We start from the raw sequence: 114,236 nt of genomic DNA, 5'->3' as shown, positions 1-114,236 counted from the left end.
GCGGCCGACTACCCGGTCATCCTCGGCGGCGCCGCGCTCACCAGGGCGTACGTCGAACAGGACCTGCACGAGATCTACGAGGGCGAGGTCCGCTACGCCCGCGACGCGTTCGAGGGCCTGCGCCTGATGGACGCCCTCATCGGCGTCAAGCGGGGCGTGCCCGGAGCGAAACTGCCGGAACTGAAGCAGCGCCGGGTCCGCGCGGCGGCCGCCGTCGCGGTGGAGGAACGCCCGGAGGAGGGCCACGTCCGCTCCGACGTCGCCACCGACAACCGCATTCCCACCCCGCCCTTCTGGGACACCCGCGTCATCAAGGGCATCCAGCTCAAGGAGTACGCGAGCTGGCTGGACGAGGGCGCCCTGTTCAAGGGCCAGTGGGGTCTCAAGCAGGCCCGCACCGGTGAGGGACCGACGTACGAGGAACTCGTCGACACCGAGGGCCGGCCGCGGCTGCGGGGTCTGCTGGACAAGCTGCAGACCGACAACCTGCTGGAAGCGGCCGTCGTCTACGGCTACTTCCCGTGCGTCTCCAAGGACGACGACCTGATCATCCTGGACGAGCACGGCAACGAGCGCACCCGCTTCACCTTCCCGCGCCAGCGCCGCGGCCGCCGCTTGTGCCTCGCGGACTTCTTCCGCCCGCAGGAGGCGGGCCAGACCGACGTCGTCGGCCTGCAGGTCGTCACCGTCGGCTCGCGCATCGGCGAGGAGACGGCCCGCATGTTCGAGGCCAACGCCTACCGCGACTACCTCGAACTGCACGGCCTGTCCGTCCAGCTGGCGGAGGCGCTCGCCGAGTACTGGCACGCGCGGGTGCGCAGCGAGCTGGGCTTCGCCGGCGAGGACCCGAGCGAGATGGAGGACATGTTCGCCCTGAAGTACCGGGGTGCCCGCTTCTCCCTCGGCTACGGCGCCTGCCCCAATCTGGAGGACCGCGCCAAGATCGCCGACCTGCTCCAGCCGGAGCGCATCGGCGTCCACCTCTCCGAGGAGTTCCAGCTGCACCCGGAGCAGTCCACCGACGCGATCGTGATCCACCACCCCGAGGCGAAGTACTTCAACGCCCGCTGAGGGGCTCGTCGAAAATGCCGGTCCGAAGGCACATCGGCGCACGTCAGGGCATCCCCCGGCGGTATTCACGGTGTGCCCCGGACCACGCCGAATAAACGAGGCGTTTCGGCCGCAACAGTCGTACACTGGTCGGTCCACTGCAGGCCGGTTCCCCGCGCGGGAACCGGCCTGATCGCCCCTCAAGGAGGTGCGCCCGGATGACCAGTACGGTCCCCGCGCTCGGAACCCGTACGGCCGAAGGCTCAGCACTGCAGGCCGTGCTCCTCGACATGGACGGAACCCTCGTGGACACCGAGGGCTTCTGGTGGGATGTCGAGGTCGAGATCTTCGCCGGCCTCGGCCATGCGCTCGACGACACCTGGCGCCATGTCGTGGTCGGCGGTCCCATGACCCGCAGCGCGGGGTTCCTGATCGAGGCCACCGGCGCCGACATCGCCCTCGCCGAGCTCATGGTGCTGCTCAACGAGGGGTTCGAGGACCGCATCGACCGCGCCCTGCCGCTGATGCCGGGCGCCGCCAGGCTCCTCGCCGAACTCTCCGAGTACGAGATCCCCACCGCCCTGGTCTCCGCCTCCCACCGGCGCATCATCGACCGGGTGCTCACCTCGCTCGGCCCGCAGCACTTCGCCCTGTCGGTGGCCGGCGACGAGGTGCCGCGCACCAAGCCGCACCCCGACCCGTATCTGGCCGCCGCCGCCGGACTCGGCGTGGATCCGGCCAGATGCGCGGTCGTCGAGGACACCGCGACCGGCGTCGCGGCGGCCGAGGCCGCGGGCTGTCATGTGGTCGCGGTGCCCTCGGTCGCCCCCATCGCCCCCGCCGCCCGCCGCACCGTCGTCACCTCCCTCGAAGACGTCGACCTGGCATTCCTACGCGGACTGATCACTCTCTGATCGCCATCTGTTGACGGAAATGCGCTGGGTGTTCACCCAGCGTGCGGAGTCGATAGGACAGGAATTCCCAGGGCTGGTGTACGAAGAATTCGAAGCACGGCGGATGGCCGAATTCCGGTACCGATCCCGACCAACGGGAATGTGAGGTTCCCCACTTAATCGAGGGTCGACAGGTCGTACGGGGTGTGCTCTTCGCCCCTTTTCGGGGTGCGGGGACGTGCCCTTGTGTCCCGATTGGTGGAACGCTGCACGAATCCTTCCCCTGTCGGGTTTTCGGTCTGTCCGCGGCCGGTTCCGCTGCGTGATGGGCTCTCAACTCCGGTGACTGCGAACCGCCGTGCAGGTGCGGACTAATCTCGTCGCGAGAACCATCGCACCTACCCCCGTGATCCGCCGCGACACCCCTGCATGCCGGGTACACGGACCTGAACAGCTCTGGAGAAACACGAGCATGAACCGCAAGACTTTGGTGCTGCCGGCCGTGGTCGGCCTGCTCGCGCCCGTGCTCGCCGCTTGTGGGGGTTCCGGCAGTGGCAGCGGCGGTACTGACGCGATCACCGTCGGCACCACGGACACCTTCGCCGCCACCAAGGACGCACCGGCGCCGCTGGACCCGGCGTACGCGTACGACGTCGGCACCTGGAACATCCTGCGCCAGACCGTGCAGACCCTGATGATCCAGCCGAAGGGCGAGGGCGACCCGGTACCCGAGGCCGCGCAGAGCTGCGGCTTCACCGACTCGGGCAACGAGCGCTACGCCTGCACGCTGCGCGACGGCCTGAAGTTCGCCAATGGCGACAAGATCACCGCGGCCGATGTGAAGTACTCCATCGACCGCGCCCGCGCCATCAAGGCCGACTCCGGCGTCTCCGCCCTGCTGAACACCATCGACACCGTCGAGACGCAGGGTGACAACGAGGTCATCTTCCACCTCAAGACCGCGGACGCCACCTTCCCGTACAAGCTGTCGACTCCGGTCGCGGGCATCGTCAACCCCGCCGACTACGAGAAGAACAAGCTGCGCGACGGTTTCGACATCGACGGCTCCGGCCCCTACACCCTCTCGGCCGACGTCAAGAACGACACGATCGTCAAGGCCACGTTCACCAAGAACCCCAACTACAAGGGGACGCTGACGGTGAACAACTCCAAGGTCGACATGATCTCCTATGCGGACGCCGACGCGATGGGCAAGGCCCTCGACAAGGGCGACATCGACGTGATGACCCGCACCATGTCGCCGGACCAGATCCAGAAGCTGTCCGCCAGCACGGACAACAACGAGGACCTGGTCGAGATGTCGGGTCTGGAGATCCGCTACCTCGCGTTCAACACCAATGCCCCGTCCGTGAAGAACAAGGCCGTCCGCCAGGCGATGGCCCAGCTCATCAACCGCGGCGAGATCGTCTCCAAGGTGTACGGAACCCAGGCCGAGCCGCTCTACTCGCTGGTCCCGGCGAGCATCACCGGCCACTCCAACTCGTTCTTCAACAAGTACGGCGACCCGAACACCGCCAAGGCCAAGGCCCTGCTGACCGGCGCCAACATCACCACCCCGGTCAAGCTGACGCTGCACTACACGACCGACCACTACGGCTCGGCCACCAAGAAGGAATTCGAGATCCTTCAGAAGCAGCTCAACGACAGCGGACTGTTCGACGTCACCATCCAGGGCTCGCCCTGGTCGGCGTTCGTCCCGGCCGAGCGCAAGGGCAAGTACGACGTCTGGGGCATGGGCTGGTTCCCGGACTTCCCGGACGCCGACAACTACCTTGCGCCGTTCCTCGACAAGGACAACTTCCTCAAGTCGCCGTACCGCAACAACAGGATCATCGACACGCTGATCCCGGCGTCGCGCCGCGACGCCGACCGCATCGCGGCCGCCGGCAACCTGACCACCATCCAGGACATCGTCGCCGACGACGTCCCGATCCTGCCGCTGTGGCAGGGCAAGCAGTACGTCGCCGCCCGCGACGACGTGACGGGGACCGCGTACGCGCTCAACTCCTCCTCGACCCTTCAGCTGTGGGAGCTCGGCCGTGGCGTGAGCGGCTGATCTCTCTCGTGCCCGGGGCCCGGGGAGTGTGGCCCCGGGGTCCCGAACCCGACGAGAAGGCACAAGCAGTGAACATGCGTAACCAGTGGCCGGTCCTGCCCGTAGTGGCGGGGCTGGCCTCCGGGCTTCTGACCGGCTGCGGAACGGGCAGCGGAGCTTCCGGGGGGACCGGTTCGTCCATAGTCATGGGAATGTCGGACGACGTCCTGGCCACCGACCCCGCCTCCGGCTACGACCCCGGCTCCTGGCTGTTGTTCAACAACGTCTTCCAGTCGCTGCTCAGCTTCCCCGACGGAGGCACGGAGCCCGAGCCGGAGGCGGCCAAGGCGTGCGCCTTTACCGACACGTCGACCAAGATCTACCAGTGCACGTTGAAGGACGGCCTCAAGTTCAGCAACGGTGACTCGCTCACCTCCGAGGACGTCAAGTTCTCCTTCGACCGCATGCTCAAGATCAACGACGCTGCCGGTCCGGCGATCATGTTCCCCATGCTGGACAAGGTGGAGGCGCCGGACGCGAAGACCGTCGTCTTCCGGCTGAAGGTGCCCGACGCCACCTTCCCGAGCAAGATCGCCTCCGGTGCGGGCTCCATCGTCGACCACAGCCAGTACGAGGCGACCGGACTGCGCAAGGACGGCAAGGCGGTCGGCTCCGGCCCCTACAAGCTGGATTCGATCGCCGACGACAAGGCCGTCTTCTCCGTCAACGAGAACTACAAGGGCAACGCCAAGGTGAAGAACTCCGGCGTGACGCTGAAGTTCTTCCACGGCAACGCGTCCACCTTGAAGAAGGCGCTGCTGGACGACAAGATCGACATCGCCTACCGAGGTCTGAGCGCGGGCGACATCGCCGACATCCAGAACGCCGACAACAGCTCGAAGGCCGAGGTCGTCGAGGGCAGCAGCGCCGAGGTCCAGCACCTGGTCTTCAACATGAAGGACGCGGTCGCCGGAAAGCTCGGCGTGCGCAAGGCCATCGCCTACCTGCTCGACCGCGACGCCCTCATCAAGAACGTCTACCAGGGCACCGCCACCCCGCTGTACTCGATCATCCCGGCAGGCATCGCCGGCCACAACACGGCCTTCTTCGACACCTACGGCGCCAGCCCCTCGCCCGCCAAGGCCGCAGCCGCCCTCAAGGCCGAAGGCATCACCGGCAAGGTCAAGCTGACCCTCTGGTCCACCCCGTCGCGCTACGGCCCGGCGACCGACCAGGAGCTGAAGGCCATCGCGGGGCAGCTCAACGCCAGCGGCCTCTTCGCCGCCGACGTGAAGTCCGTGGCCTTCGACCAGTACGAGAAGGACATCGCCAAGGGCAAGTACGGCGTGTACGTGAAGGGCTGGGTGCCGGACTACCCGGACGCCGACAACTTCACCGCCCCCTTCTTCGGCAAGGGCAACGTACTGAGCAACAACTACAGCAACAGCACCATCACCGGCACGCTCATCCCGCGCACCGCCGCCGAGAGCGACCGCGCCGCGACCGACAACGACTACGGCAGGCTGCAGGACATCGTCGCCGACCAACTGCCCGTCCTCCCGGTCTGGCAGGCCAAGCAGTACGCGGTCACCCGCGAGAACGTCTACGGCCTCGAGTACTGCCTCGACGCCTCGACGGTCTTCCGCTTCTGGGAACTCAACAAGGACTGAGCGACTGCCGTACACGGACGAAGGGCGCCCTCTCGCGCAGAGGGCGCCCTTCGCGTCGAACGGCCGCCGCGCTACTGCGCGCCGGGACGCACCAGACCGCTCTCGTACGCATACACCGCGGCCTGCACCCGGTCACGCAGCCCCAGCTTGGTCAGCACATGACCCACGTGCGTCTTCACAGTGGTCTCGCTGACGAACAGATCGGCGGCGATCTCCGCATTGGACAGCCCGCGGGCCACCAGCTTCAGCACCTCCACCTCGCGCTCGGTGAGCGTGTTCAAGGCGTCCGGCACCGGCTCGTCGCCGGAGGGCAGATGGGTCGCGTACTTGTCGAGCAGCCGCCGGGTGATGCTCGGCGCCAGCATGGCCTCGCCGCCGGCCACCACACGGATCGCCTGCACCAGCTCATTGGCCGGCGCGTCCTTCAACAGGAAGCCGCTGGCACCCGCCCGCAGCGCCTCCACCACATACTCGTCCAGATCGAAGGTGGTCAGCACCAGCACCTTCGCCGGGCCGTCCCGCCCGGGCCCGGTGATCTGCCGGGTCGCCTCCACCCCGTCCATACGAGGCATACGGATGTCCATCAGGACCACGTCGGGCTGCAGCGCCCGCACCTGGTCGAGAGCCTGGAGGCCGTCTCCGGCCTCACCCACGACCGCGATGTCCTGCTCCGCCTCCAGGATCATCCGGAAGCCGGTACGCAGCAGCGGCTGGTCGTCGACCAGTAGGACGCGGATGGCCACGTAAATCTCCTTCGCTAGCCCGGCCCCATTCTGCCCTGAGCGACGTCAACCGACTCGACCGCCCCGTCACCGGACCCGACCGTCCTCAGAGCCGGTGGCTGAACCCCGGCCGGGCGCACGCCTCCTGGCACGCACGCTCGCCGCGTTGCCGGAAGGTCCTAGTAGCTCCGCTACGAGGACCTTCCGGCGCCTTGCGATCGCACGCACCAGACGACGTGTGCTGATCCGACCGGGGTTCAGCCACCGGCTCCGACCGGCAGCGGATACGGCGGGGGAGTGCCGCCGAACTCCGGGCAGTGCGCCTGGTGGTCGCACCAGCCGCACAGCTTGGTGGGGCGCGGGCGCCAGTCCCCCGACTCCGTCGCCTGCCGGATCGCCTCCCACAGCGCCAGCAGCTTGCGCTCGACGCGCTCCAGGTCGGCGACGACGGGGTCGTACGTCAGGACGTCCCCGCTGCCGAGATAGACGAGCTGCAGCCGCCTGGGCACGACGTTCTTCAAGCGCCACACCACCAGGGCGTAGAACTTCATCTGGAACAGCGCGCCTTCCGCGTACTCGGGCCGGGGCGCCTTGCCCGTCTTGTAGTCGACGATCCGCACCTCGCCCGTGGGCGCCACATCGACCCGGTCGATGATCCCGCGCAGCATCAGCCCCGAGTCCAGCTCGGCCTGCACGAACAGCTCCCGCTCGGCCGGCTCCAGCCTGGTCGGATCCTCCAGTGAGAACCAGCGCTCGACGAGCTGCTCCGCCTCACCCAGCCAGCGCGCCAACCGCTCGCCCTCGGGATCGTCCTCGAACAGCTCCACCACTTCCGGCCGGGTCTCCCGCAGCCGGTCCCACTGCCCCGGGATCAGGGACTTGGCGCGCGGCGCGGTCCGCTCCGCGGCCGGGGCGTCGAAAAGCCGCTCCAGCACCGCATGCACCAGCGTGCCCCGGGTCGCCGCCTCGCTCGGCTTCTCGGGCAGCCGGTCGATGACGCGGAACCGGTAGAGCAGGGGGCACTGCATGAAGTCACTGGCGCGCGAGGGCGACAGACTGGCGGGCGCTATGGCGGCGCGCGGGCCCGTGCCCGCCGCGTCGACCGGCGGCACCGCCGCCGCCGGTTCCACCGTCACCGGCGCATCCGCCTGCGCCGCATCGCTGCTGGGGGCCTGAGCCGCGCCCTCCGTGCTCGTCTCCATGCCACAGACCTTACGGCCCGCCACTGACAGTGACCCGGCCGCGGCCGTGACAGCTGCGACGCCTGGGGAAACACAGGGGGTGCCGGGGCGGAACGCGTCGCGACGGCCGCATACCATCGACCCGAGACCCTTCCGCCCGGCAGGCGCGGAGGACGCTTCGAACGAGGGGACATCGTGGACGAGAGCGGCGGGAGCGGGCAGCCGCGGTCCGGCACCGACGAGCCGGCCGAGCACCACGCAGGGTCTGCGGCCCCGGCCGCCCCCGAACCCACCCCGGCCGACGGACAGCCCACGAAGGCCGCCCAGGACAAGCCCGCGCCGGACCACGGCACGGACACTCCGACCTCCGGCGACCGCGACAGCAAGCCCACCGAAGACGAAGCGGCCGGAGCGGCCACGCCCCACAACGCCGACCCGGACGCGAGCCCCGCCGACAGCCCCGCAGGGAAAGACCCGGCGGAGGACCGCACTCTCGCCCACTCCGGCACCGCCAGGAACCGTCCGCCCAAACGCCCCCGCGAACCCGGTGGCGGCCTCCTCATGGGCCGCCCCTTCGGCGTGCCCGTGTACGTCGCACCCAGCTGGTTCCTCGTCGCCGCCCTGATCACCTGGGTCTTCGGCGGCCAGCTCGACCGCGTCCTGCCCGAACTCGGTGCCGCCCGCTACCTCGTCTCCCTCTTCTTCGCCGTCGCCTTCTACGCCTCGGTCCTGGTCCACGAACTGGCCCACACGGTCGCGGCCCTGCGCTTCAAGCTCCCGGTCCGCCGCATCCAGCTCCAGTTCTTCGGCGGCGTCTCCGAGATCGAGAAGGAGGCCGAGACCCCCGGCCGCGAGTTCGTCCTGGCCTTCGTAGGCCCACTCCTCTCCCTCGTCCTCGCAGGCCTCTTCTACGTCGCCATGCAGCCCGTGGAGCCCGGCACCGTCCCCGGTGTCCTGCTGGCCGGCCTGATGATCTCCAACCTCATCGTGGCCGCCTTCAACCTCCTGCCCGGCCTGCCCCTCGACGGCGGCCGCATGCTCCGCGCCGTCGTCTGGAAGATCACCGGCCGCCCGATGAGCGGCACCATCGCCGCCGCCTGGGTCGGCCGTGCCCTCGCCGTCTCCGTCCTGATCGGCCTCCCCCTGCTCACCCAGTCCGGCGCCCTCGGCACCACCGCCGAGGACAGCGTCGGCATGGACACCGTCACCGACGCCCTGCTCGCCGCGATCCTCGCCGCCATCATCTGGACCGGCGCCGGCAACAGCCTCCGCATGGCCCGGCTGCGCGAACACCTCCCCGAACTGCGCGCCCGCAACCTCACCCGCCGCGCAGTCCCCGTCGAGACCGACACCCCGCTCTCCGAGGCGCTGCGCCGCGCCAACGCCGCCGGCGCGCGCGCCCTCGTCGTCGTCGACCCCGAGGGCAACCCCCTCTCCCTCGTCCGCGAGGCCGCCATCGTCGGCGTACCGGAACACCGCCGCCCCTGGGTCGCCGTCAGCGGCCTCGCCCAGGACCTCACCGACGGCATGCGCATCTCCGCGGAACTGGCCGGCGAGGACCTCCTCGACGTCCTGCGGGCCACCCCGGCCACCGAATACCTGGTGGTCGAGGAGACCGGCGAGATCTTCGGCGTCCTGTCCGCCGCGGACGTGGAACGCGCCTTTGTGAAGGCCATGGCCAGACCGTCCTAGTGGTCGGCGGCCTCCACAAACCCCGGTAGGCTGTTCACATGTCCGAACCGACCGGTGCCGCCCGCAGGCGCGGGCCCTTCAAGGTCGGGGACCAGGTTCAGCTGACCGACCCCAAGGGCCGCCACTACACGTTCACGCTCGAGGCCGGGAAGAACTTCCACACCCACAAGGGTTCCTTCCCGCACGACGAACTGATCGGCGCTCCCGAGGGCAGCGTTGTCCGCACCACCGGGAACGTCGCCTACCTCGCGCTGCGCCCCCTGCTCCCCGACTACGTCCTGTCCATGCCCCGCGGGGCAGCCGTCGTCTACCCCAAGGACGCCGGGCAGATCCTCGCCTTCGCCGACATCTTCCCCGGCGCCCGCGTCGTCGAGGCCGGCGTCGGCTCCGGCTCGCTCAGCAGCTTCCTGCTGCGCGCCATCGGCGACCAGGGCATGCTGCACAGCTACGAGCGCCGCGAGGACTTCGCCGAGATCGCCCAGCAGAACGTCGAGCGCTACTTCGGCGGCCCGCACCCCGCCTGGCAGCTCACCGTCGGCGACCTCCAGGACAACCTGTCCGACACCGACGTCGACCGCGTCATCCTCGACATGCTCGCCCCCTGGGAGTGCCTGGAGGCCGTCTCCAAGGCGCTCGTCCCCGGAGGCATCCTCTGCTGCTACGTCGCCACCACCACCCAGCTCGCCCGGACCGTCGAGTCCATCCGCGAGATCGGCTCCTTCAACGAGCCGACCGCCTGGGAGACGATGATCCGCAACTGGCACATCGAGGGCCTCGCCGTCCGCCCCGACCACCGCATGATCGGCCACACCGGCTTCCTCCTCACCGCCCGCCGCCTCGCCGACGGCGTCGAGCCGCCCATGCGCCGCCGCCGCCCCGCCAAGGGCGCCTACGGCGAGGACTACGCCGGCCCCAACGCCGACGGAGGCACCGGTCGCTAGGGCGGTCCGTGCCGCACCAACGAACGGGCGCTGCCGCCGAGTTCCCGGACATCGTCCGCAACTCGGCCGCAGCGCCCTTCTGTTGACACCACGCCACAAACCGAACAAACCCGGCACGGCCCATTCGAGGAACCGAACACCCCGCCGTTCCCCCGCACTGTGACGTGTGGCACGATGCAGGCCACCCCCACCCCCACCGGCACAGCCCTCACAGGAGACGCTCCTAGTGCAGCAATCCGCCGTCCCGGAACTGGCACACACGCACACCCGCCCGATCCACTGGGTCGCCACCGCAACAGCCGTCGCGGGCGTGATGGCCCTCTCCTCGCTCCTGCAACCCAACCCGGCGACAGCGGCCCAGGCAGCCGACCCCCACCACAAGACCACCCACCCGGCGACCGCACCCAGCACCACAGGCGTCGACTTCCCGATCACCTGCGGCCCGGTCAAGGCAGTCGTCCAGAAGAAGGCCACCGGCGACCTCGACGGCGACGGAAACCCGGAAACCGTGGCCGTGGTCCACTGCGACGCCCCCATGGGCACCCCGCCCGACGGCGTCTACGTCATCACCCACGCGACGGGCAGCGACAAACCCCGCGTGGTCGCCACCCTGCTCGACCCCAAGACCGGCGACACGGTCAGTGACTTCGCCGTACGCGACGGAGCCGTCCTCGCCACACTCCTCGGCTACTCCACGAACGACGTCCCCCGCTGCTGCCCGGACACCACGGACAGCGCGAAGTGGCAGTGGAAGAACGGCGCGTTCATGCGCTCGAAGCCCGCCGGAGCGCACACCGTCTGACCCATGCAACCCAAGCGTGTGAGATATCAGACAGCAGTAACAGACAGCGCCCGGCAGGTCACTCCGCGTCCGGGCCGTACACCTCGACGCTGTCCGAAACCCGCCGTACATGGATGCACTCGCCCGGACACTCCTTCACCGAGTCCACCACATCCGTGAGAAGCGGCAGCGGAACGGGCGTTGCGGCGCCCTTGGCCTGCAACAGCTCGTCGTCCGAGCCCTTCACATAGGCCAGCCCGTCGATGTCCAGCTCGAACACCTCCGGCGCGTACTGGGCGCAGATGCCGTCGCCGGTGCACAGGTCCTGGTCGATCCAGACCTCCAGCGCCTCGCCGCCGACCGCGGCCTCCTGCTGCACGCTCATGTCTCCTGCCGTAGAGATGCCGAGCCGAACCGGGAATCCGGCCAGCTCTGACGGGTGTTGAACACTTCGACCCTACCTCCGGCGGCTTCCCAATCATGTTCGGTGGGTATTCCCCTGGCGTGAGGGAGAGCGCAAGGGTGAAGATCGGACACACCTCGACAGTCTTTGTGATCTAGGGGTTTCAATCGACACCCACCCAGGTAGGGTCTGGAAGCGTCCAGCTCCCCTTGGAGGAGGTGAGGACCGTGGCAGCCCACGACGACGACATGAACCGCGGCATCCGCCCGGGACGAGGGTCCGACGACCCGGCCGGGCAGATTGCCTACCTTGAGCAGGAGATCGCCGTCCTGCGACGCAAGCTCGCCGACTCTCCGCGACACACGAGGATTCTCGAAGAGCGGATCGTCGAGCTGCAGACCAATCTGGCCGGCGTGTCCGCCCAGAACGAGCGACTCGCCAACACGCTCCGTGAGGCCCGCGACCAGATCGTGGCCCTCAAGGAAGAGGTCGACCGGCTCGCACAGCCACCGGCCGGCTTCGGAGTCTTCCTCACAGCGAACGAGGACGGCACCGCCGACATCTTCACCGGCGGCCGCAAGCTCCGGGTGAACGTCAGCCCCAGCGTCGACCTCGAAGAGCTCCGGCGCGGCCAGGAAGTGATGCTCAACGAAGCGCTCAACGTGGTCGAGGCCATGGAGTACGAGCGAGTCGGGGACATCGTCACCCTCAAGGAGATCCTCGAGGACGGCGAACGCGCCCTGGTCCTCGGGCACACCGACGAGGAGCGGGTGGTACGGCTCGCCGAGCCACTGCTGGACGTCAACATCCGCCCCGGCGACGCCCTCCTGCTCGAACCCCGATCCGGCTATGTCTACGAGATCGTTCCCAAGAGCGAGGTCGAGGAACTCGTCCTCGAAGAGGTCCCCGACATCGGCTACGAGCAGATCGGCGGACTCGGCGGCCAGATCGAGGCCATCCGCGACGCGGTCGAGCTGCCGTACCTCTACCCGGATCTGTTCAAGGAGCACGAACTGCGCCCGCCCAAGGGCGTCCTGCTCTACGGACCCCCCGGATGCGGAAAGACGCTGATCGCCAAGGCCGTCGCCAACTCGCTGGCCAAGAAGGTCGCCGAGGTCACCGGCCAGGCCGCCGGCAAGAGCTTCTTCCTCAACATCAAGGGCCCCGAGCTCCTCAACAAGTACGTCGGCGAGACCGAGCGGCAGATCCGCCTCGTCTTCCAGCGTGCTCGTGAGAAGGCCAGCGAGGGCACACCCGTCATCGTCTTCTTCGACGAGATGGAATCCCTCTTCCGCACCCGCGGCTCCGGCGTCAGCTCGGACGTGGAGAACACCATCGTCCCCCAGCTGCTCGCCGAGATCGACGGTGTCGAAGGCCTGCAGAACGTGGTCGTGATCGGCGCCTCCAACCGCGAGGACATGATCGACCCGGCCATCCTGCGCCCCGGCCGCCTGGACGTGAAGATCAAGATCGAGCGTCCCGACGCCGAGGCCGCCAAGGACATCTTCGGCAAGTACCTCACCGAGCGCCTCCCGCTGCACGCCGACGACGTCGGCGAGCACGGCGGCAGCAAGACGACCACCGTCGAGAGCATGATCCAGACGGCCGTCGAGCACATGTACGCGGAATCCGAGGAGAACCGCTTCCTGGAGGTCACCTACGCCAACGGTGACAAGGAAGTCCTCTACTTCAAGGACTTCAACTCCGGCGCCATGATCGAGAACATCGTCGGCCGCGCAAAGAAGATGGCGATCAAGGACTTCCTCGACCACAACGCCAAGGGCCTCCGCGTCTCCCACCTCCTCCAGGCATGCGTGGACGAGTTCAAGGAGAACGAGGACCTCCCCAACACCACCAACCCGGACGACTGGGCCCGAATCTCCGGAAAGAAGGGCGAACGGATCGTCTACATCCGCACCCTCATCACCGGAAAGCAGGGCGCCGACACCGGACGCTCCATCGACACGGTGGCGAACACCGGTCAGTACCTGTAAAAGACAGGGCGGCTGCGGGTGCCCTCACCGGGTACCCGCAGCCGACTGTTTTTCAGGCCAAGACCGCAACAAGAGGCGCGCAAGGCAATGACGCAAATGATCTCCCCACCAGCGCAAAGCCGTTCTAGGCTCTTCGGTACCGCCGAGTCGCGCAGTGCGGGGACGGGCACCGCACACGCACCGGAGCGCCAGCGGTACTTGAGCAGCGTCCCCGACCGAGGGCGCCGCCGGGCAAGGAGGGCCGCATGACCGTACGGCGAGTAATGGGCATCGAGACGGAGTACGGCATCTCCGTCCCCGGCCACCCCAACGCCAATGCCATGCTCACCTCGTCCCAGATCGTCAACGCCTACGCGGCGGCGATGCACCGGGCCCGCCGGGCCCGCTGGGACTTCGAGGAGGAGAACCCGCTGCGGGACGCGCGAGGCTTCGACCTCGCCCGCGAGGCCGCCGACGCCAGCCAGCTCACCGACGAGGACATCGGCCTCGCCAACGTCATCCTCACCAACGGCGCACGACTCTACGTCGACCATGCACACCCCGAGTACAGCGCTCCAGAGGTCACCAATCCGCGCGACGCCGTCCTCTGGGACAAGGCCGGCGAGCGCATCATGGCGGAGGCCGCGGAGCGGGCGGCCGCGCTCCCCGGAGCCCAGCCGATCCACCTCTACAAGAACAACACCGACAACAAGGGCGCCTCCTACGGCACGCACGAGAACTACCTGATGAAGCGGGAAACCCCCTTCTCCGACATCGTGCGCCACCTCACACCCTTCTTCGTCTCCCGCCAGGTCGTCACCGGAGCCGGCCGCGTCGGCATCGGCCAGGACGGACACGAACACGGCTTCCAGCTCAGCCAGCGCGCCGACTACTTCGAGGTGGAGGTCGGCCTCGAAACCACGCTGAAGCGCCCGATCATCAACACCCGTGACGAGCCGCATGCCGACGCCGAGAAGTACCGCCGCCTGCATGTGATCATCGGCGACGCGAATCTCTCGGAGATCTCGACGTACCTCAAGCTGGGCACGACGGCGCTCGTCCTGTCCATGATCGAAGACGGCTTCATCGCCGTCGACCTGGCCGTGGACCAGCCCGTCCGCACCCTCCACCAGGTCTCCCACGACCCGACACTCAAGCGCCTGGTCACCCTCCGCAGCGGCCGCACACTCACCGCGGTCCAACTCCAGATGGAGTACTTCGAACTCTCCCGCAAATACGTGGAGGAGCGCTTCGGGGCCGATGCCGACGAGCAGACCAAGGACGTCCTGATCCGCTGGGAGGACACCCTCAACCGCCTGGAGAACGACCCCATGAGCCTGGCCGGCGAACTGGACTGGGTCGCCAAGAAGGAACTCATGGAGGGCTACCGGCGCCGCGACGGCCTCGACTGGGACGCCGCCAAGCTCCACCTCCTCGACCTCCAGTACGCCGACGTACGCCCCGAGAAGGGCCTCTACAACCGTCTCGCGGCCCGTGGCCGCATGAAGCGCCTCCTGGACGAGAGCGAGGTCGAGCGGGCCCGTACCAAGCCGCCGGAGGACACACGCGCGTACTTCCGCGGACGCTGCCTGGAGCAGTACGCGGACGACGTCGCGGCAGCCTCCTGGGACTCCGTGATCTTCGACCTCCCGGGCCGGGACTCGCTCCAGCGCGTCCCAACCCTGGAACCGCTTCGCGGAACGCGAAATCACGTCAAGGAACTCCTGGACCGCTGCCGCACGGCGGAAGACCTGGTCAGGGTGCTGTCGGGCGGCTGAGCGGGCATACGTGCCCGGGGCGCCGGGCAGGGTGGAATTTCCGGCGGCAGGGAATCATCGAGGTGGCCGCCGTACGTTGTAGGAACTGCGGGGCCGATGTCAGACCCTGCTTGTAGGGTCTGATCAAGAACGTCGAACCGAGCGGGGTGAGGGTTTATGGCGACCAAGGACACCGGCGGCGGACAGCAGAAGGCGACGCGCTCCACGGAGGAGGTCGAGGAGCAGGCGGCAGAGGCGCAGGGCTCCGAGGATCTCAAGGAGCGGCACGAGAAGCTGAGCGATGACGTGGACTCCGTCCTGGACGAGATTGACGACGTCTTGGAGGAGAATGCCGAGGACTTCGTGCGCTCCTTCGTTCAGAAGGGTGGCCAGTAAGCCGCTTTTTCCTTCGAATCGAAGGCAGACGGGGTGGAGTGGTGGCAGGCGAGTCTGAGGTGAAGCGCTGCGCGCGGTGCGGGGAGTCCAAGCCGCGCGCAGCGTTCGCGATCAAGCGCACCAATCTCGACGGCCTCCAGCGCCGCTGCCGTGACTGCGCTGCGGAGTCTGACCGTAAGCGGCAGCAGGCCATGGGCAGATTGGTTCCTGAGCCTGGTGCTCTCTCGGAGGGTTACAAGCACTGTCAGGGGTGCGGCGAGAGCAAGCCGCACTCGGATTGGCACCGGAAAGTCTCGGCCCCGGACGGGCTGGCGTCGCGTTGCAAGGCTTGCCGCGCCGTTGAAGCCCGTGTCAGTCACTTGAGGCGTGATTACGGCATGACTGAGGCCGAGCGTGACGAGATGATCGCCTCCCAAGTGGGCCTCTGTGCGATCTGTCTGAAGGCGCCCGCCGTTCATGTGGATCACTGCCACAAGACGGGTAGGGTCCGTGGCGTACTGTGCTTCAACTGCAATTCCGGCCTCGGCCTGTTGAGGGACGACCCCGAAGCGATGAACCGAGCTGCCGATTACCTGGAAGGAAACGCGTGGAAGCCAACACTCGTAGCACCGGGCGTCTACCAGCTGCCTTCCTGACGCCTGGGTCGTCGTCCTTCATGGACTTTCTGTCCGAGCACCAGCCGGAGATGCTCCCGGGCAACCGGCAGCTGCCCCCGACGCAGGGCGTGATCGAGGCGCCGCACGGCACCACGATCGTGGCCGTGACGTTCCCGGGTGGTGTGGTGCTCGCCGGTGACCGTCGCGCCACCATGGGCAACGTCATCGCGCAGCGGGACATCGAGAAGGTCTTCCCGGCCGACGAGTACTCCGCGGTGGGTATCGCCGGTGCGGCGGGCCTGGCCGTGGAGATGGTCAAGTTGTTCCAGTTGGAGCTGGAGCACTTCGAGAAGGTCGAGGGGGCGCAGCTCTCGCTGGAGGGCAAGGCGAACCGGCTGTCGACCATGATCCGTTCCAATCTGGGCATGGCCATGCAGGGCCTGGCTGTGGTTCCCCTCTTCGCGGGGTATGACGTGGACCGCGAGCGGGGTCGTATTTTCTCCTACGACGTGACGGGCGGCCGCTCCGAGGAGCACAACTTCGCGGGCACGGGTTCCGGCTCGATCTTTGCGCGCGGTGCCATGAAGAAGCTTTTCCGTGACGACCTGTCCGAGGCCGAGGCCACGACTCTTGTGGTGCAGGCTCTCTATGACGCGGCTGACGACGACTCGGCGACCGGTGGTCCCGATGTCGCCCGCCGGATCTATCCGATCGTCACCGTGATCACTGAGGACGGCTTCCGCCGGCTCACCGACGACGAGTCCTCCGAGATTGCCCGCTCGATTCTGGAGCGGCGGCTGGAGCAGCCCGACGGCCCGCGGGCTGCGCTGCTGTAGTCGGGCGACCGGCTCTTACTCAAGGTGATCGCGTGACTTCGACAGAAAGGGACGGATAACCGGTGTCGACGCCGTTCTATGTCTCACCCCAGCAGGCCATGGCCGACCGGGCGGAGTACGCCCGCAAGGGCATCGCCCGTGGCCGCAGCCTGGTCGTGCTGCAGTATGCCGACGGCATCGTCTTCGTCGGCGAGAACCCGTCCCGTGCGCTGCACAAGTTCAGCGAGATCTATGACCGGATCGGCTTTGCGGCCGCCGGGAAGTACAACGAGTACGAGAATCTGCGGATCGGTGGTGTGCGGTATGCCGATCTGCGTGGTTACACCTACGACCGTGACGATGTGACTGCTCGTGGTCTCGCCAACGTCTATGCCCAGACGTTGGGCACGATCTTCTCGAGTGCGGCGGAGAAGCCGTACGAGGTGGAGCTGGTCGTTGCCGAGGTCGGTGAGACGCCCGAGGGTGACCAGATCTACCGGTTGCCGCATGACGGGTCGATCGTGGACGAGCATGGTTCTGTCGCGGTCGGTGGGAATTCCGAGCAGATCAGTACCTATCTGGATCAGCAGCACCGTGAGGGCATGTCGCTCGCCGAGGGGCTGAAGCTGGCTGTTCAGGCGCTGTCCCGTGACACGAATGGCACGCAGCGGGAGATTCCCGCTGAGCGTCTGGAGGTCGCGGTGCTGGACCGTACGCGTCCGCAGGCGCGTAAGTTCAAGCGCATTGTGGGCCGTCAGCTTTCCCGGCTCCTGGAGGCCGATGGTGCGGCCACGGAGGCCGAGAGCAGCTCGGAGGAGGGCTCGGACGAGGAGTAGTCCGCCTCACCCCGCTCCTGTGTGTGCCCCGGCCGCGTCGATGTGGTCGGGGCACAGGGCGTTCAGGAGGAGCTGGGCGGCGCTGTCGAGCCGCGTACGACGAGCTCGACGGGGATGTCGCCCGGCTCCGGGGTGCGGCCCTCCAGCACGGCCAGCAGGGCTCGCATGCCGTGTTCGCCGAAGAGTTCGGCGTCGAGGCGTACGGTGGTCAGTTCGGGGTCGAGGGCGGTGGCGAGGGCGAGGTCGTCGAGGCCGGTGACGGAGATGTCGTCGGGGATGCGCAGGCCCAGGCGCCGGGCTGCTTTGTAGGCGCCGGCGGCCAGTTTGTCGTCGTCGCACACCAGGGCTGTGGGCCGGGGGCCGGGTGCGGACAAGGCTGCCTCGGCGGCGGCCAGCGCGCCTTCAATGGAGATCGGTGCCCGGGTCGTCCGTACCGATGTGCCCGGGATCGCGCCGATCCGGGTGGCCAGTTCGTGCGCGCGCACCTCGAAGGTCCAGGAGGCGACGTCCGCCGCCAGGTGCAGGAAGTGTCGGTGGCCGAGGCCGAGCAGGTGCTCGGTGACCTGGCGGATGCCGTCTGCGATGTCCAGGTTCACGGTCGCCGCGCCGAGGCTGCCTTCGGGGTCGCTGTCGAGCATGACCAGGGGGAGTTGGTCGCCGCGGATGGCGGTGAGGGCGTCGGCGGCCATGGAGGAGGCGATGACGCCGTCCAGGGCGGCCTGGGCGGAGGCGAAGGGGTCGCGGGCGGGGCCGATGCCTTCGGGGGAGGGGTAGAGGACGACGCCGAAGCCGTGGTCGGCGGCGACGCGGGCCGCGCCGGTGTAGACGCCGGCGAAGAACTCCGTGGTGAGGGCGGGGACGACGAGAAGGACCGTCCGGGTGCGGCCGAGGCGTAGGTTGCGGGCGGCGAGGTTGGGCCGGTAGCCGAGGTCGCGGGCGGCTTCTCGTACGCGTTCGGCGGTTGCTTCGGAGACGCGGCCGCGCCATTTGTCGCCGAGTACCAGGGAGACCGCGGCCTGGGAGACGCCGGCGGCCTGGGCGACGTCACGGCTGGTGGGGCGGGTGCTGCCTGGTGCCACCGTGGGCCTGCTCCTTCGTCTGGACTCGTGAACAGCGCACATGGTACGTATGAGAGAGGAAGTTATACGTAAAACCTCCGCGGGTGCGGGTGAGGGGAAGCGGACATGGCTGCGGGATATGCGGAGATCCTCAGGACCAGGCATGCTGCGCGTCTGCTCGCCGGCACGCTCGTGGGCCGGCTGCCGTGTGCCGTCGCTGCGATCGCCATCGTGCTGTTCGTGCGGGCGGAGGGCGGCACCTACAGCCTGGCGGGCGGGCTTGCCGCGGTGTACGGGGTCGCCAATGCCGTGGGGCAGCCGCTGCTGGGGCGGCTCGTGGATCTGTACGGGCAGCCGCGTGTCCAGTTGCCCGCCGCCCTCGGCTCCGCGCTCGCCATGTCCGCGTTCGCCTTCGTAGGCACCGGTCCGCTGGTGCTCGCGTACGCGTGCGTGGCGCTCTCCGGGCTGTTCACGCCGCCCCTGGAGGGCGGTCTGCGGGCGCTGTGGTCCTCGGTGCTGCGCAGCGAGGGCCAGGTGCAGACGGCGTATGCGATGGATGCCGTCGCCCAGGAAGTCATGTTCACCGTCGGCCCGTTGCTGGTGACGCTGTGCGTGTCGCTGTGGTCGGCGCAGGCGGCGCTCGTGCTCGTCAATGTCGTCGGTGTGCTGGGTGCTCTCTCGGTGGTCGTGTCGGCGCCTTCGCGCGCGTGGCGTTCGGCGCCGCGCGAGGCGCACTGGCTGGGTGCGCTGCGTTCGCCCGGACTGCTGGTCCTGCTCGGTGCGTTCCTGGCGGTGGGGATCGCGCTCGGTTCCATTGCGGTAGCGGCGGTGGCGTATGCCGATGGCCATGGCGGGGACGCGGTGTACGGCTGGCTGATGGCGGCGATCGGTCTCGGGGCGCTCGTGGGCGGTACGGCGTACGGTGCGCGGCAGTGGAGCGGTGCGCCGGAGCGGCGACTGCGGGTGCTCGTAGCGCTTCTGGCGGTGTGTTACGTGCCGCTGATGCTGACGCCGGGCCCGGTGGCCATGACGGTGCTCGCGGCCGTCGCAGGGCTCTTTCTCGCGCCGTGTCTCGCCTGTGCGTTCGTCCTTGTCGACCGGCATGCGCCGCGCGGGACGGTCACCGAGGCGTTCTCCTGGATTGTGACGACGTTCACGGTGGGTTCCTCGGTGGGAACGGGGCTGGCGGGCCCGGTCGTCGAGTGGGGCGGGGCGGTGTGGGGCTTCGCCGTGCCGGGTGCCGCAGGGGCCTTGTCGCTGCTGGTTTTGCTGGCCACCGGGCGGGTCCTTGCAGCTCCCGCAGGGGGCGCGGTGGTTGCGGCTTCATCGGAAAATGATCCAAACCGTGCCGTCGAACCCCGTTTCAGCTCAGGGGATCGGGCGTAATGTTCAGTCATGGACCGCCGCATTTTCGGGCTGGAGAACGAGTACGGCGTCACGTGTACGTTCAGGGGACAGCGTCGGCTGTCTCCCGACGAGGTGGCGCGGTACCTCTTCCGCCGTGTCGTGTCATGGGGCCGCAGCAGCAATGTCTTTCTGCGAAACGGCGCACGCCTCTATCTCGACGTGGGCTCACATCCGGAATACGCGACACCCGAATGTGACAACGTGACCGAGCTGGTCACCCACGACAAGGCCGGCGAGCGCATTCTCGAAGGACTCCTGGTGGACGCCGAACGACGCCTGCACGAGGAGGGAATCGCGGGCGACGTCTACCTCTTCAAGAACAACACCGACTCGGCGGGCAACTCCTACGGCTGTCACGAGAACTATCTCGTCGCACGCCACGGGGAGTTCTCCCGGCTCGCGGACATCCTCATTCCGTTCCTCGTCACGAGGCAGCTTCTGTGCGGCGCCGGCAAGGTGCTGCAGACCCCGCGGGGCGCGGTGTACTGCGTCAGCCAGCGGGCCGAGCACATCTGGGAGGGCGTCTCCTCGGCGACGACCCGATCGAGGCCCATCATCAACACCCGCGACGAACCGCATGCGGACGCCGAGCGCTACCGCCGTCTGCATGTCATCGTGGGCGACTCCAACATGTCCGAGACGACCATGCTGCTCAAGGTCGGAGCGACCGATCTGGTGCTGCGCATGATCGAGGCGGGCACGGTGATGCGCGACCTGACCCTGGAGAACCCGATCCGGGCGATCCGCGAGGTCAGCCACGACATCACGGGCCGGCGCAAGGTGCGCCTGGCCAGCGGCCGCGAGGCCTCCGCCCTTGAGGTGCAGCGCGAGTACTTCGAGAAGGCCGTGGACTTCTGTGAGCGCCGCGGCATCCGCACCGGCATCGTCGAGCAGGTCCTGGAGCTGTGGGGCCGCACGCTGGACTCGATCGAGGCCGAGGACCTCGACCGGATCGGTACCGAGATCGACTGGGTGATGAAGTACAAGCTCATCGAGCGGTACCGGGCCAAGCACAACATGACGATGTCGCATCCGAGGGTCGCGCAGATAGACCTCGCTTATCACGACATTCACCGCCGTCGTGGTCTGTACTACCTTCTGGAGCGGAAGGGTCAAGCAGCGCGGATCTGCAACGACTTGAAGATCTTCGAGGGCAAGTCCGTTCCCCCGCAGACCACTCGGGCCCGGCTGCGCGGTGACTTCATCCGCAGGGCCCAGGAACAGCGCCGGGACTTCACCGTCGACTGGGTCCACCTGAAGCTCAACGACCAGGCGCAGCGCACGGTGTTGTGCAAGGACCCGTTCCGTTCCGTGGACGACCGGGTGGAGAAGCTGATCGCAGGAATGTGAGCAATGTGAACTACGCGTTCCGGTGAAAGGCCGGAACGCAACACGGGCGCCGTACGTTTCCCGTACGGCGCCCTTCTCACGCCGTAGAGTTGCGCGCACGCCATCCACAAGATCGACCGATACGAGGCTTTTACCGTGCGCCGACGCTCACTTCTCACCGCCGTACCCGCAGGACTGGTCACGCTTGCCGCATGCGGCAAGGACAAGTCCGACTCGAGCAAGGCCGAAGCGAGTCCGTCGCCCTCCGCATCGGCCACGTCCGCCGCGCCGCCGCCGAAGATCGTCGAGGGGCCGCTGCCGGCGATCACGGCGGGCACGAAGTTCGGTGAGAAGCCGACCGTCGCCAAGGGCACCGGCGATCCGTCGAAGAACCTCGCGGTCAAGACGCTCATCGCGGGCGCAGGCAAGACGGTCGCGGAGAACGACTATGTCCAGGCCCACTACCTCGGCCAGATCTGGAACTCGGCGAAGGTCTTCGACAACTCCTACGACCGCAAGACGCCTCTGATCATCCAGCTCGCCCAGGGCAGCATCATCGACGGGTGGCGGTACGGCCTGACGGGCAAGAAGACCGGCAGCCGCGTGCAGATGGCCGTCCCGCCCACTTGGGGGTACGGCACGTCGGGCAATTCGCAGGCGGGCATCAAGGGCACCGACACGCTGGTGTTCGTGGTGGATGTGCAGGCGACGTTCAACGCGAAGAGCTCCGCCAAGGGCACGGACGTGGCGCAGAAGGACGCCGCGCTGCCCAAGGTCGGCACCAACACCGACGGTGCGGCGCCTTCCATCGACATCCCCAAGAAGACCGCGCCGACCAAGCTGGTGGCGACGTACATCATCGAGGGCGACGGCGCCGTGGTCGGCGCGCAGGACAGCGTGCTCGTGCAGTACAAGGGCGTGTTCTGGGACTCCGGCAAGGAGTTCGACTCGACATACAGCCGTCAGGCGCTGACGTCGTTCGGGCTGCAGCAGGTCGTCAAGGGCTGGGCGCAGGGTCTGACCGGCAAGAAGGTCGGCAGCCGGGTCCTCATCGTCATCCCGCCGAAGCTGGGCTACGGCGACAAGCCGCCGGCCGGCAGCGGCATCAAGAAGGACTCCGTGCTGGTCTTCTCGGTCGACATCCTGGCCAAGATGTAACTGGCCGGTGATGTAAGACTGTGAATGTTGCCTTTCCGCAGACAAGCAGGAGCTAGAGACGTGAGCATCGAGAAGCCCGAGATCGACTTCCCCGAGGGCGAAGCCCCGAAGGACCTCGAGATCAAGGACATCTGGGAGGGCGACGGCGCTGTTGCGCAGGCGGGCCAGACCGTCACCGTCCACTACGTGGGCGTGTCCTTCAGCACCGGCGAGGAGTTCGACGCCAGCTGGAACCGCGGGACCCCGTTCCGCTTCCCGCTCGGTGGCGGCCGGGTCATCAAGGGCTGGGACCAGGGCGTGCAGGGCATGAAGGTCGGCGGCCGCCGCCAGCTGACCATCCCCGCCCACCTCGCCTACGGCAACCAGAGCCCGACCCCGGCGATCAAGCCGGGCGAGACCCTGATCTTCGTGGTCGACCTGGTCGCCGTCTGATCGTCGGTTGCGACCGGACCCGATCACCTGGGGCCCATGCCTGTCCGGGCATGGGCCCTCGGCTTTTGCCGCGCCACCTGGGGGCGGTACGGTCGACGTCGTCAAGCACCATAGGGAGGCGAAGGGCGTCGATGGCCATTGCCAAGGCCGAGCGGCTGATGAACCTGGCGCTGTGTCTGCTCGGGACGCGGCGGCCGCTCAGCAAGCGCGAGCTGCGTGAGTCCATCGAGGCCTACCTCGAAGCGGGCAGTGACGACTCCTTCAGCCGGATGTTCGAGCGGGACAAGGACGATCTGCGCGAACTCGGCCTGGTCATCGAGACCGTGGAGAACCTCGACGGCGAGATGGGCTATCTGGCCCGCCGTGACAGCAACCGTCTGCCGCCCGTCACGCTCGACGCCGAGGAGGCCGCCGCGCTCGGTCTCGCCGCCAAGGTGTGGCAGCAGGCCAGGCTCGCGGGCGCGGCCAGCGGCGCCCTGCAGAAGCTGCGCGCGGCCGGGATGCCCGAGGACGTCGACCCGTACGAGGCCCATGGCGCCCTGGAGCCCCGTATCCCCGTGCACGAGGTCGCGTTCGAGCCGCTGATGCTGGCGTGCCGCGACCGCCGCCCGGTCGTCTTCGACTACCGCAAGGCCACCGCCGCCCACCCCGAGCCCCGGCATGTCGAGCCGTGGGCGTTGGAGTGCTGGCGCGGCCACTGGTATCTGGCCGGCTGGGACCGTGACCGGGGTGCGGAGCGGGTTTTCCGGCTGTCGCGGATCACCGGCAAGGTGCGCAGCCGCAGCGGGCAGTTCACCGCCGAGGTGCCGGATGTCGTCACCGTCCGGGAGACCGTGGCGAGCTGGGCGGGGGAGTCCGCCGACCGCTCCGCGCTGATCCGGCTGCGCTCCGGGTCGGGGTACCCCCTTCGGGCGAAGGCCACCGCGGTGCGGGAACTCGGCGACGGCTGGGACGAGTTGGAGATTCCGTACGGGCACGGGCTGGATGCCTGGCTGGTGGAGTTCGGGCCGGACGTGGTGGTGCTGGAGCCGGCCGAGCTGCGTGCGGACGTGGTGGACCGGCTGCGTGCCGTGGCCAAGGGCTGAGGGGGAGCGGAGCAAGCAAGTGGCAGGCAAACCGGTCAGGCCCGTGAACGCCATCGACCAGACCCGGCGGATGCTCTCCCTGGTGACGTATCTGAAGGAGCGCCCCGGAGCCCGGGTCGAGGATGTCGCGCGCGCCTTCGGCATCACTGAGGACGAGCTGGTCTCCGACCTCGATGTGCTGCCGATGTGCGGCACCAGCTTCCGCGGCGGCGATCTGCTCGACATCGACACCGACGGCGAGCGCATCTGGTGGCACAACCCCGACGACGTGGCGGAGCCGCTGCGGATCGCCGCCGACGAGGCGACGGCGCTGCTGGTGGCCGCCCGCGCGGTGTCCACCCTGCCCGGGCTGCGGGAGAGTGACCGGCAGGCGCTGCTGCGGGCCAACGCCAAGCTGGAGGCCGCGGCCGGCGAGGCGGCGGGCGCCAGCTCCCGGCTGTCGGTGACCTTCGAGTCCGAGGGCGGCGTCTTCGCCGACGTGGACCGCGCGATCTCGGAGCGGCGCCGGCTGTGGATCCGCTACTACTCGCCCGCGCGCGACGAGCTCACCGAGCGTGAGATCGACCCCATCCGGCTGGTCAGCGTCGGGCATACGTATGTGGAGGCGTGGTGCCGTCGCTCCGAGGCGCGCCGTACCTTCCGGCTCGACCGGGTCGCCGAGATCAGGATCCTGGACGAGCCCTCCGCGCCGCCCGAGATCGAGCTCAGGGATCTGTCGGAGGCGCTGGTGCAGCCCGCCGCAGAGGACCCGGAGGTCGTCGTCGAGGTCGGCCCGGGGGGCCGCTGGGTCGCCGAGTACTACCCGCACGACAGCGCGGATGAGCTTCCGGACGGGGGGCTCCGTATCACCCTGCGGACCCCGGATCCGGCGTCCCTGCGACGGCTGGCGCTGCGGCTCGGGCGGGACGGCCGGATCGTCTCGCCGCCCGAGCTGGCCGACAGCGCCCGCCGTGCGGCGCGTGAGGCGCTGGCGGCGTACGACGGGGTCGAGGCGCAGGGGCCGCACGGAGGGCCTGCGGTTCACGACGGGTAGTACGGCAGGCGGGAGTGAGCTGGAGGGGCGTCGGGAGGCGACCCGGAGGCGAACCACCTAGGAAGAGGAGCAGGGGCTTTGAGCGAGTCGTCGGTGTCTGGTGCGGGGGGCATGTCCGTGGCGGCCGCCTTCGCCGGGATGAGAAGCGTGTCCCCGGTGACGTTCAGGGCGGGCTGCCCGGACTGCCGCGGCAGCTTCGAGCTCGCCGCCGGCGCCCTGCGCCTCGTGATCGGCGCCACCAGCCGCACCACTTTCTACGCTTTCACCTGCCCCGACTGCGGCATCTCGGTCCGCAAACCGGCGGGGGAGCGGATCGTCGAATTGCTGACCGGCGGCGGGGTCAAAACCTTGCGGCTGCATTCCACGGTCTAGGGTGCTGAGGCTTCACGAAATGCTGTTGCGCAGGACGGCCCCGCAACCAGGCCGTGGTGGTCCTGGATGCGGGGCCGTCATTTCGCCGTTCGGGAGGTCAGCAGCTGCCGCCCCGGGCGGACGCGAAGGTCAGGGGCTTGTTGTACACCACCGTGTGGCCCTTGCCGTCCGCGGCCACGTTCGCGCACCACTTGTTGTTGAACAGTGCGTTGGTGGTGCCGGCGATCGCGGACTTCACCGTGCAGGTGTTGTGGTAGTAGATCGTGTAGGTGGCGTCCCCGTCCGCCCACGAGTAGTTGAAGCAGCCCACGCTGCCGCGGTGAACGGAATCGGCCGACATGACGGCCGCGCTCGCCGGAGTGCCGGCCGCTATGCCGAGAACTGCCGCGGAACATGCGGCGATAACGCCCAAGCGCTGCTTGAGGTTCACATTTCCCCCATGAAGTTGTAAAGGTCAAGGCAAAGAAAATGCGGAACGGTTCGGCCGTCAAATCAGGTCATGGCCGACAGTTATCCGTGCTTTCCTCGCCTCGGGTCGAGCAGACATTAACCGGAGGCGGGCACCGCTTGTCAAGATCTCTTGTGGGGGCTGTCGGGGCGGGGACCGTCTAGGCTCGGGGGCATGTTCTGGCCGATGTTCGCGGTAGCTGTGGGTTTCCTGGGTCTTGTCGTCCTCGGAGTGTTCGCCGTGCGTGTGTTCATCGAGGCGCAGCGTCTCGGCAGGCAGGTGACGGACTCCGCGCGCCGTATCAACCGGGCCGCCGAGGACCTCGAAAGGGCGGCCGTGAGTACGGCCCGTGCTGTGGACTCCCTCTGAGAGCTGCTGTGTGAGGCGTGTGAGTCCTGTGCCCCAGGCGGTTTGGGTCACTTCGACCTGTCACCGGGGCCGTCCTGGCGGGTACGCTGCTGGTCGCGGCCCGGAGAACGAGGCGCGGACCGCGGACCGGGAGTACGCACGGGGATTGCCTCACGTTTACCCCTGAGCGTTACGATCGCTGGCAACAGGGTCGCTCGGACACTTGTCCGACCGGCCGGACAGCACCCCACCCCCAGCCGCCTCGGTGAGAAGGTAAAGACTTATGTTCGGAAGGCTCGGCGCCCCCGAGATCGTTCTCATCCTTATCGTCGTTGTCCTCCTCTTCGGCGCCAAGAAGCTTCCCGACATGGCGCGCTCGCTCGGCAAGTCCGCTCGCATTCTCAAGAGCGAGGCCAAGGCGATGAAGGAAGAGGGCAGCAGCACGGCCACCCCGGCCGGCCCGCCCAACAACGACGAGCAGCCTCCCGCTCAGCGCACCATCCAGGCCGCCCCCGGCGACGTGACGAGCTCGCGCCCGGTCAGCGAGCCGACGGACACCACCAAGCGCTGACGCAGGGCCGGACACCTCCGGCCTGCCGCACGAGATGAGGACGTGGGTTGCTCAAGTCTGCCCGCAAGAAGGAGAAGGATCCCGAGGGGCGGATGCCGCTCGTGGATCACCTTCGTGAGCTCCGCAACCGGCTCGCGAAGGGCATGCTGGCGATCACGGTCGTATCCATCGTGGCCGCCTTTTACAGCCAGCAGCTGATGAACTTCCTCATAGACCCCGTGCCGCGCTGCACGACAGGACTGGGGGAGTCCACCGGAGGCACCTGCGCGGTCATCGCGTACACCGACCTGTTGTCCCCCTTCACCACCACGGTGAAGGTGTGCTTCATGGCGGGCGCCGTCCTCTCCAGCCCGATCTGGCTCTACCAGCTCTGGGCGTTCGTGGCGCCGGGTCTGCACAAGCACGAGCGGAAGTACACGTACTGGTTCGTGGCGGCCGCCGTGCCGCTCTTCCTGGGCGGTGCCTGGCTCGCGTACACGATCCTGCCCATCAGCATGCGGGTGCTCCTGGGGATCACGCCCCAGGGCTCGGCGAACATCCTGCCGATGGACAAGGTCCTGGACTTCATCGTCCGGATGATCCTCATCTTCGGCGGTGCCTTCGAGCTGCCCCTGGTGCTGGTCATGCTCAACTTCGCGGGCATCGTGACCGGCCGCAGGATGGTCAGCTGGTGGCGTGGCGTCGTCATGGGCGTCTTCGTCTTCGGAGCGGTGGCGACCCCCACCACCGACCCCTTCGGCATGATCGCGCTGGCCGGGCCCATCGTGGTCCTGTACTTCATCGCTGTCGGCGTCGCCATGCTCAACGACCGGCGGCGGCAGCGTGCCAACCCCGACGCCGAGCTGGACGACGACGAGGCGTCGGACCTCGACCTGACGCCGGAGCCCGTCGGCGAGGTGGAGCGCGTCTCGGCGGGGCTCCCCGAGCAGGCGAGCGGAAGCGCCGACGGGCGGCCGTCGGCCAGGTACAACGGCTACGACGACGTCACCTGAGCACCACCACGAGGCGGGCGGCACGATTTAAGGGCCGGACGGAAGAACCGTCCGGCCCTTGTGCTGTGCGCGGCCAGGCCCTGGGGGCCGGAACGGATAATGATCGTCCTGTTGTCAGTGCGGCCCGGTACGCTCGAAAGCACGATGACAGAGGACCTCTCCCCGGCTGAGCGGTACGCGGCTGCCCGCAGGCGCGCTGCCGATCAGGCCACCGCGCTCGCCCCCTTCCGCGAGATGTACGACTTCGGCCTCGACCCGTTCCAGATAGAGGCCTGCCAGGCACTCGAAACGGGCAAGGGCGTGCTGGTCGCCGCGCCCACCGGCTCCGGCAAGACGATTGTGGGCGAGTTCGCCGTCCACCTCGCGCTGATGCAGGGCAAGAAGTGCTTCTACACGACACCCATCAAGGCGCTGTCGAACCAGAAGTACGCCGACCTGTGCCGCCGCTACGGGGACGGCATGGTCGGGCTGCTCACCGGCGACAACAGCATCAACCCCGACGCCTCGGTGGTCGTGATGACCACCGAAGTGCTGCGGAACATGCTGTATGCGGGCTCGCAGACCCTCCTCGGCCTCGGGTACGTGGTCATGGACGAGGTGCACTACCTCTCCGACCGCTTCCGCGGTGCCGTATGGGAAGAGGTGATCATCCACCTGCCCGAGTCGGTCACACTCGTCTCGCTGTCGGCGACGGTCTCCAACGCCGAGGAGTTCGGCGACTGGCTCGACACCGTCCGCGGCCACACCGAGGTGATCGTCTCCGAGCACCGGCCCGTGCCGCTGTTCCAGCATGTGCTGGCCGGGCGGCGGATGTACGACCTGTTCGAGGAGGGCGAGGGCCACAAGAAGGCCGTCAACCCCGACCTCACCCGCCTGGCCCGCATGGAGGCCCAGCGGCCGTCGTACCAGGACCGCAGACGGGGCCGGGCGATGCGCGAGGCCGACCGCGAGCGGGAGCGCAGACAGCGGTCGCGGGTGTGGACCCCCGGGCGCCCCGAGGTCATCGAGCGGCTCGACGCCGAGGGGCTGCTGCCCGCGATCACGTTCATTTTCAGCCGGGCCGCCTGTGAGGCCGCCGTACAGCAGTGTCTGTATGCCGGGCTGCGGCTCAATGACGACGAGGCGCGGGAGAGGGTGCGTTCCCTCGTGGAGGAGCGCACCGCCTCCATCCCGAGCGAGGACCTGCATGTCCTCGGTTACTACGAGTGGCTGGAGGGCCTGGAGCGCGGTATCGCGGCCCACCATGCGGGCATGCTGCCGACGTTCAAGGAGGTCGTCGAGGAGCTGTTCGTGCGGGGGCTGGTGAAGGCCGTGTTCGCCACGGAGACGCTGGCTCTGGGCATCAACATGCCTGCGCGTTCGGTCGTGTTGGAGAAGCTCGTCAAGTGGAACGGCGAGCAGCACGCGGACATCACGCCGGGTGAGTACACGCAGTTGACCGGTCGTGCGGGGCGTCGGGGGATCGACGTCGAGGGTCACGCTGTTGTGCTGTGGCAGCGCGGGATGAGTCCTGAGCATCTGGCCGGGCTGGCGGGTACGCGTACTTATCCGCTGCGGTCCAGTTTCAAGCCGTCGTACAACATGGCGGTCAATCTGGTCGATCAGTTCGGGCGGCATCGGTCGCGGGAGTTGCTGGAGACGTCGTTCGCGCAGTTCCAGGCGGACAAGTCGGTCGTCGGGATCTCGCGGCAGGTGCAGCGCAATGAGGAGGGGCTGGAGGGTTACAAGGCCTCCATGACCTGCCACTTGGGCGATTTCGAGGAGTACGCGCGGCTGCGCCGGGAGCTCAAGGACCGGGAGACCGAGCTGGCCCGGCAGGGTGCGGTCGAGCGGCGTGCCGAAGCGGCCGTCGCGCTGGAGAAGCTCAAGCCGGGGGATGTCATCCATGTGCCGACGGGCAAGTACGCGGGGCTTGCGCTGGTGTTGGACCCTGGGCTGCCTGCGGGGCGGTCGAACGGGCATCGTGGATTTGAGCACCATGACGGGCCGCGGCCGCTGGTGCTGACTGCGGAGCGGCAGGTCAAGCGGCTGGCCTCGATGGACTTCCCGGTGCCGGTCGAGGCGTTGGAGCGGATGCGGATCCCGAAGTCCTTCAATCCCCGGTCGCCGCAGTCGCGTCGGGATCTTGCGTCTGCGTTGCGGACCAAGGCCGGGCACATTCCGCCGGAGCGGGCGCGGAAGAAGCGGTCGCAGGCGGCCGACGACCGCGAGATCGCACGGCTGCGGACCGCCCTTCGGGCGCATCCCTGCCATGGGTGCAACGAGCGTGAGGACCATGCGCGTTGGGCGGAGCGGTATCACCGGCTGCTGCGGGACACATCGCAGCTGGAGCGTCGTATCGAGGGCCGGACCAACACGATCGCGCGGACGTTCGACCGGATCGTGGCGCTGCTGACCGAGCTGGACTATCTGCGGGGTGACGAGGTCACCGAGCACGGGAAGCGGCTGGCGCGGCTGTACGGCGAGCTCGATCTGCTGGCCAGTGAGTGCCTGCGGGCGGGTGTCTGGGAGGGGCTCGGGCCCGCTGAACTCGCTGCTTGCGTCTCGGCGTTGGTGTACGAGGCGCGGGTGGGCGACGACGCCATGGCGCCGAAGCTGCCGTCGGGCAAGGCCAAGGCCGCGCTTGGGGAGATGGTGCGGATCTGGGGGCGGCTGGATGCGCTGGAGGAGGACTTCCGGATCACCCAGAGCGAGGGGGTGGGGCAGCGGGAGCCGGATCTCGGGTTCGCGTGGGCCGCGTATATGTGGGCCGGGGGGAAGGGGCTCGATGAGGTGCTGCGGGAGGCTGAGATGCCGGCCGGGGACTTTGTGCGGTGGTGCAAGCAGGTGATTGACGTTTTGGGGCAGATTTCGGCGGCGGCTCCCGTATCCGGCGGAGAGGGCTCGACTGTCGCGAAGAATGCGCGCAAGGCTGTTGATCTGTTGCTGCGGGGGGTTGTGGCCTACTCGTCGGTGGGGTGAGGTTCGATTGGCGGGTGCGGGCGCGTTGGGGCTTGGCGCGCCGTTCCCCGCGCCCCTGGTGCCTGCGGCGGCCCCTGCGGGTTCGGTGGGGGTTCGCGTAGCGCCTGCGGGTGTGTTGGGGGTCGGGGCCGCGCCGGGGGGTGTCCGTCCTCGGTCGGGCGGTGCCGTGTCCTGGTGTTGTGCTCGGGGGTGGACGCCCGCCGCTGCGGGCGGACACCCCCCGGCACGTCCCCTTTCCGCCGTACGCGGCTTGCCGGTTCGAATGCCTAGCGGTTGAGATATGCCCGCCAGCTGCCGTACGACGTGATGTTCTCGGTGTCCGCCAGCGCTGATGGTTCGCACAGGAAGCCGGGGACCTGGGTGCCGTCTGCCAGTTCCACGGTGCCCAAGGTCATCGGGCGGGGGAGTGCTGCCAGTAGGCGGCCGAGGCCCTCTGGTGGGAGGGTCCAGATTTCTGTTTCGATCGGTGCGCCGCTCTCGTCTCCGACGTGGACCAGGCCCGGCTTCGGTGGCGTCGTCTTCAGGGCGTGCAGGTGGTAGAGGGGTGCTGTGGTGGTCGTGCGGTCCAGGCGGGCGCCCAAGGTGAGCAGTTGGGGGTTGAGGGGCTGGTTTGTGAGGTGGGCGCCCACTACTGCCAGCTGGGTGTTCGGTTGGAGCAGTGCGGCGATGCGGGACAGGCGTTCGTCCGTGAATGCCGGGCCGATCAGCATCACGCCGAAGGGCAGGGCGTTTACCTCGCCCGCCGGGGCGGCGACCGCTGCCAGGTCGAAGAGGTTGGTGGAGTTGGTGAAGCGGCCCAGGCGGGCGTTGGCGGTCAGGGGGTCGGCGGCCACCTCGGCGAGGGTCGGGTGGCCGGGGGTGGTGGGGAGCAACAGGGCGTCCGCGTCGGACAGTTCGGCCAGGGCGCGGGTGCGGAGGGTGGTCAGGCGGTCGGTGTCGGCGTAGAGCTGGTGGGCCGGGATGTCGCGGGCTCGGGTGATGATGCCCGCGACGGTGGGGTCGAGGCCCTTGGCGCCGTCCGCGATTGCTTTGTCGACAAAGGCGCCTACGGCTGTGTAGCGCTCGGCGACGAACGCGCCCTCGTAGAGCATTGCCGCGGCCTCGGTGAAGGGGGTCAGGTCGAGGGTGCGGATGTCGGCTCCGGCTGCTTCGAGCTGCCGTACCGCCGCCTCGTAGGCTTCCGCCCAGCCCTCGTCCAGTTCGCCGAGCTGCTCTCGGGGTGGGACCGCTATGCGCCACGGGCCCGGTGTGCGCTGGGGGAGCGGCGGGAGTGCGCGGTCCGGCGGGGCGGCCATGAAGGACAGCGCCTGCTCGGCCTCCGGGAGGGTGCGGGCGAAGACTGTTACGCAGTCGATCGAGGCGCAGGCCGGGACCACGCCTGTTGTCGGGACCAGGCCTCGGGTCGGCTTGAGGCCGACTATGCCGTTGAAGGCTGCCGGGACCCGGCCCGAGCCCGCGGTGTCGGTGCCCAGGGCGAGGTCGACGATGCCCAGGGCCACGGCGACCGCCGAACCGGAGCTGGAGCCGCCGCTGATGCGGGAAGGGTCGTGGGCGTTGCGCACGGCGCCATGGGGTGAGCGCGTGCCCACCAGGCCCGTGGCGAACTGGTCCAGGTTCGTCGTACCCAGCACGATCGCGCCGGCGGTGCGCAGGCGGGCCACCACCGGGGCGTCGGCCTCGGGCTCGTAGGCGTACGCCGGGCAGCCCGCGGTGGTGGGCAGGCCGGCCACGTCGATGTTGCCCTTTGCCGCGAACAGGCGTCCGGCGAGGGGGAGTTGCTCGCCTGCTGCCACGCGGGCGTCGATCGTCCGGGCCTCCGCCTCGACCTCCGCCTGCGGGCGCAGGTCGATCCAGATCTCGGGGCGGTCCACCGCCTCGATGCGGGCGTAGGCGGCACGGACACGGGTCACAGCGGACATCTCTTGCTCCTCGATGTGGTTCAGTGCGCAGCCGGGGCCAGGACGAGCAGTGCCGTCCCCGCCTCCACCTGGTCGCCCGGTCTGGCCAGGATCTCCGCCACCACGCCGTCGATCGGCGCGTGCACCCTGGATTCCATCTTCATCGCCTCCAGGGCGAGCAGGGGCTGTCCGGCCGTCACCTCGTCGCCCTGCTCGACGTTCAACTGCCAGACGGATGCGGCGAATTCGGCCTCGACCAGGCGGCCGCCCGGCGGGACCGTCACCTCGGCCGGGGGAGTCGGTGGTGCGGAGGCCGTCTCGGCGCGGGTGAACTCGCCTGCTGTCTCCCATGCGTCCCGCTCCGCGGAGAAGGCCGCTTGCTGCCGTTTCCTGAACTCCGCTATGGACTCGGCGTGTTCGGCCAGGAAGGACTGATAGTCGGCGAGTGAGAAGGTGCCCTCCTCGATGCGGGGCACGAAGCGGCCGGAGGTGATGTCGGCGCGTAGGTCGAGGAGTTCGTCCGCGGCCACCGGGTACCACTTGATGCGGTCGAAGAAGCGGAGCAGCCAGGGGGAGCCCGGCTCGAAGGCTCCCCGCTGCTGCCAGCCCGACCAGACCTGGGTGGTACGGCCTACGAACTGGTAGCCGCCGGGGCCTTCCATGCCGTAGATGCACAGGTATGCTCCGCCGATGCCGACCGAGTTCTCGGCCGTCCAGGTGCGTGCCGGGTTGTACTTCGTGGTCACCAGGCGGTGGCGGGGGTCGAGGGGGGTCGCGACCGGGGCGCCCAAGTACACGTCTCCCAGGCCCAGTACGAGATATTCGGCGTCGAAGACGGTGTCGTAGACGTCGTTCACCGACTCCAGGCCGTTGACCCGGCGGATGAACTCGATGTTCCACGGGCACCAGGGGGCGTCGTCGCGGACGCCCGCCATGTAGCGGGCGATCGCCTCGCGGGTTGCCGGGTCGTCCCAGGAGAGGGGGAGATGGACGGTGCGGGAGGGGACGACGAGTTCGTCCGTGGGCGGGAGCGTTGCGGTGATCTGCCGTACGGCGGTGAGGAGTTCGTGCTGGGGGAGGCGGGTCGGGTCGGTTTGGATCTGGAGGGAGCGGATGCCCGGTGTGAGGTCCGTGATGCCCTCGGGGCCGTCGGCGGCCACCGCTTCCATCAGTGCGTGGACGCGCATGCGGAGTGCCAGATCGAGCTGCATGGGGCCGAATTCGACCAGCAGGTTGTCGTCGCCGCTGCGGCGGTAGGTGATGTCGCCGCCGCGGGCCAGTACGCCGCCGTCCACGATGTCGGGGCGTGTGGAGCCGTCGATCTGTACGGGGACGAAGTTGACGGTGTCGCCCGGGCGTAGCTGGCCCAGTTTCCAGCGCTCTCCGCTCAGGACCGTCGCCGGGCAGACGAACCCGCCGAGCGAGGGGCCGTCCGGGCCGAGCAGGACCGGCATGTCGCCGGTGTAGTCGACCGCGCCGACGGAGTACGGGGTGTCGTGGATGTTGGACGGGTGCAGGCCCGCCTCGCCGCCGTCGGTGCGCGCCCAGCGCGGCTTGGGGCCGACCAGTCGTACGCCCGTGCGGGCCGAGTTGAAGTGGACCTTCCAGCCGGCGGCGTAGAAGTCGCGGATGTCCTCCTCGGTGAAGAACTCCGGTGCTGCATGGGGGCCTTCGACCGCGCCGACGTGCCATAGGGCGGTGAAGGACGGGCGGTCCTTGGTAGGTACCGGGGCGCCGTCGGCGACCGTACCGCCGTGCAGCACATCGCCGGTACGCAGCGCCCGGCCGCCGTGCCCGCCGAAGCGGCCCAGTGTGAAGGTGCTTGTGCTGCCGAGGAAGGCCGGGATGTCCAGGCCGCCGGCGAAGAGCACATAGGTGCGCAGGCCGTGCCGTGTCGGTGCGCCGATCTCCAGTACGGCACCTGCGGGCACCGTCACCGGCTCCCACTGCGCGACCGGTGTGCCGTCGAGGGTGACCTCGGCGGGAGCGCCCGTCACGCACACGGTCGTCGGGTGCGTGAACCTCAACGAAGGTCCCTGGAGCGTGCATTCGAGGCCCGGGGCGCCCTCGTGGTTGCCGAGGGCCCGGTTGCCGAGCCGGAAGGACAGGTCGTCCATCGGGCCGCACGGAGGCACGCCGACCTGCCAGTGGCCGGTGCGGCCCGGCCAGTCCTGCACCGTGGTGAGGGTGCCGCCGGAGACGACCTCGATACGCGGGGTCGGGTCGGAGACGGCGGCGAGGGTAGCCGTGGAGTGGGCGGCGGCCTTGAAGTCCGGGTCTGCGAGGGCCGCGCGGACCAGGCCCAGGTTGGTCTCGATGCCGTCGACGCGGGTGCGGGCCAGCGCCTCGTCGAGCCTTTGGAGCGCATGGGCGCGGTCGGGGCCGTACGCGATGACCTTGGCGAGCATGGGGTCGTACGACGTCGTCACTTCCGTGCCGCTCTCCACCCAGCCGTCGACGCGGACGCCCGGCGGGAACTCGACCCTCGTCAACAGGCCGGCGCTTGGGCGGTGTTCGCGTGAGGGGTCCTCGGCGTAGAGGCGGGCCTCGACGGCGTGGCCGCGGGGGGCGCCCGGCTCGCGTACGACGTCGGAGTCGCCGCGGGCCAGGCGCAGCATCCAGGCGACGAGGTCGACGCCGTAGATCTCCTCCGTGACCGGATGCTCCACCTGGAGGCGGGTGTTGACCTCCAGGAAGTACGCCTCCTCGCGGGCGGCGTCGTAGACGAACTCGACGGTTCCGGCGGAGCGGTAGTCGACGGAGGCACACAAGTCGCGGGCGGATGCGGCCAGTTGGTGGCGTATGTGAGCGGGGAGGCCCGGCGCCGGGGCCTCCTCCAGGACCTTCTGGTTGCGGCGCTGGAGGGAGCAGTCGCGGTCGCCGAAGGTGACGACGCGGCCCTCGCCGTCGCCGAAGACCTGTACCTCGACATGGCGGGCGTGTTCGACCAGGCGTTCAAGGAAGACGCCGGCGGAGGAGAAGGAGGCGGCGGCGACACGCTGCACCCGGTCCCAGGCGTCGGTCAGTTCGTCGGCGGACCGACATGCCGACATACCGATACCGCCGCCACCGCCGGTCGCCTTGAGCATCACCGGGTAGCCGATCGCCGATGCCTGTGCGAGTGCCTCGGCCGGCGACTCCAGCAGGCCCGTCCCCGGGGCCAGTGGCACCCCCGCCGCCTCGGCCGCCGCCCGCGCCGTGTGCTTGGCGCCGAACAGCTCCAGCTGCCCGGGCGTCGGGCCGACGAACACGATTCCGGCGTCCTCGCAGCGGCGCGCGAAGGCCGCGTCCTCGGACAGGAAGCCGTAGCCCGGGTGGATCGCTCCCGCGCCGGTGTCCTTGGCCGCCTTCAGCACCAGGTCGGCGTCGAGATACGACTCCTTCGCGGGCGCCGGGCCGAGCCGCACCGCCTCGTCGGCGAGCCGTACGTGGGGTGCGGAGCGGTCCGGGTCGGAGTACACGGCGACCGTGCGCAGGCCCAGTTCGCGGGCCGTGCGGATGATCCGGGCCGCGATCTCGCCCCGGTTGGCGACGAGCAGCGTGTCGAAGGTCATCCAGTGACCCCGATCGTCATCTCCACGGCCGTCGGCTCGAAGCCGTTGCAGGGGTTGTTGATCTGGGGGCAGTTGGAGACCAGGACGAGGACGTCGCGCTCGGCGCGCAGGGTCAGTTTCAGGCCCGGCGCCGAGAGGCCGTCGACGATGCCGAGGGTGCCGTCCTTCTCGACGGGCACGTTCATGTACCAGTTGATGTTGGAGACCAGGTCGCGTTTGCCCAGGCCGTAACGGGCGCCCTCCGCAAGGAAGTTGTCCACGCACGCGTGCTGGGACCAGGTGTGGTGGCCGTAGCGCAGGGTGTTCGACTCCTTGGAGCAGGCGCCGCCGACCGTGTCGTGGCGGCCCACCTCGTCGTCGACGACGGTCATGAGCGGGGTGTGCTCATTGCTCATCAGCACGCTGCCCGTGGTCAGGAAGATGTTGCCCTGCGCGTGGATGGTGTCGGGCGCGCTGTAGCGGACCGATGTGTCGTGGGCGTCGTAGACGAGGAAGTCGACGGCCTGGTTGCCGTGCAGGTCGGTGATGGTGAGCGTCTCGCCCGTGCGGACGACGGACGACCAGGCGGCGCGTGCCGCAACGACGGTCGTGTGCCCGGTCGTTGGTGTGCCCGTGCTCATGCGAGCCCCCTCGCGGCAAGGAATTCGGCGGTGTTCAGGAAGGCGCGGCGGCCCTCGGGCGTGGCCTCCCACAGCGGGGCGCCGGGTTCGGTCGGCGCGGCGCGCCAGGCGAGGACCTCCAGCGGGGTGCTGACGTAGTCGGGGCGCGGGTCGGCCGGGTGCGGCACATTGGCGATCAGCACGGTGACGTCCTGCTCGGCGCGGAGGGTGACGCTGCCGCCGGGGCCGGCGGAGCCGGTGAAGTCCAGGCTGCCGTCCTCGCGTACCTCGACGCCCTGGAAGAAGGAGAGGGAGGGCGGCAGATCGCGCGGCTGCAGGCCGTTCTTCGCGGCCGCCAGCTTGAACAGCTCGCGGCCTGCGGGCGAGGGGCACTGCGGGGTGCCGTCGCCGTACCGCTCCGTGTTGCGTACGAGGGTGGAGGTGCCGCACAGCGCGTCGTGCCGCCCCGAGGTGTCGGCGACGACACTCGCGAGGACGCGGCCCTGGTCGGACAGGAGCAGCTGCCCCTCGCCGAGGTAGGCGTTCCACTGGACCTTCACCGTGTCGGCGACGTTCAGCCGCTCCCAGGGCCGGTCGGCGACGTACAGCAGCAGATGCGCGCAGGCGTCGCCGTGCAGGTCGGTCAGGCGCAGCTCCGTACCCCGGGCCAGCACCCGGTGGGTGTAGTTGCCGCCCGCCACCGTCTCGGCCCAGACCAGGTGGCCCGCCTCGCAGGGCGGGTCCGGCCAGGCGGCGGACGGGACGACGGGCATGGCCTCGGCGCGTGTGCCCTCCTGGGCGCGTGCGTGATCGCGGGCTCCGTATGTGGTCGCTGTCGCCATCGCGGGACCTCCGGCTCCGGGGGTTGTCTCTTCCGGGGTTATTTCTGTCGCCCGACAGAAATTAGGAGGCGGGCGGGTCGCAGGCATTGCCCGCGCGTTGCCGGTGGGTTACCGGGGCCTCACGAGGGCCGTCCGTAGATGGCCTGAGCGCTGGTCGGAGGGCACCCGGAGGTGGCCGGAGGTCGTCCTTGGCCGCCGGGAGGCCGCTCGGAGGTCGTCCGGAGGTGCCCGGAGATGGTCGGAGGGTGCTCGGAGATGGCCGGAGTTCGCCTTGGGGCCGCCCGGAGGCCGCCCGGGGACCCCCGCAAGCCGCCCGGGGCTCGCCCGCAGATCGCCCGGGGATCGCCCCGCATAGCCGTATGCGAGGATCGAACGCATGGGAACGCCGGGTGGAGGAGGCGGCCGACGGGTCGGTAGGCCGCGGGTCGTGCAGCGGCCGGACAGCGGGCTGCAGCCGCGCGACGAACTGCTCGCCGCGGCCGCCGAGTTGTTCACCACCCGCGGCTATGCGGCCACGACCACCCGTGCGGTCGCCGAGCGCGCGGGCATGCGGCAGGCTTCCATGTACCACTACGTATCCGGCAAGGAGGAGCTCCTCGCCGAGCTCCTGGAGTCCACGGTCACGCCCTCGCTGGCCTACGCCCGACAGCTCCTCGCCGAGGATGCGGCACCGCCCGAGGACCGGCTGTGGGAGCTGTGCCGGACGGATGTGGAGCTGCTGTGCGGCGGCCCGCACAACCTCGGCGGGCTCTATCTGCTGCCCGAGGTGCACGCCGAGCGGTTCGCCGGCTTCCATGCGGTGCGCGCCGAACTCAAGGACGCCTACCGGCAGTTGCTCGCCGCCACGGCCGCCGGGAGTGCGCTCGCCAAGAGCGAGCTCGATCTCCGTACGGACCTGTTGTTCGGTCTGATCGAGGGCGTGATCCTCGTGCACCGCTCCGACCCCGAGCGCCCGGTGTCGGTGTTCGCGGAGGCAACGGCCGATGCGGCCCTGCGGATCGCCGGTATCTGAACTTCACTCGTCACGGTGAGTTGTTTTCGTATGCCTGTACGCCGTGACACACCGTGTTCGAATGGGTCCTGAGCGTGTAAATGGAGCCGAGGGTACCCCTTGGCCCGGGCTCATTTCAGGTGCTTGCTGAATATGACACGGCGATGATCCGGTCGGACTAAGCTCGCCCGCAGCGCACCGAGTTGAGGTGTATTCGTGCGCTTGTTCCCAAAAATACCGAAGATCCAGCGCAGTCCCATGCGTACCCCACTTGCAAGCTCCCCAGACACCCAGCCGATCTTTTTCAGAGGGCCTACATGGTGAGTGTTCAATCCCCTCCCGGGCGCCGTGAACTTCCGTACGCGCGCGTGCTGTTGCTGCCCGCCATAGTGATGGCCGCAGCGACCGGAGCAGCCGTCGCCCTGGTGACCGTGCCGGCCCGGGCGGCCGTCGTCTGGTGCGGCGCCGTCGCCACGCTCCTGGTCATCGCGACGGCGGCCGAAGCGGTGCGCCGCGGCCGTACCCTGCGGGCGGTGCGCGAGGAGAGCGCCCGTCACAGTGCGTATCTCGAACGGCGCATCTCCGGACACGACCAGGAGATGCACCGCCTCGCGCACGAGATCCTGCCTGCCGCCATCGAGTACCTGCGTGGCGGGACTCCGCCCAGAGAGGTGATCCGCCGGCTCGGCGACATCGACCCCGCCTACCGCGAACTGCCCAAAGCCCAGGTGGCGGTGGTCAAGCGGATGCTCGACATCATCGACAACGAGGAAGCCCTGCGGGACTCCTCGCAGCGCTCCTTCGTCAACATCGCCCGCCGCGTCCAGGCGATCGTGCACCAACAGGCCAAGGAACTCCGGGAGATGGAGGAGGACCACGGCCGCAACCCCGAGGTCTTCGACGACCTGCTGCGCATCGACCACGGCACCGCGCTGATCGGCCGCCTCGCCGACTCCGTCGCGGTGCTCGGCGGCGGCCGCCCCGGACGGCAGTGGCCGCAGCCCGTACCGCTGTACAGCGTGCTGCGCGGCGCCATGTCCCGGATCCTGGAGTACCGGCGCATCTCGCTGGACAACATCGCCAAGGTCAACATCAGCGGTATCTCCGTCGAGCCGGTCATCCACGCCTGCGCCGAACTCCTCGACAACGCCACGCGCTACTCGCCGCCGCAGACCAAGGTGCACGTCATCGCAACCGAGGTGCAGACCGGCGTCGCCATCGAGATCGAAGATGCCGGCGTCAGCCTCAGCGAGGAGGCCCGCGCCAAGGCCGAGACCATGCTGGAGCGCGCCAAGGCCGGCGTCGACCTCCAGGAACTCGGCGATTCCCCCCGGCTGGGCCTGGCTGTCGTGGGCCGCCTGTGCAAGGCGTACGACATGCAGATCTCGCTGCGCTCCTCCGCGTACGGCGGTGTCCGCGCCGTCCTCGTCGTGCCGCGCGTGATGATGACCAGCGACACCGCGCCCGGCCTCGCCCACGGCATCGGCGCGACCGCGGCACCCAAGCTCGAACTCGGTGCGCTCGAAGGTCCCAAGCGCGCACCGAAGAGGCGGCGTCCCACCAGCCCGCGCATTCCGGCCGGCGTGTCCATGGAGGACGAGGTCCCCGAGGTCACCGAGTGGACCGCGGGCGGCCTGCCGCAGCGGCGCAGCCGGGTCAAGATCCCGCTCAGCCAGCGGTACGCCGAACAGGCCGCCGCCGAAGAGGCGGAGCGGGAGGCCCGGGCGACCCGGCCCGCGTGGGCGTCGCCGGTGCCCGAACCCGAGCCGGAGACGAAGGAACCCGAACCCGGGCTGTGGGTCGAGGCGTTCTGGGAGGGGCTCAAAGGCGACCCCGACCCGACCGCATTCACCCAGCCGACCACAGAGCCGGCCCGTATCGAGGCCGACGACGAGAGGGACCACACGTGATCCAGCAGCGAGCCAACTTCGACTGGATGCTCAAGGATCTCGCCGACGGAGTACCGGGCATCGAGATGATCGTGGTGCTCTCCGCCGACGGCCTGCGCATTGCTCGCTACGGGGGTGATCCGGACGCCGCCGACCGCGTGGCCGCGGCCTGCGCGGGCCTGCAGAGCCTGGCGGGCGCCGTCGCCCACGAGATCCCGGGCAGCGACGGCCGGATGAAGCTGGTCATCATCGAGATCAACGGCGGCTACTTCTATCTGATGGCCGCCGGAGCCAACGCCTACCTCGCGGTGCTCTCCGACGTGGTCGCCGAACCCGGCCTGATGAGCAACCGCATGCGCGATCTCGTCGTACGCATCGGGGCCCATCTCACCAGTCCGCCCCGGCGCAATGGGCAGACCGTATGACTCCTCCGCAACGCCGACGGCGATACCCCGGTCAAGACACCCCAGAACCTCCCCCGGCACCTTTCAAAGAAGGCAAAGAAGGCAAAGAAGGCAAAGAGGGTGACGCGAAGGCCCCGGAGCGGCTCTACGTCGTCGCCGGGCCGGACGGGGAACGCGCCGACATCGACCTGGTCACGTTAATCGTGGCGCGCGCCGACCCGCCGCCTTCCGCCACTCCGGAGCAGACGGCGATGCTCCGGCTCTGCACGGCCCCCCTCTCGGTGGCCGAGCTCTCGGCCTATCTGAGCCTGCCGTTCAGCGTGGTGACCGTGCTGCTCACCGACATGCTGACGACAGAACTGGTGCACGCGCGCGCCCCGATCGTGCGGCAGGCGCTTCCCGACCGTTCCCTCCTCGAAGCGGTGATGCATGGACTTCAAAGGCTCTGACACCATCCCCGGACCACGGACAGAGGATCATCTGCCGCACACGGCCCAGGCCGCGGTGAAGATCGTGATCGTGGGCGGCTTCGGAGTCGGCAAGACGACGATGGTCGGCTCGGTCAGCGAGATCAGGCCGCTGACCACCGAGGAGACCATGACGCAGGCCGGCGTCGGGGTCGACGACAACTACGGCTCCGAGTCCAAGACGGCCACCACCGTCGCCATGGACTTCGGCCGCATCAGCATCACCGACCAGCTGGTGCTGTACCTCTTCGGCACGCCCGGCCAGGAACGCTTCTGGTTCCTGTGGAACGGCCTGTTCGAGGGCGCGCTGGGCGCGGTCGTGCTGATCGACACCCGTCGGCTGGAGGTCAGCTTCGACGTCATAGGGCGGCTGGAGGAGCGCGGCGTGCCCTTCGTGATCGCCGTCAACTCCTTCCCGGACGCGCCCCGTTACCCCATTGCCGACCTGCGCACCGCACTCGACCTCGCCGAGGAGATCCCGATCATCGACTGTGACGCGCGCCGCCGGGCCTCCAGCCGGGACGTCCTGATGACGCTGCTGCGCTTCCTGCACTCACTGGCGAGAGCAAAGGCCCCCACGTGAGCCGCACATCGGTCGAGGGGTACGGCCGCCCTGCCCCGCGCACGACCTCCCCCACGTTCCCGGCTTCGGTCGAACCGCCCGGACCGGGGGAGCCCATCACCTCTTTTACACCGGATCCACTTCAGCTTCGGAGCCACCATCGTGACGCCTGAACCCCTCTTTCCGACCGGTACGGACGAGTCCATGGCCGGCCCGCCCCCCGGCTGCCCCGCGCACGGCATCGGCGCCGGCGGGCTGCGACGGCTGTACGGCCCCGAGGCGGAGGACCTCGGAGCCGTGTACGAGAAGCTCCGCGCCGAGCACGGCGCCGTGGCTCCCGCGCTGCTGCACGAGGACGTGCCGATCTGGGTGGTGCTCGGCCACAGCGAGAACCTGCACATGGTGAGCGCCCCCTCGCAGTACAGCCGTGACACCCGGTTGTGGACCGCCATGCAGGACGGCACGATCAAGCCGGATCACCCGCTGATTCCCCACATCGCCTGGCAGCCCATCTGCTGCCACGCCGAGGGCGACGAGCACCTGCGGCTGCGTGGCGCGGTCACCGGTGCCATGTCGACCATCGACCACCGGGGCATCCGCCGCCACATCAACCGTGCGACCCAGCACCTCGTCAACAAGTTCTGCAAGGAGGGCAGGGCCGACCTGGTCAGTCAGTTCGCCGAGCACCTGCCGATGGCGGTGATGTGCGAGATCCTCGGCATGCCCGAGGAGTACAACGACCGGATCGTGCAGGCCGCCCGCGACATGCTCAAGGGCACCGAGACGGCCATCGCCAGCAACCAATACATCATGGACACCTTGATGCGGCTCACCGTCCGCCGCCGTGCCGAACCCGAGGACGACTTCACCAGCCACCTGATCAACCACCCGGCACGGCTCACCGACGAGGAGGTCGGCCAGCACCTGCGGGTCGTCCTGATCGTCGCGTTCGAATCCACCGCCAACCTCCTCGCCAACGTACTGCGAGTGGTGCTCACCGACCCCGGGTTCCGTGCCCAGCTCAACGGCGGTCAGATGACGGTGCCTCAGGCGGTCGAGCAGTCCCTGTGGGACGAGCCGCCGTTCAGCACCATCCTTGGCTACTTCGCCAAGCAGGAGACCGAGCTGGGCGGTCAGCGCATCCGCAAGGGCGACGGCCTCCTCCTGGGTATCGCACCGGGCAACGTCGACCCGCGCGTACGCCCCGACGCGTCGGCCAACATGATGGGCAACCGTTCCCACCTCGCCTTCAGCGGCGGCCCTCACGAATGCCCGGGCCAGGACATCGGCCGCGCCATCGCCGACGTCGGCGTCGACGCGCTGCTGACCCGCCTCCCGGACGTTCAACTCGCCTGCGAGGAGGACGAGCTGCGCTGGCGGGCGTCCATCTCCAACCGGCACCTGGTGGAACTGCCGGTCCGCTTCGAGCCGAAGCCCCAGCAGGACGTGAAGGCGCTGTCCGGCCCCGCGCTCGTCCCGTCGCAGCGCACCGACTGGGAGGTCGGCAACACACAGCCGAAACCGGCCGCCGCTGCCCCGGAACCCCAGCCGGCCGCACCACCCCAGCAGGCCGCGCCGGCACCTCAGGAACCGGCCCGCCCGAAGGGCGCCTGGCGCCGCTTCCTGCTCTGGTGGCGCGGTTACTGACCGGGATCGGTGAACTCCAGTGCTCGCGCCCGCTGTTGGAGCGGGCACTGGAAGCTCATTCGTCGCGGAAGCTCAGCCACTCCATCTCCCCGGTGTATCGGGGAGAGCTGCGGCACCAGTAGTAGGAGGATGCGCAGCTCGATCGCAGGTCGTCGACGAAGGCGTAGGTGTTCGCCCGGTCTGTCAGAGAGACGCCGCGAGCTTCCAGCGCGGCCGACAGCCGGGCTTCTGCCGTGAGGAAGCCGGCGAGGTACTCACCCAGCATGGACACCACCGCATCGACCGCCTCCGAACGTGAGCAGCCACGCTCTCGCTCGACGACGAGCACCATATTGTGCGGCTCTCCCTGAGCTGCCTCTTTCTCGAACGAGAACAGGTCATCGACCAGGTTGAGGCACCACACATTCGCGTCGTAGAGGGTTCGGAATACCGGATCGGCATATACCTCGGGCGTAAGCTCGAAACCCCGGAGCCGCTCGGTCATATCGAGTATCGGGGGCATGTATCCGGATCGGTACCGGATATTGCGGTACTCCTCGATCGTGGGGAAATGGCACTCCGCCATGTTCACGACCTCCGTCAGGAGGGCGTCGAACACTTTCGTCCAGTTGTCTGCCGCGCGCCTGCAGTATCGGGCTGACATCCCCTTGCACTGCCGGGCCCACACATCGGCGAAGAAGTCGACCCGGCTGTCGCCGTTGCCGCCGGCACCCTCCACGACGGCGGTGAACGTCTTGATCAGCTTCTCTGCTTCCCGTGTGTTGAGGCCGTCGAAGGCGTCGTCGACCAGGAACAGCCAGGCGAAGAAGTCCAGTCCCAAGTCCAGTTCATCGCCATTTGCCTCAGGCCACCACCCTCCGACGATGTCGGGGCACCGCTGGGCCAGGTAGACCTTCTCCGGCAGGCCGAAGCCCCACAGACGCTGCACATGTCCTGGGAGAGCCTGTTCCAGCCGGGGGTTTGTCCGCAGGGCGAACGGTACGTCGAGCTCAAGAGTCGGCATAGCGATGTCCTCATCACGAAGAGTGGCTGACGATCTTGTCGGCGAGCATCTCCCTCGAACACAGGGCGTGGGAAGCGCGGAACTGGACAGGCCATCCACTGGATTGCGTCACGGCACGTTTATCCGTTGGTACTGCGTGACGCGGCCCACGTAGCCGTCTCCACCCATCACGGTATACAGCTGAGCGGTCTGCTCGTTGTAACGCGACCTGTGGTCGAAGGGCAGACAGTGACGGTGGGATTCGCGGGTAATGCGGGTAATGCAGGGCCCTGCCAAGCCGGTATCTCCGGGGTTACCGCCTCGACCTCAACGCGACTTGGTGCCATGACCCGAGCCTCCGCAAGAACATCCCACTTCTCGCTGTAATCCCAAGCGTGCGCGCGACCCCGGTCGCCGTGAAGGAGCGTAGGAGGAGCGTACGACGGCACACGAGGGGCGCACTTGGTTGAAATGTTGTCATGTGTGGACTCGATCCGAAAGAGTTGGTGCCGATCCGTTCACAGCTGTGCAAGTCAACTGGTGGGATACGCGCGGCAGTTGTGGCCGTGGAGGCGCGGCTACTGAGCGGCCCAGTCGCCGTAGGAGCTCCATGCTTCGAGGGTTCGCGCACTGCGGAACCGGTGCTCCACACCCGTGACCGGATCGGTGAACTCCAGCGCTCGGGCCAGCAGTTGGAGGGGCCGCCGGAAGTCGCCGGCCGGCACGGGTCCGGTCACCACGGGGTAGAGCGGATCGCCGAGGATGGGGACCCCGAGCGCGTTCATGTGGACGCGCAGCTGATGGGTCTGCCCGGTGCTGGGGGTCAGCCGGTACCGGCCGAAACCGTATGCGTTGCGCTCGATCAGCTCGACGCGGCTGACGGCGTTCGGCTCGCCTGCCACCTCGTAGGCCGCCAGCACGCCCCGCTCCTTCACGATCCGGCTCCGCACGGTCCGGGGCAGAGACAGCCCGGGATCGTAAGGGGCGACCGCCTCGTACTCCTTCCCCACCAGCCGGTCCCGGAACAGCGACTGGTACCTGCCCCGCTCCTCGGGCCGCACCGTGAACAGCACCAGCCCGGCGGTGAGCCGGTCCAGCCGGTGTGCGGCGCCCAGCGTGGGGATGTCCAGTTCCCGGCGCAGACGGGCGAGCACGGTCTGCGTGACGTGGCTGCCGCGCGGGGTGGTGGCCAGAAAGTGCGGTTTGTCGGCGACGACGATGTGTTCGTCGCGATGCACGACCTCCAGCGGGAACGGCACCGGCACCTCGTCGGGCAGCTCCCGGTGGAACCACACGAACATGCCGGGTTCGTATGCCGCGTCGGGCGCCACGGCCCGCCCGTCGGCTCCGACGATCTTCCCCGCGTCGAACATCCCGTCCACGACGCCGACACCCGCGCCGGACAGCCGCTGCACCAGGTGCTCGCGGACGGTGGCCCACGGGCCCTCGACGGGCAGCCGCACCCGCACCGGATCCACCCCGTGCCGCTGTGGCAGGGGAGCGGGCGGGATCCGTGGCTTGCGTCGCATCACGATCAAGCGTACGGCGCCGGGAAAACCCGTTGGACCGGGCGCGCCCCAGCGGCAGGATGCGGACCATGCCCTACACCACCAGCCCCGTCCTGCCCGCCGGCGCCCTGTCCAGCACCCCGCAGCCCGTGCTCCCCACCGGTGACGGGCTGGTACTGCGCCCCTGGCGGGCCGAGGACGCGCCGGCCGTGCACGAGGCCTTCCAGGACCCGCTCATGCACCAGTGGCACCTCATGGCCAGCGGCTCGGAGGAGGAGGCCGCCGGCTGGATCGAGGGGTGGCTGAAGCAGTGGGAGGGGGAACGTGTCGCCCAGTGGGCCGTGGTCGACGCGGACAGCGACCGGCTGCTGGGGCGAGTGGCGCTGCGCGAGATCGCGCTCGTCGACGGCTTGGCCAAGGTCGCCTACTGGACGACCGCGGCGGCCCGTGGCCGGGGTGTCGCCGCTCGCGCGACGAGCACCCTCACCCACTGGGCCTTCGAGGAGATCGGCCTCCACCGCCTCGAACTCCTCCACGCCGCCGCCAATCAGGCCTCCTGCCGTGTCGCCGCCAAGACCGGCTTCGCTCTGGAGGGCATCAAGCGCAGCGCCTTCCGCCACCCGGACGGCTGGCACGACATGCACCTCCACGCGCGCGTGCGGGGCGACTGACCTATACGGCCGCCTCGGGCACAGCCGCCGTCGTACGGCTCCGATACGCCCGCCAGCCCACGCCGAACATCACGGTCGCGCCGAGGAACAGCACCGTGAACCACTGGAAGTACCAATGCCCGCCCGCCGGGTCGTACACCGCCGCCCGCGGCCAGGCCAGGTTCACCGTCATCAGCAGGCCGTAGAGGAGGGCGAGGGCGTTGACCGGGATGCCCCAGCGGCCGAGGGAGAAGAGTTTGCCGCCCGTCTCGTCCGTGCCCTCGGAGGTGAACTCGCCGCGCAGGCGGCGGATCAGGAGTGGGCCTGTGACCATCGCGTACGCCAGGTACAGCATCACGATGCAGGTGGTGCCGATGGCCAGGAACGCGTCCGGGGAGGCGAAGTTGAGCAGCAGGAGGGCCGCCGCGAGGACGCCGACGACGAGGGCCGGGGCGCTCGGCATGCCCGTGCGCGGGTTCACGCGGGCGAGACGGCCGGAGAAGGGGAGCTGGCCGTCGCGGGCCATGGAGAACAGCATCCGGCACGCCGCCGTCTGGATGGCGAGGGTCGCCACCGCGATCGCCACCACCACGTCGGCCAGCAGGACCTTGCCGACGCCGTCGCCCAGGCGGCTGGTCAGGACGTAGCTGAGGCCGTCGACGCCCAGGTGGCCGTCGGTGAGGCTGGGCGCGGCGAGCAGGCCGCCGAGGATGACCAGGCCGCCGAGCAGGCCTGCCGCGCCGAGTGCGGTGAGGATCGTGCGGGGCGCGGTGCGGCGCGGGTGGTGCGTCTCCTCGCTCATCTCGCCCGCGCTGTCGAAGCCGATCATTACGTACGCCGCCGTGAAGGAACCCACGGCAAGTGCCCCGAACAGACCGGAACTTGCGGCTCCCGTGGTGTGGAAGGTGATGCCGGGGGAGCGCTTCGAGTGGGTGAGCAGCAGCACGATGATGAGGGCCGCGCCGATGATCTCGGCGGTCACCCCGACCCGGTTGATCACGGACATCACTCGGTTGTCCACGATGTTCACGATCGAGGTGAGGACCAGCAGGATCACGCCGAGCACGGCCGCGTTGGCCGCGCCGTCCTGCGACGTCACCGCCGGGTCGGTGCCCACCAGTTGGAAGCCCGACCAGATCGCGGGCAGCACCATCTGCAGCGCCAGCGCGGCCGCCGCGACCACCACGATCTGCCCGATCACCATGATCCAGCCGGCGAACCAGCCGAAGGTGAGGTTCGAAAGGCGCGAGGACCACTGGTAGATGGCGCCCGAGATCGGGTAGCGCGCGGCCAGTTCCGCGAAGCACGCGGCCACCAGCAACTGCCCGACCAGCACCGCCGGCCAGGCCCAGAAGAAGACGGGGCCGCCGAACGCGTACCCGAAGGCGAAGAACTGGAAGACCGTCGTCAGGACGGAGATGAAGGAGAACCCGGCCGCGAAGGAGGCGTACCGGCCCAGGCTGCGGTGCAGCTCCTGGCGGTAGCCGAACTCCGCGAGGGAGCTGTCGTCGGGGGAGTGCGGCGGGTCGGGGCGTACGTCGGAGGGGGTGGTTGTCGTCACGGCGGCACCTGCCTTCGGCGCGGGAGCGGAGAGTGGCGCGGAGTTCCTGTCGGGCGACAGAAATTAGGGGCGGGCTGTTTCGTGCGCGTCACGCCGCCATGTCCGGGGCGGGCCCAACTCCTCACGCCCTTGCCGTGAATGTCGAAACGCGATACATCGTGTGTATTGACGCTCGCTCGCCAGTCGCGATATGTTCGTCCACGGATATACGTAAGCGAGGTGACGGTCATGGCGATGAAGCGCCGCAAGCTCAGCAACCCGCTGGCGCTGGCCGTGATGGTCACGCTCTGGCAGAAGCCGATGCATCCGTACGAGATCGCCCAGACCCTGCGCCGACAGGGCAAGGACGTCAGCACGAAGATCAAGTACGGCTCGCTCTACACGGTCGTGCAGAACCTGGAGAAACACGGCTTCGTCGAGGTCGCAGACGTCGAGCGGCAGGGAAACCGGCCCGAGCGCACGGTCTACGGGCTCACCGAGGCGGGGCGGGAGGAGATGGCCGACTGGCTGTCCGATCTGCTGGCCGTCCCGGCCAAGGAGTTCCCGATCTTCGAGACCGCGCTGTCCTTGCTCGGCGCTCTGCCTCCCGACGAGGTGGTGCGGCTGCTGGCGGAGCGGCTGCAGAACCTCGAGGTGGAGGTGGCGAGTGGGCGCGCGGCGCTGGAGAAGCTCTACGAGACGCTCCCGCGGCTCTTCCTCGTCGAGGTCGAGTACCAGCTGCACATGGTCGAGGCGCAGGCGGAATGGGTCCGCGGTTTCCTTGAGGAGATCGAGAAGGGCTCGCTGCCGGGCGTCGACGGGTGGCGCCACTTCCACGAAACGGGGGAGCTGCCACCGGAGTTCACGTAACGAGAAGGACCCCGGCCGGGCTGTTGCAGCAGCCCCGCCAGGGTCTCGAACCCCGAGCTGAATCCGCCGTGAGGCAGTTCCAGGCGATCGAGGTGCGGCACACCAAGGATAGCCCGGCGCTCCCGGCACGGACGGATCAGCTGCCATCCGTTCATCAGGAGAGCAGTTGCCATGAGCAGTACCCGTGCGCCCGCAGTGGAGGCGCGCCAGCTGATCAAGACCTACCCCGGTGAGGTCACCGCCCTGCGCGGCATGGACATCACCGTCGAACCGGGCACCGTCTTCGGGCTCCTCGGCCCGAACGGTGCCGGCAAGTCCACCACCGTCAAGATCCTCACCACCCTGGCCAGGCCCGACTCGGGCACCGCCACCGTCGCCGGACATGATGTGCTGCGCCACCCGGACCGGGTGCGCCGCGCGATCGGCGTGGTCGCCCAGGGCTCCGGCGCCGACCCCGTCGCCACGGGCCGCGAGAACCTCCAACTCCAGGGCAGGCTCTACGGGTTGAAGGGCGCCGACCTGGGCAGGCGCGTCGACGGGCTGCTCGACCGCTTCAGCCTCACCGACGCGGCGGGGCGTCAGGTCAAGGGCTACTCGGGCGGTATGCGGCGGCGGCTCGATGTCGCCCTCGGTCTGGTGCACCGGCCCGAGGTGCTCTTCCTCGACGAGCCCACCACCGGGCTGGACCCCGAGGCCCGCACCGCGATGTGGGACGAGATCGACCGGCTGGCGGGGGAAGAGGGCCTGACGATCCTGCTCACCACGCACTACCTCGACGAGGCCGACCGGCTCGCCGAGCGCATCGCCATCGTCGACCGCGGGCGGGTCGTGGTGGAGGGCACCCCGGACTCCCTCAAGGGCGAACTGCGCGGCGACGCCGTCCACTTGGAGCTCCGGGAAGCGGTCGGCGAGGCCGGCCGTACGCTCCTCAAGGGGGCCATCGCCGGGCTGCCCGGCATGCACGAGGTGCTGGTCGACGGACGCCGCGTCAGCGTCCGCGCCGACGACGGGGCGGCCGCCGTACCCGCACTGCTCGGGGCCCTGGAGCGCGCCGGCGTCGGAGTCGCCGCCGCGACCGTCGCCCGGCCCTCCCTCGACGACGTCTACCTCCGCTATGCGGGCCGCCGATACTCAGAGGCCGACGCCGAAGCCACCGAGAACCTCGTCCTCGCCGGAGGTGCGCGATGAGCACGGCCGTCTCCCAGACCTGGTACATGACGCAGCGTCAACTCATGGTGTTCACACGGCAGCCCGCGTACGCGATCATCACGCTGATCCAGCCGGTGATCTGGCTGTTCCTGTTCGGCAGCCTCTTCAAGAAGGTCGTCGAGCTGGGCGGCTTCGGGACGACGACGTACCTCGACTACCTCGTCCCGGGTGTCGTCGTGATGAGCGCGCTCAGCTCCAACATGTGGGCCGGCATGGGCACGTTGGAGGAGATCCAGCGGGGCACGCTCAACCGCTTCCTGACCACACCGGTCAGCCGGGCCGCGCTGATGAACGGCAATGTCGTCAACAACGGCCTGGTCACCGCTTTCCAGTCGGTCGTCATCGTGCTGCTCGCGCTGGCGGGCGGCGCCGACTACCCGGGCGGCATCGGCGGCATCGCGATCCTGGTCCTCGCCGCCGTGCTGCTGGGCACGGTCTTCGGGGCGCTGTCCAACGCGCTGGGCATGCTGGTGCGGGAGCGGGAGTCGATCATCGGCATCAACACCTTCCTGCTGCTGCCGCTGACGTTCCTGTCGAGCGCCTTCATGGCACCCTCCCAGATGCCCTCCTGGATGCGGCACATCGCCGACTTCAATCCGCTCAACTGGGCGATGGTCGCGGGCCGTTCGGCACTGTCCGACCATCCCGACTGGGGTGACGTGCTCAGCCGCGGCGGCGCGCTGCTGGCCCTCGCCATCGCGGCGGTGTGGCTGTCGATCCGGACGTTCCGGTCCTACCAGCGGTCGGTGTGAGCGCACCTCTCGGTGTGACGGCACAGCGAAAAGGGCGGCACCTCGACGAGGTGCCGCCCTTTTCGGATGTGTCACTTCGGACGTGTCATGCGGCAGGCGCCGCGCTCTCCTGCTCCGCCTCGATCCGCGCGTTCCAGTCCCGCTTGGAGGCCTGCCAGCCGTCCTCGTTGTGGCCGAGCCGCCAGTAACCGGAGATCGACAGGTCCTCGCGCGGGATCGCCAGCTCGCAGCGCAGCAGCTGGCGCAGCTCCTTCACGAAGTGCGCCTCGCCGTGCACGAACGCGTGCGGTCGGCCCGCCGGGAACTCCAGCGTTCGTACGGCCTCCACCAGCAGCTCGCCCACGGGCCGGTCCCCGCGGTGCAGCCAGACGACCTCCACGTCGGAGTCGATCTTCTGCTCCTCCTCGGGCCCGGACACCTCCACGAAGGCGTGCGCCGTGGCGCCGTCGGGCAGCGACTCCAGGGAGCGGGCGATCGCGGGCAGGGCGCTCTCGTCGCCGACGAGCAGATGCCAGTCGGCGCTCGTGTCGGGGGCGTAGGCACCGCCGGGGCCATTGAAGAGCACCGTCTCGCCCGGCTGGACGCGCGCCGCCCACGGGCCGGCCAGGCCCTCGTCGCCGTGGATCACGAAGTCCAGCGTCAGCTCACTGTGGACCGGGTCCCACGCCCGCACCGTGTACGTCCGGGTCACGGGCCACTGCTCGCGCGGGTACTCCGCCCGGATCCGCTCCATGTCGAAGGGCTGCGGATAGGTGGCGCCCCCGGAGGGGAACAGCAGCTTCACATAGTGGTCGGTGCAGGTGTCGGCCGCGAACCCCGCCAGACCCGCGCCACCGAGCACCACGCGCTGCATGTGCGGGGTCAGCCGTTCGGTACGGACGACCTGCGCGGAATGGGGCTTGCGCGGCTTCCGTGCGGGGCGTTCTGCCATGGCGGCCTCCCTGTTGACCAAGCTTAGGTTTACCTAAGTTAGCACCTTCCCTCGGTTAACACCTCTCCCATGAAGACTTTGTTGAGCGCGCGTCGCCGGAATCGTCACGTCCCCAGCGTCGTCAGCAGACGCTGCAGCGACCCGCCCAGTCCCCAGCGGACCGCCAGCTCGTCCAGCGCCGCCGCATCGCGCGGGGCATGCGGCAGGGTCGTGTCGACGTCGGGCAGCGGGACGTCGTCGGCGACCTTGACCACCTTCGGGGCGACGGCGACGTACGGCCGCGACTCGTCGAGCCGCTTGCGCTGCGACGGTGTGAGCTTCGCCTTCGGGTCCTCGACCGCGGCCATGATCCCGGCCAGGTCCCCGAACTCGGCGAGCAGCTTCGCGGCCGTCTTCTCGCCGATGCCCGGCACGCCCGGCAGCCCGTCGCTCGGGTCGCCGCGCAGCAGCGCCAGATCCGCGTACCCCTTGCCGTCCACCTCGTACTTCTCGCGCAGCCAGGCCTCGTCGGTGAGCTGCAGCGTGCCGACGCCCTTGAGCGGGTAGAGCACGCGCACGCCGCGCACGTCGTCGACCAACTGGTACAGGTCGCGGTCGCCGGTGACGATGTCGACCGGGCCCTTCGCCCGCGCGGTGAACGTGCCGATCACGTCGTCCGCCTCGTACGGCTCGACGCCCACGCGCGCGATGCCGAGCGCGTCGAGGACGGCCTCGATGACGGGCACCTGCGGGGAGAGCGTGTCCGGCACCTCCTCCTCGTCCGGGCCCGTCTCGTGCTCCTCGGCGACGCGGTGCGCCTTGTAGGAGGGGATGAGGTCGACCCGCCACTGGGGACGCCAGTCGGCATCCATGCATGCCACCAGATCGCTCGGCCGGTGGTCCTTGACCAGGCGGTCGATGAATTCCAGCAGCCCGCGCACGGCGTTCACCGGCGTGCCGTCCGGGGCCTTCACGGACTCCGGCACACCGAAATAGGCGCGGAAATAGAGCGAGGCGGTGTCGAGGAGCATCAGTCGTCCGGTCACGCCTCGCATCATGCCGTACGGCACTGACACTCACCCGGAGGCGAGCAGCCACCGCCATCGTGGGCGCTCCGTGATGAGGGTGGCGGCGGCCAGGAGGGAGACGAGAACGGCCGCCCACACGGGCCAGATCCACCAGGCCGAGACCACGGCCGAGGCGAGCTGGAGCAGCACGAGCAGAATCGTGACGGCACCCGGAACCGGCACGATCACGTTCGCCTTGTCACCCGGAGTGGAGAAGACGGTCGGCAGACCGATCAGCACCACCAGCGAACCCACCGCGAGCAGCCAGGAGTACGAGGCCAGCGCCCAGGGCGTGGCGATCCACGCCACCAGCTCCGTCGCGAAGCGCAGTACGGACGCACGTCTGTCGTCGGGTCGTTCCACCGTCGTCCCCCCCCAACACCGATGTGAAGCACCGGCGGTGATCCTACGCACCGGTTGTGAACTGAACCACTCCCGCGTTTGCCCTGGTCGGCCGGGGGCAGGCGCCGCCCCGACCACCACCCCCCCCACGACGAGAGAAGCGCGTGTCAGCCAGACTTGAGGCCGAGCAGCTCTACAAGGTGTTCGGCAGACGACCGGACGACGCAGTCGAACGACTGAGGCAGGGAGCCGACCGGGAGGAGCTGCGCGCCGACGGCACCACAGCCGCCGTGATCGACGCCTCCTTCACCGTGGAACCGGGCCAGATCTTCGTCGTCATGGGCCTGTCCGGGTCCGGCAAGTCCACGCTGCTGCGCATGCTCAACGGCCTGCTGGAGCCGACCGCCGGCCACGTCCGCTTCGACGGCCAGGACCTGACCGCACTCGGCGACCGCGAACTGCGCGCGGTCCGCGCGAGGAAGATCAGCATGGTCTTCCAGCACTTCGCGTTGTTCCCGCACCGCAGCGTCATCGAGAACGCCGCCTACGGCCTGGCCGTGCAGGGCGTGCCCCGCGCCGAGCGCGAGCAGCGCGCCGGCGAGGCGCTGGCCCTGTGCGGCCTCGCCGGCTGGGAGAAGTCCTGGCCCGACGAGCTCTCCGGCGGAATGCAGCTGGGGGTCCCCCCAGGCCCTTAAGGCACTGGGGGAGGGTCGGCCTCGCCCGCGCCCTCGCCACCGACGCCGACCTGCTCCTGATGGACGAGTCGTTCAGCGCCCTGGACCCGCTGATCCGCCGCGACATGCAGGACCAACTGCTCCAGCTGCAGCAGACGTTGAAGAAGACGATCGTCTTCATCACCCACGACCTCAACGAGGCCATGCGCCTGGGCGACCGCATCGCCGTCATGCGCGACGGCCGCATCGTCCAGACCGGCACGGCCGAGGACATCCTGCTGCGGCCCGCGAACGACTACGTCGCCTCCTTCATCCAGGACGTCGACCGCTCCCGCGTGCTGACCGCGTCCGCCGTCATGGACACGGACGTACGGGGTGACGAGGCCGACTGCGGCTGCGAGAGCGGCTGTGAGACCGCGACGCCCGACACGCCGTTCACCGAACTCTGTGCGATCAGCGCCCGGTCGACCCACCCGGTGGCCGTCCTCGACGCGCAACGAGAGCTCGTCGGAGTGGTCCCGACCAGGCGCCTGGTCGCCTTCCTCGGCAACGAGGAGGCCGCCCATGCCTAGGATTCCGCTCGGCGACTGGGTCAACAGCACCGTCGACTGGCTGCTGGGCCACATGTCCTGGCTCTTCGACTTCCTCAAGACCGTCTTCTCGGGCACCTACGACGGCGTCAGCGCCGTTCTCCAGGCCCCCGAACCCCTGCTGCTCGCGGGCATCTTCGCCGTGCTCGCGTTCTGGCTGCGCGGCACCCTCGCCGGTGTCCTCACCTTCGTGGGCTTCGCCTTCATCGACTCCCTCGAACTGTGGGACGACGCGATGGTGACCCTGTCGCTCGTCCTCGTCGCCACGATCATCGCGCTGGTGATCTCGGTGCCGGTGGGCATCTGGGCCGCGCGCTCCAACCGGGTCAGCGGGATCGTCCGGCCGGTCCTGGACTTCATGCAGACGCTGCCCGCGATGATCTACCTCATCCCGGCGATCCTGTTCTTCGGCACCGGCCCCGCCCCGGGCATCGTCGCCACCCTGATCTTCGCGCTCGCCCCCGGTGTGCGCATGACGGAGCTGGGCATCCGCCAGGTCGACAAGGAACTGGTCGAGGCCGCCGAGGCGTTCGGCACCTCGCCCCGCGACACCCTGCTGCGCGTCCAGCTGCCGCTCGCGCTGCCGACCGTCATGGCCGGCGTCAACCAGGTCATCATGCTCGGCCTGTCCATGGCGGCCATCGCCGGCATGGTCGGCACCGGCGGCCTCGGCGGCGACGTCATCGAGGCCATCGGCCAGCTCAACGTCGGCCTCGGCACCGAGGCCGGTGTCGCCATCGTGATCCTCGCGATCTACCTCGACCGCATGACCGGCGCCCTGGGCACCCATGTCTCCCCGCTGGGCCGCCGCGCCGCCGCCAAGGCCCGCGCCGCCGAGGGCCGGAAGATCCGGTCGTACCGGCCCCGCCCGCAGATCGCCGTGATCGGCGTCGTGATCCTCGCCCTCGTCGCGGGCGGCATGGGCATCTTCGGCGGCAACAGCGGCTCGGCCCCGGTCGCCGACAGCGAGAACGTCGGCCAGGGCAAGAAGATCAGCATCGGCTACATCCCCTGGGACGAGGGCGTCGCCTCCACCTATCTGTGGAAGGAGATCCTCGAACAGCGCGGCTACCAGGTGGACGCCAAACAGCTGGACGCCGGCCCGCTCTACACCGCCCTCGCCCAGGGCACCGTCGACTTCCAGACCGACGCCTGGCTGCCGACCACGCACGAGCAGTACTGGAAGAAGTACGGCAGCAGGCTCGACGACCTCGGCGCCTGGTACGGCAAGACCTCTCTGGAGCTGAGCGTCCCCTCGTACATGAAGGGCATCGACTCCCTGGACGACCTCAAGGGCAAGGCGTCCACCTTCGGCGGGAAGATCACTGGGATCGAGGCCGGCGCCGGCGAGATGGCTCTGCTCAAGAGCAAGGTGCTCAAGGAGTACGGCCTCGACAAGGAGTACAAGGTCGTCGACAGCTCCACGCCGGCGATGCTGGCCGAGCTCAAGCGGGCGTACGGCAAGAAGGAACCGGTAGTCGTCACGCTCTGGTCGCCGCACTGGGCGTACAACGACTACCAGCTGAAGAAGCTCAAGGACCCCAAGGGTGCCTGGGGCGAGGGCGACGGTGTGCACACGGTCGCCCGCAAGGGCTTCGCGGGCGACAACCCCGTCGTCGGCAAGTGGCTGAAGAACTTCCGGATGAGCGAGAAGCAGCTCACCGGCCTCGAAGCCGAGATCAACAAGGCGGGCAAGGGCAAGCAGCAGGACGCCGTGCGCGCCTGGCTGAAGAAGAACCCCGGCGTCGTCGACAAGCTGGCCCCGGTCGACAGCAGCTCGTCTCCCGCCGAGGCCAGGAGGCCCGTCAACGTCGCCTGGTTCCCCTGGGACGAGGACATCGCCGTCACCTATCTCTGGAAGAACGTCCTGGAGCGGCGCGGCTACCGGCTCAACCTCAAGCAGATGGACGTCGGCCCGGTATACACCGGCCTTGCCTCCGGCGACCTCGACCTCAACTTCGACGCCTGGCTGCCGTATGCGCAGAAGAACTACTGGGACAAGAGCAAGGACAGCCTCAAGGACCTCGGCACCTGGTACCGACCGACCTCGCTGGAGATCGCGGTCCCGTCGTACGTCAAGGACGTCAAGTCCCTTGAGGACCTCAAGGGCAAGGCGTCCACCTTCGGCGGGCGGATCATCGGCATCGAGCCGGGCACCGGTGAGATGAACCTCCTCAAGACTAAGGTCCTGCCCGGCTACGGCCTCGACAAGGAGTACAAGGTCATCGACGGCTCCACGCCGGCGATGCTGGCCGAGCTCAAGCGCGCCTACGCCAAGAAGGAGCCCGTCGCGGTGGTGCTGTGGTCGCCGCACTGGGCGTACAGCCGGTACGGCCTGACCAAGCTGAAGGACGACAAGAAGCTCTTCGGCGAGGGCAACACGATCCGTACCATTTCCAGCGGGAAGTTCCCCGGGCAGTACCCGCAGCTCACCAAGTGGATCAAGAACTTCAGGATGAGCGAGGACGAGCTCGGCAGCCTGGAGAGCGAGATCAACAAGCGCGGCCAGGGCCATGAGGAGCAGGCCGTCACCGCCTGGCTCAAGGAGCACCCCGACATGGTCGGCCGGATGACACCTCAGTAGGAGAGCACGCGCGCGTGGGCGGTCCGTTTCGCGACGGGCCGCCCACGCGCGCGTGAAGGGCGTACGAAAAGGATCCGGCCAACCACGTAGCGCTACGTCATTGCCCAAGCCTCACCGTCCTCCCGGCCGGATGTGCCGACCGCACATGCACTTCGCCGCGCACCCTGGCCGGCCGTGCCGAGGGCACCCCGGACATCACCTCGGTGCATGGCGACACCATCGAACTGACCAGCCGTTACCGGCCGGACCGCGACATGGAACGCCAACTGGGCGCCGTCCCCCGGACGTCGGGAACCGGCCGACTCACGCCTGCGATCCCGGCGTCGGACGGGCCGGCCGGACGGCGATCCGCACGCCCGGAGGCGGCCGAGCCCGCGCCGACCGCCGACGGCCCCCGTCAACGGCGCGGACGGCCCCGCGGCCCTGCTGGTCAGCGGCTTCGTCCCGAAGGGGGAATCCGTGCCCGGTCAGTCCGGAGAGCTCATCCACCGGCCGGAGTTGGCGAATTGACCGCACGCAGTGTTTACGGGGATGTGACGGGCGCATGAAACGGTTTGCCGAACCTGCGTAAGGTGCAGAGAACTCATCAGAAGTACCGCACCCGGACGCCGGCGCACGGAATGCGGAACCATGGACCCCCGGGACACCGACCACGAGCGAAGGAGGGAGCCGGAGCGATGGGCGACCACAAAGACGACCACAAGGATCAGCCCCTGCGAGTGGGTGCGGCCGTGCGGCGACGCCGCCGGGCGCTGCAGCTCACCCTCGCCGTCGTGGCCGAGCGCAGCGGCCTGTCGGTTCCGTTCCTGAGCCAGATCGAGAACGACCGGGCGCGACCCAGCAGAACATCCCTCGAAAAGGTCGCCGACGCCCTGCGCACCACCGCCGTCGAACTCCTCGCGGCCGCCGACCCGGCGTGCAGCGTCGACGTCGTGCGCGCCGAGCCCGAACCGGCGGCCGAGCCGCGGGTGCGTTCCCTGGTGCGGGGTCACCACCAGATGCACGCCTCGGAGTTCACCGGGGACCATGACGCGGGCCGCGAATTCCAGTACCGCAACGACCAGTTGATGTACGTCGCCGACGGCGCGGTGGAGATCGAGGCCGAGGGGCGCGCCTACCGGCTCGGCCGCGGCGACACCCTGTACCTGACGGGCGGCGTACGCCACCGGTGGCGGGCGACAGTGTCGGACACGCGCGTGGTCGTCGTCGCGGTGGCCGAGCACGTCGAGGCGGTCCAGAACCGGTCGCGGTAGTGCCGGTGCGCGTCGTCTCCCTCGTCCCGTCGCTGACGGAGGCGGTCGCGGTCTCGGCACCGGGCGCGCTGGTCGGCGCGACGGACTGGTGCAGCCACCCCGCGGACCTGGACGTCCCCCGCATCGGCGGCACGAAGAATCCCGAGCTAGACCGCATCCTCGCGCTCGCTCCCGACCTGGTGGTGGCCAACGAGGAGGAGAACCGGGAGCCCGACCTGGCGGCGCTGCGCGCGGCGGGCGTCGAGGTCCTGGTGACGGTGGTATGTGACGTACCGCAGGCCTTCGCGGAGCTGGCCCGCGTGCTGGAGGCCTGCGGGGCGAAGTCCCGCCCCCGCTGGCTCGACGAGGCGGAGGCCGTCTGGTCGGCCTTGCCGCAGCCGGAGCACCGTACGACGGCCGTCGTCCCGATCTGGCGGCGGCCCTGGATGGTGCTGGGCCGGGACACCTTCGCGGGCGACGTACTGTCCCGCCTCGGCGTGGACCACCTGTACGCGAGCCACGCCGAGCGCTATCCCCGGATCCCCCTGGACGAACTGCGGGCGGCCGCCCCGGACGTCGTCGTCCTGCCGGACGAGCCGTACCGCTTCACGGCCGACGACGGCCCGGAGGCGTTCCCGGGGCTGCGGTGCGCCCTCGTCAGCGGACGCCATCTGACCTGGTACGGACCGTCGTTGGCTCAGGCGCCGCGGGTGCTGGGCGAGGCGCTGCGAGCAGCACTCCGCTGACCAGACCGCGCGCCGTGTGCAGGGCGGCGGTTCCCCAGGCGGCGACGAGCAGGACATACAGCCCGACCGCCAGCCAGTCGTATACGACGAGCCCGGTGTGCCGGGCGAGCGCCTCGGCACCCGTGACACACGTCCCCACCGGGAAGGTGAACGCCCACCACGTCATCGCGAAACCCATCCCCTGCCGCCGCGCCCGCACCACATGAGCGGTGGCGAACACGAGCCACAGCAGCGCGAAGCCCATGACGGGCACGCCGTACAGGACGGCGAGGACACCGAATCCCGCGCTGTACGGCGCCGGTACGGCCCCCGGCGCCACGTCCGCGAACTTGCCGACGGCGGTGGTGGACTGCCCGAGCGGCCCGAGCACCAGGAACAGGGTCGGGGTGAGGGCCAGGGGCAGCGGCCCGCCGGTGATCAGCCGGCCGAAGACGACCGGCAGCATCAGCAGGGTCGCGAGGAGACTGAGCCCGAACATCGCGAGGCAGGCGAGGAGCAGAGTCTCCCGGGGCTGCCCGGCCGGCAGGTGCGGCACAAGGAGCGGCCCGAGCGCCGCGGACACCATGGGCGCGACGACCGGCAGCAGCCACACCGGGGTGGCCTGCCCCGGCTCGACCTTGTGCCGTACGGCCATGAGGTACGGGACGGCGACGGCGGCCGCGAGCCCCACCACCGTCCCGGCGGTGAACAGCACGGAGTCGAGAGCGAGCGCGTAGCGCAGGCCGATCCAGTACCGGCCGACGGTGACGGCACCGCCGCCGACGGCCAGCAGGGCCATCGCGAGACACCCGTAGAACGGTGCCGTTGCCGGGTCGAGGAGGTGGGCGCGGGCCTGGTCGCGATGGTGCCTCCAGTGCAGGGCGCGGGCGGTGAGCAGGGCGAGCAGGAGGCCGAGGGAGAGTGCCCACACGGCCGTGCAGGCGGTGCGCAGGCCGGGGAGGCCGAGGGGGAGCGCCGACCCTGCGGTGGCGACGATGGCGGTGCCCATGACGGCGGCGTACCAGTTGGGTCCGAGGTGACGGACGGCCATGGCGCGCGGGGGGGCGTGCGGTGGCACGCGGAAGGGGTTGGGCTGCGGTGACCATCTGCCCACGGTCTCGCCGGCGGGGGTTCGCGACCAGGGAGTACGTCTCTATGAGGGCATAAACTGGAGTTATGGGTAACAGGGAGGAGCAGCCGGTTCCCGCCGTCTCGCTGTCGCATCGCGTGCCGGATCTCGGGGCGCTGGAGCTGCTGCTGGCGGTGGCGCGGCTCGGCAGTCTGGGCGGCGCCGCGCGGGAGGTGGGGATCACGCAGCCCGCGGCGAGCAGCCGGATCCGGTCGATGGAACGGCAGTTGGGGGTGGCCCTCGTCGACCGCTCACCGCGCGGCTCCCGTCTCACGGACGCCGGTGCGCTGGTCACGGACTGGGCGCGGCGGATCGTCGAGGCGGCGGAGGCCTTCGACGCCGGGGCGCAGGCGCTGCGGGACCGGCGTGACTCCCGGCTGCGGGTGGCGGCGAGCATGACGATCGCCGAATACCTGCTCCCCGGCTGGCTGTTGGCGCTGCGCGCCCAGCGCCCCGACACGGCGGTGTCCCTGCTTGCGGGCAACTCGGCGGCGGTGGGGGAGCGGCTGCTGTCGGGCGAGGCGGACCTCGGCTTCGTCGAGGGGGTCAGTGTGCCGCCCGGCCTGGACTCGGCCGTCATCGCCCACGACCACCTGATCGTGGTGACGGCACCCGGGCATGCGTGGGCCCGCCGCCGACGGCCGCTTCAGGCCTCGGAGCTGGCGGCCACGCCGCTGATCCTCCGTGAGAAGGGGTCGGGAACCCGGCAGGTCCTGGATGCGGCGCTGGGCGGGCTGGCACGGCCGCTGATCGAACTGTCGTCGACGACGGCGGTGAAGGCGGCGGTGGTGAGCGGGGCGGGGCCGGCGGTGTTGAGCGAACTGGCGGTGGGGGAGGAGTTGGCGATGCGGCGGCTGGTGCGGGTGCCGGTCGACGGTGTCGCGCTGGCCAGGGATCTGCGGGCGGTGTGGCCGACGGGGCATCGGCCGGTGGGGCCGGCACGGGAGCTGCTGTCGCTGACGCGGGGCTAGATTTTCAGCCCGTCCGGCGTTTGAGGACGAGGCCGTTCAGGCCGATCGGGGGTCCAGGGGGCGGAGCCCCCCGGCGGCCTCCACCAGCGCCTGCATCACCCGCAGATCGTCCCCCATCTCCGGATGCCACTGCACCCCCAGCACCCAGCCGTCGACGGCCGGCAGTTCCACCGCCTCCACCGTTCCGTCCGCCGCGTGCGCCGAAGCGACCAGGCCGGTGCCGAGGCGGTCGACGGCCTGGTGGTGATACGTCGGTACGAGTGCCTCCTCCGGGACGGCGGCGGCGTACCGCGTGCCGGGTACCGGCTTGACCGGGTGGTGGCCGAAGACGCCGACGACCTCGGCATGGCCGTCGATGTGCTGGACGAGGGTGCCGCCCAGGGCGACGTTGAGGAGCTGCATGCCCCGGCAGATGCCGAGCAGGGGGACTCGGGCGGCGAGGGCCGCGTCGATCAGCGCCAGCTCCCAGGCGTCCCGGGCGCGGGCCGGCGGGCCCGTCCGCGGGTGGGGCTCCGCGCCGTAATGGACCGGCTCGACGTCCGGACCGCCCGCGATCACCAGACCGTCGAGACGCGCGACGGCCGCCGCGGCGTGCTCCGGCCCGTCCGGCGGCAGCATCGCGGCCAGCCCGCCCGCCCGCTGCACCAGCCGCGGATAGCCGGCCGGCAGCAACGCGGCCTCCAGCTCCCACACGCCCCAGCGCGCCCCGGCCTCCAGATACGTACTGATGCCGATCAGCGGCCTGCCCGCCATGCGTCGTCCTCCTGGTCCGGCAAAGGATTGTTTCCATACCTTTGTCGAGAGGTGCCTTCGAAGGCAAGGCCCCCGGACAAGGGCTTCCAAGGCTGCGACCCTCACGCCAGGAACCCCCTGAGCAGCGCCGCCGTCCCCGCACAGTGCTCCCGCATCATCTCCCGCGCCCCGTCCGCGTCCCCGTCGAGGACCGCTTCCACCAGCGCGACGTGCTGCCGCTGCGAGTGCTCCAGGTTGCGGACGAGCAGCGGGATGCAGTCGAGCAGATCGTTCACCGTCGCCCGGACCGCCGCGTACTGGGCGGTCAGCGTCGGCGAGCCGCACAGTTCGGCGAGCGTGAGGTGGAGCAGGGTGTCCAGCCGGCGGTAGTCGGCGAGCGGTGCGTCGCCCGTGCGGGCCAGCGCCTCGCGCAGCCGGTCCGCCTGCTCCTCGCTCAGGCCGTGCGTCGCGCACAGCCCCGCCGCCCCGACCTCCAGGACCTCCCGGAAACGCAGCACGTCCTCGATGTCGACCTCGGCGATCCGGCGCCGCAGCTCGTCCTCGCCGCCCGCGTCCGCGCGGGGCAGGACGAACGTTCCGCCGTAGCGCCCGCGCCGGGACTCCACCAGACCCTGGTCCTGCAGCACCTTGAGCACCTCCCGCAGCGTCACGCGGCTGATCCCGAGCCGCTCCGCCAGCTCCCGCTCGGCCGGCAGCCGTTCGCCCCCCGGCACCAGGCCCAGCCGTACCACCTGCAGGATCTGCTCCAGTGCCTCCTCGAAGCCGTTGCCCGCCCGCACCGGCCGCAGTACCGGCGTCAACCGGTCCTCCAGGCTGCCGTCCGGATCCAGCGACATCCCGCCGCACCCCCTTCCCAAGCAATGGTTCTCCGGAATACCTTATGGCTTCCGGCCTGGCCGGAAAAGACGCGCAGAAGCCGAAGGAGCGCTCCCGTGGCAGACCGCACACCCCCACTGAGCGTCGAGGAGCTCCATGCCCTCGTCGCCAGCGGTGAGATCGACACTGTCGTCCTGGCCTTCCCCGACATGCAAGGGCGGCTCCAGGGCAAGCGGTTCGCCGCACGTTTCTTCCTCGACGAGGTCCTCCACCACGGCACCGAGGGCTGCAACTATCTCCTCGCCGTCGACACCGAGATGAACACGGTCGACGGATACGCCATGTCGTCCTGGGACCGCGGCTACGGCGACTTCGCCATGCACCCCGACCTGCGCACCCTGCGCCGCGTGCCCTGGAACGCCGGTACGGCCATGCTGATCGCCGACCTCGCCTGGAACGACGGCTCGCCCGTGGTCGCCGCCCCGCGGCAGATCCTCCGCCGCCAGCTCGACCGCCTCGCCGAGCACGGCTTCACCGCCCAGGTCGGCACCGAGCTGGAGTTCATCGTCTTCAAGGACACCTACGAGCAGGCCTGGGACGCCAACTACCGGGGGCTGACGCCGGCGAACCAGTACAACATCGACTACTCGGTGCTCGGGACCGGCCGCATCGAGCCGCTGCTCCGCCGTATCCGCAATGAAATGGCGGCCGCGGGTCTCACCGTCGAGTCCGCCAAGGGCGAGTGCAACCCCGGCCAGCACGAGATCGCCTTCCGCTACGACGACGCACTGCGCACCTGCGACCAGCACGCGATCTACAAGACCGGCACCAAGGAGATCGCCGCCCAGGAGGGTGTGTCGATCACCTTCATGGCCAAGTACAACGAGCGGGAGGGAAACTCCTGCCACATCCATCTCTCGCTGGCGGACGCGGCCGGCAACAACGCCATGGCGGGCTCCTCGGACGACCCCGGCGGAATGTCCGACGTCATGCGGTACTTCCTCGCCGGACAGCTCGCCGCCCTCCGGGATTTCTCGCTCCTCTACGCCCCCAACATCAACTCCTACAAGCGGTTCCAGCCGGGGTCGTTCGCCCCGACCGCCGTCGCCTGGGGCTACGACAACCGCACCTGCGCGCTGCGGGTCGTGGGGCACGGGCGTTCCATGCGTTTCGAGAACCGGCTGCCCGGCGGCGACGTCAACCCGCACCTTGCCGTAGCCGGTCTGGTGGCGGCCGGGCTGTACGGCATCGAGCAGAAGCTGGAGCTGCCCGAAGCCTGTGCGGGGAACGCGTACACCGCCGAGTACGAGCATGTCCCGACCACCCTGCGCGAGGCCGCCGAGCTCTGGGAGAACAGCCCGATCGCCAAGGCCGCCTTCGGCGACGAGGTCGTCGCGCACTACCGCAACATGGCGCGCGTCGAGCTCGAGGCCTTCGACGCCGCGGTCACCGACTGGGAGCTGCGCCGCTCCTTCGAACGCATGTGAGGCCCCTGTTGTCTGCCGAGCACGAACTCGTAGTACTGAACCCCGCCACCGAGGAGGTCGTCGCCACCGTCCCCGCCGCCGACGCGGCCGACGTGGACCGCGCCGTCGCCCGCGCGTCGGCCGCCCAGCGGACCTGGGCGTCCGCCGCCCCCGCCGACCGGGCCCGCCTGCTGCGCCGCTTCGCCGACGTGGTCGACGCGCACGTAGAGGAACTGGCCCGGCTGGAGGTCCGCGAGGCCGGCCACGTCCTCGGCAACGCCCGCTGGGAGGCCGGCAACGCCCGCGACCTGCTGCTGTACTCCGCGGGCGGTGCCGAACGCCTCCTCGGCCGGCAGATCCCCGTACCCGGCGGCTGGGACGTCACCTTCCAGGAACCGCTCGGCGTGGTCGGCGTGATCGCCCCCTGGAACTTCCCGATGCCCATCGCCGCCTGGGGCTCCTTCCCGGCCCTCGCCGCGGGCAACGCGGTCGTCCTCAAGCCCGCCGAGACCACCCCGCTGACCGCCCTGCGCCTGGCCGAACTCGCCCTGGAGGCGGGCCTTCCGGAGCACCTGTTCCAGGTCCTGCCCGGATACGGCCACATCGCGGGACGCGCCCTCGTCGACCACCCCGACGTGGCGAAGATCGTGTTCACCGGCTCCACCCGCACCGGCCGCGAGGTCATGGAGCGCTGCGCCCGCCTGGTCAAGCCGGTCACGCTCGAACTCGGCGGCAAGAGCCCCAACATCGTCTTCGCCGACGCCGACGTCAAGACCGCCGTCGACCCCTTCTCCTTCCTGGACAACTCCGGCCAGGACTGCTGCGCCCGCACCCGGATCCTGGTCCAGGAGCAGGTGTACGACGAGGTCCGCGAGCTGCTCGCCGACACGCTGGCCGGAGTGCGCGTAGGTGATCCGGCCGACGAGAAGACCCAGATGGGGCCGCTGATCAGCCGTCAACAGCTGGACCGCGTACGGTCCTTGGTCCCCGAGGACGCCCCGGCTCTGCGCGGCAGCGCCCCCGACGGACCCGGCTTCTGGTTCCCGCCGACCGTCCTCACCGGCGAGCGGCACGACTCCGAGGCGGCCCGCGAGGAGATCTTCGGCCCCGTCGCCGTCCTGCTCCCCTTCACCGACGAGGCCGACGCGATCCGGCTCGCCAACGACACCCCGTACGGACTGGCCGGCTCCCTGTGGACCCGCGACCTCGGCCGCGCCCTGCGCGTCTCCCGGGCGGTCAAGGCGGGCAATCTGTCCGTCAACTCCCACTCCAGCGTGCGCTACTGGACCCCCTTCGGCGGCTACAAGCAGTCCGGCCTCGGCCGCGAGCTCGGCCCGGACGCCCTGACCGCCTTCACCGAAACCAAGAACGTCTTCATCAGCACGGAGGCCTGAGCCGCTCATGACCGACATCACCGAAGAGACCATCTGCCGTCGTCTCGTCGGCCGCACGGCCGTCATCACCGGAGCCGGCAGCGGCATCGGCCTCGCCACCGCGCGACGGCTCGCCTCCGAGGGAGCGCACGTCGTCTGCGGCGACGTCGACGAGGCCCGCGGCAAGGCGGCCGCCGACGAGGTCGGCGGAATCTTCGTCAAGGTCGACGTCACCGACGCCGAGCAGGTCGAGGCCCTCTTCAAGACGGCCTTCGACACCTACGGCAGCGTCGACATCGCCTTCAACAACGCGGGCATCTCCCCGCCCGACGACGACTCCATCCTGGAGACCGGCCTGGAGGCCTGGAAGCGCGTCCAGGAGGTCAACCTCACCTCCGTCTACCTGTGCTGCAAGGCCGCGATTCCCTACATGCGGCAGCAGGGCAAGGGCTCCATCATCAACACGGCGTCCTTCGTCGCGCGGATGGGCGCGGCCACGAGTCAGATCTCGTACACCGCCTCCAAGGGCGGCGTGCTCGCCATGTCCCGCGAACTGGGCGTGCAGTTCGCCCGCGAGGGCATCCGCGTCAACGCCCTCTGCCCGGGCCCGGTCAACACCCCGCTGCTGCAGGAGCTGTTCGCGAAGGACCCCGAGCGGGCCGCCCGCCGCCTGGTCCACATCCCGGTCGGCCGGTTCGCCGAGGCCGAGGAGATCGCCGCCGCCGTCGCCTTCCTCGCCAGCGACGACTCCTCCTTCGTCAACGCCACCGACTTCCTGGTGGACGGGGGAATTGCGGGCGCGTACGTCACGCCTCTGTAGGTCCATGAGGACAAAACGGTACGGTCCACGCGTATGCGACCCCTTCTCGCGTGGACCCTGGCCGCGGCCGCCGCTCTGGCGGCCGCGCCCGCCGCACACCCCGTCTCCCCGCACTCGAACTGCCCACGCCTGTCCGGCACTTGGTACGGCGACAACCGCGCCCGCCTCCAGCGGGTGATCGACGAGCGCGGAACCTGCTCGGGAGCCACCGGCCACACGGTCGCCGTCTTCGACTGGGACAACACGGTCACCAAGAACGACGTCACCGACGCCACCCTCTCCTGGTCCCTGAGACACGACGGACTCCTGCGCCCGGCCGACTGGAAGAACACCAGCCCCTGGCTCACGGACGCCGCCGACCGCGCCCTGACCGAGGCCTGCGGCACCGGCGCCCCCCAACCACTGCGCACCTCGACGAACGCCCGCTGCACGGACGAGATCCTCGACATCCGGGAGAAGGCCACCACCACGAGCGGCGCCCCCGCCTTCGAAGGCACCTGGAACTACCGCCGCACGGTCCCGCAGTACGCCTGGGTGCCCCAGCTCTTCGCCGGCCGCACGCCCGCAGAACTCGCCTCCTACGCCCGCAAGGCCCGCACGGAAGCCCTCGCCGCGCCCATCGGAGCCAGCCGCCGCCTCGGCACCCACACCGTCCCCGCCTACGTCCGCTACTACGACCAGCAGCGCGCCCTCATCCGCACCCTCCAACGGGCCGGATTCGACGTCTACGTCGTCTCCGCGGGCTCCGAACCGATCACCGAGGTCTGGTCACGGGCCGTCGGCATCGACCCCGCCCACACCATCGCCATCCGCTCGCTCCTCGACCGCGAGGGCCGCATCACGACCCAGAACCAGGGCTGCGGCAACGCCCCCGCGACCCGCGGAATGGTGATCCCGTACATGGACGGCAAGCGCTGCTGGATCAACCAGGAGATCTACGGCGTCAAAGGCGCCGCCGCCTGGCAGTTGCAGCCATGGCAGCAGCGCCCGGCCCTCGCCGCCGGGGACGCCGACACCGACGTCACCTTCGTCGGCGACGCAACCGGCGCGCACCTCGTCCTCAACCGCAACAAGCCCGAGCTGATGTGCCGGGCCTACGACGACGCCGACGGCCGCTGGCTGATCAACCCGATGTTCATCGCACCCCTGCCGCGCAGGCCCGACCCGTACCCGTGCACGACCACGGCCTACAACGCATCCGACGGCGCCAAGGCCCCTCTCCTGCGGGACGACGGTTCGGTGACCCCGGACCAACGCGACACAGCGTTCTGACCAGTACTGACTACAGGAACGTGTGGCCTTCCCCGCGGTACGTCGGGACGGTAGCCGTCACCGCATCCCCCTCGATCAGCTGCAGCACATCGAAACGCTCGCACAGCTCACCGGCCTTGGCGTGCCGGAACCACACCTTGTCGCCGATCAGCAGGTCGTCGGCGGGGGAGCCGAGCAGCGGCGTCTGCACCTCGCCGGGCCCCTCCTGGGGGTCGTAGCGCAGCCCCTCCGGGAGGTGGGGGACGGGCAGCCGGTCACTCCCGGGTGCACCGGAGGCGGGGTACCCGCCACCGAGGACCGTCACCACCCCCACCCCCGGCCGCCGTACGACGGGCTGGGCGAACAGCGCGGCCGGACGCCCGCTGAAGGAGGTGTAGTTGTCGAACAGCCGGGGCACGTACAGCCCCGACCCGGCGCCGATCTCGGTGACGGCGTCCTCGGCGGCGGTGTGCTGCACACTGCCGGTGCCGCCGCCGTTGACGAACTCCAGATCCGGTACGACGGCCCGCACCGCGCGCACCACCTCGCCGCGCCGCTCGGCCAGCTCCCGGCGGGCGGTGGCCTGCATCAGCCGTACGGCACGCGACCGCAGCGGCCGCCCGGCGACGGAGTCACCGACGCCCGCGATGTGCCCCTCGTACGCCATGATCCCGACGACCTTGAACCCGGGCCGCCGCGCCACGGCACGCGCCAGGTCGGCGACCTGGGCGGGGGAGTGCAGCGGCGAACGACGTGCCCCGACGCGCACCCGCCCCCCGAACAGCTTCAGCGAGGTGTCCAACTCCAGGCAGACGCGGATGACTTCACGCCCGCCGTCGCGTGCCTCGTCGATGAGCCTCAGCTGGGCGGGGTCGTCGATCATGACGGTGACGGCGGCGGCGAGCTTGGGGTCGGCGGCCAGTTCGGCGAACGCGGCACGGTCCGCGGACGGATAGGCGAGCAGGACGTCCTCGAAGCCGCCGCGCGCCAGCCACAGGGACTCGGCGAGGGTGAAGGACATGATTCCCGCGAACCCGTCCTTCGCCAGGACCCGCTCCAGCAGGGCCCGGCAGCGGACGGACTTGCTGGCGACCCGGATCGGTTTGCCGCCCGCACGGCGAACGAGGTCGTCCGCGTTGGCGTCGAAGGCGTCCAGGTCCACGATGGCGAGGGGGGCGTCGAGATGGGCGGTGGCCCGGTCGTAACGGACCCGGTCGGCGGCGCGCGCAGTCATGAACGAAGCCTGCCAGACAGGATTACCGCAGGGTAGGGGGACGTTCCGGGCAGATGCCCCGGGCTCGTGGACTGGTTCCCGTTCCGGCTGGGGCAGCCCGTAGAGTGACGCGCACGTACGGCGCAACGGCGGCGGTTGCACATGCATCCGGATGCCGGACCGCCCGTACGGGTATGCGTGCCCGGGACGGACTGGCCCGGCGTCGACCGGTTGAGCGCAAGGACGACGGCCCGCGTACAGATAGACGGCCCGGGCGCTGAGGAAACGGGGGGTGCATGAGCACGGAAGCGCAGCACGCCTCCATCCCGCCGCGCCCACCCCAGCCCCCGACCGTCGGCGCGCTGCCCTCGGAGAGCCGGGCCGGCACCGGCCCGGCATCGGAGCCGGACGCCGCCGCGACGGCCTCCGGTCGCTCCGACCGCACTCCGGACACCCAGACGTCCGGCGGCGTCTGGTCCCCATGGCGAGGCTCTGAACCCTTCGAGGCCTTCGGCCGCCACACGCCCGCAACGGGCGCGAACGCCGAAGCCGGGCCCGCATCACCTGCCGAGAACGAATCTGCTCCGGCGGCACCGTCCCGTCCCGGAACCGGCTCCGGCGCGCTGCCGTCGTCCCGGGGTGGCGGTGCGCGGGGTGAGGGCTGGTCGTCCTGGGACGGCGGTGACGCCGAGGGAGGCCGGTCGTCCGGGCGTCAGCCGCAGCCCGGTGCGGTCTCGTCAACCGGGCGCGGACCCGAATCCGCCGCGCACTCGGCGCCTCGCTCGGGCAGCGACTCCTCCGCGGGCTCTGCCCCGGCCGACTCTCCGCAGCCGCAGCCGTATTCCCCGAGCCCGCGCGTGCCCTTCGCCCGGGACGCCGGTCCGGGGACCCCGCCCCCGCCGCAGGCCACGGCCCGCTTCCCGGACGCCCCTCCGGCGGCCGGCCGTGAGGAAGGGCGCGACAGCGCAGGTACGACCGCTGCGGACCCCGCGGTACCACCGCGCCCGAGTCACCGCCCCACACCACCGCTCGGCCGCACGAATGCCCCCGCGGAGACCGCTCAGGAAACGACCACGCGCCTGCGCCCGATCCCCCCGGTGACGCCGGCCGGGACACCCGCCCACCCGACAACGGCGCCCGCCGTGCCGGGCACCGGCCGGCCTCCCGCATCGGCCGATCCCAGGATCCGCCGCGTCCCGCAGTCCCCGAACGCCCCAGCCGCTCCGGCCTCGCGGCCGATGCCGTCGTCTCCGACATCCGTCGATCCGCTGCGGCGCCCCGAGTCGGCCGCCGGGCCCATGCCGGCCGCGCGCGCGGCTTCCGGCTCCGGCTCGGCCGTGCCGCCCGCTGCGGATGGGTCCGCCGGTTCGGCGGCGTCGGTCCCGCCTTCTGCCGATCCGTTGCGGCGTCCTGAGTCGGCTGCCGGGCCCATGTCTGCTGCGCGTGCGGCTTTCGGCTCCGGCTCGGCCGTGCCGCTCACCGCGGATGTCTCCACGGGTTCGGCCGCGTCTGCCTCGGCTCCCGTCGATCCGCCGCGGCGCCCTGACGCGACCGCCGGGCCCATGCCGCCTGCCCGGCCGGCTTCCCGCCCGGGCACGGCCACACCATCCGTGCCGCCCGCCCGCCCAAGCTCCGCTCCCACCCCTCCGGCTGTCCGCCCGGGCACGGCCACGCCCCCCATGCCCTCCACCCGTCCCAGCACCCCTCACGCTTCATCGGCGCCGCCCATGCCGCCCCTGGTGGGCAGCCGGATGGAAGCCGTCGGCCTGGGGCCCGATCCGGCGCTCTCCTGGAGTGCTCCGGTGGTGCCCGGGAGTCTCGGGGGCGGGCGGCCCGTCGTGTCGTTCGGTGAGCCCGAGGGGTACGACGAGCGGGTCCGGCCGCGGCCGCTCGGGGGTCGGGTACGGTCGCGTACTGCCGCTGTCGCCGCCTGTGTCGTGCTCGGGCTCGGGCTCATCGGCGGGGCCGTGACCGGGAGTTGGCTGGTCGGGGGCTCCGAGGACGGTGGCGAACAGGACACGTTCGCCGCGGCCGGGGATCTGTGGCACAGCGTGCCCGTGGACCAGTTGTTCCCGCGGACCGTGAAGGGGACGGGGGCCGGACCCGGCGGCGCCGACCGCACCTGGACGCGTATCGCCGTCGCACCGGACAGCGGGTGCAAGGACGCCTTCGACCCGCTGCTGAAAAAGGCCCTCGCGCCGGTCGGCTGCCAGCGGCTGCTGCGCGCCACCTACACGGACGCCACCCAGAGCTTCGTCACCACCGTCGGCCTCCTCTTCACCAAGGCCGACACCACATCCATGGACGCCCTCGCCAAGCGCTTCCGGAGCCAGGGCCTCGGCACCCGCACGGACCTGATGCCCCGCCCCTACGCCGCGAAGAACACCGCCGCCGCCCGCTTCGGCCCCGAGCAGCGCGCCTCCTGGACCGTGTCCGTCCTCACCGACGCCCCCGTCGTCGTCTACGCCGTCTCCGGCTGGGCCGACGGCCGCACTGTCGACACCCCGCTCGCCGCCGAACAGGCCACACAGTCCGGCGCCACCTCGGCCCCCGCCCAGGCAGGCCTCGGCAACGAGGCCCAGGGCCTCGCCGACCGCATCGAACGGGCCCTGCGCAAAGACGTCACTTCACCCACGGAGAAGCCCTCGTGAAGCGCCGGTCCAAGGGCCGTGTCGGAGTGCTGAGCGCCCTCCTCGTCGCCTCCCTCGCCCTCGTCCCGGCCACCGCCGCGCACGCCGACGGCATACGCGCCCAGCAGTGGGCCCTCGACGCCATGCACACCCAGCAGGCCTGGCAGACCACCAAGGGCAAGGGCATCACCGTCGCCGTCCTGGACACCGGGGTGGAGGCCGACCACCCCGACCTCGCCGGCAACGTCCTGCCCGCCAAGGACATGATCGGCTTCGGGGCGAAGCAGGGGGACCGGGCGTGGGCCCGGCACGGCACCGCCATGGCGGGCATCATCGCCGGGCACGGACACGGCGTCGGCGACTCCGACGGCGTCATGGGCATCGCCCCGGAAGCCAAGATCCTCCCCGTCCGCGTCATTCTTGAGGACGAGGACACGGCCCGCGGCAAGGCCCGCTCCAGCCGCGGCAACGCCCTCGCCGAAGGCATCCGCTGGGCCACCGACCACGGCGCCGACGTCATCAACCTCTCCCTCGGCGACGACTCCGCCTCCGCCCACCCCGAACCCGCCGAGGACGAGGCCGTCCAGTACGCCCTGAAGAAGAACGTGACCGTCGTCGCCTCCGCCGGCAACGGCGGCGACAAGGGCGACCACGTCTCCTACCCGGCCGCCTACCCGGGCGTCATCGCAGCGACCGCCGTCGACCGCTTCGGCACCCGCGCCTCGTTCTCCACCCGCCGCTGGTACGCCACCGTCAGCGCCCCCGGCGACAAAATCGTCATCGCCGACCCCGACCACAAGTACTACGAGGGGTGGGGGACCAGCGCGGCCTCGGCGTTCGTCTCGGGCGCGGTGGCGCTCATCAAGGCAGCCCACCCCGGACTGGCCCCCGCCCAGATCAAACAGCTCCTCGAGGACACCGCCCGCAACCCCCCGACCGGCGGCCGCGACGACTCCCGCGGCTTCGGCATGATCGACCCGGCCGCCGCCATCAAGGCCGCCGGCCGCCTCAAGCCGAAGGGTCTGCAGGCCGCGTCGTTCGGCGAGAAGTACTTCGGCTCCGGCCCGGACGCAGCCAAGTCCGAAGGCGACACCAGCAGTTGGGCGGCCCCGCTCGCGGGCAGCCTCGGCGGGGTGCTGCTCGTCGCGGCGGTCGTCCTGTGGCGCGGCCGCCGCCCACGCTTCGACGACTTCTGAGCCGCCGGCCCGCTACTCAGAGACCGAGGCGGAGGGCGAAGCAGAAGCAGAAGGAGAAGCAGACGCGGACGACGTCGAGGCGTCCCCGGCCAACGCCGCAACCGCCGCCTTCGCCGCCGACTCGACCAGCGAAATCCCCTTCGCCTGCGTCGAGTTGCCCTTGGACAGCGCGGCCACCAGGTAGTCGTGACCGTCGACCGTCACCCGCCCGATGCTGTTGATGTCCCACAGGCCGGTCGTGCTGCGCGCCAGCCAGCCGTTCTTCAGCGCCCACCGCGAGCCGTCGGCCGCGGCCGACACCCCCCATTGCTGGTCGGCCTCGATCTGCCCCATCAGCCCCTGCAGATACGTCTGCGAGGCCTGACTCAGCTCCGAGTCGTCCCCGAACACCTGCTGCAGCAGCGTGAGTTGATCGGTGGCCGTGGTCTGGGTCAGCCCCCACAGCATGTCGTCGCCGCCCTCGGTGTCCGTGAGCCCGAGCCGCTCGTTCGCGGCGTCGAGACCGTCCGCCTTGCCGATGATCCGCCACAGCGCGGACGCGGCGGTGTTGTCGCTGTTCTCGATCATCGTGATGGCGTACGACTTCTCGCTCGCCGTGAGGTGCCGGCCCGCGTCCTGCGCCTGGAGCAGCAGCGTCGCCAGGATATCGACCTTGACGATGCTCGCCGTGTCGAAGGCGCCGTCCCCGTGCGAGGCGCTGTCGCCGGAGTCCAGGTCCAGCACCGCCACCGACACCTGCGCGTCGTCCTCGACGGACACCGACTTCATCGCCTCGGCCAGCAGTGCGTCATGGTCCACCGTCGGCTGAGCCACAGGTTCCACCGATGCCTCCCCGTCCGCCGTGGCCGAGGTGGAGGCCGACGCCGTCGCCGACGACGATACGGGGCTCGCACCGGAGTGCGCCCGAGCCTTCACAAACACGGTCCCGGCGGCCGTCACGCCTACGACGGCCACGGTGGCGAGGGCGGTGTGGAGCACAGTGCGCGTCCTGGACGGACGGGTGCGGCGGCTGCGGCGGGCTCTGAAGGACTCCATGCCCGCGATGCTCGGGGCGCCGACTGTGTGCTCCGTTAGACGAAAGTTAGATGTGTGTCAGGGAAATCTGAGAAAGCCGTGAACCCTGTGAACAAGCGGTTTCCGGGGCCGCACAAGCCCAGCAGCATCCCGCCGATATCCGCCCGATAGGGTCGGTGACCGTGGCGAACAAGAACATTCCCGACTCCGGCTTCTCCGACGACGACGGCTCCGCGGACCCCCGGCTGAGCGCCGCGCTCACCGCCTGGGCCGAGGACCGCACCGCCGTGGGCCCCGTCCTGGAGGCACTCAAGGGCGCCCGGCTGCTCGTCCCTGTGGTGGCCGTCCTCGGCGAGGTCGAGGAGGACGAGAACGGGCTGCGCCGCGAGAAGACCAGCGACATGGCCGTACCGACCCTCAAGGCCGGCCACCGCACCGCCCTGCCGGCCTTCACCTCCACCGACTCCCTGGCCCGCTGGGACCCGGCGGCCCGCCCCGTCGCCGTACCCCTGCACCAGGCACTGCAGGCCGCGGCGCACGAGAAGGCGGACACGATCGTGCTGGACCTGGCCGGACCGGTGCCGTTCGAACTGACCGGCTCGGTGCTGCTCGCCCTCGCCGAGGGCCGAACGACGACCGACCCGCTCGCCGACCCGGCGGTCGTGGCGTCGGTACGTGCCGCCGTCGCCGCCGTGGGTGCGGTGGAGCGGGCCTACCTCGGCCCTGGGCAGGGCGACGGCACACTCGCCCTGGTTCTCTGCCCCGGCATGCCGAACGACGCGAGCGTCCACGCAGTCGCCCGGCGCATCGCCGCCGACGAAACACTCAGGGCCCGCCTGGTGCACGGCCTCGACCTGGCACTGCTGCCGGCCGGGGCCACGCCTCCGGGCGAGCCCTTGTATGTGCGAGGGTGAACTAGCCGTAGATCGGACCGGTGTACTTCTCACCGGGCCCCTGGCCCGGCTCGTCCGGGACGACGGACGCCTCGCGGAACGCCAGCTGCAGCGACTTCAGGCCGTCGCGCAGCGGCGCCGCGTGGAAGGAGCTGATCTCGGTCGCACTCGCGTCCAGCAGACCGGCCAGCGCGGTCACCAGCTTGCGGGCCTCGTCCAGGTCCTTGTACTTGTCGCCCTCCTCGGTCAGACCGAGCTTCACCGCGGCGGCGCTCATCAGGTTGACGGCGACCGTCACGATCACCTCGACCGCGGGGACCTCGGCGATGTCGCGGGTCATGGCGTCGAAGTCGGCGGGGGACTCGGGGGACTCAGGAGGGGTGTCACTCATGTCCCACACGATAGGGCCCGGTGCACGCCGGTTAGCACCACCCCCGGGATGCTGCTAACCTTGTGTGACGACCGGCTGGACGCACGCGTGTCCGGCCCACAAGTGGAGGCTCCGATCTCCCACCTGACCGCCCTCCGGGGCGGCGGGTCACCCCGGTCAGGCGGCCACCATCGTTCCGTACGGACGATGGAGTCGCCCGAAAGTGCGCCCCGCGTCATCGCGGCGGTGCTCCGGTAGTGCTTTGGAGCCCCGCCTGTGATCGTCCGGGGCATTTTTCATGCTTCGGCGCGGTTAGGTCTAACGAAAGAGACATACGCGGCTGTCCGCCAGACCGCCGTGTGGTGCTAACCGAGGAGGATCCATCAGCGCCGAGCCCCGCATCAACGACCGGATTCGCGTTCCCGAGGTGCGACTTGTCGGTCCCAGTGGCGAGCAGGTGGGCATTGTCCCGCTGGCCAAGGCACTGGAGCTTGCGCAGGAGTACGACCTGGACCTGGTCGAGGTCGCGGCGAACGCCCGTCCGCCCGTGTGCAAGCTCATGGACTACGGGAAGTTCAAGTACGAGTCGGCCATGAAGGCCCGTGAGGCGCGCAAGAACCAGGCGCACACGGTCATCAAGGAGATGAAGCTCCGGCCGAAGATCGACCCGCACGACTATGACACCAAGAAGGGTCACGTCGTCCGGTTCCTCAAGCAGGGCGACAAGGTCAAGATCACGATCATGTTCCGTGGTCGCGAGCAGTCCCGGCCCGAGCTGGGCTACCGACTGCTGCAGCGTCTCGCGGAGGACGTCCAGGACCTCGGTTTCGTGGAGTCGAACCCGAAGCAGGACGGCCGAAACATGATCATGGTTCTCGGTCCGCACAAGAAGAAGACCGAGGCGATGGCCGAGGCCCGCCAGGCGCAGGAAGCCCGCAAGGCTGAAGCGAAGGCCAACCCCGGCAAGTCGCAGAACGCCGCGGAGGTCGACCACGAGGTCGTGGACGACGCCGAGGCGCCTGCCGAGGCTTCCGCCGAGGCGTGATCCCGGGGGACGCGAGTCCCCAGGATGCAACCGATACAACAGCGACGTTCCACCGTGCCCGGTTTCACGACCGGGCACCGGAACGCCACCGACGAGGAGAGAACGGCGCTATGCCGAAGAACAAGTCGCACAGCGGTGCCAGCAAGCGCTTCAAGATCACCGGCTCCGGCAAGGTGCTCCGTGAGCGCGCCGGCAAGCGCCACCTGCTCGAGCACAAGTCGTCCCGCGTGACGCGTCGCCTCACCGGCAACGCCGAGATGGCCCCGGGCGACGCCGCGAAGATCAAGAAGCTTCTCGGCAAGTGACGTGAGCGGCGCCCCCACCGAGCGCCGTACGTCTGGACCGGGACCCAATCGATTCCGGGCCGTGTGAGTCCAACCACGGCCCCGCTACAAGGAGTTAAAAAGTGGCACGCGTCAAGCGGGCAGTCAACGCCCACAAGAAGCGCCGGGCGATCCTCGAGGCGGCCTCCGGCTACCGCGGTCAGCGTTCGCGCCTGTACCGCAAGGCCAAGGAGCAGGTCACCCACTCGCTGGTCTACAACTACAACGACCGCAAGAAGCGCAAGGGTGACTTCCGCCAGCTGTGGATCCAGCGCATCAACGCCGCTGCCCGCGCCAACGGCATCACGTACAACCGCTTCATCCAGGGTCTGAAGGCCGCCAACGTCGAGGTCGACCGCAAGATCCTCGCCGAGCTGGCCGTCAACGACGCCACCGCGTTCGCCGCGCTGGTCGAGGTTGCGCAGAAGGCTCTGCCGGCGGACGTCAACGCGCCGAAGGCCGCGTGACGCTGCGCCGGCTTGGGCCGACGTGACATTCGGACCCGTGGGCTTTTGCCTGCGGGTCCGTTGTGTTGAGTGACTCGGGTGGGTTCGGCACCGCCGGAGTCCGCCGTCGTGGTTGATCGCCGTTGCGGCGGAAAATAGATAGGTGACCTTCATGCCCCCCGTTGTCCCCGAGCTGATTTCCCCACGCTCTCCCCGGGTGTCGGCCGCCCGGCGGCTCGCCAGGCGGAACTTCCGGGGCAAGGAACGGCTGTTCCTCGCAGAGGGGCCGCAGGCCGTGCGGGAGGCGGCGGTGTACGGGGACACGCTCGTGGAGCTGTTCGCCACCGTCGAGGCCGCCGAGCGGTACGCCGACATCATCGGGGAGGCCCGGGAGACCGGGGCCCGGGTGCATCTCGCCGCCGACGACGTGATCGCCGACATCTCCACCACCGTCACTCCGCAGGGGCTCGTGGGGATCTGCCGGTTCCTGGACACGCCCTTCGAGGAGATCCTCGCCGCCCGTCCCAAGCTCGTCGCCGTACTCGCGAACGTCCGGGACCCCGGGAACGCCGGGACCGTGCTCCGGTGCGCCGATGCCGCCGGCGCCGAGGCCGTCGTACTGACCGATGCCTCCGTCGATCTCTACAACCCCAAGGCCGTACGGGCGTCCGTGGGCTCGCTCTTCCATCTGCCCGTCGCCGTCGGCGTTCCCGTGGAGGACGCGGTCGAGGGACTCAAGGGCGCCGGGGTGCGGATTCTCGCCGCCGACGGGGCCGGGACCGACGACCTGGACGACGAGCTCGACAAGGGGACCATGGGCGGGCCGACCGCCTGGGTGTTCGGGAACGAGGCGTGGGGGCTTCCGGAAGAGACCCGCGCACTGGCGGACGCCGTGGTGCGCGTGCCGATCCACGGGAAGGCCGAGAGCCTGAACCTCGCCACCGCGGCCGCCGTATGTCTCTATGCGTCAGCCCGTGCTCAGCGCGCCTCCGGAGGGTGCCGCTCCGTCACCGAGAGCTAGTAGGGTGACCAGCTCGGGGGGCCACCTGCGCCGTCTGAGAGGTGGGGTACGGGGATGACTGTCGGCACGAGCAGGGCACAGGACGCGCGGCGCGCGCCCGCGCCCCGGCACGGCGATCTCGCCGAGCTCGGCATCGACCCCGACGAGCTGCCCGACGGCCTCGTCGTCGCCGACGAGCACGGCCACGTCATCTGCTTCAACGCCGCCGCCGAGCGCATCACCGCCGTCGCCGCGCAGGACGCCCTCGGGCAGCGGCTGGAGAAGGCGCTGCCGTTAGAGGACCTGGAGGGGCGCCGCTGGTGGCAGCTGACCGATCCGTACGGCGGGCTCGCCACCCGGGTGCGTCAGCCCGAGCGGAATCTGCTGCTGCCCGGTGGACGGGAGGTCCTCGTATCCGCCCGGTACGTCCGCAGTGAACCCACCGGAGCCGTGCGCCGCGTCGTCGTCTCGCTGCGTGACACCGAGGCCCGGCGCCGTACCGAGCGCAGCCATGCCGAGCTGATAGCGACGGTGGCCCATGAGCTGCGCTCGCCGCTCACCTCCGTCAAGGGCTTCACCGCCACGCTGCTCGCCAAGTGGGAACGCTTCACCGACGACCAGAAGCGGCTGATGCTGGAGACCGTCGACGCCGACGCCGACCGGGTCACCCGGCTCATCGCCGAGCTGCTCGACATCTCGCGGATCGACAGCGGGCGGTTGGAGGTGCGGCGCCAGCCCGTCGACATCGGCGCGGCTGTCGGACGCCATATTCAGGCGTACGTCGCCGCCGGGCAGCCCGCCGACCGGTTCCTGCTGCGCATCGAGCAGCCCCTGCCCGCCCTGTGGGCCGACCCCGACAAGATCGACCAGGTGCTCAGCAACCTGCTGGAAAATGCGGTGCGCCACGGCGAGGGAACCGTCACGATTGACATCACGGCCACGGCGTCCCCGCGCGAAGACGAGGACACCGGAACGTCGGTCACAGTGAGCGACGAGGGGCCCGGCATCCCGGAGGAGTCCATGAACCGCGTCTTCACCCGCTTCTGGCGGGGCAGCAAGCGCGGCGGCACCGGCCTCGGGCTCTACATCGTCAAGGGCATCGTCGAAGCCCACGGCGGCACCATCACGGTCGGCCGCGCCCCCCAGGGCGGGGCAGAGTTCCGATTTACGTTGCCCGTGGCAGCCCCGGCGTATCTCGCCTGACGGCCCACGGGCGCATTCGTACACCTCCACCCCGTTAGACTCGGCCTTTGGCACCTTTGTGTCCCGGATACGGCCCTCAAGAGTCGGCGACGGGGACCTCCAGCCAGCCAATCGGAAGCACGGGAAGAGATGTCGGCACCGAATAAGTCGTACGACCCTGTAGAGGTCGAGGCGTTGAAACCGGAAGAGATCGAGCGCATGCGGGACGAGGCGCTCGCCGCCTTCGCCGCCGCGGACTCCCTCGACGCGCTCCAGGAGGCCAAGGTCGCCCACACCGGGGGCACCTCCCCGCTGGCCCTCGCCAACCGCGAGATCGGCGCCCTGCCGCCGCACGCCAAGGCCGCCGCCGGAAAGCTCGTCGGCCAGGCCCGTGGCGCCGTGAACAAGGCCCTTGCAGGCCGTCAGGCCGAGCTGGAGGCCGAGCGGGACGCCCGCGTGCTGGTCGAGGAGTCGGTGGATGTCACGCTGCCGTACGACCGCGTACCGGCCGGCGCCCGCCACCCCCTGACCACCCTCTCCGAGCGCATCGAGGACGTCTTCGTGGCCATGGGCTACGAGGTCGCCGAGGGCCCCCAGGTGGAGGCCGAGTGGTTCAACTTCGACGCCCTCAACATCGGCCCGGACCACCCGGCCCGCGGCGAGGCCGACACCTTCTTCATCGAGGGCCCCGACGGCGGCACCGAGTCCGGTGTCGTGCTGCGCACCCACACCTCGCCCGTGCAGATCCGCTCGCTGCTCAACCGTGAGCTGCCGGTGTACGTGATCTGTCCCGGCCGCGTGTACCGCACCGACGAGCTGGACGCCACCCACACCCCGGTCTTCCACCAGGTCGAGCTGCTCGCCGTCGACGAGGGCCTGACCATGGCCGACCTCAAGGGCACCCTCGACCACATGGTCCAGTCGCTGTTCGGCGAGGACATGAAGACCCGGCTGAGGCCGAACTTCTTCCCGTTCACCGAGCCGTCCGCCGAGATGGACATGGTCTGCTACGTCTGCCGCGGCGAGTCCGTCGGCAACCCCGACCGCCCCTGCCGCACCTGCTCCTCCGAGGGCTGGATCGAGCTCGGCGGCTGCGGCATGGTCAACCCGCGGGTGCTCACCGCCTGCGGTGTGGACCCCGAGAAGTACAGCGGATTCGCCTTCGGGTTCGGCATCGAACGGATGCTGATGTTCCGCCACAACGTCGAAGACATGCGAGACATGGTCGAGGGTGACGTCCGGTTCACCCGGCCGTTCGGGATGGAGATCTGATGCGGGTCCCGCTTTCCTGGCTGCGGGAGTACGTCGACCTGCCGGCGACCGAAACCGGCCGTGACGTCCAGGCCAAGCTCATTTCGGCCGGTCTGGAGGTCGAGACGGTCGAGCAGCTCGGCCACGACCTCAAGGGCCCCCTGGTCGTCGGCAAGGTGCTGACCATCGAGGAGCTGGAGGGCTTCAAGAAGCCGATCCGGTTCTGCACCGTCGACGTCGGCCAGGCCAACGGCACCGGTGAGCCCCAGGAGATCGTCTGCGGCGCCCGCAACTTTGCCGTCGGCGACAAGGTCGTCGTCGTGCTGCCCGGCGCCACCCTGCCCGGCGGTTTCTCGATCGCCGCGCGCAAGACGTACGGCAGGACGTCCCACGGCATGATCTGCTCCAGCGACGAGCTGGGCATGGGCGACGACGGCACCAAGGGCATCATCGTGCTGCCGCCGGAGGCCGAGATCGGCAAGGACGCCATCGAGCTGCTGGAGCTCGTGGACGAGGTCCTCGACATCGCCGTCACCGCCAACCGCGGCGACTGCCTGTCCATCCGCGGCGTCGCCCGCGAGACCGCCATCGCGTACCGCCTGCCGCTGCGCGACCCGGCGCTCCTCGACGTCCCCGGCCCGAACGCGTACGGCTACCCGGTCCAGGTCTCCGAGCCGCTCGGCTGCGACCGCTTCACGGCCCGCACGGTCACCGGTCTCAGCCCCGAGGCGCGCTCCCCGATCTGGCTGCAGCGCCGGCTGCAGAAGGTCGGCATGCGCCCGATCTCGCTCGCCGTCGACGTCACCAACTACGTGATGATGGAGCTCGGTCAGCCGCTGCACGCCTACGACCGCAACCTGGTCCAGGGCACCATCGGCGTCCGCCGCGCGGCCGAGGGCGAGAAGATCGTCACCCTCGACGGCGTCGAGCGGAAGCTGCACGCCGAGGACCTGGTGATCACGGACGACCGAGGTCCCATCGGACTCGCGGGCGTCATGGGCGGCGCCAACACCGAGATCGCCGACCACGATGCCACCGAGAACGGGGCGAACGCGTCCACTGACGTGGTCATCGAGGCCGCGCACTTCGACCAGGTCTCGATCGCGCGCACGGCCCGCCGCCACAAGCTGTCCTCCGAGGCGTCCCGCCGCTTCGAGCGGGGCGTCGACCCGCAGGCCGCCTCCGCCGCGGCCCAGCGCACCGTCGACCTGCTGGTGCTGCTCGCGGGCGGCACCGCCGAGGCCGGCGTCACCGAGGTCATCGCGCCGTCCGCACCGCACACCATCACCGTTCCGGCCAACCACCCGGACAAGGTGGCGGGTGTCGACTACGGCCGCGAGATCGTCGTACGACGCCTCCAGGAGGTCGGCTGCGACGTGTACGGGCAGGACGAGCTGATCGTCACCGTCCCGTCCTGGCGGCCGGATCTGGACGACGTCAACGACCTGGCCGAAGAGGTCATTCGCCTGGAGGGCTACGAGAACCTGCCCTCGACGCTGCCCAAGCTGCCCTCGGGCCGCGGGCTGACCCACCGGCAGCGGCTGCACCGCCGTGTCGGGCGGGCGCTGGCCGGTGCCGGATACGTCGAGGCGCCGAACTACCCGTTCATCAGCGAGCAGGTCTTCGACCAGCTGCTGCTGGAGGCCGGTGACCCGGCCCGCCGTGTGGTGCGCCTGACCAACCCGCTCAACGACGAGGAGCCCGCGCTCCGTACGTCGCTGCTGCCGGGTCTGCTGGCCGCCCTGCGGCGCAACAACGGCCGGGGCTCGCACGACCTGGCGCTGTTCGAGACCGGGCTGGTGTTCCTCCCGCGCGCGGAGCAGAAGGCCGCCGTCGCCCTGCCCGTCGACCGGCGTCCCACCGACGAGGAGATCGCCGAGCTGAACGCCGCGCTGCCCGAGCAGCCGCGCCACGTCGCCGTCGTCCTCGCGGGCGCCCGCGAGCAGGCCGGCTGGTGGGGCAAGGGCCGGCCGTCGGACTGGGCCGACGCGGTCGAGGCGGGGCGCGCCGCCGCGCGGGAAGCCGGTGCCGACCTGATCGTGCGCAAGGGGCAGTACGGTCCTTGGCACCCCGGCCGCTGCGCCGAGTTCGTGGTCGTCGTAGACGGCACGGAGACGGTTGTCGGCCACGCCGGAGAGCTCCACCCGCGTGTGGTGAAGGCCCTGGGGCTGCCCGAGCGCACCAGTGCGATGGAGATCGACCTGGATGCGCTGGAGGAGGTCGGCAACGACACTCCGCAGGCGCCCGGCATCTCCACGTTCCCGGTGGCCACGCAGGATGTTGCGCTGGTCGTCGACAAGTTCGTGCCGCATGCCGACGTTGAAGCTGCGCTGCGGGACGGGGCGGGTGAACTCCTTGAGGGGATCCGGCTGTTCGACGTGTACGAGAACGCCGAGCAGCTGGGTGAGGGGAAGAAGTCGCTGGCCTATGCGCTGCGGTTCCGTGCGCCCGACCGCACCTTGACCGTTGACGAGGCGTCTGCGGCTCGGGATGCGGCGGTTGCCCTCGCGGGCGAGCGGGCGGGGGCAGTTCTTCGGGGCTGAGTTCGCCCAAGGGGCGGGGGAGCTGTTGTCGGTTGGCGGCTGCGGGTTTTCTGTGGCTTGTCGCGCAGTTCCCCGCGCCCCTTGAAGGGGCGCTGCAGTTCCCCCTGTGAATATGCGCCCTACCTGCATAAATGCGGGTGGCCTGGAGGTTGTCACTCGTTTGGGTGGCAACTTGGGGTGATCTGGACCTATCCGGCCATGCGGTCGACAGAATCGGACCGGCCTTTCGGGGTCGGTCCGTCTGTGCTGTCAGGGCCTAAATGGGGGGCCAATCGGCATGATCCGCATCAAGGCTGGGGTTCCCCGCGGGGCGGGGCGGCGCCCGTTGCGCCGGGTGCTTGCGCTGGGGCTGCCCACTGTGTGGGGCGCCATGGCGATCACGTACAAACTGGCCTGTCCGCTCGCCCAGCAGAACGGGCTGGGCGCGCGCATCGGCACCAGTGCCGTCTTCTTCGCCGTGGGGACCGGGCTGATACTTCATGTCCGGCATGCGCTGCTGCGCGAGCTGCGAGAGGTCCGGCAGGTCGCGGGTGCCGCGCAGAGTGTGCTGCTGCGGCCGCTGCCGCCACGGATCGACGGGCTGAACATCGCCGCGGCCCAGCTGTCTGCGGACCGCGGTGCGGCCATTGGCGGCGATCTGTACGAGGTCATCGCCACCGAGCACGGGGTGCGGGTCGTGATGGGCGATGTGCGCGGGCACGGGCTTGCCGCCATCAGTACGGTCGCCGCCGTGCTCGGCAGCTTCCGCGAGGCCGTGCACGACGAGGCCGACCTCGGCAGTGTGCTGCGGCGGCTGGAGCGGGCGCTCGCCCGGCATCTGCGGGAGCGGGCCCGCGCCGAGCACCCCTCGGCCGGACGGGAGCCGGACAGCCCGGTCGCCGAGGAGTTCGTGACCGTACTGCTGCTGGAGATCGGGGCGGACGGAGAGGTGCGCGGCCTCAACTGCGGGCACCCCTGGCCGTATCTGCTGGGCCCGGCCCGGGCCGAACTGCTGACCCGGGCCGAACCGCTGCCTCCCCTCGGGCCGTTCCCGTTGCCCGCCGAGCTGCCCGCCCACCACTGCGGCAGGCTGCTGCCCGGCGAGGCGCTGTTCCTGCACACGGACGGTGTCGAGGACGCCCGCGACGGACGTGGCCGGTTCTTTCCGCTGCCGTCCGCGCTCGCCGAGGCCGTCGGTGCCGGGCCGGTCTCCCCGCAGTCCGTGCTGCGCGCCGTCTTCGCCGGGCTGCTCAGGCACTCCGGGGGAAGACCCGCCGACGACGTCGCTGTGCTCGTGCTGCGCAACGACCGCCGCCAGGTCGTACGAGCACATGGCGAGCCGGTCGGACACCGGGCGCACCGCCTCACGTGACGTCGAGGCCGCGAGTCGCCACGCTCCCCCCTCGCGGTGCGCCCGGCGCTCCCGCGTGGTCTGGGCGGGCCCCCTCGTGTGGTGTGTCTGCGCGGCGCGCCGTCCGCCCCGCCACGGAGTGTCGGGCAGGCAGCTGGGCGGACGGCGCGGAAGCGGGCCGCCGCACTGTACGAGGGGGAGCCGGCGGCCCGGCCGGCCTCTTGCGAGGCATTTCAGTCAACCGGTTGGAAACTCTGCGCGACAGTGCGCGTACGCTGCGGATCCGGGCACTCCGTTCACACCCCGTGTGAAGGCGTTCGCACTACGCTGACGGCACCGAGCGATCCGGGGGGCACCCATGCAGCCCAACACTCTGCTCGACGCGATCCTGGACGAGGCCGGGATCTCGCATGCGGGGCTGGCGGCACACGTCAATCAGGCGGGGCGGGCGCGCGGCCTCGCGCTCCGGTACGAACACACCGCCGTGGCACGGTGGTTGAAGGGGCAGCGGCCCCGGGGCCAGGTGCCCGACCTGATCTGCGAGGTGCTCGCGGGTCGGCTGCACCGGCCGGTCACGCTCGACGACATCGGCCTCGGTGTGCCGGGTGAGCCGTCCACCCCGCACGGCACCTCGCTGTCCGGCTTCGTGGAGCGCGCCACCGCGCTGTGGCGCTCCGACGAGCAGCAGCGTCCGCACATCCTGGGTGCGCCCGCGGTCACCGGCACGCCCGCCGTCATGCCCGTGTGGGAGTGGGAGAACCCGCCCGAGGACGTGGATGTCTCGCGCGGCGGCCGGCACCGGGTCACCGCCTCGGACATCGAGATGCTGCGCGCCGCGCGCACCCACTACGAGCAGATGTACCGCAAGGCGGGCGGCATAGCGACCCGCACCCGGATCGTCGGGTTCCTCAATGCGGAGGCCGCGCCGCTGCTGCGCGGCAGCTACACCGACGCCACCGGCCGCCAACTGCACCGGGCCACGGGCGGATTAGTGGCCATTGCAGGCATCTGTGCGTACGACTCCGACGCGCACGGACTCGCCCAGCGCTACTTCCACCAGGCGCTGCGGCTGGCAAAGGCCAGCGGGGACCGGGGCCTTGGCGCCTATGTGATCGCGCTGCTGGTCAACCAGGCCCTGTACATGCGGGAGTACCGGCAGGCGGTCGCCTTCGCGGAGGCCGCGCTGCGCGCCGCCGGGAAGCACATCACGCCGGCGCTCGCCTGCGACCTCTACGCGATGCAGGCCAAGGCGTACGCACACCTCGGCGACGGCACGACCGCACTGTCCTGCATCCGGCGTGCCGAGCAGGCCGCCGAACGCATCCGGCGCGGATACGAACCCGACGAAACCGGCTATGTCCAGCCGGGGCTGGTCAACGTCCAGGTGGCGGAGGCGCTGCTCAGCCTCGGCGAACTGGTGGCCGCGGGGGAGCACGCCGCGGCGGCCGTCGACAATCCCGCGCACGACCGCGGCCGGGTGCACCGGCTCGCCATGCTCAGCACGATCGAACTCCGTCAGGGCAACGCCGACAAGGCGGTGGCCACCGCGGTGCAGATGGCCGAACAGGCCCGCGGAATGGAGTCCCAGCGGCTGCGCGACAGACTTCGCGCGGTACGCGAGTACCTGGTGCGCAGCGGCTGTGCGGGCACCGCCGAAGCCGCCGAACTCATCGACGGAGCACTGCGCGTACCGCTGTAGGCAGGTTCCTGAGCACCGACACCCCACAGTCCCTGCTGCGATATTGCCACTTACTCGACGGAAGGTGGCAGAACCGTGCAGTGGACGAAACAGAACGAACAAACTGTGTATGAAAACCGCTGGTTCACCGTCAACCTGGCAGATGTGGAACTGCCGGACGGGCGGCACCTGGACCACTTTCTGATACGGCTGCGGCCCGTCGCCGTGGCCACGGTGGTGAACGAGGCCAATGAAGTCCTCCTCCTGTGGCGCCACCGCTTCATCACCGACAGCTGGGGGTGGGAACTCGCTGCGGGTGTGGTCGAGGACGGCGAGGACATCGCCGTCGCGGCCGCCAGGGAACTCGAGGAAGAGACCGGCTGGCGACCGGGACCGCTGCAGCACCTCATGAGCGTCGAGCCGTCCAACGGCCTCACCGACGCCCGGCACCACATCTACTGGGCCGACGAGGGCGAGTACGTCGGACATCCCGTGGACGACTTCGAGTCGGACCGCCGGGAATGGGTCCCCCTCAAGCTCGTCCCCGACATGGTCGCCCGCGGCGAGGTCCCGGCCGCCAACATGGCGGCCGCGTTACTGCTCCTGCACCACCTCAGGCTCGGACAGGACGGCCAGCCCTGATCCCCCACCGCGCCCTTGTCCCTGTCCTTTCAGTGGCCCAGGGTTTGCCATACCGTCACGACGAGCGCGCCCACGGCCGTCAGCGCCGCGACTGCGGGCAGCGGCCAGCGGGCGTGCTCCAGGGCGACGATCCGTGCGCTCAGGTCGTCGAGTTCCTTGTGTGTCTCCTCGGTGCGGTGGTTGAGCAGAGCCAGCCCTCCCTCGACACGCGCGTACGCGACATCGAGGCGGCGGCGTAACTCTGCGAGTTCTCCATGGACCACGGGATGCTCCGGGTCGGCGGTCACGGGTCCGCTCCTTTCCGTAGTCGTCACATCCGTTGCATGCGCATGAAGAGTCAACTCGCCTGGTGGACACGTGGGGAGCGTGTGCGAGGGGCATATGCGTGCCCGGCGCGCACACGGTGTGTGAATGACACGGGCCCGGCACCATCAAAGGTGCCGGGCCCGCAGTCGTCGCACTGTGTAATCAGCACCCTGGAACGGGCACTGTGCAAAAGCCTGTCGAGGTCAGCCGTAGGTGTAGAAGCCCGAGCCGGACTTCCGGCCCAGCCGGCCCGCGTCGACCATGCGCTGCAGCAGCGGGGGAGCGGCGTACAGCGGCTCCTTGTACTCCTCGTACATCGAGTTGGCGATGGAGACGATGGTGTCCAGACCGATCAGGTCGGACAGCTTCAGCGGGCCCATCGGGTGGGCGCAGCCCATCTCCATGCCGTTGTCGATGTCCTCGCGGCCCGCGATGCCCGACTCGAACATGCGGATGGCGGAGAGCAGATACGGCACCAGCAGCGCGTTGACCACGAATCCGGAGCGGTCCTGGGCACGGATCGCGTGCTTGCCGAGCACCTTCTCGGCGAACAGCTGGGCGCGGCTGAGTGTGCCCTCCGAGGTGGTGAGCGCCGGGATCAACTCGACCAGCTTCTGCACCGGGGCCGGATTGAAGAAGTGGATGCCGACGATGTGGTCCGGGCGGGAGGTGGCGACCGCCAGCTTCACCAGCGGGATGGAGGAGGTGTTGGAGGCCAGGATGGCATCCGGGCGGGTCACCACCTGGTCGAGCACCTGGAAGATCTCCGTCTTCACCTGCTCGTTCTCCACGACGGCCTCGATCACCAGGTCGCGGTCGGCGAACTCGCCCAGGTCGGTGGTGAAGCTCAGGTGCGCCTGCGTCTCGTCCCGCTCCTGCTCGGTGATCTTGCCGCGCTCGGCCGCCTTGGCCAGCGAGCCGAACAGCCGAGTGCGGCCGATCTCCAGGGCCTCCCCGGTGGTCTCGGCGACCTTGACGTCCAGACCCGCCCGGGCACACACCTCGGCGATGCCCGCTCCCATCTGGCCGCAGCCGACCACTCCGACGCGCGAGATGTCTCCCGATTGGAAGTCCGTCACATCGTCCCCTTCGCAGATCTACGAATGCGGCAGGTCCCCCGTGGTTCGGTGCCTGCTCCAAACCTGCACGTTACCTCCGGCGATCGTTGATCGATCGTTCGGGTACCGCGTGGCAGTCTGACGCGGGGGGCGGCCCGGGTCGAGAATCTCCCGGTCACGCACATCAGCGCATGGAGGTAGGGGAATGCTGCACCGTAGGTCTCGGCTGTCGCGGCGGGCGTTCGCAGCGACGGCCCTGTCGGCTCTCGTGGCGGGGGGCGGTGCAGTGGCGGCGAGTGCAGCGATGGCGGGCGGCGAATCCGAGCGCCGGCGGTCCTCACGTGAGATGCGGGGCGTCTGGGTGGCGACCGTGGCCAACCGCGACTGGCCCGCCAAGCCGGGGCTGACCGCCGCCGAGCAGCGGGCCCAGCTGATCGCCATCCTGGACCGCGCCGTGCACAGCCGCCTCAACGCCGTGATGTTCCAGGTGCGCCCGACGGCCGACGCGCTGTGGCCCTCCCCGTACGAGCCCTGGTCGCAGGTCCTCACCGGCACCCAGGGCCAGGACCCGGGCTGGGACCCGCTGGGCACGGCCGTGAAGGAGGCCCACGCCCGCGGCCTGGAACTGCACGCCTGGTTCAACCCGTACCGCATCGCCAACCACACGGACCTGACGAAACTGGCCGCCTCCCACCCCGCGCGCAAGCACCCGGACTGGGTGGTGCCCTACGGCGGGAAGCTCTACTACAACCCGGGGCTGCCGAAGGTCCGCGCCTTCGTGCAGAACGCGATGCTCGACGCGGTGCACAAGTACCCCGTGGACGCCGTGCACTTCGACGACTACTTCTACCCGTACCCCGTGGCCGGCCAGGCCTTCGACGACGATGCGGCCTACGCCCGCTACGGCCGCCGCTTCCAGGACCGGGCCGCCTGGCGCCGCGACAACATCGACCGGCTGGTGCACGAGACCGCCGCACGCATCAAGCAGACCCGGCCCGGCACGCGCTTCGGCATCAGCCCGTTCGCCGTGTGGCGCAACGCCGCCACCGACCCGCTCGGCTCGGACTCGCGGGCGGGCGTGCAGACGTACGACGACCTGTACGCGGACACCCGCAAGTGGGTGCGGGAGAACTGGGTGGACTACATCGCCCCGCAGATCTACTGGAACATCGGCTTCGCCGCCGCCGACTACGCCAAGCTCGTGCCCTGGTGGGCGGAGGTCGCGCGGGGCACCGGGACGCAGGTGTACGTGGGGGAGGCGCTGTACAAGGCCGGTGACCCGGCGCAGTCCGCGGCCTGGCAGGACGTCGCCGAGCTCTCCCGGCACCTCACCCTGGCCAAGGACCACCCGCAGGTGCGCGGGCACGTCTTCTTCGCCGCCAAGGATGTGGCGACGGACCGGATCGGCGCGATGGCGCGGGTGGTCGCCGACCACTACCAGCAGCCGGCGAAGCCCCCGCGCTGATCTATTTCTGCGGTTCCTTGTGCCGGATCTCGGTGTCGGGGCCGGGTGAGCAGATGCCCGTGTGCCCGTCCTCGAAGCGGACGCGGAACGGAGGGTTGCCCTCCTGGCCCAGGATTTCGACGATCTCGCCGATCCTGTCGTGCTGTCCGACCACCCTGCCGTGTTGGACAAGCTGGTCGCCCACGGTTGCATGCATGTGTTGGGCCTCCTCACCAATGTGCGGGAGCAGCGGTCCGTGGCCTTGAGTTTACGGCGCGAGGCCACGGTTGGAACCGGCGCGTGCGCGCCGCTCAGCCCCGCGCCCGCTGGGTGACGGCGATGCACACGAGTACCGCCGCGGCCGTCAGCGGGGCGGCCACCGTCAGGTGCTCGCCCAGCAGCAGCACCGACCACACCAGTGTGAGCAGGGGTTGGGCCAACTGCAACTGGCTGGCCTTGGGAATGCCGATCGCCGCCATGCCCCGGTACCAGACGACCAGGCCGAGGAACTGCGAGCCCGCCGCGACCCACAGCACCCCGGCCACGCTGTGCGCGGTCAGCTGTACGGGCTCCTGCGACAGCGCCAGCGCGGCGGCCGGCACGCTCAGCGGCAGGCACAGCACCAGCGCCCAGCCGATGACCTGCCAACCCGGCATGACCCGGGCCAGCCGGCCGCCCTCGGTGTAGCCGGCCGCGCACACCAGCAGCGCGCCGAACAGATACAGATCGGCTGTCGTCAGCGCTCCGCCGCTCTGCTGCACCGTGAAGGCGACGACCGCGGCCGCGCCCGCGAGGGCCGCCGCCCAGAAGGTGCGGGACGGGCGGGTGCCCATGCGCAGGGCGGAGAACAGGGCGGTCGTGAGCGGGAGCAGGCCGACCACGACAGCGGCGTGCGCGGTGGTCGACGTCTGCAGGGCGAGTGTGGTGAGCAGGGGGAAGCCGAGGACCACTCCGGCGGCGACGACCGCGAGACCGGCCCAGTGGCGGCGGGCGGGGAGCGGCACGCGCAGTGCCAGCAGACAGACCCCCGCGATCACGGCCGCGAGAACGCTGCGCACGGCCACCAGGGACCAGGGCCCGAAGCCCTCCAGCCCCCAGGCGGTGGCGGGGAAGGTGAGGGAGAAGGCGACGACGCCGAGCGCGGCCAGGAGGGTGCCGGTGCGGCGGCTTGCCGGGGTCACTGCCTCGGATCGCTGGGCGGCGCGGTCCGGGGTGGCATCCGGCGCGCTCGCCGGAGCGGCGGCTGCGGGGATCTCGGGCCGGTGGCCGCCGGTGTCTGCCGACCCGGCCTCGGTGTCGACCGCTATCCGGCCGGAAGCAGTAGCGCTACTCTGTGCTCTCATGCAAGAGAGTAGCAGTGTCGGTGAACTGGCGAATCAGCTGCGACGAGAACTCGATCGCTACTCGCCTGGTGGAAAGCTGCCGTCGAGCCGGTCCCTCGTCGAGCGGTACCGGGTCAGCCCCGTGACCGTCTCGCGCGCCCTGGGGCAGCTCGCCGCCGAGGGGCTGGTGGTGACCCGGCCGGGAGCCGGTGCCTTCCGCGCGCAGCCGCGCGGCACGGCTGCTCCCGCCGGCGACACCTCCTGGCAGGAGGTCGCCCTCAGCGCGGACGGCGCCGCCGACCTCGTACCGCGCTCCGTGGACGCCTCCGGAGTCACCGTCTCCCTCGCCGCCCCGCCGCCCGGAGTCGTCGAGTTCAACGGCGGCTATCTGCACCCGTCGCTGCAGCCGGAGCGGGCCATGGCGGCGGCCCTGTCCCGGGCGGGCCGTCGCCCCGGCGCCTGGGGGCGGCCGCCGATGGAGGGGCTGCCGGAGCTGCGCGAGTGGTTCGCCCGCAGCATCGGCGGCGGGGTCACCGCCGCCGGGGTGCTGATCGCCGCGGGCGGCCAGTCCGCGCTCACCACCGCCCTGCGCGCACTCGCCCCGCCGGGAGCACCGGTGCTGGTCGAATCGCCCACGTATCCCGGCATGCTGGCGATCGCGCGGGCAGCGGGTCTGCGGCCGGTACCGGTCCCGGTGGACGCGGACGGCGTCAGACCGGCGCTGCTCGCGGACGCGTTCCGGGCGACCGGCGCGCGGGTGTTCGTCTGCCAGCCGCTGTTCCAGAACCCGACGGGCGCCGTGCTCGCCCCCGACCGGCGCGGGGAGGTGCTGCGGATCGCCCGCGAGGCCGGCGCGTTCGTCATCGAGGACGACTTCGTGCGACGGCTCGTGCACGAGGACGCCGGACCGCTGCCGAGCCCCCTTGCCGCCGACGACCCCGACGGAGTCGTCGTCCATGTCTGCTCACTCACCAAGGCGACCTCGCCCAGCTTCCGGGTGAGCGCGCTCGCCGCCCACGGCCCGGTCCTTCAGCGGCTGCGCGCCATCCAGATCGTCGACACCTTCTTCGTCCCCCGGCCGCTCCAGGAAGCGGCCCTCGAACTCGTCGGCTCGCCCGCCTGGCCGCGCCATCTGCGGGCGATCTCCGCGGAGTTGAAGATCCGCCGCGACACGATGACGGCAGCCCTCCGTCTGGACCTCCCCGAACTCTCCCTTCCGCACATCCCGTCGGGCGGCTACCACCTGTGGCTGCGCCTGCCCGACGGCACGGACGAAACCGCCCTGACGGCAGCGGCTCTGCGCGCGGGCGTCGCCATCACCCCCGGCCGCCCGTACTTCAGCGCGGAATCCCCGGCGGCGCACCTCCGGTTGAGCTTTGCGGCGGTTGCGGGGGCGGGGGAGATCAGGGAGGGGGTGCGGCGGCTGCGGGCTGCTTGCGACGAGTCGCTCCGCGGGGCGCGCCGTTGATCGTCTGCGGCTCCGTCGTGGCTGGTCGCGCAGTTCCCCGCGCCCCTTAAAAGCCGCTGCCGAACCGTAGGGAAAATCGCTCGACGTCTTCGACCCCGGCCTGCCAGTGTCCCGCCATGAACGACACCCCGAGCCTCCCCGACGGCTACGAGATCTCCACCGACCCCGACCGCCTCGACGTCGACCGCGTGCACCGCTGGCTGTCCACCGACGCCTACTGGGCGACGGGCCGCCCGCGCGAGAAGCAGGAGCGGGCGATCGCAGGGTCGCTCAACTTCGGGGTGTATGAGGCGGTTTCGGGGGAGCAGGTCGCGTATGCACGGGTCATCACCGATCGCGCCACCTTCGCCTGGCTGTGCGACGTCTACGTCGATCCGTCCGTACGCGGCAAGAATGTCGGTACGGCGATGGTCGCGGCCGTGCGCGAACAGCTGCGGCCGTGCGGACTGCGCCGCATCCTGCTCGCCACGCTCGACGCGCACGGGGTCTACAAGAAGGTCGGGTTCCGGGAGCTGGCGCAGCCCGAGATCTGGATGGCGCTCGAGTTCGAGTGAGGCGGTTCGGGTGACTTGTCCGCCAAGGTCCTGACCCTGAAGTAAGTTTCCGGCAACCCTCGGTGACTCGTAGCCAACACCTCTTGACCTGCGAACCTTCACGACTCACCATCACCGCATGCAACTTCGGGTCACATTCGTCGCCGCCGCGCGCAGCTCCCCGCTGCTCGCCGAGCGCTTCGAGGACGACCGTCCGCTGGATCAGGCCGGCTGGGACGAGGTGCAGCGCGTCGCCCAGGATCTGATCCCGCTTGCGGCGGCCGAGCTGCGCTACTGCTCGCCCACGCCGCGCAGCAGAGCCACGGGCGACGCCCTCGGCTATGCCCCGCTGGTTCAACTCGCCCTGCGGGACTGCGACATGGGCCGCTGGCGCGGGCTGACCCTCGGCGAGGCGATGGCCCGCGAGCCGGAGGCGGTGGACGCCTGGCTCGCCGACCCGCGCGCCACCCCGCACGGCGGCGAGTCGCTGCTCGCCTTCATCTCCCGGGTCGGGGGCTGGCTCGACACCCGGCCGTTCGAGGACGGCGGCCGTATCGTCGCCGTCGCCGAGCCGTCCGTCATCCGCGCGGCCCTGGTGTACGCCCTGAAGGCGCCGCCGTCGACGTACTGGAACATCGATGTGCGCCCCCTGTCGACGACGACCGTGACGGGTCATGCGGGGCGCTGGAACCTCCGCTTCGACGGGGCGGCGGTTCAGTCCTCGCGGACGTAGTCGGTGGTGAGCACGAGGTCCTTGGCGGGGCCGCCCACCCGCCACACCGTCCGCCAGTGGTCCGCGTCCCGGACGGTGAACTCGCCGCGGTAGAGGTCTGCCGCGCAGGGGTGGTCGGCGACATGGTGCCCGGTGGTCAGGTCCAGGTCGTGGAAGGGCCCTCCGTCGGCGAAGCGGACGTCCGCCGTGCCCGGTGAACTCCCCGGCAGGAAGCGCAGCGTCCGCTCGGCGGGGCGTGCGACGCCCCGCCAGGTGAAGGTGCCGGACTCCTGGTGCAGCAGGCCGCCCTCGGGCAGGGGGCTGAAGACCGTGGTGCCCTCGAAGCGCCCCTCGTCGCCGCTCGCCAGGTCGCGCACGCCGCGCTCCACACGCCAGCGCCCGGCCAGATGGGCCAGCACGTCGGGCACGGGCCACCACTCGTCCATGTCCTCGACCCTACGTCCGTACGCACCATTGACGCGCTCATGTCCCGTCTCTATCTTGCCGTTCGAAGTGCTGACCGATGTCTGATATTTCGAACAATGAATGACGCGAATCATCGCGCCATTCCTCAGAGCCGCGGAGTATCCATGTCACGCACCACCCGCAAACGGCTGATCCGCCTGAGATGCAGCCTAGGGGCAAGCGCTTTCCTCCTGGCTGTCGCTCTCGTCCCGGCCCCCGCCCACGCCGACGACGTCACCGACTACTCGATCACCGTCGACCCCGCCACCAAGGGCGCGAAGATCGACGACACGATGTACGGCGTCTTCTTCGAGGACATCAACCGTGCCGCCGACGGCGGCCTGTACGCCGAGCTCGTACAGAACCGGTCCTTCGAGTACTCCACCGACGACAACAAGTCGTACACACCCCTGACCGCCTGGACGGTCGACGGCACGGCGCAGGTCGTGAACGACGACGGCCGGCTGAACGCCCGCAACCGCAACTACCTCTCCCTGGGCGCCGGTTCGTCCGTGACGAACGCCGGCTACAACACCGGTATCCGGGTCGAGGACGGCAAGAGGTACGACTTCTCGGTGTGGGCGCGGGCCGAGAGCGGTACGACACTCGGCGTCTCCCTGCAGGACGCCGGCGGGGCGCTTGCCACGGCCCGTCAGGTGGCTGTGCGCAAGGGCGGCTGGGCCCGGTACAGGGCCACTTTCGTCGCCACGCGCAGCAGCTCCAACGGCCGTCTCACCGTGGCCTCTTCCGCCGCGGCCGCGCTCGACATGGTGTCCCTCTTCCCGCGCGACACCTACAAGCACGAGCCGAACGGCCTGCGCAAGGACCTCGCCGAGAAGATCGCCGCCCTGCACCCGGGCTTTGTGCGCTTCCCCGGCGGCTGCCTGGTCAACACGGGTTCCATGCAGGACTACAGCGAGGCCTCCGGCTATCAGCGCAAGCGCTCGTACCAGTGGAAGGACACCGTCGGCCCGGTCGAGACGCGCGCCACCAACTCCAACTTCTGGGGCTACAACCAGAGTTACGGCCTGGGCTACTACGAATACTTCCGCTTCGCCGAGGACATCGGCGCCATGCCGCTGCCCGTGGTCCCGGCCCTGGTGACCGGCTGCGGCCAGAACAAGGCCGTCGACGACGACGCGCTGCTCAAGCGGCACATCCAGGACACGCTCGATCTGATCGAGTTCGCCAATGGCCCGGCGACCAGCGAGTGGGGCAAGAAGCGGGCCCAGATGGGGCACCCCAAGCCCTTCCACCTCACCCACATCGAGGTCGGCAACGAGGAGAACCTCCCGAACGAGTTCTTCGCCCGCTTCAAGCAGTTCCGCGCCGCCGTCCAGGCGAAGTACCCGTATATGAAGGTGATCTCCAACTCGGGCCCGGACGACGCCGGTTCGACCTTCGACACGGCCTGGCGGCTGAACAAGGACGCCAAGGTCGACATGGTCGACGAGCACTACTACAACAGCCCGCAGTGGTTCCTGCAGAACAACGACCGCTACGACTCCTACGACCGCAGCGGGCCCAAGGTCTTCCTGGGCGAGTACGCCTCCGGGGGCAACGCCTTCAAGAACGGGCTCGCCGAGGCCGCGTACATGACGGGCCTGGAGCGCAACGCCGACGTCGTCGAACTCGCCTCGTACGCACCGCTGTTCGCCAACGAGGACTACGTCCAGTGGCGCCCGGACATGGTGTGGTTCAACAACCACGCCTCCTGGGGCTCGGCCGACTACGAGGTCCAGAAGCTGTTCATGAACAACGTCGGCGACCGGGTCGTGCCCTCGACCGCCACCGGTACGCCCTCGCTGCTCGCCCCGATCTCCGGCGCCGTCGGCCTGTCGACGTGGGACACCAGTGCCGCGTACGACGATGTGAAGGTGACCGACGCCGACGGGAAGACGCTGCTGACCGACGACTTCTCCGGTGACGCCTCGAAGTGGACGCACACGGGCAGCGGGAGCTGGGCGGTGCAGGACGGGCAGTACGTCCAGAGCTCCGACACCGCCGAGAACACCATGGTCCAGGCCGGTGACCCGTCCTGGCACGACTACGACCTGCAGGTGAAGGCAACCAAGAAGTCCGGCAAGGAGGGCTTCCTCGTCGCCTTCGGCGTCAAGGACACCGGCAACTACTACTGGTGGAACCTGGGCGGCTGGGGCAACACCCAGTCCGCCGTCGAACAGGCCGTGGACGGCGGCAAGTCGACGCTGATCGCCAAGGCCGGATCGGTCGAGACGGGCCGCACCTACGACATCGACGTCAAGGTCCGCGGCCGTCAGGTCACGCTGTACCTCGACGGCCGGCAGTGGGGCAGCTTCACCGACGACAAGCCGGCCGAGCCGTTCCGCCAGGTCGTCACCAAGGACCAGAAGACTGGTGACCTGATCGTCAAGGTGGTCAACGCCCAGTCCTCGGCGGCCCGTACGGCGATCGACCTGGGTGGCGCGAAGGTCGCGTCCAAGGCCAGGGTGACCACGCTCGCCGCCGCGCCCGACGCGGTGAACACCGAGACGTCCACGGCCGTCGCGCCGGTGACGTCGACCTTCGAGGGGGTCGCCGACAAGTTCTCGTACACCTTCCCGGCGAACTCGATCACCTTCCTGCGGATCAGGCAGAGGTAGCCGAGGGTGCCGAGTCGGCGGGCTGCTGTCCGAGCGGCAGCAGCCCGCGCTCGGCGAAGACCTTCTTCGCGGCGAAGGTGGCGTTCAGCGCCTTCGGCATGCCGCAGTACACCGCCGAGTGAGTCAGGGCCTCGACGATCTGCTCGGGCGTGAGGCCCACGTTCAGGGCCGCATTGACGTGCACATCGAGCTGGGCCTCGCAGCCGCCGAGCGCGGTGAGCATGCCCAGCGTCACCAGCTGGCGGTCGCGCGGGGCGAGTCCGGGACGGTCGTAGATCTCGCCGAAGGCCCAGGCGACGACCTGGTGGCCGAGCTCGGGGTTGATGTCGGCAAGGGAGTCGACGACCCGCTGCCCGGCCTCGCCGTCGACCCGCTTGAGGACCGCCAAGCCGTGCTCGAAGCGCTCTTCACGGGTGGTGCTCTCGCTCATGTGAGGTCTTCCGATCCCGACTGCATGTCGTCGAGCAGTCGTTCGTAGTGGTTGATCTTGTCGTCCAGCGCACGGGCGTTGCGGCGCAACGCCCGGATCCGGTCGGCCAGTTCGGCGCGGTGCTCGCGGAGCATCGCCAGCCGGCCGGCGACCGAGACGTCCCCCTCCGCCCGCAGCTGTGCGAAGCGCTGCATGTCCGCGATCGACATGCCGGTCTCGCGCAGCCGCAGCAGGAACTCGAGCCAGGCCAGGTCGGCACCGTCGTAGCGGCGCTGGTTGCCGGTGGTCCGGCCGACGCGCTCGATGAGGCCGGCTTTCTCGTAGTAGCGCAGGGTGTCGTGCGTGAGGCCCGTGCGTTCCACGACCTCGGCGATCGTCAGGGTCGGCTCCCGGTCCTGCGGGAGGGGGTGTCCGCTGGTCATGACGTAGACCGTAGAACCTGGAGCGCGCTCCAGGTCAAGCTGAGCTCGGCGCCCAGTGGTGTGTTCGCCGCAGAGCGGTGGGTTCACCCACTAATTACGTGCCGGGAAATTTCTGTTTCCCGGATGTTCACCATCCCATTCGTATAAGCCTGCGGCCGCATTCGGAGCAGGGTTTGCCACTTTCCGCGGACGGCACAACCGATCCGAAACTCGGGCCGTCTTAGTCGGCGAATCAATTACCGCGGGGAGCAAGAGGGAATGGATCGCTCGACCTTGTCCACAGCTGTTTCGAGTGGTCATTTCTCACCGAAGAAGGCCGCGGCGCTGCTCGCCGCGGCCGTCACCGTCACCGTGTTCTGCGCCGCCGACGCCCTCGCCCGCAGCTATCCCTTCGGGCCCCGCACCCGCAACGTCAACGATCTGGGAAACCAGTACGTGCCGTTCCATGCCCACCTGTGGGACCTGCTGCACGGTCGGGCCGACGGCGGCCTGTTCGTCAACTGGCAGTCGGGATACGGCTCCAGCTTCCTGCCCGACCTCGGCACCTACCTCAGCAGCCCGTTCGCCCTGCTCGTCGGGGTGTTCCCGCGGGACGAGATCGACCTCGCGGTGTATGTGATCACCGTGCTGAAGACGGCGTCCGCGGGCGCCGCCATGGCCTGGCTGCTGCTGTGTCTGCGCCCCGGCCGCTGGTGGGCGGCCGGGCTGCTGGGGGCCTCGTACGCGCTGTGCGGGTGGAGTGTCGCGGTCGCCTCGTACAACCCCATGTGGCTCGACGGCCTGGTCGCCCTGCCGCTGCTGTGCCTGGTGGGGGAGTGGACGCTGAACAAGCGGCGCCCGCTGCTCGGCGTACTGATCGTGGCGCTCGCCTGGATCGCCAACTTCTACACCGGGTACATGGCGACCATCGGCGCCGGCCTGGTGCTGCTGCTGCGGCTGTGGCTGTCCGGCCTCCCGAACCGGGAACGGCTGAAGCTGGCGGGCCGGGCCGCCGGCACCGTCGCGCTGGGCGTGGGCCTGGCCGCCCCGCTGCTGGCCGTCGTGTACTTCGGCACCAAGCACGCCTACCCGGGCCGAGTCGTGCAGTTCAAGCCGGTGCCGACCCAGGACCTGCTGGCCCGGCTGCTCCCGACGACGTACAGCTTCTCCAGCCCGGCCCTCTATGTGGGCACCACGGCGCTGCTGCTCGCACTCGCCCTGCCGTTCGACCGCGCGGTGCCGCGGCGGGTGCGCGCCGGGTGGACGCTGCTGGTCGTCGGGGTGGCACTGTCGCTGCAGTGGGGCCCGACCCATCTGGTCTGGCATGCCTTCGCCACCCCGCAGGGCAGCGCCTACCGCCAGGCCTTCGTCCTGTGCGCACTGCTGGTGATCGCCGCCTGGCACGCCCTCTCGTACGGTGTGCCCGATCCGCGCGCCCTGGGCGCGGCGGGCGCGCTGCTCGCACTGATCACCGCCGTGGCGAGCCGGAGTCACTTCATGCACCCCGTCGCCTGGCCGGTGCTGGGCCTCGCCCTCATCGGGGCGCTGGGCGGGCTGGTCCTGCTGCGGCGCACCAACGGCCGACGGCGCAGTGCCGTGGCCGCGCTCGCCGTGTTCCTGCTGTTCGGCGGGCAGTTCGGCGAGGCCATGGCCACCTCCGCCGTGGCCACCCGGTGGCGGCTCGGCCACATGGACGACTACGCCCCCTGGGGAGACCGGCAGCAGGAGCAGTCGGAGGCGATCGCGCGGGCCGACGGCTGGCCCCAGTACCGCACCGAGCCGGGCCGCGAGCAGACCGTCGGCAACGATCCGCTGCTGGTCGGCGGCCAGGGCGCCCAGTACTACAGCAGCCTCACCGCGGACGTTCTCAGCCGTACGCTCACGGCGCTGGGGGGCGGCTGGACCTCGCGCGGACGCAGCGTGCAGAGCCTCGACAACGCCGTCACCGACGCGATCTTCTCCGTCGGGGCCCGGGTGCACTCGCCGACGGACCCGCACCAGGCGCAACTGCCGCAGATCGGCGGCCCGTTGACCGTCTCCCGGCAGGACGTGCCGCCCCTGGTGACCGTGCGGACCGCCCCCGACCGGGCGTCCTTCGGCGCGTCGCCGTACCGCAATCAGGAACTGCTGCTCGGCAGCCGCGTCTACACCGTGTCGCGCAGCGCCGTGTACGACGACCTCGGCACCCCGGCCCGAGACGGCAGGGTCGGCTCCGGGAACGCCTTGTCCCAGCCGACGATCACGGCCCGCTGCCCGGCCGGAAGCCCGGTCTATCTGTGGGCCCCGCACTTCTCCGGCACCGCACAACTGGGCAAGACCACCGCATACTTCCGCTTCGGCTACCCGCGCAACCGCGCCGCCATGGCGTCGCTGGGCCCGGCCCCGGCGTCCGGACGGCTGCGCATCGCGCTGACCCCGGACCGCCCCGGCCGCATCCCGCAAGGCGCCGTCGGCTGCCTGGACACCGCCCGGCTGCACACCGCCGTCGAGCACCTCAAGGCCACCGGCGCCACCCACGTCACCGTCTCCGACGCCACCATCCACGCCGAACTCCCCGCGGGCAGCAAGGGAACCGCCGTCGTCGCGGCTCCCCGCATCGCGGGCTGGCGCTGCGCCGCGGGCGACGCCACCGCCGTACCGGCCAAGGACTACCACGGCCTGATCGCCGTCCCCCTGGACGGCTCCGCGACCACTGTCACCTGCACCTTCCACCCACCCGGGCTGCGGCTCGGCACGACCGTCGGGGCCGCCTCGGTCCTGACCCTGATCCTGCTCGGCGCGCTCACCGCCGTACGCCGACGGCGGGTCACCGAACCGCCGTCACCCACGACCACTCGACCGCTCGAGCGCGTGAGCAGCGCTCTCTGACCCTGCCCAGGGGGAGGAACCCGTGCTGATATCGATCGTCGCACCCTGCTACAACGAGGAAGACGTCCTCGACCGCTTCCACGAGGAGGTCCAGAAGGTCGCGGAGGAACTCCTTCCGCTCGGCCACGACATGGAGTTCGTGTACGTCGACGACGGCAGCGGCGACCGTACGCTCACCGTCCTGGAACGGCTCGCCGACCTCGACGCGCGCGTCCGGTACGTCTCGCTGAGCCGCAACTTCGGCAAGGAGGCGGCGCTGCTCGCGGGCCTTCGCCACACATCGGGAGACTCCGTCGTCGTCATGGACGCGGACCTCCAGCACCCGCCCGAACTCATCAAACGCATGGTCGACCTGCACGGACAGGGCCACGACCAGGTCATCGCCAAACGCACCAGGACCGGCGACGGCATGACCCGCACACTCACCGCCCGCCTCTACTACCGCCTCGTCAACCGCCTCGTCGACGTCGAACTCGTCGACGGCGTGGGCGACTTCAGGATGCTGTCCCGCCGCGTGGTGGACGCCGTCCTGGGCCTCACCGAGTACAACCGCTTCTCCAAGGGCCTGTTCGCCTGGGTGGGCTTCCCGAGCACCACCTTCGAGTACGAGAACGCGGTACGCGAGGCAGGCCGCAGCTCCTGGACCTTCCGCAGCCTGCTCAACTACGGACTCGACGGCCTGCTCTCCTTCAACAACCGCCCGCTGCGCGCCGCCCTGCACCTCGGCACGGTCCTGCTGACGATCGCAGGCCTCTACACTGCGTGGATCGTGGGCGCCGCGCTCATCAACGGAGTGCAGACCCCCGGCTACGTCACCATCATCACCGCCGTCACCGGGGTCGCCGGGGTACAGATGATCATGCTCGGGGTGATCGGGGAGTACACCGGCCGGATCTACTACGAGGTGAAGGGGCGCCCGCACTTCCTGGTGAAGGCGACCAACGTGAAGCGAGCGAAGGACCTCATTCCATGAGGTCGAGTTCCCTGATGTCGAGACAGATGTTCACCTTCGCCGTGATCGGGGCCGTCAATACGGGTACGTACTACTGCTTCTATCTGTTGTTCCTCACCTACCTGCCTTATCTGGTGGCCCATGTCGCCGCGACTGTGCTGAGTATGGTGGGATCTTTTTTCCTCAATGCGCGATTCACCTACCGGACACGTCCGACTCTGCGAAAATTCCTGTTGTTCCCCCTGACGAATGCCGCGAATTTCCTGATCACGACGGCGGGTGTCTACGTACTCGTCGACCTCATGCACTTCAGCAGCCGGTTCGCCCCGCTGCTCGCGTCCCTGGTGGCGATTCCGGTGACGTTCGTCGTCTCCCGCCGGATCATGCTCCCGAAGGCGGAGCCCGCTCGGATTGCATAAACGTGCATCGATACGTATAGTCATGCCATCCAGGAGGAGGATGACATGGCGGTACGTGCGGCAGTGGCCGGAGCGAGCGGGTACGCGGGCGGAGAGCTCCTGCGTCTGCTCCTGGCGCACCCCGAGATCGAGATCGGGGCCCTGACCGGCAACTCCAACGCCGGACAGAAGCTCGGCGCGCTCCAGCCGCACCTGCTGCCGCTGGCCGACCGGATACTCCAGGAGACCACCCCCGAGGTCCTCGCCGGCCACGACGTCGTCTTCCTCGCGCTGCCCCACGGCCAGTCCGCCGCCGTCGCCGAGCAGCTCGGCCCGGACGTCCTCGTCGTCGACATGGGCGCCGACTTCCGCCTGAAGGACGCGGCCGACTGGGAGAGGTTCTACGGCTCCGCGCACGCCGGGACCTGGCCGTACGGCCTCCCCGAACTGCCGGGTGGCCGCGCCGCGCTGGAGGGGTCCAAGCGCATCGCGGTACCCGGCTGCTACCCGACGGCCGTCTCGCTGGCGCTCTTCCCGGCCTACGCCGCGTCTCTCGCCGAGAACGAGGCCGTGATCGTCGCCGCGTCCGGCACCTCCGGCGCGGGCAAGGCGCCCAAGGCGCATCTGCTGGGCAGCGAGGTCATGGGCTCCATGTCGCCGTACGGCGTGGGCGGCGGGCACCGGCACACGCCCGAGATGATCCAGAACCTCAGCGCGGCCGCCGGTGAGACCGTGAGCGTCTCCTTCACGCCGACCCTCGCCCCGATGCCCCGCGGCATCCTCGCCACCTGCAGCGCGAAGGCGAAGCCCGGCGTCACCGCCGAGTCCGTCCGCGCCGCCTACGAGAAGGCCTTCGCCGACGAGCCCTTCGTCCACCTCCTGCCCGAGGGGCAGTGGCCCGCCACGGCGTCCGTCTACGGTTCCAACGCCGTTCAGGTGCAGGTCGCGTACGACGAGGCCGCGGGCCGCATCATCGCGATCAGCGCCATCGACAACCTGACCAAGGGCACCGCGGGCGGTGCCGTCCAGAGCATGAACCTCGCCCTCGGACTCGACGAGACCACCGGGCTTTCCACGATCGGAGTCGCACCGTGAGCGTCACGGCAGCCAAGGGATTCACGGCGGCCGGCATCGCCGCCGGAATCAAGGAGAACGGCAACCCGGACCTGGCCCTCGTGGTCAACAACGGTCCGCGCCGCGCCGCCGCCGGTGTCTTCACGTCCAACCGTGTGAAGGCCGCGCCGGTGCTGTGGTCCGAGCAGGTACTCAAGGGTGGCCAGGTGTCGGCCGTAGTGCTCAACTCCGGTGGCGCCAACGCCTGTACGGGGCCGAGGGGCTTCCAGGACACGCACGCCACTGCCGAGAAGGTCGCCGAGGTGCTGGACCGCGGTGCCATCGAGGTCGCCGTCTGCTCCACCGGGCTCATCGGCGTTCTGCTCCCGATGGACAAGCTGCTCCCGGGAGTCGAGACGGCAGCGGCCCAACTGTCCGAGCACGGCGGTGAGAAGGCCGCCATCGCCATCAAGACCACCGACACCGTCCACAAGACCTCGGTCGTGACGAAGGACGGCTGGACCGTCGGCGGCATGGCCAAGGGCGCGGGCATGCTCGCCCCCGGCCTCGCCACCATGCTGGTCGTCCTCACCACGGACGCGGTCGTCGAGAGCGACGTACTGGACCAGGCGCTTCGGGCCGCCACGCGCACGACCTTCGACCGCGTCGACTCCGACGGCTGCATGTCCACCAACGACACGGTGCTGCTGCTCGCCTCCGGAGCCTCCGAAGTCACCCCGCAGTACGAGGAGTTCGCCGAGGCCGTACGGCAGGTCTGCGACGACCTCGGACAGCAGCTGATCCGGGACGCCGAGGGCGCCAGCAAGGACATCAAGGTCGAGGTGGTCAACGCGGCGAGCGAGGACGACGCCGTCGAGGTGGGCCGCTCCATCGCCCGCAACAACCTCCTCAAGTGCGCCATCCACGGCGAGGACCCCAACTGGGGCCGCGTCCTCTCCGCGATCGGCACGACCAAGGCCGCCTTCGAGCCGGACCAGCTCAACGTTGCCATCAACGGCGTCTGGGTCTGCAAGAACGGCGGCGTCGGCGAGGACCGCGAGAAGGTCGACATGCGCTACCGCGAGGTGCACATCGTCGCCGACCTCGCCGCGGGCTCCGAGACCGCCACCATCTGGACCAACGACCTCACCGCCGACTACGTCCACGAGAACAGCGCCTACTCCTCATGAGCAATGTGACCCGCAAACACACCGCGCTTCCCAAGGCCCAGATCCTCATCGAGGCGCTGCCCTGGCTGGTGAAGCACAACGGCAAGACGGTCGTCATCAAGTTCGGCGGCAACGCCATGATCGACGAGGATCTGAAGGCCGCGTTCGCCCAGGACGTCGTGTTCCTGCACCACGCCGGCCTCAAGCCGGTCGTCGTGCACGGCGGCGGCCCGCAGATCAGCGCCGCCCTCGACCGGCACGGCATCGTCAGCGAGTTCAAGGCCGGGCTCCGGGTCACCACCGAGGACGCCATGGACGTCGTACGGATGGTGCTGGCCGGGCAGGTCCAGCGCGAGCTGGTCAATCTGCTCAACCAGCACGGCCCGCTGGCCGTCGGCCTCACCGGCGAGGACGCGCACACCATCACCGCCACCAAGCACCAGCCCGAGATCGACGGGGAGTTGGTCGACATCGGGCGGGTGGGCGAGATCACCGCGATCGACACGGGCGCGATCGAGGCACTGCTCGCCGACGGCCGGATCCCGGTCGTCTCGTCGATCGCCCGTAGCCAGGACGATGGACATGTCTACAACGTCAATGCTGATACGGCGGCTGCGGCACTCGCTGCTGCTCTTGGAGCGGAGACTCTCATGGTCCTCACGGACGTCGAGGGTCTCTATGAGGACTGGCCCAACAGCGACGAGGTGATCAGCCGCCTCACCGCTTCCCAACTGGAGAAGCTGCTACCGGAGTTGAGCTCCGGCATGGTGCCGAAGATGGAGGGCTGTCTGCACGCCGTGCGAGGCGGCGTGACCACCGCCCGTGTCATCGACGGCCGGGTCCAGCACTCGATCCTGCTGGAGATCTTCACCGACGAAGGCATCGGCACGATGGTCGTGCCGGACGAGAATCCGCACGTACAGGGGGAGTCGTGAGCAACCAGGAGATGACCGCGCGGTGGCAGGGCGCGCTCATGAACAACTACGGCACCCCGCTGCTGCCCCTGGTGCGCGGCGAGGGCGCCAAGGTGTGGGACGCCGAGGGCACGGAGTACCTCGACTTCGTCGGCGGTATCGCGGTCAACGCGCTCGGCCACGCCCACCCGGCGGTCGTCGAGGCCGTCAGCAGTCAGATCGGCTCCCTCGGCCACATCTCCAACTTCTTCATGTCCGAGCCCACGGTGACGCTCGCCGAACGGCTGCTGCAGCTGTTCGGGCGGGACGGCAGGGTCTTCTTCTGCAACTCGGGCGCCGAGGCCAACGAGGCCGCCTTCAAGATCGGCCGGCTGACCGGGCGGACCCATGTCGTCGCCACCGAGGGCGCCTTCCACGGCCGCACCATGGGCGCCCTCGCGATGACCGGCCAGCAGGGCAAGCGGGAGCCGTTCCTGCCGCTGCCCGGTGAGGTCACGCATGTGCCGTTCGGCGATGCGCAGGCCCTTGCGGCCGCGGTCACCGAGGAGACCGCGCTGGTGATCCTGGAGCCGGTTCAGGGCGAGATCGGCGTCGTCGTGCCGCCGGCCGGCTACCTCAAGGCTGCCCGCGCGATCACCGCGGCGACCGGTGCGCTGCTGGTCCTCGACGAGGTGCAGACCGGAATCGGCCGTACCGGCCACTGGTTCGAGTACCAGGCGCACGAGGGCGTCCTGCCGGACGTCGTCACCCTTGCGAAGGGCCTGGGCGGGGGACTGCCGCTCGGCGCGACCGTCGCCTTCGGGCGGGCCGCCGAACTGCTGCAGCCCGGGCACCACGGCACGACCTTCGGCGGCAACCCGGTCGCCTGCGCCGCCGGACTCGCCGTTCTGGACACGATCGTGAACGACGGGCTGCTGGAGAACGTCAAGCAGCAGAGCGAGAAGCTGCGGGACGGAATCGAGTCACTGGGCCACCCGTTGATCGCCCATGTCCGGGGCGCGGGCCTCCTCCTGGGTATCGTGCTCACCGAGCCGCTCGCGCCCCAGGCGCGCCAGGCGGCTCAGGAGGCCGGTTTCCTGGTGAACGCGCCCGCCCCCGACGTCGTCCGGCTGATGCCGCCGCTGACTCTCGGCGACGACGAGGTGGACGCGTTTCTCCGGGCGCTCCCCGGCATCCTGGACCACGCCAACGGGGACGGATCCGGAGAATGAGACGACGATGAGTGACGCGCAGGACGACGCACAGCACGCCGGGCCTGCCGTGCCGCAGACCCGCACCGCACGCCACCGCCGGATCGTGGACATCCTCAACCGGCAACCGGTGCGCTCCCAGAGCCAGTTGGCGAAGTTGCTGGCCGACGACGGTTTGAACGTCACGCAGGCGACGCTGAGCCGGGATCTCGACGAGCTGAACGCGGTGAAGATCCGCAACAACGACGGCGATCTGATCTACGCGGTGCCGAGCGAGGGGGGTTTCCGGACCCCCCGGGCACCGCTGGGGGAGTCCGCCAAGGAAGAGCGGATGCGGCGGCTGTCCCAGGAGCTGCTGATCTCGGCCGAGGCGTCCGCGAACCTTGTGGTGCTGCGGACGCCGCCGGGTGCTGCGCAGTTCCTGGCGTCGGCCATCGACCAGGCCGAGTTGCACGACATTCTCGGGACGATCGCGGGTGACGACACCTTGCTGCTGATCAGCCGGGATCCCACGGGCGGGCACGCACTGGCCGAGCATCTGCTGCGGCTGGCTCAGAACGGCCACTGACACATACGAGTCCGGGGCGCCACGGGATGGATTCCCGTGGCGCCCCGGACTCGCATGGGGGTCTGTTCACAGGCCCTCGGCGCCTGCGCCATATCCCGGGCCCGGCGCGCGGCGTCGGGCACGCATGCTCGCCGCGTTGCCGAAACGCCCCTTCAGCTCCGCCAGGAGGGTGCTCCGGAGCCTTGCGATCGCACGTAGCAGACGCCGCGCGCTGATCCGGCCGGTGATAGGACACCCGCCCTCAGCCCAGCCGCGCCGCCAGCCCTCCCGTGCAGCGCACCTCGTCGCCCGCCGTGATCAGCAGCGCCTCCACGTCGGGCAGGGACTCCAGCCAGCGCAGCCCGTCCCGCGAGCCCATCGCGAAGGCCGCCGTCGCCCAGCAGTCCGCCCAGGTCAGCTTGGGGGCCACGACCGTGACCGCCACCAGGTCGGTCACCGCGGACCGGCCCGTGCGCGGGTCGACGATGTGGGCCCCGCGCTCGGCGGTGCCGGACGTGGCCACCGCCAGTTCGTCCGTGCCCGCCGCGGAGACGACCGCCGCGAGCCCGCCCGGACGCAGCGGGTCCGCCACCCCGACCCGCCAGGGCCGGTGCGGCTCGGGCGCCCCGAGCAGCTGGACGTCCCCGCCGCCGTTCATGCTCACCCCGATCACCCCGGGGGTGGCCGCCAGCCGCCGGGCCGCCCGCTCGGCGGCCCAGCCCTTGACGATCCCGGTGGGATCCAGCCGCCCTTCGTAGCGCATGCTGAACCAGCCGTCGCTCACCCGCTCCGCCTCGGCGCCCAGTCCGAGCACCTCGGCGACCTCGGGATCGCACTCCTCCACGGTCAGCTCACCGCGCGCCAGGCGGGAGACCTGGCTCTCCTCGCGGTACGTGCTGAACACCTCGTTCACCCGGTGCAGTCCGGCGACAGCCTCCTCCAGCGCCGCCTGCACCGCACCGGGCTCCCCGCCGCGGACGTCGAAGGAGAAGACGGTCCCCATGACCTCCTCCGCATGACGCACCGCGGCGGGAGCTTCTGCCGATTCCGCCACCGACTCAGCCACCGGCCTGGTCCAGCGCGGACTGCAGCGACTGCTTGTAGCCGCTGCTGGTGTACGTGGCACCCGACACCGAGTCGATCTTCGCGCTGCCGGCCGCCACCGCCTCCTGGTTGAGCTTGGGGACGGCCATCGCCGTCTTCTGGTCGCTCAGCCCGCCCTTGGGCGCCTGCACCGCATCGGCCTTGGTGATCTTGCCGTTGCTGACGGTGATCCGGACCTGGACGGGCCCGTACTGGGTCTGCGCCACACTGCCGGTCACGGTCTTGGCCTGGGCGGAACCCGAACCGGTGCCCGAGCCGGAACCCCCGCCACTGCCCTGGGAAGGACTGGCACTGCCCTGGGAGGAGCCGCTGCCCTGCGAAGTCCCGGCGCTCGCCTTCATCTTGTCGATCGCCGACTGCAGGGACTGCTTGTAGCCGTTGCTCGTGTACGTCGCCCCGGACACCGAGTCGATCTTCGCGCTCTGCGCGGCGACCGTCTCCTGGGTCAGCTTGGGGATGGACAGGGCGGTCTTCTGGTCGCTGGTGCCGCCCTTGGGCGCCTGGATCGCATCGGCCTTGGTGATCTTGCCGTTGGCGACGGTCAGGCGCACCTGGACGTTGCCGTACTGGGTCTGGGCCACGGCGCCGTCGATGGTGCCGTTCGCGGAACCGGCCGCCGAGGCCCCGCCCTGGGGCGACTCCTGCGCCGCCGCGGTCTGCTGCGGGGTCGCGCCGGCCGCCTGGGCGCCCGGGTCGGACGCCGGTTTCAGCGACAGCAGCAGCACGACACCCGAGACGGTGGCGGCGGTGGCCAGCACGACACGCCGGATGGGGTGACTCTTCTTCATCGCTACCTAGGCTCCTGAAGTCCCGTCGCTCACATCTCGAACGACTCGTGATGGATGCGGCGGGCGGGCACTCCCGCTCCGCGCAGTGCTTCGTACACGCCCTGCGCGAACCCGGCCGGCCCGCACATGAAGACGTCGTGCTGTTCGATGTCCGGCAGCTTCTGCCGCAGCCGGTCCGCCGAGATGTCCGGGCGCTCCCCGTCCGGGCTGTTGACGGCGTACATCAGACGGGCGCCGCGGTCGTCGGCGATGGCGGCGAGCTCGTCCCAGAGGGCCAGGTCCTGCGTGGTGTTGGCCCGGTACAGGAGCGTGATGTCGCCGGAGGCGCCGGGCAGGGTCTCGAACAGCGCCCGCATCGGGGTGATGCCGACGCCGCCCGCGACCAGCAGCACCTTGCCGCGGCTGCGCCGCTGCGCGGTCATCGCGCCGTACGGGCCCTCGGCCCACACCTTGGTGCCGGGCGTCAGCTCGCGCAGCCGGGCGCTGTGGTCGCCGATCGCCTTCACGGTGATCCGCAGCATGTCGGGGCGGGGCGCCGCCGACAGCGAGTACGGGTGGGAGGAGAACCGCATGCCCGGCGCAAGGAACCGCCAGCGGAAGAACTGCCCCGCCTCCGCACCCATCCGGTGCAGCTTCCGCCCGCCGATGAGGACGGAGACGATGCCCGGGGTCTCCTCGATGACCGCCTCGACGCGCATGCGGTGCCGCATGTTCAGCCGGATCGGGGTGAGGATGCGGTACCAGATCACCAGCGCGGTGACCGACCCGTACAGCGCGTACCAGAAGGTCTTGGCGGTCGGCTCGACGGCGAAGTCGTTGCCGGTGGTGATCTGGTGCCAGAACGTCAGGAACACCGCCGCGTACGTCAGCAGGTGGACGTGGTACCAGGTGTCGTACGGAATCCGGCGGCGGACCGGGCCGATCGAGGTCAGCCCGATCAGCACGAACAGACCGGTGCCGATGGCCGCCTTGCCCATGTCCGGCAGCTGGTTGATGGAGTCGATCGTCTGCTGGACGATGTCGCCGAGCGATTTGCCGGCCTGCAGCGCATAGCCCCACATGGTGAGGAAGATGTGCGCCACGATCAGGCAGAGGGTGTAGCGGCCGCTCATCGCGTGCCAGCGGGCCACCCGGTCGGAGCCGACGCGCCGTTCGAGTGCGGGCACCCGGGCCATCTGCAGCACGACCAGTGCCATGAGATAGCCGGCCAACAGACCGGTGATCCGGCCCGCGTTGAGGATCTTGCCGTTCTGGTCGGCGATGGACGGTGTGTTGTGCCACCACAGCCACAGCACGCCGACCGCGCCCGCGAATACGGCGAGCAGCAGGACGGTCGCCGGGGAGCGGCGCGGACGGATGCGGCGCATCGTCTGTCGGCGGGCGGCGCGGCCGCCTGCGAGCGTGGTGGTCACTGTTCCTCCGGGGCGGGGGCAAGGGGGTTGGCGTGGTCCCTTGGCCCTGAGATACGTGCCGCGACGCCGGTGTGTTCAGCCGCGTGCCGAGTCCAGTGCGGACTGGAGTGACTGGCGGTAACCGTCACTTGTGTACGTGGCTCCGGAAACCGTGTCGATATTGGCGCTCTGAGCCTGGAGGGCCTCGCTGCGCAGGCGGGGGAGGGCGTAGCTGTTGATCTCCTGGTCCCGCGGGTTGTCCGTGGGGTAGGTGACGGCCGTCACGTCGGTGAGCTTGCCGCTCTTGACGGTGATACGGACCTGGACGGGACCCCAGCGGGTCTGCACCGTGTCGCCGGTGACGGTCTTCGTGCCGGTGGACACGCCGGCACTCGCACTGCCGGACGGCGCGGGCACGGCCAGGGCCACGTCCGGTGTCGAGTGCGGCTTCAGGGAGAGCAGCAGCACCATTCCGGAGACGGTGGCGGCGCTCGCCAGCACGATCCGGCGCAAAGGACGGTTCTTCTTCAACGCATGCACGGGGGCTGCCTCACAGCTCGAACGACTCGTGGTGGATACGGCGGTCGGGCACACCGGCGGTGCGCAGCGCCTCGTACAGGTCGCGGGCGAAGCCGTGCGGGCCGCATATGTATACGTCGTGGCCGGCCAGGTCGGGGATGGTCGCGCGCAGCGACTGGGCGTTGAGGCTGGGCCGTCGCCCGTCCGGCCCGTTGAGCGCGTACAGCACCTTGGCCCCGCGCCAGCGTGCGATGGCCTCCAACTCCCCGCCCAGCGCGAGGTCTTCGGCCGTGCGCGCCCGGTAGAGGAGCGTCACCTCGCCGGGCAGCGTCTCGAACAGCGCCCGCAGCGGGGTGATGCCGACGCCGCCCGCGATCAGCAGGGACTTCTGCGCACTCTGCCGGTCCTGGGTCAGCGATCCGTACGGGCCCTCCGCCCACACCCGTGTGCCGGGCCGCAGCAGGGCGACGGCCGCGCTGTGGTCGCCGAGCGCCTTGACGGTGATCCGCATCAGGTCCTGACGGGGCGGCGCCGACAGGGAGTACGGCGTCGACGTCCAGCCCATGCCCTCGCCGAGGAACCGCCAGCGGAAGAACTGCCCGGCCCGCGCGCCCAGTTCGTCCAGCCGCTCGCCCCGTACGACGACGGAGTACACACCCGGCGCCTCCTTGTGCACGGACTCGACCCGCAGCCGGTGCCGCAGGTTCAGCCGCACCGGGACGAGCACCCGGAACCACACCACCAGGGCCGCGACGCCGAGGTACAGCACGTACCAGGCGGCCGTGGCCCCGGTGTGGCCGTTGAACTCGTTGCCCAGGGTCAGCTGGTGGAAGAACGCGAGGAAGACGGCCACGTACGTGAGCAGATGGACGTAGTACCAGAACTCGTAGCTGGTACGACGGCGCACCGCACGCGCCGAGGTGATGCCGACCGCGAACAGGATGACCGTGCCGAAGGTCGCCTTCAGCATGTCCGGGTAGTCCAGGACCACCGTCAGCGTCTCGTGCCAGAGGGAGGCGCGGTCCTGGGCGGCGTACCCGAGCAGGATCAGCACGATGTGCGCGAGAAGCAGACAGACCGTGTAGCGGCCGGCCATCGCGTGCCAGCGGGCCACCCGGTCGGAGCCGACCCGTCGCTCCAGCAGCGGCACCCGCGCCATCAGGCCGACCAGCACCGCACAGGCGTACCCGCACAGCAGTCCGGCGATCCGCCCGGCCCCGGTCAGCCAGCCGGCCGTGCCGACCACCGACCCGGTGTCCGTCCACCACAGGGCGACCACGGCCGCCGCCCCGGCCCACAGCAGCGCCAGCACGGCGCCCGCGGGGGAGCGCCGGGCGGGCGGCGCCACGGCCGGTGCCGTCCGCCGCTCGTACACGGTGGTCATATATGCGTCCTTTCGCCTCTGTCGGACGCAACTGTGCCGCCGTAACCTCTCAAGCCGCTCTGAACGGGCCCGCTCCGAGCCCGCTCAGAGGAAACTCAGAGCTTCGGGCGCCGCCCGCGGGCCCCGCGAGGGGTGATCCTGGTAGGGCGATGAACACCACCCGCTCCGGCCGCCCCGCCCTCACCCGCCCCGACGGCACCCCGCTGCGCGTCCTCGTCGTCGACGACGACCCGGACCTCGCCGAGGTGCTCTCCGGAGCCCTGCGCTACGAGGGCTGGCAGGTCCGCTCGGCCGGCGACGGCGCCTCCGCCCTCGCCGAGGCCAGGGAGCTGATGCCGGACGCCGTCGTGCTGGACGTCATGCTCCCCGACACCGACGGCTTCGCCGTGCTGCGCTCCCTGCACACAGTGAAGCCCGACGTCTGCGTCCTCTTCCTCACCGCACGGGACGCGGTCGAGGACCGCATCGCGGGCATCACGGCGGGCGGCGACGACTACGTCACCAAACCCTTCAGCCTGGAGGAGGTCGTCGCCCGGGTCCGCGGACTGCTGCGCCGCGCCGGCATGGCACGCCAGCTGGACGAGGGCCCGCGGCTGACCGTCGGCGACCTGGTCATGGACGAGGAGGCCCGCGAGGTCACCCGGGCGGGCGAGCTGATCGAGCTGTCCCCGACCGAGTTCGAGCTCCTCCGCTTCCTGATGCGCAACCCGCGCCGCGTGCTCAGCAAGACACAGATCCTCGACCGGGTCTGGTCCTACGACTTCGGCGGCCGGGCCCATGTCGTCGAGCTGTACATCTCCTACCTGCGCAAGAAGGTGGACGCGGGCCGCGAGCCGATGATCCACACCGTGCGGGGGGCCGGGTATGTGCTCAAGCCGGTGAGCCCATGAGATCCGTCCTGAGTGCCGCCGGGCGGTCCCTGCGCCGCCTGCCGCGCCCGCGCACGCTCCGGGCCCGTCTCACCGTGGGCCTGGTGGTCCTGCTGGCCGTCAGCTGTGCCGCGGTCGGCATCGCCGCGGTGGTCGAGCTGAACGGCTTCCTCACCAGTCGCCTCGACGAACAGCTCGCCGAGGTCGGCGCCAGGTTCCCGGCGAGCCTGGAACACGGCGGCAAGCTGCCCAACGACCACGACGGCGACGAACACGGCGACGACCGCAGACAGGCCACCAGAACCTTCGGCGCCCGCCTGGTCGACGGCACGGCCACCAACGCGGCGGTCGTCCGCCCCACCGGCGTCGTCGACGTCACCCTCACCGCCAGGGACAGCAAGCAGCTCGCCCGGGTTCCGGTGGACGGCAAGGCCCACAGCGTCGACCTCTCGGCCCTGGACGACTACCGGGTCAAGGCGGCCAGGGGCCTCGACGGCGACGTCCTGATCACCGGCCTGCCCCTGGAGCCCGTCCAGGCCACCGTGCACCGCCTCGAACTGGTCGCCGGAATCGTCTTCGGCGCCGCCCTCACCCTCACCGGCGTCGCGGGCGCGCTGTGGGTGCGCTGGTCGCTCAGGCCGCTGAGCCGGGTCGCCGCGACCGCCACCCGGGTCAGCGAACTCCCCCTCGCCAGCGGCGAAGTGGCCCTGCCGCCGCGCGCCCCCGAGTCCGACCCGCGCAGCGAGGTGGGCCAGGTCGCCGGTGCCTTCAACCGCATGCTGGGCCATGTCGAGGACGCCCTCACCAAACGGCACGCCAGCGAGGAACGGCTGCGCAGCTTCGCCGCCGACGCCAGCCACGAACTGCGCACCCCGGTCGCCTCGGTCCGCGGCCACGCGGAACTGGCCCTCCTCCACCCCGGCCCGGTACCGCCGGAGGTCACCCGCGCCCTCGAACGCATCGCCGCCGAATCGTCCCGTATGGGCGCCATGGTCGACGACCTCCTCCTCCTGGCCCGACTGGACGCGGGCCGCCCCCTCGAACGCCTCCCGGTCGACCTGACCCGCCTGGTCCTGGACGCCGTCACCGACGCCCGCGCCGCCGGCCCCGACCACCGCTGGACCCTGGAACTCCCCGAGGAACCGGTCACGGTCACCGGTGATGAGCACCGCCTCCACCAGGTACTCGCCAACCTGCTGGCCAACGCACGTCTGCACACGCCCGCAGGCACCAAGGTGACGGTGTCGCTGGAGACCGACGGCCCGTCAGCCGTCCTCAAGGTCCACGACGACGGCCCGGGCGTCCCCGAGGACATCCAGCCCGGCGTCTTCGAACGCTTCACCCGCGCCGAACACCGCCGCCGAAAGGACGCCACCGGCGGCGGAGCGGGCCTGGGCCTTTCGATCGTGGCGGCGGTCGCGGAGGCACATGGCGGGAGCGTGAGCCTGGACAGCAAGCCAGGGTCGACCACCTTCTCCGTACGGCTCAGTACCGCGTGATCGCCGTACTCCCGCCCGTCGTTCCGATGGCGATGTGCGGCGCCTTCCCGGG

At 70.0% G+C, this 114,236-nt stretch carries 104 protein-coding genes and 2 pseudogenes (2 of these 106 running past the window's edge); 71 read left to right on the top strand and 35 right to left on the bottom strand.

All coding sequences use genetic code 11. The features are described 5' to 3' along the window. The 4 genes from metH to P2Q00_RS21890 all read left to right on the top strand — a co-directional run. A protein-coding gene (metH, locus tag P2Q00_RS21905; RefSeq protein WP_275774317.1) for a methionine synthase crosses the window boundary here: on the top strand, nt 1-1,071 show its end. It extends 2,445 nt beyond the left edge of the window; 1,071 of the gene's 3,516 nt are visible here — the last part of the coding sequence; its start codon lies beyond the left edge, outside the window; the stop codon is at nt 1,069-1,071. 197 nt (nt 1,072-1,268) lie between these two features. Continuing rightward, a complete protein-coding gene (locus P2Q00_RS21900) occupies nt 1,269-1,964 on the top strand; it encodes an HAD family hydrolase (RefSeq protein ID WP_275774316.1) in 696 nt (231 codons plus the stop codon). 451 nt (nt 1,965-2,415) lie between these two features. Next, nucleotides 2,416-4,020, top strand: a complete 1,605-nt coding sequence (locus tag P2Q00_RS21895) for an ABC transporter substrate-binding protein (RefSeq protein WP_275774315.1) — start codon at nt 2,416-2,418, stop codon at nt 4,018-4,020. Between the two features lie 68 nt (nt 4,021-4,088). After that, nucleotides 4,089-5,669, top strand: a complete 1,581-nt coding sequence (locus P2Q00_RS21890) for an ABC transporter substrate-binding protein (RefSeq protein WP_275774313.1) — start codon at nt 4,089-4,091, stop codon at nt 5,667-5,669. 71 nt (nt 5,670-5,740) lie between these two features. Here the strand turns inward: P2Q00_RS21890 and P2Q00_RS21885 are convergent, their stop codons facing one another. Together P2Q00_RS21885 and P2Q00_RS21880 are read right to left on the bottom strand one after the other, a co-directional pair. Then, nucleotides 5,741-6,412: a response regulator gene (locus P2Q00_RS21885; RefSeq protein ID WP_275774312.1), complete on the bottom strand. Its 672-nt coding sequence runs from the start codon at nt 6,410-6,412 to the stop codon at nt 5,741-5,743. Between the two features lie 236 nt (nt 6,413-6,648). Then, a complete protein-coding gene (locus tag P2Q00_RS21880; RefSeq protein WP_275774311.1) occupies nt 6,649-7,593 on the bottom strand; it encodes a RecB family exonuclease in 945 nt (314 codons plus the stop codon). A 174-nt stretch (nt 7,594-7,767) separates the two neighbouring features. Here P2Q00_RS21880 and P2Q00_RS21875 point away from each other — a divergent pair, with 174 nt between their 5' ends. The 3 genes from P2Q00_RS21875 to P2Q00_RS21865 all read left to right on the top strand — a co-directional run bounded on the left by P2Q00_RS21875 (nt 7,768) and on the right by P2Q00_RS21865 (nt 11,007). Then, entirely contained in the window at nt 7,768-9,264 is a 1,497-nt protein-coding gene (locus tag P2Q00_RS21875; RefSeq protein WP_275774310.1) for a site-2 protease family protein, read from the top strand. 38 nt (nt 9,265-9,302) lie between these two features. Then, entirely contained in the window at nt 9,303-10,205 is a 903-nt protein-coding gene (locus P2Q00_RS21870) for a tRNA (adenine-N1)-methyltransferase (protein ID WP_079663364.1), read from the top strand. Nucleotides 10,206-10,431: 226 nt separating this feature from the next. Continuing rightward, on the top strand, nt 10,432-11,007 hold the full coding sequence (locus P2Q00_RS21865; protein WP_275774309.1) for a hypothetical protein: 576 nt from the start codon (nt 10,432-10,434) through the stop codon (nt 11,005-11,007). 58 nt (nt 11,008-11,065) lie between these two features. Here the strand turns inward: P2Q00_RS21865 and P2Q00_RS21860 are convergent, their stop codons facing one another. After that, nucleotides 11,066-11,371: a ferredoxin gene (locus tag P2Q00_RS21860; RefSeq protein WP_275774308.1), complete on the bottom strand. Its 306-nt coding sequence runs from the start codon at nt 11,369-11,371 to the stop codon at nt 11,066-11,068. 245 nt (nt 11,372-11,616) lie between these two features. On the opposite strand from P2Q00_RS21860, the gene arc reads away from it, so the two are divergent. From arc to prcA, 6 genes are all read left to right on the top strand, one after another. Next, nucleotides 11,617-13,383 (top strand): proteasome ATPase, encoded by a 1,767-nt coding sequence (gene arc, locus P2Q00_RS21855; protein WP_275774307.1) that lies wholly within the window; start codon nt 11,617-11,619, stop codon nt 13,381-13,383. A 245-nt stretch (nt 13,384-13,628) separates the two neighbouring features. Further along, on the top strand, nt 13,629-15,140 hold the full coding sequence (gene dop, locus P2Q00_RS21850; protein WP_338059327.1) for a depupylase/deamidase Dop: 1,512 nt from the start codon (nt 13,629-13,631) through the stop codon (nt 15,138-15,140). Between the two features lie 156 nt (nt 15,141-15,296). Continuing rightward, nucleotides 15,297-15,515: a ubiquitin-like protein Pup gene (locus P2Q00_RS21845; RefSeq protein ID WP_275774306.1), complete on the top strand. Its 219-nt coding sequence runs from the start codon at nt 15,297-15,299 to the stop codon at nt 15,513-15,515. Nucleotides 15,516-15,556: 41 nt separating this feature from the next. Beyond that, nucleotides 15,557-16,150: an endonuclease VII domain-containing protein gene (locus tag P2Q00_RS51140; protein ID WP_425579506.1), complete on the top strand. Its 594-nt coding sequence runs from the start codon at nt 15,557-15,559 to the stop codon at nt 16,148-16,150. After that, nucleotides 16,102-16,947 carry a proteasome subunit beta gene (gene prcB, locus P2Q00_RS21835; protein WP_275774304.1) on the top strand — a complete coding sequence of 282 codons (846 nt, stop codon included), beginning with the start codon at nt 16,102-16,104 and terminating at the stop codon, nt 16,945-16,947. Before P2Q00_RS51140 ends, prcB begins: the two co-directional genes overlap by 49 nt. A 62-nt stretch (nt 16,948-17,009) precedes the next feature. Then, the gene (gene prcA / locus P2Q00_RS21830) at nt 17,010-17,762 is read left to right on the top strand and encodes a proteasome subunit alpha (RefSeq protein ID WP_275774303.1); all 753 of its coding nucleotides are present in this window, start codon (nt 17,010-17,012) and stop codon (nt 17,760-17,762) included. 62 nt (nt 17,763-17,824) lie between these two features. On the opposite strand, the gene P2Q00_RS21825 is transcribed toward prcA, so the two are convergent. Beyond that, the gene (locus tag P2Q00_RS21825; protein ID WP_275774302.1) at nt 17,825-18,841 is read right to left on the bottom strand and encodes a LacI family DNA-binding transcriptional regulator; all 1,017 of its coding nucleotides are present in this window, start codon (nt 18,839-18,841) and stop codon (nt 17,825-17,827) included. 105 nt (nt 18,842-18,946) lie between these two features. On the opposite strand from P2Q00_RS21825, the gene P2Q00_RS21820 reads away from it, so the two are divergent. The 7 genes from P2Q00_RS21820 to P2Q00_RS21790 all read left to right on the top strand — a co-directional run bounded on the left by P2Q00_RS21820 (nt 18,947) and on the right by P2Q00_RS21790 (nt 25,636). Further along, nucleotides 18,947-20,206, top strand: coding sequence for an MFS transporter (locus P2Q00_RS21820; RefSeq protein ID WP_275774301.1), 1,260 nt, complete (start codon nt 18,947-18,949; stop codon nt 20,204-20,206). Nucleotides 20,207-20,215: 9 nt separating this feature from the next. Beyond that, complete coding sequence (pafA, locus tag P2Q00_RS21815; protein WP_275774300.1) at nt 20,216-21,577, top strand: Pup--protein ligase; 1,362 nt, start codon at nt 20,216-20,218, stop codon at nt 21,575-21,577. A gap of 135 nt (nt 21,578-21,712) precedes the next feature. Beyond that, nucleotides 21,713-22,714, top strand: coding sequence for an FKBP-type peptidyl-prolyl cis-trans isomerase (locus tag P2Q00_RS21810; protein ID WP_275774299.1), 1,002 nt, complete (start codon nt 21,713-21,715; stop codon nt 22,712-22,714). Nucleotides 22,715-22,774: 60 nt separating this feature from the next. Continuing rightward, the gene (locus P2Q00_RS21805; RefSeq protein ID WP_275774298.1) at nt 22,775-23,146 is read left to right on the top strand and encodes an FKBP-type peptidyl-prolyl cis-trans isomerase; all 372 of its coding nucleotides are present in this window, start codon (nt 22,775-22,777) and stop codon (nt 23,144-23,146) included. A 131-nt stretch (nt 23,147-23,277) separates the two neighbouring features. Further along, a complete protein-coding gene (locus tag P2Q00_RS21800) occupies nt 23,278-24,231 on the top strand; it encodes a helix-turn-helix transcriptional regulator (RefSeq protein WP_275774297.1) in 954 nt (317 codons plus the stop codon). Between the two features lie 19 nt (nt 24,232-24,250). Further along, nucleotides 24,251-25,264, top strand: coding sequence for a helix-turn-helix transcriptional regulator (locus P2Q00_RS21795; RefSeq protein ID WP_275774296.1), 1,014 nt, complete (start codon nt 24,251-24,253; stop codon nt 25,262-25,264). A 78-nt stretch (nt 25,265-25,342) separates the two neighbouring features. Then, nucleotides 25,343-25,636: a hypothetical protein gene (locus tag P2Q00_RS21790; RefSeq protein ID WP_275774295.1), complete on the top strand. Its 294-nt coding sequence runs from the start codon at nt 25,343-25,345 to the stop codon at nt 25,634-25,636. A 97-nt stretch (nt 25,637-25,733) separates the two neighbouring features. On the opposite strand, the gene P2Q00_RS21785 is transcribed toward P2Q00_RS21790, so the two are convergent. Beyond that, on the bottom strand, nt 25,734-25,976 hold the full coding sequence (locus P2Q00_RS21785) for a hypothetical protein (RefSeq protein WP_232654231.1): 243 nt from the start codon (nt 25,974-25,976) through the stop codon (nt 25,734-25,736). A 282-nt stretch (nt 25,977-26,258) separates the two neighbouring features. Here P2Q00_RS21785 and P2Q00_RS21780 point away from each other — a divergent pair, with 282 nt between their 5' ends. The 4 genes from P2Q00_RS21780 (at nt 26,259) to P2Q00_RS21765 (ending at nt 30,956) form a co-directional block, all read left to right on the top strand. Beyond that, a complete protein-coding gene (locus P2Q00_RS21780; protein ID WP_275774294.1) occupies nt 26,259-26,453 on the top strand; it encodes a hypothetical protein in 195 nt (64 codons plus the stop codon). Nucleotides 26,454-26,715: 262 nt separating this feature from the next. Then, nucleotides 26,716-27,003: a Sec-independent protein translocase subunit TatA gene (gene tatA / locus P2Q00_RS21775; RefSeq protein ID WP_275774293.1), complete on the top strand. Its 288-nt coding sequence runs from the start codon at nt 26,716-26,718 to the stop codon at nt 27,001-27,003. A gap of 47 nt (nt 27,004-27,050) precedes the next feature. Next, entirely contained in the window at nt 27,051-27,995 is a 945-nt protein-coding gene (gene tatC, locus P2Q00_RS21770) for a twin-arginine translocase subunit TatC (protein WP_486389001.1), read from the top strand. 99 nt (nt 27,996-28,094) lie between these two features. After that, nucleotides 28,095-30,956 carry a DEAD/DEAH box helicase gene (locus P2Q00_RS21765; RefSeq protein WP_275774292.1) on the top strand — a complete coding sequence of 954 codons (2,862 nt, stop codon included), beginning with the start codon at nt 28,095-28,097 and terminating at the stop codon, nt 30,954-30,956. A gap of 266 nt (nt 30,957-31,222) precedes the next feature. On the opposite strand, the gene atzF is transcribed toward P2Q00_RS21765, so the two are convergent. The 4 genes from atzF to P2Q00_RS21745 are packed head-to-tail and all read right to left on the bottom strand — an operon-like array spanning nt 31,223 to nt 37,849. Beyond that, nucleotides 31,223-32,890: an allophanate hydrolase gene (gene atzF, locus P2Q00_RS21760; RefSeq protein ID WP_275774432.1), complete on the bottom strand. Its 1,668-nt coding sequence runs from the start codon at nt 32,888-32,890 to the stop codon at nt 31,223-31,225. Between the two features lie 5 nt (nt 32,891-32,895). After that, nucleotides 32,896-36,408, bottom strand: a complete 3,513-nt coding sequence (locus P2Q00_RS21755) for a 5-oxoprolinase/urea amidolyase family protein (RefSeq protein ID WP_275774291.1) — start codon at nt 36,406-36,408, stop codon at nt 32,896-32,898. Then, nucleotides 36,405-37,028, bottom strand: coding sequence for an urea amidolyase associated protein UAAP2 (locus P2Q00_RS21750; protein WP_275774290.1), 624 nt, complete (start codon nt 37,026-37,028; stop codon nt 36,405-36,407). The genes P2Q00_RS21755 and P2Q00_RS21750 overlap by 4 nt, the downstream gene beginning before the upstream one ends. Then, complete coding sequence (locus P2Q00_RS21745) at nt 37,025-37,849, bottom strand: urea amidolyase associated protein UAAP1 (RefSeq protein WP_275774289.1); 825 nt, start codon at nt 37,847-37,849, stop codon at nt 37,025-37,027. The genes P2Q00_RS21750 and P2Q00_RS21745 overlap by 4 nt, the downstream gene beginning before the upstream one ends. Nucleotides 37,850-38,225: 376 nt before the next feature. Between P2Q00_RS21745 and P2Q00_RS21740 the strand changes: the two genes are divergently transcribed. The 6 genes from P2Q00_RS21740 to P2Q00_RS21715 all read left to right on the top strand — a co-directional run bounded on the left by P2Q00_RS21740 (nt 38,226) and on the right by P2Q00_RS21715 (nt 43,809). Continuing rightward, complete coding sequence (locus tag P2Q00_RS21740) at nt 38,226-38,861, top strand: TetR/AcrR family transcriptional regulator (protein WP_275774288.1); 636 nt, start codon at nt 38,226-38,228, stop codon at nt 38,859-38,861. A gap of 296 nt (nt 38,862-39,157) precedes the next feature. Further along, nucleotides 39,158-40,750: an ATP-binding protein gene (locus tag P2Q00_RS21735; protein ID WP_275774287.1), complete on the top strand. Its 1,593-nt coding sequence runs from the start codon at nt 39,158-39,160 to the stop codon at nt 40,748-40,750. Then, nucleotides 40,747-41,154, top strand: a complete 408-nt coding sequence (locus tag P2Q00_RS21730) for a roadblock/LC7 domain-containing protein (protein ID WP_016434374.1) — start codon at nt 40,747-40,749, stop codon at nt 41,152-41,154. Before P2Q00_RS21735 ends, P2Q00_RS21730 begins: the two co-directional genes overlap by 4 nt. Continuing rightward, nucleotides 41,151-41,582 (top strand): DUF742 domain-containing protein, encoded by a 432-nt coding sequence (locus P2Q00_RS21725; RefSeq protein ID WP_275774286.1) that lies wholly within the window; start codon nt 41,151-41,153, stop codon nt 41,580-41,582. The genes P2Q00_RS21730 and P2Q00_RS21725 overlap by 4 nt, the downstream gene beginning before the upstream one ends. Beyond that, nucleotides 41,563-42,183 (top strand): GTP-binding protein, encoded by a 621-nt coding sequence (locus P2Q00_RS21720; protein WP_275774284.1) that lies wholly within the window; start codon nt 41,563-41,565, stop codon nt 42,181-42,183. Before P2Q00_RS21725 ends, P2Q00_RS21720 begins: the two co-directional genes overlap by 20 nt. Nucleotides 42,184-42,324: 141 nt before the next feature. Next, complete coding sequence (locus P2Q00_RS21715; RefSeq protein ID WP_275774283.1) at nt 42,325-43,809, top strand: cytochrome P450; 1,485 nt, start codon at nt 42,325-42,327, stop codon at nt 43,807-43,809. A 55-nt stretch (nt 43,810-43,864) separates the two neighbouring features. Here P2Q00_RS21715 and P2Q00_RS21710 read toward each other — a convergent pair whose 3' ends face one another. Both P2Q00_RS21710 and P2Q00_RS21705 read right to left on the bottom strand, forming a co-directional pair. Then, nucleotides 43,865-44,812: a terpene synthase family protein gene (locus P2Q00_RS21710; protein ID WP_275774282.1), complete on the bottom strand. Its 948-nt coding sequence runs from the start codon at nt 44,810-44,812 to the stop codon at nt 43,865-43,867. 557 nt (nt 44,813-45,369) lie between these two features. Further along, nucleotides 45,370-46,320, bottom strand: coding sequence for an RluA family pseudouridine synthase (locus P2Q00_RS21705; protein WP_275774281.1), 951 nt, complete (start codon nt 46,318-46,320; stop codon nt 45,370-45,372). A gap of 68 nt (nt 46,321-46,388) precedes the next feature. On the opposite strand from P2Q00_RS21705, the gene P2Q00_RS21700 reads away from it, so the two are divergent. Continuing rightward, the gene (locus tag P2Q00_RS21700; RefSeq protein ID WP_275774280.1) at nt 46,389-46,970 is read left to right on the top strand and encodes a GNAT family N-acetyltransferase; all 582 of its coding nucleotides are present in this window, start codon (nt 46,389-46,391) and stop codon (nt 46,968-46,970) included. Between the two features lies 1 nt (nt 46,971). On the opposite strand, the gene P2Q00_RS21695 is transcribed toward P2Q00_RS21700, so the two are convergent. Further along, on the bottom strand, nt 46,972-48,510 hold the full coding sequence (locus tag P2Q00_RS21695; protein ID WP_275774279.1) for an amino acid permease: 1,539 nt from the start codon (nt 48,508-48,510) through the stop codon (nt 46,972-46,974). Nucleotides 48,511-48,738: 228 nt separating this feature from the next. Here P2Q00_RS21695 and P2Q00_RS21690 point away from each other — a divergent pair, with 228 nt between their 5' ends. From P2Q00_RS21690 to P2Q00_RS21680, 3 genes are all read left to right on the top strand, one after another. After that, nucleotides 48,739-49,359, top strand: a complete 621-nt coding sequence (locus P2Q00_RS21690; protein ID WP_275774278.1) for a PadR family transcriptional regulator — start codon at nt 48,739-48,741, stop codon at nt 49,357-49,359. Nucleotides 49,360-49,530: 171 nt separating this feature from the next. Then, complete coding sequence (locus P2Q00_RS21685) at nt 49,531-50,547, top strand: ATP-binding cassette domain-containing protein (RefSeq protein WP_275774277.1); 1,017 nt, start codon at nt 49,531-49,533, stop codon at nt 50,545-50,547. Then, complete coding sequence (locus P2Q00_RS21680; RefSeq protein WP_275774276.1) at nt 50,544-51,320, top strand: ABC transporter permease; 777 nt, start codon at nt 50,544-50,546, stop codon at nt 51,318-51,320. Before P2Q00_RS21685 ends, P2Q00_RS21680 begins: the two co-directional genes overlap by 4 nt. 85 nt (nt 51,321-51,405) lie before the next feature. Here P2Q00_RS21680 and P2Q00_RS21675 read toward each other — a convergent pair whose 3' ends face one another. From P2Q00_RS21675 to P2Q00_RS21665, 3 genes are all read right to left on the bottom strand, one after another. After that, entirely contained in the window at nt 51,406-52,251 is an 846-nt protein-coding gene (locus tag P2Q00_RS21675; RefSeq protein WP_275774275.1) for a siderophore-interacting protein, read from the bottom strand. A gap of 104 nt (nt 52,252-52,355) precedes the next feature. After that, nucleotides 52,356-53,285: a 5'-3' exonuclease gene (locus tag P2Q00_RS21670; protein ID WP_275774431.1), complete on the bottom strand. Its 930-nt coding sequence runs from the start codon at nt 53,283-53,285 to the stop codon at nt 52,356-52,358. Nucleotides 53,286-53,306: 21 nt separating this feature from the next. After that, the gene (locus P2Q00_RS21665) at nt 53,307-53,660 is read right to left on the bottom strand and encodes a hypothetical protein (RefSeq protein ID WP_275774274.1); all 354 of its coding nucleotides are present in this window, start codon (nt 53,658-53,660) and stop codon (nt 53,307-53,309) included. Between the two features lie 143 nt (nt 53,661-53,803). Here P2Q00_RS21665 and P2Q00_RS21660 point away from each other — a divergent pair. The 4 genes and pseudogenes from P2Q00_RS21660 to P2Q00_RS21645 all read left to right on the top strand — a co-directional run bounded on the left by P2Q00_RS21660 (nt 53,804) and on the right by P2Q00_RS21645 (nt 59,465). After that, a pseudogene (locus P2Q00_RS21660) lies at nt 53,804-54,885 on the top strand (quaternary amine ABC transporter ATP-binding protein). Then, on the top strand, nt 54,878-57,487 hold the full coding sequence (locus P2Q00_RS21655) for an ABC transporter permease/substrate binding protein (protein ID WP_275774273.1): 2,610 nt from the start codon (nt 54,878-54,880) through the stop codon (nt 57,485-57,487). Before P2Q00_RS21660 ends, P2Q00_RS21655 begins: the two are co-directional and overlap by 8 nt. 677 nt (nt 57,488-58,164) lie before the next feature. Further along, complete coding sequence (locus tag P2Q00_RS21650) at nt 58,165-58,740, top strand: helix-turn-helix domain-containing protein (RefSeq protein ID WP_275774272.1); 576 nt, start codon at nt 58,165-58,167, stop codon at nt 58,738-58,740. Between the two features lie 5 nt (nt 58,741-58,745). Next, nucleotides 58,746-59,465: a helical backbone metal receptor gene (locus P2Q00_RS21645; protein ID WP_275774271.1), complete on the top strand. Its 720-nt coding sequence runs from the start codon at nt 58,746-58,748 to the stop codon at nt 59,463-59,465. On the opposite strand, the gene P2Q00_RS21640 is transcribed toward P2Q00_RS21645, so the two are convergent. Beyond that, complete coding sequence (locus P2Q00_RS21640) at nt 59,377-60,495, bottom strand: TDT family transporter (RefSeq protein WP_275774430.1); 1,119 nt, start codon at nt 60,493-60,495, stop codon at nt 59,377-59,379. The two genes, P2Q00_RS21645 and P2Q00_RS21640, sit on opposite strands and share 89 nt — an antisense overlap. 125 nt (nt 60,496-60,620) lie before the next feature. On the opposite strand from P2Q00_RS21640, the gene P2Q00_RS21635 reads away from it, so the two are divergent. Next, on the top strand, nt 60,621-61,544 hold the full coding sequence (locus P2Q00_RS21635; RefSeq protein ID WP_275774270.1) for a LysR family transcriptional regulator: 924 nt from the start codon (nt 60,621-60,623) through the stop codon (nt 61,542-61,544). A gap of 36 nt (nt 61,545-61,580) precedes the next feature. Here the strand turns inward: P2Q00_RS21635 and P2Q00_RS21630 are convergent, their stop codons facing one another. Continuing rightward, nucleotides 61,581-62,297 carry a gamma-glutamyl-gamma-aminobutyrate hydrolase family protein gene (locus P2Q00_RS21630; protein ID WP_275774269.1) on the bottom strand — a complete coding sequence of 239 codons (717 nt, stop codon included), beginning with the start codon at nt 62,295-62,297 and terminating at the stop codon, nt 61,581-61,583. A gap of 101 nt (nt 62,298-62,398) precedes the next feature. Further along, the gene (locus P2Q00_RS21625; RefSeq protein ID WP_275774268.1) at nt 62,399-63,133 is read right to left on the bottom strand and encodes a FadR/GntR family transcriptional regulator; all 735 of its coding nucleotides are present in this window, start codon (nt 63,131-63,133) and stop codon (nt 62,399-62,401) included. Between the two features lie 96 nt (nt 63,134-63,229). Between P2Q00_RS21625 and P2Q00_RS21620 the strand changes: the two genes are divergently transcribed. The 4 genes from P2Q00_RS21620 to P2Q00_RS21605 are packed head-to-tail and all read left to right on the top strand — an operon-like array spanning nt 63,230 to nt 68,044. Further along, nucleotides 63,230-64,600 (top strand): glutamine synthetase family protein, encoded by a 1,371-nt coding sequence (locus P2Q00_RS21620; protein ID WP_275774267.1) that lies wholly within the window; start codon nt 63,230-63,232, stop codon nt 64,598-64,600. A gap of 8 nt (nt 64,601-64,608) precedes the next feature. Continuing rightward, nucleotides 64,609-65,973, top strand: a complete 1,365-nt coding sequence (locus P2Q00_RS21615; RefSeq protein ID WP_275774266.1) for an aldehyde dehydrogenase family protein — start codon at nt 64,609-64,611, stop codon at nt 65,971-65,973. 16 nt (nt 65,974-65,989) lie between these two features. Then, nucleotides 65,990-66,772 (top strand): 3-oxoacyl-ACP reductase, encoded by a 783-nt coding sequence (locus tag P2Q00_RS21610; protein WP_425579510.1) that lies wholly within the window; start codon nt 65,990-65,992, stop codon nt 66,770-66,772. Between the two features lie 33 nt (nt 66,773-66,805). Continuing rightward, nucleotides 66,806-68,044 (top strand): HAD family hydrolase, encoded by a 1,239-nt coding sequence (locus P2Q00_RS21605; RefSeq protein ID WP_275774264.1) that lies wholly within the window; start codon nt 66,806-66,808, stop codon nt 68,042-68,044. A 10-nt stretch (nt 68,045-68,054) separates the two neighbouring features. Here the strand turns inward: P2Q00_RS21605 and P2Q00_RS21600 are convergent, their stop codons facing one another. Both P2Q00_RS21600 and P2Q00_RS21595 read right to left on the bottom strand, forming a co-directional pair. Next, complete coding sequence (locus tag P2Q00_RS21600) at nt 68,055-69,257, bottom strand: amino acid deaminase/aldolase (RefSeq protein ID WP_275774263.1); 1,203 nt, start codon at nt 69,255-69,257, stop codon at nt 68,055-68,057. Nucleotides 69,258-70,296: 1,039 nt separating this feature from the next. Continuing rightward, entirely contained in the window at nt 70,297-70,833 is a 537-nt protein-coding gene (locus P2Q00_RS21595) for a hypothetical protein (protein ID WP_275774262.1), read from the bottom strand. A gap of 241 nt (nt 70,834-71,074) precedes the next feature. On the opposite strand from P2Q00_RS21595, the gene P2Q00_RS21590 reads away from it, so the two are divergent. Both P2Q00_RS21590 and mycP read left to right on the top strand, forming a co-directional pair. Further along, nucleotides 71,075-71,887 (top strand): hypothetical protein, encoded by an 813-nt coding sequence (locus tag P2Q00_RS21590; protein ID WP_275774429.1) that lies wholly within the window; start codon nt 71,075-71,077, stop codon nt 71,885-71,887. Beyond that, on the top strand, nt 71,884-73,062 hold the full coding sequence (gene mycP, locus P2Q00_RS21585; RefSeq protein WP_275774261.1) for a type VII secretion-associated serine protease mycosin: 1,179 nt from the start codon (nt 71,884-71,886) through the stop codon (nt 73,060-73,062). Before P2Q00_RS21590 ends, mycP begins: the two co-directional genes overlap by 4 nt. A gap of 12 nt (nt 73,063-73,074) precedes the next feature. On the opposite strand, the gene P2Q00_RS21580 is transcribed toward mycP, so the two are convergent. Next, nucleotides 73,075-74,097 (bottom strand): serine hydrolase, encoded by a 1,023-nt coding sequence (locus P2Q00_RS21580; RefSeq protein WP_275774260.1) that lies wholly within the window; start codon nt 74,095-74,097, stop codon nt 73,075-73,077. Between the two features lie 161 nt (nt 74,098-74,258). On the opposite strand from P2Q00_RS21580, the gene P2Q00_RS21575 reads away from it, so the two are divergent. Next, on the top strand, nt 74,259-74,990 hold the full coding sequence (locus P2Q00_RS21575) for an SseB family protein (protein WP_275774259.1): 732 nt from the start codon (nt 74,259-74,261) through the stop codon (nt 74,988-74,990). Between the two features lies 1 nt (nt 74,991). Here P2Q00_RS21575 and P2Q00_RS21570 read toward each other — a convergent pair whose 3' ends face one another. Further along, complete coding sequence (locus P2Q00_RS21570) at nt 74,992-75,360, bottom strand: DUF1844 domain-containing protein (protein WP_275774258.1); 369 nt, start codon at nt 75,358-75,360, stop codon at nt 74,992-74,994. 336 nt (nt 75,361-75,696) lie between these two features. Between P2Q00_RS21570 and infC the strand changes: the two are divergent. The 10 genes and pseudogenes from infC to P2Q00_RS21520 all read left to right on the top strand — a co-directional run bounded on the left by infC (nt 75,697) and on the right by P2Q00_RS21520 (nt 86,779). Next, nucleotides 75,697-76,384 (top strand): annotated as a pseudogene (gene infC, locus P2Q00_RS21565) (translation initiation factor IF-3). A gap of 110 nt (nt 76,385-76,494) precedes the next feature. Continuing rightward, nucleotides 76,495-76,689: a 50S ribosomal protein L35 gene (rpmI, locus tag P2Q00_RS21560; protein WP_003977225.1), complete on the top strand. Its 195-nt coding sequence runs from the start codon at nt 76,495-76,497 to the stop codon at nt 76,687-76,689. 101 nt (nt 76,690-76,790) lie between these two features. Further along, entirely contained in the window at nt 76,791-77,174 is a 384-nt protein-coding gene (gene rplT, locus P2Q00_RS21555; protein ID WP_232654097.1) for a 50S ribosomal protein L20, read from the top strand. Between the two features lie 151 nt (nt 77,175-77,325). Further along, complete coding sequence (locus tag P2Q00_RS21550) at nt 77,326-78,174, top strand: TrmH family RNA methyltransferase (RefSeq protein WP_275774257.1); 849 nt, start codon at nt 77,326-77,328, stop codon at nt 78,172-78,174. Between the two features lie 54 nt (nt 78,175-78,228). Next, a complete protein-coding gene (locus P2Q00_RS21545) occupies nt 78,229-79,356 on the top strand; it encodes a sensor histidine kinase (protein ID WP_275774256.1) in 1,128 nt (375 codons plus the stop codon). Between the two features lie 129 nt (nt 79,357-79,485). After that, nucleotides 79,486-80,607 carry a phenylalanine--tRNA ligase subunit alpha gene (gene pheS, locus P2Q00_RS21540; RefSeq protein ID WP_275774255.1) on the top strand — a complete coding sequence of 374 codons (1,122 nt, stop codon included), beginning with the start codon at nt 79,486-79,488 and terminating at the stop codon, nt 80,605-80,607. Next, nucleotides 80,607-83,129, top strand: a complete 2,523-nt coding sequence (gene pheT / locus P2Q00_RS21535) for a phenylalanine--tRNA ligase subunit beta (RefSeq protein WP_275774254.1) — start codon at nt 80,607-80,609, stop codon at nt 83,127-83,129. Before pheS ends, pheT begins: the two co-directional genes overlap by 1 nt. Nucleotides 83,130-83,406: 277 nt before the next feature. Next, on the top strand, nt 83,407-84,480 hold the full coding sequence (locus P2Q00_RS21530; RefSeq protein ID WP_275774253.1) for a PP2C family protein-serine/threonine phosphatase: 1,074 nt from the start codon (nt 83,407-83,409) through the stop codon (nt 84,478-84,480). 337 nt (nt 84,481-84,817) lie between these two features. Beyond that, nucleotides 84,818-86,158, top strand: coding sequence for an NsdA family TPR-like regulatory protein (locus P2Q00_RS21525; RefSeq protein ID WP_275774252.1), 1,341 nt, complete (start codon nt 84,818-84,820; stop codon nt 86,156-86,158). Nucleotides 86,159-86,233: 75 nt separating this feature from the next. Beyond that, nucleotides 86,234-86,779 (top strand): NUDIX hydrolase, encoded by a 546-nt coding sequence (locus P2Q00_RS21520; protein WP_275774251.1) that lies wholly within the window; start codon nt 86,234-86,236, stop codon nt 86,777-86,779. Between the two features lie 29 nt (nt 86,780-86,808). On the opposite strand, the gene P2Q00_RS21515 is transcribed toward P2Q00_RS21520, so the two are convergent. Then, a complete protein-coding gene (locus P2Q00_RS21515; RefSeq protein WP_275774250.1) occupies nt 86,809-87,066 on the bottom strand; it encodes a hypothetical protein in 258 nt (85 codons plus the stop codon). A 222-nt stretch (nt 87,067-87,288) separates the two neighbouring features. Further along, nucleotides 87,289-88,164, bottom strand: coding sequence for a 3-hydroxybutyryl-CoA dehydrogenase (locus tag P2Q00_RS21510; RefSeq protein WP_275774249.1), 876 nt, complete (start codon nt 88,162-88,164; stop codon nt 87,289-87,291). 184 nt (nt 88,165-88,348) lie between these two features. Here P2Q00_RS21510 and P2Q00_RS21505 point away from each other — a divergent pair, with 184 nt between their 5' ends. Then, the gene (locus tag P2Q00_RS21505) at nt 88,349-89,608 is read left to right on the top strand and encodes a glycoside hydrolase family 10-like protein (protein WP_275774248.1); all 1,260 of its coding nucleotides are present in this window, start codon (nt 88,349-88,351) and stop codon (nt 89,606-89,608) included. Nucleotide 89,609: 1 nt separating this feature from the next. Here the strand turns inward: P2Q00_RS21505 and P2Q00_RS21500 are convergent, their stop codons facing one another. Then, the gene (locus tag P2Q00_RS21500; RefSeq protein WP_275774247.1) at nt 89,610-89,804 is read right to left on the bottom strand and encodes a DUF1918 domain-containing protein; all 195 of its coding nucleotides are present in this window, start codon (nt 89,802-89,804) and stop codon (nt 89,610-89,612) included. A gap of 94 nt (nt 89,805-89,898) precedes the next feature. Further along, complete coding sequence (locus tag P2Q00_RS21495) at nt 89,899-90,930, bottom strand: DMT family transporter (RefSeq protein ID WP_275774246.1); 1,032 nt, start codon at nt 90,928-90,930, stop codon at nt 89,899-89,901. Here P2Q00_RS21495 and P2Q00_RS21490 point away from each other — a divergent pair. The 3 genes from P2Q00_RS21490 (at nt 90,929) to P2Q00_RS21480 (ending at nt 93,643) form a co-directional block, all read left to right on the top strand. Then, nucleotides 90,929-92,377, top strand: coding sequence for an aminotransferase-like domain-containing protein (locus P2Q00_RS21490; RefSeq protein ID WP_275774245.1), 1,449 nt, complete (start codon nt 90,929-90,931; stop codon nt 92,375-92,377). The genes P2Q00_RS21495 and P2Q00_RS21490 overlap by 2 nt on opposite strands. A 116-nt stretch (nt 92,378-92,493) precedes the next feature. Then, nucleotides 92,494-92,931, top strand: coding sequence for a GNAT family N-acetyltransferase (locus P2Q00_RS21485; protein WP_275774244.1), 438 nt, complete (start codon nt 92,494-92,496; stop codon nt 92,929-92,931). A 118-nt stretch (nt 92,932-93,049) separates the two neighbouring features. Continuing rightward, nucleotides 93,050-93,643, top strand: coding sequence for a histidine phosphatase family protein (locus P2Q00_RS21480; protein WP_275774243.1), 594 nt, complete (start codon nt 93,050-93,052; stop codon nt 93,641-93,643). Here the strand turns inward: P2Q00_RS21480 and P2Q00_RS21475 are convergent. Beyond that, nucleotides 93,625-94,068: a DUF6314 family protein gene (locus P2Q00_RS21475; RefSeq protein ID WP_275774242.1), complete on the bottom strand. Its 444-nt coding sequence runs from the start codon at nt 94,066-94,068 to the stop codon at nt 93,625-93,627. The genes P2Q00_RS21480 and P2Q00_RS21475 overlap by 19 nt on opposite strands. A 144-nt stretch (nt 94,069-94,212) precedes the next feature. Here P2Q00_RS21475 and P2Q00_RS21470 point away from each other — a divergent pair, with 144 nt between their 5' ends. After that, nucleotides 94,213-96,708, top strand: a complete 2,496-nt coding sequence (locus tag P2Q00_RS21470; RefSeq protein WP_275774241.1) for an alpha-L-arabinofuranosidase family protein — start codon at nt 94,213-94,215, stop codon at nt 96,706-96,708. On the opposite strand, the gene P2Q00_RS21465 is transcribed toward P2Q00_RS21470, so the two are convergent. Both P2Q00_RS21465 and P2Q00_RS21460 read right to left on the bottom strand, forming a co-directional pair. Beyond that, nucleotides 96,695-97,138, bottom strand: a complete 444-nt coding sequence (locus P2Q00_RS21465) for a carboxymuconolactone decarboxylase family protein (protein ID WP_275774240.1) — start codon at nt 97,136-97,138, stop codon at nt 96,695-96,697. The two genes, P2Q00_RS21470 and P2Q00_RS21465, sit on opposite strands and share 14 nt — an antisense overlap. Then, nucleotides 97,135-97,560 carry a MerR family transcriptional regulator gene (locus tag P2Q00_RS21460; protein ID WP_275774239.1) on the bottom strand — a complete coding sequence of 142 codons (426 nt, stop codon included), beginning with the start codon at nt 97,558-97,560 and terminating at the stop codon, nt 97,135-97,137. Before P2Q00_RS21460 ends, P2Q00_RS21465 begins: the two co-directional genes overlap by 4 nt. A gap of 258 nt (nt 97,561-97,818) precedes the next feature. Here P2Q00_RS21460 and P2Q00_RS21455 point away from each other — a divergent pair, with 258 nt between their 5' ends. From P2Q00_RS21455 to P2Q00_RS21420, 8 genes are read left to right on the top strand one after another with little or no spacing between them, the layout of a single operon-like run. Beyond that, complete coding sequence (locus tag P2Q00_RS21455) at nt 97,819-100,407, top strand: YfhO family protein (RefSeq protein WP_275774238.1); 2,589 nt, start codon at nt 97,819-97,821, stop codon at nt 100,405-100,407. Between the two features lie 22 nt (nt 100,408-100,429). Next, the gene (locus P2Q00_RS21450) at nt 100,430-101,380 is read left to right on the top strand and encodes a glycosyltransferase family 2 protein (RefSeq protein ID WP_275774237.1); all 951 of its coding nucleotides are present in this window, start codon (nt 100,430-100,432) and stop codon (nt 101,378-101,380) included. Continuing rightward, a complete protein-coding gene (locus tag P2Q00_RS21445) occupies nt 101,377-101,778 on the top strand; it encodes a GtrA family protein (RefSeq protein WP_275774236.1) in 402 nt (133 codons plus the stop codon). Before P2Q00_RS21450 ends, P2Q00_RS21445 begins: the two co-directional genes overlap by 4 nt. A gap of 45 nt (nt 101,779-101,823) precedes the next feature. Then, nucleotides 101,824-102,852: an N-acetyl-gamma-glutamyl-phosphate reductase gene (gene argC, locus P2Q00_RS21440; protein ID WP_275774235.1), complete on the top strand. Its 1,029-nt coding sequence runs from the start codon at nt 101,824-101,826 to the stop codon at nt 102,850-102,852. Then, nucleotides 102,849-104,000, top strand: coding sequence for a bifunctional glutamate N-acetyltransferase/amino-acid acetyltransferase ArgJ (argJ, locus tag P2Q00_RS21435; RefSeq protein ID WP_275774234.1), 1,152 nt, complete (start codon nt 102,849-102,851; stop codon nt 103,998-104,000). The genes argC and argJ overlap by 4 nt, the downstream gene beginning before the upstream one ends. Beyond that, complete coding sequence (gene argB / locus P2Q00_RS21430) at nt 103,997-104,914, top strand: acetylglutamate kinase (protein WP_275774233.1); 918 nt, start codon at nt 103,997-103,999, stop codon at nt 104,912-104,914. The genes argJ and argB overlap by 4 nt, the downstream gene beginning before the upstream one ends. A gap of 11 nt (nt 104,915-104,925) precedes the next feature. Next, a complete protein-coding gene (locus P2Q00_RS21425) occupies nt 104,926-106,104 on the top strand; it encodes an acetylornithine transaminase (protein ID WP_275774427.1) in 1,179 nt (392 codons plus the stop codon). 7 nt (nt 106,105-106,111) lie between these two features. Continuing rightward, a complete protein-coding gene (locus P2Q00_RS21420) occupies nt 106,112-106,651 on the top strand; it encodes an arginine repressor (RefSeq protein ID WP_275774232.1) in 540 nt (179 codons plus the stop codon). A 241-nt stretch (nt 106,652-106,892) separates the two neighbouring features. Here the strand turns inward: P2Q00_RS21420 and P2Q00_RS21415 are convergent, their stop codons facing one another. The 5 genes from P2Q00_RS21415 to P2Q00_RS21395 all read right to left on the bottom strand — a co-directional run bounded on the left by P2Q00_RS21415 (nt 106,893) and on the right by P2Q00_RS21395 (nt 111,816). Beyond that, the gene (locus tag P2Q00_RS21415; protein ID WP_275774231.1) at nt 106,893-107,633 is read right to left on the bottom strand and encodes an FAD:protein FMN transferase; all 741 of its coding nucleotides are present in this window, start codon (nt 107,631-107,633) and stop codon (nt 106,893-106,895) included. 55 nt (nt 107,634-107,688) lie between these two features. Further along, entirely contained in the window at nt 107,689-108,522 is an 834-nt protein-coding gene (locus tag P2Q00_RS21410) for an FMN-binding protein (protein WP_275774230.1), read from the bottom strand. A 29-nt stretch (nt 108,523-108,551) separates the two neighbouring features. Beyond that, a complete protein-coding gene (locus P2Q00_RS21405; RefSeq protein WP_275774229.1) occupies nt 108,552-109,934 on the bottom strand; it encodes a ferredoxin reductase family protein in 1,383 nt (460 codons plus the stop codon). Nucleotides 109,935-110,009: 75 nt separating this feature from the next. Then, nucleotides 110,010-110,453 (bottom strand): FMN-binding protein, encoded by a 444-nt coding sequence (locus P2Q00_RS21400; RefSeq protein WP_275774228.1) that lies wholly within the window; start codon nt 110,451-110,453, stop codon nt 110,010-110,012. Nucleotides 110,454-110,463: 10 nt separating this feature from the next. Further along, the gene (locus P2Q00_RS21395; protein ID WP_275774227.1) at nt 110,464-111,816 is read right to left on the bottom strand and encodes a ferredoxin reductase family protein; all 1,353 of its coding nucleotides are present in this window, start codon (nt 111,814-111,816) and stop codon (nt 110,464-110,466) included. Nucleotides 111,817-111,965: 149 nt separating this feature from the next. Here P2Q00_RS21395 and P2Q00_RS21390 point away from each other — a divergent pair, with 149 nt between their 5' ends. Both P2Q00_RS21390 and P2Q00_RS21385 read left to right on the top strand, forming a co-directional pair. Then, nucleotides 111,966-112,706 carry a response regulator transcription factor gene (locus P2Q00_RS21390; RefSeq protein ID WP_275774226.1) on the top strand — a complete coding sequence of 247 codons (741 nt, stop codon included), beginning with the start codon at nt 111,966-111,968 and terminating at the stop codon, nt 112,704-112,706. After that, nucleotides 112,703-114,184 carry a sensor histidine kinase gene (locus P2Q00_RS21385; RefSeq protein ID WP_275774225.1) on the top strand — a complete coding sequence of 494 codons (1,482 nt, stop codon included), beginning with the start codon at nt 112,703-112,705 and terminating at the stop codon, nt 114,182-114,184. The genes P2Q00_RS21390 and P2Q00_RS21385 overlap by 4 nt, the downstream gene beginning before the upstream one ends. Here the strand turns inward: P2Q00_RS21385 and P2Q00_RS21380 are convergent. Further along, a protein-coding gene (locus P2Q00_RS21380) for a L,D-transpeptidase family protein (protein WP_275774224.1) crosses the window boundary here: on the bottom strand, nt 114,171-114,236 show its 3' portion. 645 nt of this gene lie beyond the right edge of the window; the window shows 66 of its 711 coding nt (coding positions 646-711); its start codon lies beyond the right edge, outside the window; it ends in the stop codon at nt 114,171-114,173. The genes P2Q00_RS21385 and P2Q00_RS21380 overlap by 14 nt on opposite strands.

Source organism: Streptomyces coacervatus, assembly GCF_029223485.1.
GTDB lineage: Bacteria > Actinomycetota > Actinomycetes > Streptomycetales > Streptomycetaceae > Streptomyces > Streptomyces coacervatus.
Note: the sequence above shows the minus strand (reverse complement) of the source record. Positions and strands in the feature narration are given on the sequence as shown.

Bases quoted from the DNA above. Each gene is read 5' to 3' on its own strand.
- P2Q00_RS21900 (WP_275774316.1), top strand. From the start codon at position 1,269: ATGACCAGTACGGTCCCCGCGCTCGGAACCCGTACGGCCGAAGGCTCA.
- P2Q00_RS21895 (WP_275774315.1), top strand. From the start codon at position 2,416: ATGAACCGCAAGACTTTGGTGCTGCCGGCCGTGGTCGGCCTGCTCGCG.
- P2Q00_RS21880 (WP_275774311.1), bottom strand. From the start codon at position 7,593: ATGGAGACGAGCACGGAGGGCGCGGCTCAGGCCCCCAGCAGCGATGCG.
- P2Q00_RS21870 (WP_079663364.1), top strand. From the start codon at position 9,303: ATGTCCGAACCGACCGGTGCCGCCCGCAGGCGCGGGCCCTTCAAGGTC.
- P2Q00_RS21860 (WP_275774308.1), bottom strand. From the start codon at position 11,371: ATGAGCGTGCAGCAGGAGGCCGCGGTCGGCGGCGAGGCGCTGGAGGTC.
- dop (WP_338059327.1), top strand. From the start codon at position 13,629: ATGACCGTACGGCGAGTAATGGGCATCGAGACGGAGTACGGCATCTCC.
- P2Q00_RS21845 (WP_275774306.1), top strand. From the start codon at position 15,297: ATGGCGACCAAGGACACCGGCGGCGGACAGCAGAAGGCGACGCGCTCC.
- P2Q00_RS21820 (WP_275774301.1), top strand. From the start codon at position 18,947: ATGGCTGCGGGATATGCGGAGATCCTCAGGACCAGGCATGCTGCGCGT.
- pafA (WP_275774300.1), top strand. From the start codon at position 20,216: ATGGACCGCCGCATTTTCGGGCTGGAGAACGAGTACGGCGTCACGTGT.
- P2Q00_RS21800 (WP_275774297.1), top strand. From the start codon at position 23,278: ATGGCCATTGCCAAGGCCGAGCGGCTGATGAACCTGGCGCTGTGTCTG.
- P2Q00_RS21785 (WP_232654231.1), bottom strand. From the start codon at position 25,976: ATGTCGGCCGATTCCGTTCACCGCGGCAGCGTGGGCTGCTTCAACTAC.
- P2Q00_RS21780 (WP_275774294.1), top strand. From the start codon at position 26,259: ATGTTCTGGCCGATGTTCGCGGTAGCTGTGGGTTTCCTGGGTCTTGTC.
- tatA (WP_275774293.1), top strand. From the start codon at position 26,716: ATGTTCGGAAGGCTCGGCGCCCCCGAGATCGTTCTCATCCTTATCGTC.
- P2Q00_RS21765 (WP_275774292.1), top strand. From the start codon at position 28,095: ATGATCGTCCTGTTGTCAGTGCGGCCCGGTACGCTCGAAAGCACGATG.
- P2Q00_RS21755 (WP_275774291.1), bottom strand. From the start codon at position 36,408: ATGACCTTCGACACGCTGCTCGTCGCCAACCGGGGCGAGATCGCGGCC.
- P2Q00_RS21750 (WP_275774290.1), bottom strand. From the start codon at position 37,028: ATGAGCACGGGCACACCAACGACCGGGCACACGACCGTCGTTGCGGCA.
- P2Q00_RS21745 (WP_275774289.1), bottom strand. From the start codon at position 37,849: ATGGCGACAGCGACCACATACGGAGCCCGCGATCACGCACGCGCCCAG.
- P2Q00_RS21740 (WP_275774288.1), top strand. From the start codon at position 38,226: ATGGGAACGCCGGGTGGAGGAGGCGGCCGACGGGTCGGTAGGCCGCGG.
- P2Q00_RS21735 (WP_275774287.1), top strand. From the start codon at position 39,158: ATGGTGAGTGTTCAATCCCCTCCCGGGCGCCGTGAACTTCCGTACGCG.
- P2Q00_RS21725 (WP_275774286.1), top strand. From the start codon at position 41,151: ATGACTCCTCCGCAACGCCGACGGCGATACCCCGGTCAAGACACCCCA.
- P2Q00_RS21720 (WP_275774284.1), top strand. From the start codon at position 41,563: ATGGACTTCAAAGGCTCTGACACCATCCCCGGACCACGGACAGAGGAT.
- P2Q00_RS21710 (WP_275774282.1), bottom strand. From the start codon at position 44,812: ATGCCGACTCTTGAGCTCGACGTACCGTTCGCCCTGCGGACAAACCCC.
- P2Q00_RS21705 (WP_275774281.1), bottom strand. From the start codon at position 46,320: ATGCGACGCAAGCCACGGATCCCGCCCGCTCCCCTGCCACAGCGGCAC.
- P2Q00_RS21700 (WP_275774280.1), top strand. From the start codon at position 46,389: ATGCCCTACACCACCAGCCCCGTCCTGCCCGCCGGCGCCCTGTCCAGC.
- P2Q00_RS21690 (WP_275774278.1), top strand. From the start codon at position 48,739: ATGGCGATGAAGCGCCGCAAGCTCAGCAACCCGCTGGCGCTGGCCGTG.
- P2Q00_RS21685 (WP_275774277.1), top strand. From the start codon at position 49,531: ATGAGCAGTACCCGTGCGCCCGCAGTGGAGGCGCGCCAGCTGATCAAG.
- P2Q00_RS21680 (WP_275774276.1), top strand. From the start codon at position 50,544: ATGAGCACGGCCGTCTCCCAGACCTGGTACATGACGCAGCGTCAACTC.
- P2Q00_RS21675 (WP_275774275.1), bottom strand. From the start codon at position 52,251: ATGGCAGAACGCCCCGCACGGAAGCCGCGCAAGCCCCATTCCGCGCAG.
- P2Q00_RS21670 (WP_275774431.1), bottom strand. From the start codon at position 53,285: ATGCGAGGCGTGACCGGACGACTGATGCTCCTCGACACCGCCTCGCTC.
- P2Q00_RS21655 (WP_275774273.1), top strand. From the start codon at position 54,878: ATGCCTAGGATTCCGCTCGGCGACTGGGTCAACAGCACCGTCGACTGG.
- P2Q00_RS21650 (WP_275774272.1), top strand. From the start codon at position 58,165: ATGGGCGACCACAAAGACGACCACAAGGATCAGCCCCTGCGAGTGGGT.
- P2Q00_RS21640 (WP_275774430.1), bottom strand. From the start codon at position 60,495: ATGGCCGTCCGTCACCTCGGACCCAACTGGTACGCCGCCGTCATGGGC.
- P2Q00_RS21635 (WP_275774270.1), top strand. From the start codon at position 60,621: ATGGGTAACAGGGAGGAGCAGCCGGTTCCCGCCGTCTCGCTGTCGCAT.
- P2Q00_RS21630 (WP_275774269.1), bottom strand. From the start codon at position 62,297: ATGGCGGGCAGGCCGCTGATCGGCATCAGTACGTATCTGGAGGCCGGG.
- P2Q00_RS21625 (WP_275774268.1), bottom strand. From the start codon at position 63,133: ATGTCGCTGGATCCGGACGGCAGCCTGGAGGACCGGTTGACGCCGGTA.
- P2Q00_RS21605 (WP_275774264.1), top strand. From the start codon at position 66,806: ATGCGACCCCTTCTCGCGTGGACCCTGGCCGCGGCCGCCGCTCTGGCG.
- P2Q00_RS21600 (WP_275774263.1), bottom strand. From the start codon at position 69,257: ATGACTGCGCGCGCCGCCGACCGGGTCCGTTACGACCGGGCCACCGCC.
- P2Q00_RS21580 (WP_275774260.1), bottom strand. From the start codon at position 74,097: ATGGAGTCCTTCAGAGCCCGCCGCAGCCGCCGCACCCGTCCGTCCAGG.
- P2Q00_RS21570 (WP_275774258.1), bottom strand. From the start codon at position 75,360: ATGAGTGACACCCCTCCTGAGTCCCCCGAGTCCCCCGCCGACTTCGAC.
- rpmI (WP_003977225.1), top strand. From the start codon at position 76,495: ATGCCGAAGAACAAGTCGCACAGCGGTGCCAGCAAGCGCTTCAAGATC.
- P2Q00_RS21550 (WP_275774257.1), top strand. From the start codon at position 77,326: ATGCCCCCCGTTGTCCCCGAGCTGATTTCCCCACGCTCTCCCCGGGTG.
- P2Q00_RS21545 (WP_275774256.1), top strand. From the start codon at position 78,229: ATGACTGTCGGCACGAGCAGGGCACAGGACGCGCGGCGCGCGCCCGCG.
- pheS (WP_275774255.1), top strand. From the start codon at position 79,486: ATGTCGGCACCGAATAAGTCGTACGACCCTGTAGAGGTCGAGGCGTTG.
- pheT (WP_275774254.1), top strand. From the start codon at position 80,607: ATGCGGGTCCCGCTTTCCTGGCTGCGGGAGTACGTCGACCTGCCGGCG.
- P2Q00_RS21530 (WP_275774253.1), top strand. From the start codon at position 83,407: ATGATCCGCATCAAGGCTGGGGTTCCCCGCGGGGCGGGGCGGCGCCCG.
- P2Q00_RS21525 (WP_275774252.1), top strand. From the start codon at position 84,818: ATGCAGCCCAACACTCTGCTCGACGCGATCCTGGACGAGGCCGGGATC.
- P2Q00_RS21505 (WP_275774248.1), top strand. From the start codon at position 88,349: ATGCTGCACCGTAGGTCTCGGCTGTCGCGGCGGGCGTTCGCAGCGACG.
- P2Q00_RS21500 (WP_275774247.1), bottom strand. From the start codon at position 89,804: ATGCATGCAACCGTGGGCGACCAGCTTGTCCAACACGGCAGGGTGGTC.
- P2Q00_RS21490 (WP_275774245.1), top strand. From the start codon at position 90,929: ATGCAAGAGAGTAGCAGTGTCGGTGAACTGGCGAATCAGCTGCGACGA.
- P2Q00_RS21495 (WP_275774246.1), bottom strand. From the start codon at position 90,930: ATGAGAGCACAGAGTAGCGCTACTGCTTCCGGCCGGATAGCGGTCGAC.
- P2Q00_RS21485 (WP_275774244.1), top strand. From the start codon at position 92,494: ATGAACGACACCCCGAGCCTCCCCGACGGCTACGAGATCTCCACCGAC.
- P2Q00_RS21480 (WP_275774243.1), top strand. From the start codon at position 93,050: ATGCAACTTCGGGTCACATTCGTCGCCGCCGCGCGCAGCTCCCCGCTG.
- P2Q00_RS21475 (WP_275774242.1), bottom strand. From the start codon at position 94,068: ATGGACGAGTGGTGGCCCGTGCCCGACGTGCTGGCCCATCTGGCCGGG.
- P2Q00_RS21470 (WP_275774241.1), top strand. From the start codon at position 94,213: ATGTCACGCACCACCCGCAAACGGCTGATCCGCCTGAGATGCAGCCTA.
- P2Q00_RS21465 (WP_275774240.1), bottom strand. From the start codon at position 97,138: ATGAGCGAGAGCACCACCCGTGAAGAGCGCTTCGAGCACGGCTTGGCG.
- P2Q00_RS21460 (WP_275774239.1), bottom strand. From the start codon at position 97,560: ATGACCAGCGGACACCCCCTCCCGCAGGACCGGGAGCCGACCCTGACG.
- P2Q00_RS21455 (WP_275774238.1), top strand. From the start codon at position 97,819: ATGGATCGCTCGACCTTGTCCACAGCTGTTTCGAGTGGTCATTTCTCA.
- P2Q00_RS21445 (WP_275774236.1), top strand. From the start codon at position 101,377: ATGAGGTCGAGTTCCCTGATGTCGAGACAGATGTTCACCTTCGCCGTG.
- argC (WP_275774235.1), top strand. From the start codon at position 101,824: ATGGCGGTACGTGCGGCAGTGGCCGGAGCGAGCGGGTACGCGGGCGGA.
- argB (WP_275774233.1), top strand. From the start codon at position 103,997: ATGAGCAATGTGACCCGCAAACACACCGCGCTTCCCAAGGCCCAGATC.
- P2Q00_RS21425 (WP_275774427.1), top strand. From the start codon at position 104,926: ATGACCGCGCGGTGGCAGGGCGCGCTCATGAACAACTACGGCACCCCG.
- P2Q00_RS21420 (WP_275774232.1), top strand. From the start codon at position 106,112: ATGAGTGACGCGCAGGACGACGCACAGCACGCCGGGCCTGCCGTGCCG.
- P2Q00_RS21415 (WP_275774231.1), bottom strand. From the start codon at position 107,633: ATGGGGACCGTCTTCTCCTTCGACGTCCGCGGCGGGGAGCCCGGTGCG.
- P2Q00_RS21410 (WP_275774230.1), bottom strand. From the start codon at position 108,522: ATGAAGAAGAGTCACCCCATCCGGCGTGTCGTGCTGGCCACCGCCGCC.
- P2Q00_RS21395 (WP_275774227.1), bottom strand. From the start codon at position 111,816: ATGACCACCGTGTACGAGCGGCGGACGGCACCGGCCGTGGCGCCGCCC.
- P2Q00_RS21390 (WP_275774226.1), top strand. From the start codon at position 111,966: ATGAACACCACCCGCTCCGGCCGCCCCGCCCTCACCCGCCCCGACGGC.
- P2Q00_RS21385 (WP_275774225.1), top strand. From the start codon at position 112,703: ATGAGATCCGTCCTGAGTGCCGCCGGGCGGTCCCTGCGCCGCCTGCCG.